This window comes from Methylocaldum gracile (genome assembly GCF_053646815.1).
Map to the genome: position 1 here is coordinate 2,336,848 of NZ_CM132196.1, position 115,343 is coordinate 2,452,190.

The following is a 115,343-nucleotide window of genomic DNA, read 5'->3' on the forward strand; positions in this document are numbered from 1 at the left end:
TTCGCGTGAATGGGGGTGCTGTCCATCGCCAGACTCCAAAAGTCGATTATCCTCCCTGGGACGGACCGGGACTGCGCGAAGTCCGGCCGAATGCGTTCACTATATCAAACAGTCGCGTAATCAGAATAGACAAAAATCAACAAAAAATCGGCTTTTCGAAGCTCGATATTGTTAAGAATAACTTTGTTTGAATCTTTCCGCTGCCCCGGCAGTCCAACTGGCCGATAGAGGTTCAACTAAGTCATAGCAACTGAGCCGGTTTCGAAACATGCGACGACGGCCAGTGTAACAAAGGCGTTAAGCCGCCACTCGCCCCGGTCGAGATAACAGCCAGGAGGAACTCGGCGTGATGCACGCAACGGGCGACGTGTATCAACAATACAATAGGGAATCGCATCTCTTGGCGTATCGGCAAGATTTATATTAGAGTACGAAGCGCCAGTCGGTTTGTGTATCGCACGATGAACAAGGAGGGCAGACCGGTAGGGTTCTGCCTTAATAGTGCTGTAAGCAGAGTTGGGACTTATGACATGACGTCATAAGAATGGCCTGCGAACGAATTCGCGACAAGGGATTGAACAATGATTCATGCTGGCAGAAAGACCGTACATGCCGTGGCGTGGAACTACGCGTCTTTTGCACTGAGCAAAGGCGTCGTACTGATCACGATGGCAGTACTTACCCGGCTCTTGCCACCCGAAACCTTCGGGATAGTCAGTCTAGCGACAATCATCATTTCATACTTTTCGCTGCTGCAAGACTTGGGTTTAGGAAGCGCCCTGATACAGCAGCGAAACGATGTACAGGAAGCGGCGAACACCGTTTACGCCGCGAATCTGGTCATCGGAATTCTTTTTTTTCTTTTTACCTTCGCCATAGCTCCGGCGGTTGCCGTCTTTTTTCGCGCACCGGCGGTCGAGCCGATGTTGCGGATACTTGCTTTGACGTTCCTCATCGATCCTTTCGGTTCGGTCCACATTGCGCTTCTTCAGCGGGATTTGGCGTTTCGCAAAAAGCTGATACCGGATCTCGGGCGATTGCTTATCAAAGCCGTTGTCACGATCGTTCTTGCCGTCAAAGGATTCGGGGCATGGTCGCTGATCATCGGACAGCTATCGAGTTCGCTTTCGGGCGTCATCCTAGCGCGCATCGCACTGCGGCAAAAACTCAGGATGCGCATCAAAAAGCCACAGCTTGGCCGCCTTTTGAAGTTCAGCATACCCTTCATGGCATTTAACCTGATTAACGCACTTGTATCGAATATCGAGTTTATCGTTATTGGACGAACCCTAGGAGATGCGGCGCTCGGGATATATTCGATAACTTATCGTATCGTCGATCTACTGATTATGAATGTGTGGGTGGTATTGGCGGGAGCGATGTTTCCCGCGTTAGCGACGATACAGCACCAGCCCCACTTGCTGCGACGAGCATTTCTTTCGGTAACCCAATACGTTCAGGTTTTTATTGTTCCGATCTCTCTCGGTCTCATTATCACAGCGGAACCTATAGTCAAGGTTTTGCTCGGGGCTCAGTGGTTGGGCGCGATTCCGATTCTCCGGTTGCTGCCTGTTGCATTTCTTATTTTCTCGATCGGAACGACAGCGGGTGATATCTATAAGGCAATTGGACGCCCGGCACTGTTGTTAAAAATGGGCATACTACACATCATAATACTGATTCCTTTACTTCTCGTGGGTGTTCAATACCAGCTCGTAGGGGTGGCATTGAGCCTAATCGCAACGGCATTCCTAGTCAAAATCGTTCATTTGTTCGTAATCGTACGGGTGATAGGGGTTACGGTGTCGGAATTGATGCGCGCACTCAGGCCGGCGTTTGTCGGCGGGACCGCGCTCACCATTGTTACCACCCCGCTGGTCTACAGCATCGGCGATCAGCCTCCCGTGGTGCAACTGTTGGTTGCCGGAGTAACGGGAGCCGCCGCTTATTTCGGAACACTATGGCTTTTAGAAAAGGAGGTCGTTATTAAGGGAGCAAATACGATACTCGATGCCGTCAGGCGTTAAGGCAGCGAAAGAATGCTAGATGTCGAGCTTTCGTAAACCAGGTACCGAATTACGTCACGTATTTTTGTAAACCACGACTTATCTAATGGACAGGATGCTATGAACGGAGTCAACCCGATTGCGCGAGGTCGCAAAGCTATTTCCGGTCGTCTGGCAGGGCTGATGACGCTGATCATCATCATGGGCTGCTATGGGTGTACGGTTAACCGGCCCGTCCTTGATCCCAGCGTGGCATTGGCCGAGGTGGAGAGCAGGTATGAGGTTCCGCCTAATTACATCATTCAGCCCGGAGATCAGCTGGACGTGAAATTCTTTTATACCCCTGAGTTCAACGAGTCGGTAATCGTGCGGCCGGATGGCAAGATTTCTCTCCAACTGATCGACGACGTGCAGGCGGCAGGGATAAACCCGGCGAAGCTCGACGAAGTCTTGACGAACGCCTATTCCGGAGAGTTGAAAGATCCTGCCGTCACGGTGCTTGTCCGGACGCTTACCGAGCCGAGGGTCTACTTGGCGGGCGACATCGCAAAGCCCGGATTCATCACGGTAAGAAACAAGATCGGGGTCCTCCAAGCCATAGACGAAGCCGGGGGATTCCTGGAGACTGCAAATATCAACGATGTCACCGTCATCCGAAAAGGACCCAACAACCAACCGTTGACGCATGAAGTCGATGTGGAAAATATCCTCGACGGCGAGTTAAGCGATTCGGATTTTCTGCTTCAGCCTACGGATGTCGTTTTTGTGCCGAAGCGCGGGGTGGCGAAGGTTGCGGGTTTCATGGATCAAATCCGGAAAATACTGATGCTCAACGGGCTCTTCATACCGCTGTTTTGAGGTTTGAGGAAAGGACCAGCAGTATCTGGAACGATTTAGGACCGTCGGCGGACTGTTCCGCCTATGAGATCGCGAGCGACTCGCGCCTCATGACGCATGAGCAGCCTGAGGGAAAGGTTGGCGAAACCGATTTTTCCGGTGTTCGGTTGATCTATGAATGCATCCCGGGGCGAGAAAAATCCCGCCCGAGGATGGATCAACGTGGCCGAGTGTCGAAACCCGGCTGAGGGAGAGTTCGGAGTAGTGCTGAGCCGACCGACGATTATCGCCTCTCGCAATCGAATCGCGGGGAGGCGGATACGGCGACGTGGGTTCAGAACTGCTCGGCTTGGGCTAGCCCAGTCGGTATTTACCCTGCGTGCGGTCTCACTTTGAGAGGGAACGGACGAACTGTCTTATCTCGAGAAAACGCGCACGCAGGGTTTCCGTACCGATAAGCTCGATCAGTATTGGTCGCTAGGAGCTATCGCATAGATACGCTGTTTGGTCAGCAAGCCATCGAGCAGATCGGTGGGATAGTTCTTATAGTTGATGTATTGCTCTCCCAAGCCCAGCGCCTCCCATTTGGCTTTGGCGGTGGCGTTGTCCTCGAACTGGAAGTGCGCGCCGCCGGCCGTGTCGGAGATGAACCAGCCGTAATCCCTAAGCGCTACGGCGATGATCCGCGCCGCCTGGCGGGTCTGGTCCGACAATTCGCTCGGCAAGGAGTTCACCCACTCGTCGATCTCGGCATCGGTGATGTTCAGCGCAAACCGGGTGCCCATGGGCATACCGTTCTGGGTAACCCGACCGTCCGACTTGGTGGCCGGCGCCACGAAGGTCTTCGCGGTGTTCCGGCTCGGCATCGACAGCGCGTGCTCGATCTTGCCCTGGGCAATCTCCTCCGGTCTCACCAGCATGGCGAGATAGGAAATGCCGCAGCCGCGCGAGGGTTTGAAGCCGTCTTCCTTGGTCAAATACGAGCCCGGCACCAGATTGCCGTTCGAGATGCGAATCCGGGAGCCGTTAAAGTTCACCTGCCACAAATCCCACTCCTGCCCGCTGTCCGGGTCGAGGATGATCACCTGGCCATCGGAGCCGGTCGCGGGCTTCCAGTCCGGGCTCCAGGGGATCTTGGTACCGTTGAGGTTACCCATCCCCGCCTGGACCTGGTAAGAGCCCTTCGCGGTGCTGGCCATGTACACCGGATAGGTATAGCCGCTGAAGGACAGATTGAAATTGCCGACCCGCGACGGCGAATATTGCCACAGGCGATTGGTCAAGGCATCGGACTGGGGATGACGCGGCAGCCCGTCCACCGGTCGGTTCCAGGGCGCGTTCGGGCCGAACGGACGAACATAATCGTCGGCGGCACCGGCCGATTGAGCCATGACCAGGGTCGCTGCTATCGACAGGCCATGGACGGCTTTGCGTACGATTCTATGGCTGCGACCGTCGGCAACTCGTTTTTCGGCGCATTTGGCTGAAGGAAGGTAAGAGTTTACAAATTTCATGGTTTCTCCCGTGGGATTTTTTCGCTACAAATTCGAGGCATAGCGGCTCTTCGCGGCCATGCCAGGTTATGTAAGCTTCAGTGCGACGGCTGATCTAAACCGCCGTAATCACCGAGCTTTAGCGTCCCTGGGACCAACTCCATCATTCCTGACAGGTTCAGCGTTGGTCGAACTACCGGCTGTTCAAGCAGTTCCATTCGTTTTCCAAAAGTACGAGCAACCCCCCTTTTAAGCTATGGCTGAATCCCATGTGTCTTAAGTACCGCTTCGAATAACTCAGTGATGAAAAAGGCATCAGCCACGTTTGATGAAGGCAAACGTCGGTGACATTCATTACTGGGTTATTCAAGGCTGATTGAGTAGGCCCGAATGTTTTTCGGGGGAACTGCTCTGGGAGCAGCGTGTTGCCCTACTCACGGGGTCGGATATCCGAGACCGCCAATTACCTAAGGGGCACAAAGGCAAGCATGTTTAACGCTTCAGTTTCCAAGCAAAAAAGCGCAAGTGGATTGAAGTAAAACCAATTTTTGTTGTCGGGTAGTCGCTCGTCACTTGCGTAGCCGATGAAAGCATGTGCCGTGCCAATATCGATCAAACCTAGAGCTGACGCGGGATTGGCTTTTTGGGGGTGTCGCCGACTACGTAGAATTACTTATCAATCGACGCTGATATGCGACAGAGGATCGCTCCTATCCAAAAAGATGTGTGGTTCGATGGAAAAGGACGCGCCGGGCGTACGCAGCGAAAATGGGGGCACTGGAGGGGGCGGAAATGACACCCGAAACGCATGTAAGGGATCGGAAAGTCGAGGGGTCGCCGGAGAGCGACGGTTAAGCACATACCCCTTGCACCATAGAAAGGCGACACAAGTCGTGATTGTTCGTCTTTTCTCATCCGACGACTGTTTGATATAGTGAAAAACGTTTCGGCCGGACCGTTCTCGTTCCCGGCCCGTTCAAGGAGGATAGTCGACTTGCGGAGAGTCTGGCGATGGACAGCGCACCGTTTCCGCTTCATCTAAACCCGAGGTCCCATTGGGGGCCAGCATTCGCTGCTCCGTCCGACGGGTGCTATTCCTCGGAGCAAATCGCCATTCCCTCGATCGCGTGCGGAATTCAAGCTGAGGGAAACCGTAATCTCGCTGACTAGCCAAGGTTTTTGATCTTCCGTGTGGGGTTTATCGAGGGCGGAAATCGCCGGGCCTCACGGTTGTTGGATCATCGAGCGATTCATGGCGTCAGTGCTGATACAGGGAAGTTGTCGGTACCTTATATATAAGACAGGGATTTAAGATGAGGATATTTGTCGTTGAGCCTACGGGCCAGGGAGGGTTGGTGCACTATGCCTACGAGTTATGCACCGGACTCGCGAATGCCGGAGCGGACATCACTTTAGTGACCGCAGATGAGTATGAACTCAGCGGCTGTCCGCATAATTTTCGTGTCGACAAGCGATTGCATCTGTGGAAGATCGTCGATTCGCGCGCAGTGCGAAAGCAGCCGCGAGGAGTCCTGGCGAAAACCTGGCGCCGGTTCTGGTGGACCGGCCGAAGAGTGTTGAGGTTTTCTCGACTACTCGGCCAGTGGATTCGCCTGACGAATTATCTGATCGCCGAGAAACCCGACGTCATTCTGTTCGGACGGTTCTATTTTCCCGGAGTCTCGCTTTTTCTTCGAAGGCTTAAGCGTCATGGCCTGGTCTTGGCGGACGTGTGCCATGAGTACGAGTTTCGCGATCCGAGCTTGTCTCGAATCAATGCCCTGATCGATCGGACGACGGGGTTTTTCGAGAAAACCGTATATAAAGCGTTCTCCGCTGTGTTCATCCACGGGGAAATAAATCGGGATCGGTTCTTGGCCGAGCTCGAGGTGCCTTCCGAGCGCGTCCACATCATCCAGCACGGGGTGTCCAGTCTATTTTTCAGTCAGGCCCAAAAGGGCGGCTTAGCCGAGCGTTATGGCATCGAGGCTTCCGACCGGCTGGTACTGTTTTTCGGCAATCTTCGGGTGAGCAAGGGCGTTCCCGATCTCCTTCGCGCCTTTGCTTTGATCGAGAGCGATAAATATCGAGCCAAATTGGTTGTCGCGGGCTACCCGACGCAATCGGTCGACGTAAACGAATTGCGCAGACTGGCCCGGGAGTTAGGAATAGAGCGGCGCACGATTTTCGATATTCGTTACATACCCAACCATGAGGTGAGCGAATTGATTCAGCTCGCTACGGTTGTGGCCTTTCCGTATCTCAGCGCCACTCAAAGCGGGCCGCTGATGATAGCCCACGCTTTCGGTCGGCCGGTCGTGGCGACCTCGGTCGGCAATTTTCCGGAGGTGGTAAAAGACGGAATCACCGGTCTCCTTGTGCCGCCTGCGTCTCCGCCGGCCTTGGCCGATGCACTTGGAAAGATTTTGGCGGCCCCGGATCTCGCCGAAAAAATGGGCAAGGATGCCAAAGCGCTCGCCGAGAGACGGTACAGTTGGAATTCCGTAGCCAGAGACATGTTGACGGTACTCCAAGACATCGCCTTGGGACCCGCCGTCCGCGGAAAGACAGCTTCATCGGCAAACGACGCACGGACGGTAACACGATGATCAAGATCGAGATCGTTCAATCGGAAGAGGGATTTCTCGCGCTCGCATCGGAATGGAATGCCTTGCTCGACGCATCCGGGCTGGGAAATATATTCCTCACCTGGGAGTGGATATCCACATGGTGGACCTGCTTCGGCCGAGGACGCTATAAGCCGTGGGTCATTACAGCTCGCGACGGAAACGATGGCCGGCTGGTCGGGCTGTTGCCGCTCGCTTTGCAAACGGTAAATCTCGCCGGTCTCCGCCTGCGGCAACTATCGTTCATGGCCGGCGACCGGGTCATCGACCATCTCGACGTGATCGCTAAACCAAGCCATAGCCATGCGGCAATGCCATTCTTCGTCGATTGCCTGGTCGGAAAGTCGGTCGAGCACGATATCGTCCGGCTCGATGCCATGAAAGCCGATTCGGCCTTTGTCAAGGCACTCCTCGATACCATCGAGCAACGGCCTGATGATGCCAGCCACATGGCGATCGACTCGGTCTGCCCTTATCTTTCGCTTCCCGATACGTGGGACGGTTATTGGGCCTCGATCGGAAAACAAAGCCGATATAACTTCACCCGCAAGGCCAAACGGCTTCAGGCCCGAGCGAGCGGGCCGGTCAGCTATCGAAGGGTCGAAACGAAAACAGAGCTTTCAGATGCTATCCGTGAGCTCGTGCGTTTGCATCAGGCCAGGCAGCAGCAAAAGGGTAACCCCGGAGCGTTCGCGCAGAAGCGGGCGATCGAGTTTCATACCGCAGTTGCCGAGCGTTTTCTGGACAAAGGATGGCTTCGGCTGTACTTGCTTACCGTCGGGGAGCAAGTGATCGCGGCCATCTATTGCTACAAATTCGGCGGCAAATTCAGCTTTTACCAATCGGGCTACGACCCAGCTTGGGCCGAGTGCAGCCCGGGCGCCTTAATCATGCTGCATGCGGTTCGAGAGGCAATCAGCGAGGGTGCCGAGGAATTCGACTTTCTTCGCGGCGAGGAGCCTTACAAGTCGTTATGGACCAGCACGGCGAGGACGGACCTGCGTTTACGGATTGCCACGAGCATGCCTGGCTGGCTGATTCTCAGAGCATATCAGCTGGCCTACCAGGGCCGCCGCGCCATCAAGGCGAATCTCGGTTGGGGTAACCGCCATGCCAAAGCCGCATCCTGACCGCATACTGTTCATGATCGATTCTCTTGGTATGGGAGGTGCCGAGCGGATGCTGTTCAATTATCTCCAGCATCTCGACAGGAATCGATACGAGCCCCGTGTTTGCGTGTTTCGGGTCCGTGACGGAAATCCCATTGCCGCCGAAATCGAGAGGTTGGGGGTGCCGGTGGATCTGCTGCCGGCTTCGGGTATCCGCGATTTCATGAATGTGGTGTCTCTCGTGCGCTATCTCCGGCGTCACGGAATCGATCTGGTACATACCCAGCTCGAAACGGTCACGGTACACGGCGGTATTGCCGCCAAAATCGTCGGTCTTCCGACTGTGCACACTCTGCATACATTTGCCTATCCCGAAGCGACGTCAAAAGAAATCCGCAGAAGCGAAGTCGCGTGGTTCGCCCTGAGAAACTTTCACGACAAAATCATCGCGGTTTCTGCGGCGGTCGGCGATTATGCCGTGGCCAAAGGGCGTGTGCCGCCGGAAAGGATTTCGGTGCTCTACAACGGAATCGATACGAGTTCCTTTCGCCGTCGCAATGAAGCAGACCGAGCGGCAGTGCGCAAGACCTTCGGGATACCGGCGGATGCGGCCTTGGTCGTCACGGTTGCGGTATTGCGTCGGGAAAAGGGAATCCAATTCCTGATCGAAGCGTGGCCGGACATCCTCGAAGCCGTGCCGAACGCCTATTATCTGATCGTCGGTGCCGGCCCTTTCGAAAGTCAGTTGAAGTCGCTCGCCACGACTTACAAATTAACGGATCGAGTGTTATTTGCCGGTGCTCGCAACGATATTCCGGAGATATTGGGAGGCAGCGACCTTTTCGTGCTTCCCACACTCGACGATGTGCTTCCGACCGTGTTGGCCGAAGCGATGGCGAGCGGTTTGCCGATCGTGGCGAGCCGTGTCGGCGGAGTCCCCGAGATGGTGGAACCCGGCAAGAACGGTTTGCTTGTCGCTCCTGCCGACCAAACGCAACTGGCGGAAGCCTGTGTTCGTCTGCTGCGTACGCCAGACGAGGCGCTGCGGCTGGCGCAGGGCGGACAAGACGTCGCCGAGGCGCGTTTTAATGTTCGAAATCAGGTGCGAAAGCTCGAAAACATCTATCAGGAACTTCTGGAGCGGACAAATTCCTCCTGATAACTTGGTATTCGAGCGCCGCCGTCGGCGAACCTGGTGCCATTCGTCGTTCAGCTGACCTCCGCATTGGAACGATAAAGTACATGGTGCACCTTGCATTGGAACGACATTCGAGTTAGACCGGGGTGGACGCCATAGCGTCTAAGTTCCAGCATTGGCGTATGTGCCGTATTCGGTCCCTGAATGGTTGTTGCTGCTGCGAGGATTCCGAAGTCTTTAAGAATATGAATTATTTTGTAATCGTAATCGGTGGACCCACCGTTCGGGTATGCGAATAACCGGCAAGCTTGGCCCGTCCAGTCGGATATCGAACCAATACTTTCATCGATTTCATCACGTGCTGCCTTAAGCGGAACTCTCGTAAGGATCGAATGAGAAGCCGTGTGAGCCCCAAAATGGATTAGCCCGGAGTTAGTCATGGCAGTTATCGCGTCCCGATCCATGATCCGAAAATCCGATGAGGAATCGAGAAGACTGCTATCAACCTCGAGCTTCTCGATAATTCGCTCGAGCTGTTCCAGAAGATCGCAGTGTTCCAGTTTCTTGAGGTAACACTGTAGTTTTCTCGATGCAATGGCCTTGGCGTTTACTGTGGATAGGTTAAATTTAAGGCCTTGCCATTCAAGAGTCGGCATAAACGTATTTGCGATCGCCTGAATCAAGCGGCAAAACCAAATCGTCTTCGAAGTTCCGACAAAGCCGGTGTTTACGAATACCGTTGCCGGAAAATGGAATTCCCGCAGGATCGGAAAAGCGACGTCAAAGACATTTTGATAACCGTCGTCGAACGTAATGACCACGGTCGGACGGTCGATGGATCCGGATCGCAGCCGCTGAATCGCGTCCGGCAAAGCGGCGACTCGGCAATACTTGGCGAGGTATTCCATCTGCTCTCGAAACTGAGCCTCGGTAATAAAGCAGTAATCCGGCACCGATAACGGCCGCCGCACTACGCCATGATACATCAGTATCGAGAGTTTGTTTTTGTATAACGATCTTGGCAAAAGCCAAGATAATCGAAAAGCAGACTCGGTTAATGTAAGAGAATCCCGCTCGATCGGTTTGATAACTGATTCTGGGTTTGACATATAGCAATCCTGCCATGGCTTTAAAGTCCATTTTAAAGTCACTCTCGTTAGCCGATGATATTCCGGTTAACGATGGATCCCGAGTGTATCAGGTGAATCTCAGCATGATCAATGAAGATGAGGCAATCATAACGGACAGAGGAATATTATGTACAGTAAAAACCACTCGAAAAACGGTTTTGATGATTCAGGAGCGAGCAAGATATGGCCGATGCTTCAACGGAGTATGGAACACGCATCTATGACTCCTGCCGGGACCGATATCTCATGAGCGGACAGTCATGTTACTCGACTAACTAAGTATCATACGGGCTATTTTTGAATTCCGGAAATTATGTAAGCAATACATTACGAGTGATCGGCCGGTGTGACAAAAAGACGATTCCTTGAGATTAAGCCGAGCCGGTTGTGTTTCTACCGAATATCGAGATAAACACCGTTACGCCTGTCGTTTTTCGATGAATACCGCGGTCCGGCCGCAGGCAGCCGGATTTGCCGCGACACGGGCAGGTATCGAGCTCCGGAAGGTGCCGCCAGGTTATACTTCGCGCCATTTTGCGGAATCGGACCTTCAATCGTGATCGCTACGATCGTTATCGTTTTCTCCCTCGTTTATATCGGCATGATTTTGGGCGGCTTGCCTTTTCTCCAGCTCGATCGGACAGGCATTGCGGTGCTCGGCGCGATCGCTCTGATTGCCACCGAGTCGCTCACGCTCGAGGAAGCGGGCAGGGCGCTTCATGTTCCCACCCTGATTCTTCTTTTCTCGTTCATGGTCATTTCGGCTCAGTTGCGGCTGGGCGGATTTTATACGCTGGTGACGGAAAAACTCGGCACGCTCCGGGTGAGTCCTGTTGTGTTCTTGGCGGCCCTGATCGCTGCGGCGGCGGGGCTTTCCAGCGTGTTCAGCAATGACGTCGTCTGTCTCGCGACGGCTCCGGTATTGATCGATGTCTGTGTGAATCGTCGCCTCGATCCGGTGCCTTTTCTGCTCGCCTTATCCTGCTCGTCCAACATCGGTTCGGCCGCCACGCTCATCGGAAATCCGCAAAACATGCTGATCGGCGAGACCCTGAAGATGTCGTTCGTCGATTATCTTCGAGACGCCGCGGTTCCGGTGGGCCTGGGGCTTGCGATAACCTGGCTGCTGATCGCACTGTGCTGGCGCGGACGTTGGGAGTTCGAGCCGAGCCGGATCGGAGTCGACCAAGACCCGCGTCTCGAACGGCATGCGCGTTTCGATCCTTGGCAGACGATAAAAGGGCTAAGCGTTGCAGCCGCGCTGTTCGCGGCGTTTCTGTTTTCCGGTTGGCCGCGCGAAATATTGGCTTTAGGCGGCGCCGGCGTACTGTTGCTGTCGCGGAAACTTCATTCGAGACATATGCTCGGTCTCGTGGATTGGCAGATCATCCTGATGTTCATCGGGCTATTCATAGTCAACCATGCCCTGGAGATGACGGCGCTGCCCAAGCAGGCCGTGTCGGCCTTGGCGAACGCCGGACTCGACTTGCACGATCTCGGGCCGCTTTATGGCGCATCCTTCCTGCTCAGCAACGTCGTGTCCAATGTACCTGCCGTGATGTTGCTCCTGCCCATGGCCACCCATCCGGACGCGGGGCTGCTCCTTGCCTTGTCGAGCACCTTCGCGGGCAATCTGCTGATCATCGGAAGCATCGCGAACATCATCGTCGTGCACGCAGCGGCACGCCGGAACATCGTGATCACCTGGCGACGCCATGCCATGGTTGGGGTGCCGGTAACCCTGCTTACCATCGCTATCGGCGCCGCGTGGTACTGGTCGAGAATGAGATGATGCCGATGGTCCTTGTTTAGGGTAAGGGAGATCGTCCCGTCTTGCATCACGCGCAACGACACGCCGCCGACCTCATTGCGCGCATTCGAAAACTGTAAACTTCCAGAGTTCCGGGAGTTGTGATGTCCGAATGGAAAGCATTGTCGATTACTTCACCCGCTAATCCGGTCGGCTCTCTGAATTCGACGGCAGGTTGAGATCGTTCCTCACCCGAATCCACGGTTCTGTGCCGGTTTCTTGAACTGCCTGGCCCGCCGCTTCTGCAGCCAGCGGATGATCCCGGTGACGTACAGCACCGGGCAGGCGAGGCCGGAGAGGAACACCAGGATGCGGCCGGGTAAGCCGAAGACTTTTCCGGAATGCAGCGGCCATTGCCATTGCACGAACACGTCGCCGCCGCTGCCATGGGCGGGATCTCGCACCTGCAGGAGCTCGCCGCTGCGCCGGTCGAGCACCAGACAGCGGGAATCGAGCACGTGGGGGCGCAATTCGGGAACGTCCCGATAGCAGGCGGTGAAGAGACCCTTATCGCCAGGGGAAAACGAATAGAACTGCGGCACGCCGCCCGGATATTCCGACCGCGCCAGGGCGGCTTCCAAATTGATTGAAGGCATATTCGTGCCCGGATTGCCCGATGCGGTGGGCTCCGGCGTCAGGGGCGAAAAGCGTTCCACCAGCCAGCGGAACTGCGCGGGAAGATTGAAGTAAAGGCCCGACACGAGCAGGGCCAGAAGCACGATCACGGGGTAAAAACCCGAGACCTGATGCAGGTCATGGTTGACGCGCACGGCACTGGCGCGGCGCTTGATCGTGAGCACCCGCCGCCATTTGCTGTCCAGGGGCCACCAAAGAATAAGGCCGGTGAGAGCGGAAATCAGGAAAAGCACGGCCATCGCACCCACCAGAATGACGCCGAAGTCCTTCAGCAGCAGAGCATAGTGGAGCTTGAAGACAAAGCCGATGAGGCAATGCCGGAGCGGATTCCGGGCGTGATAGAAGACGCGCCGGCCTACCGCTTCAGCCGTGTAGGGATTCACGGCGATGTTGAGCGCGACCGCTTCCTCCGGCGGCGGTGTCGGTGTTTGTTCGGGATAGTAGAAGCTGAACACGTAATTCATGCCCGTACCGTCCGGCGCGTCGAGCCAGCCCGACTCCCAGCCCGGCGCCGCGGCTCGCTCGGCTGCGGCGAGAATCTCATCCAAGGGCTTGCGCTCTGCTCCGGGCCGGATCGATGTGCGGTACAGGTCAGGGTTCAGGGACTCGTCGATTTCATGCCAGAACACCAGCACCGAGCCGGTGACTCCGATCACTGCCAGGAACAAACCGAGCCCCAGCCCCAGCCAAAGGTGGACTTTCAGCCAAAGCCTGCGCCGGGCCTGGAGACGTCTCAGCCGGCGGCTTCTCCCGCTTTCGCGAACCCTTCGATGGGTGGAGGGGGTGACGGTTCGATTCATGTTCGGTTCCTGTCTCCCGTCTCGTCCGGTTTCCCGGAACGATGAACGAGACGGGATATTCCGGTGGCGGTGTTCGTTCAATACTCCAGACGTAACGACCCCAGGACGGTCAACGGCTCGCCGACGGTGATTCCTGCGCGTGGTGCGCCATCCAGCATGTTGGTCGCTTTGAAGTAAGTCTTGTCCAGAATATTGGTGACATTCACTTGCGCCGTTAGCCGCGTCGGCCCGACATTGAAGCGATAAGCCGCCATGGCGTCCCAGCGCACGTAACCGGGTAGCTGAAAGCTGTTTTCGTTATCTCCCTCCCGCTGACCGGCGACATAGGCACCAGTGCCCAGGCTCAGCCCTTTGACGAATTCGAACGGCAGGTCGTATTTGACCCAGAGGCTGCCCGAGTTCTCCGGAACGTTGGGAAGCCGATTGCCTTCGTTGTCGGGGAATTGGTTGTCCCGCTTGATTCGGGCATCGGTGAACGCATAGGTTCCGATAACGCTTAGATCCTCGGTAATCCTGCCGGCCACATCCAGCTCGATACCCTGGCTGCGCGCCTGTCCCTGTGTCTTATAGAAGGTACTGTTAGCCGAATTCGCCACATCGACCGCCTGGATGTTCTCCTTGGTGAGGTGGTAATACGCCAGGCTGGCGATGAGACGGCCGTCCCAGAATTCGGTCTTGGTTCCGATCTCGTACTGCGTGCCGGTTTCCGGCGTCAGGATCTCGCCGCTGAAGGAACGGCCCAGGTTGCTGCCGATGGACTCCACGAAGTTTCCGTATAGCGATAACCATTCGAAAGGACGGTAGAGGATGCCGACACGCGGGCTGAAAAACTGGGTTTCCAAGGCATCGAACTGGTTCTGGGTGAAGAGCAAGTGGTTCCAGCGGTTGGTGTTCTTCTGATGAATCCAGTCGTAGCGTCCGCCGCCCAGGATATGCAGTTGGTCGAACAGGGTGATCTGATCCTGGAAGTACAGCCCGTACCACTCTTCCAGGGAGGCCGTGTCGTAGTTGAAGCTCCGGCGCGACGGAAAACGATGGGTGTTGAAATTGAACGCGGGATTTCCCCGCGGGTTGAACGGGTCGAAGCCGTCCATGCCGGGAGGCCAGGGCAAGCAGTTGCCGGACTGTCCGGGGCCGGCGCAACCTTCGCCGAGTTCCTGGCGCCGATAATAATCGCCGCCGAGCAGGAGATTGTGCTTGACGCCGAAGGTTTCGAACTTTCCGTTCAAATCCAGGCTCGTGGCATAGGTGCGCCGGGGATTTTCGACCTGCCACAAGCCGCGATGATATTCGTCGTTGCCGAAATCGACGACCGGTCGATAACTTTCCCGGTAATCCCGGTCATCGTAGATAAAAGTGTGTTTGAGTGCCCAGTCATCGTTGAAGGCATGGGACCAGTTGAAATCCAGCAATATTCCGTCGTGTTGCGTGAAATCGCCTCGGTCGCCCATGAACTGACTGCGCTTGACCTTGGCCGGGCGATCACCGAGGGCGACGATGCCGCTGTCGATGACCGAATTTTCGTGGGTGTATTCCAGGGCCAGATTGAAAGTGGTTCGTTCACCGAATTTCCAGCTGATCGAAGGAGCGAAAAATACCCGTTCCTGATCCACGAAGTCGCGAAATGAATCCGAATTGAGATAGGCCAGATTGACGCGATAGTTCAAGCCATCGGTCAAAGGCCCGGTCGCGTCTATGGTCGTCCGATAAAAATCATAGGAACCGAACTGCTGCTGCAGCGCATAGTACGGTTGATCGAGCGGCTGCTTGGTCACCAGGTTCACCATCCCGCCCGGCTGAATACGGCCGTAGAGAACGGAGGATGGCCCCTTCAGAACCTCGATCTGCTGCAAATGCGCCGTTTCGAACGTGGTTCGCCCCAAGCGGACGCCATTGCGGTAAATCTGGGCATCGGCGGTGAAGCCACGGATCGTGAAGTTTTCGCGCAGATCGCCAAAACCGAAATTCTTCTGCACGCCGCTGACGTTTTTGATGGCATCTTCCACGCGCACCACCTGCTGATCCTCCATCACCTGTCTAGTCACCGTCTGGATCGACACGGGAGTCTCCATGATCGGTGTGTCGGTTTTAGTCGCGGTGGAGGTGCGGATCGCGGCATAGCCGGGGTTTTCGTCCTCCGCCGAATCGGTAACGGATACCAGGTCCAGGGCGACGCTGGCGTCCTTCGGCGCCTGCGGATCCTCCTTCACCGCCACCAGCGTCTTGTCCACCCATTCGTGACGCAGGCCGTTCCGGGCCAGCACCCGCTTCAAGGCCTCGTCGGCCGTCATGCGCCCGCGCACCGCCTGGGTCTTGAGTCCTTGCACCGCGGCGTCGGCGTACATGAGCTTGATGCCGGATGTGTCGGCCACGCTGTCCAGGGCGGCGGATAGCGGCTGTGCGGGCAGATCGAAATCGAAGCGGTCGGCGCCCGCAAGGGCGTCGCGTCCTGCCAAGGCGAAAATCAGCGCCAGAGCGGACGGTTTCGGAAGTGCTTTCCCCCGATGCCCCGGCTTGCGAACGGGGCGGTCGCTATGGACCATGGTCGTCTCCTTTGTTGTGGTTATGGGTCTTGCGACGGCTGATCGTCTTCAAAACTCCTTAACGAAGGAGAGCGGGCAAACCGGACATTTTTTTGTCGAAGGGGGAAGAACTCATCTCCGCGTGGACCGCTCCAGCACAATCGTGTCGCCGCTCGAGCGCTCCGCCCGGACCGGCAAAATTTTCTCGACGGCATTGAGGAAGGGGGCCAGATCGTCGGCATCGAAAGCGCCGCTCAGGGTCTCCCGGCCGAGGGCGGGGTCGGCGATAACGAAGCGCACCGGGTGATAGCGTTCCAGTTCGGCGGCAACTTCGGCCAGCGGGGCGTGCCTGAATACCAGGCGGCCGTGCGTCCAGGCTTCGATCTGCTCCGCGTCCGCCCGTTGCCGGTATCCGAGCCCGGTGCTCTCGCGGTAGCAGTTCCGTTCACCCGCCTTCAACCGCTGTGTCTTGGCATGGCGCGCATCTTCCAGCTCGACCTCGCCTTCCAGCACGGCTATCGTGACCTGTTCCGGCCATTTGCGAACGTCGAACCGGGTGCCGACATCGCGGATCGACAGATCTCCGGACTCCACCACGAAAGGATGGTGCGCATCGTGGGTCACGCTGAACAAGGCTTCGCCGGATTCCAGCTCGACTTTCCGGCTCCATCTCGACCAGTGCACGGCGATCCGGGTGGAAGTGTTGAGATCGATGCGGGAACCGTCGGCCAGCGTCACGCTGCGCCTTTCGCCCATGGCCGTGGCGTAGCGGGTGGTTTCGACCCGGAATTCATACCACCATCCCGCGGTCAGCACAGCCGTCAGCAAGATGGACAGGAGGAGGGTCGGCAGGGCGGAGGGCCGGGGGCGCGCCCGGCGGGCTTCGTCGAGGCCGGGCACGGGAATCTTCCGCAAACTGTCCATGCTGGTCCACACCTGCTCGGCCTCCGCGTAGGCCGCCCGGTGCTTTTCGCTTTGCGCCAGCCAGGCGGAGAACCGGGTACGATCCTCGTCGCTGCAATTTTCCGATTGCAGGCTTACGAACCACTCCATGGCCTGTTTCAGAATGCGATCGTGAGGTCCGTCGAACGGGGGCATCAGCGGAAATTCCCGTTTAACCCGAACTGCGGATCCTGCATGCGCCGGTGACAATGCAGCATCGCCTTGACCAACTGGCGCTGTACAGTCTTTTCGGAAATCCCGAGACGCGCCGCGATTTCGCCGTAGCTCAAGTCGTCGATCTTCCGCAGCAGAAACACGTGCCGGCACTTTCCGGGCAACGATGCGATGGCGTCCAGCAGGATTTCGCACTGCTGACGGAGCGATGCCAGTTCGTCGGGAGAAAGCTTGGGGCAGGTGAGATCGTCGGCCAGGGAATCGGCGCTGACGAAGGTTTGCCGGTTTTGCCGCAAATAATCGATGGCAAGGCGCTCCGCCGTGCGGAACAGGTAGGCCGGCAGGTTGTCCCCATGCGCCAGCGCGTCCTTGCGCACCAGGCGGAGATAAGTCTCCTGGCTCAGATCCTGCGCGGTTTCCGGACACTGCACGCGGCGCACCAGAAAGGCCACGATCGGATCGCGGTAATCGCGAAAAAGCCGGAAAATCTGGTCGTGGGTGAGGGAGGACATGAATGGCGTCGGATGGATCGGAGGAAACGGTTGGTCTCGGTCCAGGTTAATACCTGGACTGAAAAAGCAAGCTCGATGCCATCCGTACACGGCAGCGCAAGCCCTGTGGGAAAGTCTTTATGCAACAGTGCCATACGAAAATCCCGTGGTTCCGGATCGGGAGCGTGCCGCTATCCGGCGCAGTCCGTATGTGTCATTTGCCGCAGTGGGAATCGGCGGAAAGATCGTGTGTCGCGGGGGCAATCCCCCCGACCGCCTCGGATAAAACGGCCGGACCATGCGTCTATTGCCTTGGCGGAGCGCCTGGCCGATGCGCGATTCCCGGAACTTTCCGCAGTGGTACATATCTTGCCCGTAACATTTCCGGCCATAGGGGAGGCATTCGCCCGGATTCCGGTCGATCACTTTCGGTCCCGACAGATCCGCAAAAACCGCAAGACACGAGGACATTACGTGGATTCCAAACCCATCATCCGGTTCGGATTACGGCAAAATCCGATTCTGACCGTGCTTCTGCTTATCGGCATCATCGGGACGTTCCCGCAGCAGACGCGGGCTGCGGGCAACGGTTCCAAGCCGCTGATCCTGCAAGCTGCACGGGTATTCGACGGCGTCAATATGAATACCGATTACGCGGTTCTGATCGTCGACGGCAAGGTAGCGGGCGCTGGGCCGTCACGGCAGGTGCGCAATAACGGCGCGCGCATCGTCGATCTTGGCGATGCCACCCTGCTTCCCGGTTTCATCGAGTTGCACGGCCATTTGGCCTTCCAGAACGTGCCGCGCGAAACGGTGCTGCGCCACGGTGTCACCACCGTCCGCGACGTGGGCGGGCCCTCGCTGGCGCCCTCCGGCGGCGACGGGAGGCTACGCCTGGTGACGGCCGGTCCCATCATCACCGTGCCCGGCGGCTATCCCATCCCGGTGTTCGGCCAGCCCGGTCATGGCCATGGGCACGGCGAGGTGGCGGCGCCGGTCGAATCCGTCGAGCAGGCTCGGCAACTCGTGCAACACCTGGTTGCCGGCAGTGCGGCCGTCATCAAGATCGCACTGGAACCCGGCGGCGAAGAGGGCGCGTCCTGGAGCACGGGACATCCGGCGTCGCCGCCGCCGCCCTGGCCGATGCCGTCCCAGGAAATCGTCCGCGCCGTAGTGGAGGAGGCGCATAAGCTGGGCAAACAGGTATCGGCCCACGTGGCGGAACCCAAGGGCGTAGCGCGAGCACTGGCGGCCGGCGTCGACGAGTGGGCCCATGTCCCCTGCGAGCCCATACCCGACGAATTGCTCGACGAGGCCGTTCAACAAGGCGTCAGGATCATCACGACTATCGATACGCTGTCTCATTGCCGCGGGATACACGCGAATGCCGCCAAATTGGCGAGCCTGGGCGCCCAGCTTTACTACGGCGCCGAAATCGCCCATACGGAAATTCCCTGGGGCATCGATGCCCAGGAGCTTCATCTGATGGCGCACCTGACCGGGATGACGCCCCTGGAGGTGTTCCGTACCGCCACGTCCAAAGCGGGAGAAGTCTTGGGTCTCGCTCCGCTCGGCACCCTGAGCGTCGGTGCTCCCGCCGACCTCATCGCGGTCAAGGGTAATGCGCTGGAAAACTTCAAACGCCTGGAATCCCCGGATTGGGTGATGTCGGGAGGAAAAATCGTCGTCAATTACTTCGGCCGGTAATTCGATTCCTCGCCTCCCCCCAACCCGCGGGCCGGGGCGGCTTTTTGGACCGCTTTGCCCGCCGCTTCTGCAGCCAGCGGACGACACCGGTGACGTACAGCACCGGGCAGGCGAGGCCGGTGACAAAGATCAGGATGCGGCCGGGCCAGCCGAAGGCTTTGCCTGAATGGAGCGGCCACATCCAGTTCAGAAACGTGTCGCCGGCGGCGGTTCGGGTGTTCGGATCGTGGACCGTCAATATCGCACCGGAATATTGATCCACCGTCACCCGCCGTTCCGACCAGAAGCGGCTGAGACCTGGTACATCCCTGATGCTGATGGTGTAGACACCCGTTTCGCCTTCTGGAAGGCGCAGCCAATTGACCCTTCCCTCGGGATAGCTCCGGCGGATGCTGGCCAGGGCGCGATCCAAACCGATGGGAGACCGTCCCGCCGCCGGGGATGATTGCGGATTGTCCGTAAAAGACCGGCTGTTCGGCGAAAGCAGTTTGACCGGCACCTTGAAATGATCGGGCAGGTTCATGTACACGCCGGACAGGAGCACCGCCAGCATGATCAAGGCGGTGTAAAAGCCGAAGGTTTGGTGAACATCGTGATTGAGGCGCTCGGGACTGGCAGCCCGCTTGATGGTCAATGCCCGCCGCCATTTGCCGGTCAGCGGCCACCATACGATCAAGCCGGTGAGCACCGAAATGATCGAAATCACGCCCATGATTCCGACGACGACCGCGCCGGTATTACCCGCCAGCAGGGCAAAATGCAACTGGAACATGAAAGGCACGAAGCCGTCCGGAAACCACCGGCCCCGTTCGATCACGGCCCGTGTTCCGGTCACCTCGGCCGTGTAGGGGTTGACGAAGACATGCCGGAGTTCGGGCGTGGATTCGTTGTCGGTGACAACGCGGTAGAAGAATTGATACGCCCGCCGGTCATGCCGGGGGTAAATGATCGAGCCGATTTGCGCTCGGTCCGGCATCACCGAGCGAGCCGCTTCGACGATGTCGTCCACCGGGCGGAAATGTTCTTGTCCCTCTACCAGATTCGCCAACGCAATGACGCCGGGATTCAGCCAGTCGTCGGTTTCCTCGTAGAAGACGAGAACGCTGCCGGTAATGCCGAAGATCGCGAGACAGAATCCGAGTATCAGCCCCAGCCAGCCGTGGACTTCGAGCCACAATTTTCGACGCGCCTTGAGCCGCGACAAGCGCGCGGCCCGCCATGCGTCGACGCCATTCGGGGATTGCCGTACGACGCTCATCCATCGATTCATCATTCCTCCCTCATTCGATCAAAATTCCAGCCGAATCGAACCCATCGCGGTCAGCGGGGCGCCCGGATAGATGCCGACACGTGGCGGCGCGTTCTGGAAAGGATCGGTCGATTCGTAATAGGTCTTGTCCAACAGGTTGCGGATATTGAACTGCGCGACCAGGTTCGAACCGCCGAGCGGGTAGCGATAGGCGGCAAAGGCGTCCAAGCGGACGTAACCCGGCAAGACAAAGGTATTGTCGTCGTCGCCTTCCCGCTGACCGGCGACGAACACGCCGGCGCCGAAACTCAAGCCGTTCAGAGGTGCGTAGCGGCGGATATCGTACTTGAGCCAGAGACTGCCCGCATGCTCGGGCACGTTGTTCAGGCGATTGTCCTGAAGCCCCGAGTTGTCTTTCGTGATGCGTGCGTCGGTAAAGGCATAGCTGCCGATGAGGCTGAGTTCGTCGGTGATCTGTCCGGACACATCCAGCTCGATGCCTTGGCTGCGCGCTTCTCCGATCGGGGCGACGGCGAACGGGTCGGGGCTGCTGAAATCCCGAGTCAAGATGTTTTCCTTGGTCAGATGATAATAGGCTAGAGTTGTCGTCAAGCGCTGGTCGAAAAGCTCGGTTTTGACACCGGCTTCGAATTGTTCGCCGATTTCCGGATCGACCGTGGCGCCACTGCCCGTAACGCCGTTGTTCGCGCCGAACGAAGTGGTCCAGTTGCCGTAAACGCTCAGCCAGTACCAGGGCTGATAGAGAATGCCCACTCTGGGGCTGAAACCTTCATCTTCGCGTGAGGGAAGGCTGGCTTCGGCCGCTCTGAAGGAATCGCCCCGGCCGCGTCCGGTCGTCGCCCAGTCGTAACGGCCGCCCCCGAGGATGTGGATCTTATCCCAAAGCGTGATGTGGTCCTGGAAATACACGCCGTACCATTCATCCCTGAAGTAGGAATGATTGCTTCCCGCTGGAAAAGGCGTCGCCAAAGCATTCGCATAAAACGAACGATCGATGCCGTAGACCGGATTGTAAATATCGATTTCCAGACCAGGCACGGGATTCATGAAATCTCCCCGGGTCAGGTAGGTGCCTGTCGATCGCAAGAAGTCGAAACCGACCAGGGTTTGATGCCGGGTTCCCCAAAGCTCCAAATTCCCGGTCAGGTCGAGGTTGGTGGTATAGGTTTCCGCGGCGGCAACCTGAGAAAAGATATTGCGGAGATAGGTTCGATTGCCGGCGCTGGGATCGAAGAACTGTTGCACGGTAAAGACATTCGCCGGTTTGACGGAAAAATTGTCGTCATCGTTAAACGAAGCCAAGAACCGGTTACGTATAGTCCAGGTTTCGTTAAAGGCATGGCTTAAAGTAAAGCCGAGATTCACCCTCGACAAGGTATCGATCGGATCGTCCGGATCGATGAAGGAGCGGCTGATGGGAATAGACGCCGGGCGGTCGCCGATGGCGAACAGAGCCCGATCGACCTGGTATTCCTGATACAAGGCTTCGACTTCCAGGGTCATTTCCGTGGCGTCGGCGGGGCGCCAGGTCACGGAGGGCTGCACCAGAATTCGGTCGTTGAAATTGAAATCGCGGAACGATTCATTGTTCTGATAAGCGCCGGCAAAGCGGTAGCTCCAGGACCGATCCCCGGTAATCGCTCCGGTCGCGTCCCATTCCGTCCGATAGAAATCGTAAGAGCCGAAACGCTGTTCCAATGAATAATAGGGCGTATCCTCGGGCCGTTTGGTCACGACATTGATCATTCCGCCCGGCTCGATGCGGCCGAACAAAATGGCCGCGGGGCCTTTCAATACCTCGACGCTTTTCAGATTGGCCGTATCGAACTCGGTGGCTCCTCCAATAGAAACGCCGCTGGCGACGAGGCCGTTACGAAACACCCGATCGTTTCTAAATCCCCGGATTATATAGCCGTTCCCAAGGCCTAAACTCGATTGCGGGCGTACGCCGCTGACGTTTTCCAATGCATCCTTTATGCGCGTGGTTTGTTGATCCTGCATGACTGCGCGGGGTACCACCTGTACCGAAACCGGCGTGTCCATGATGGGCGTGTCGGTCTTGGTGGCGGAGAAGCTGCGGGCTACGGTGTAGCTGCCCCGATCTGTTTCTTCCAGCGCCTCGTCTTTCACCATAACGGGGGACAGATGCACTTCCTGGTTGTCAGCCATGGCCGGACGGATCGGCTCCCGAGCCCGTTCCAGCGTGACGGCCCTAGCCCCGGTATGACGATAGACGAGGCCGGTTCCGGCAAGGAGCTTTCTCAGGGCTTCAGACGGCGGATAGCGTCCGGCGACGCCGGGGGAACGCGCGCCCTTCGCGAGCTCCGCCGGGAAGCCGACCTGCCAGTCTGTGACGGCTATGAATTCGTTCAGCGCGTCTTCCAACGGCTGGGCGGGAATCGAAAACGGCATCGCCTGCTCGCTCCGGGCGGCAGCTTCGGCAGCCGAGGCTCGCGGGGAGAAGGACAATGCCGGAAAAGTCAGCGCGATGCCAATGGCGACTCGAGTGAGCGTCCGTGAGAGGATGACGGTGGACTGATGATTTGTTGTTCTTGTCATGAATGCTCCCAATGCCGGTGTCGTATGCCTGATTCAGGCTCTGGTTACCGAGACGTTTTAGGGGGTGGGAGCACACACCTCGCGACGAAAGAATTTTCATCGCGCATTCAGCGTCTTTGTCGGCAAAGGATTGCCGACCTTATATCTCGATTCTGGATTCCACAAGAGGCAGAATCTCCGACTGATCATCGGACCCAGACGCTGGGCAAGACGTTGCCGACCTTGGGCCTGAAGCCCGCGCCGTAGATCGTCCCCCAGCGTCCCTTCCTCGCCATAGAGTTCGAACGGTATCGTAGGGCTGCCTTGGGCAACACCCTGGATGGATAAGGCTGAACCCGGCAGGAGCGGTTTCGATCGGTCAGCACTTTGCCCCATCGTCAACGCAGACCAAGGAGACCCTATGACGTTCAGCCCCATCGGGATCGACATCGCCAAAGCCAAGTTCGACGCCGCCGCGCTCCGCAACGGCAAGTACAAAACCAAGGTCTTCCAGAACACGCCCGAAGGGTTTAGGGCGTTCCTGGCCTGGCTGCAAGCCTTCCCAACGCCCCACGTATGCCTGGAGGCCACCGGCCGCTATGGTGAGGGCTTGGCCCTGTTCCTGGTCGACCACGGCCTCGCCGTCAGCGGGTCAACCCCGCCCAAATCCACGCCTTCGGCCAAGCCGAACTGAGCCGCACCAAGACCGATAAAAGCGATGCCAAGCGCATCGCCCGCTTCTGTCTCAGCCAACGGCCGCTGCTCTGGCAGCCGCCTCCGCCGGCCGTGCGCCCATTACAAGCCTTAGTGCGTCGGCTCGAGAGCCTCCTCGAGATGCGGCAGATGGAAAAAAACCGCCTGGACGGGGCCGACCCCACCGTACGCGCCTCCATCGAAGCCGTGCTCGCCACCCTCGACACCGAGATCGCCGCTACCCAAACACGCATCCGGGAGCACATCGACCACGATCCGGACCTCCGCCAACGGCGTGACCTGCTCGACACCATCCCCGGTTTGGGCGACGCCACCATCCCGGTGCTGCTGGCCGCCCTGGGCGACGTTCACCGCTTCGAAAACGCGCGCAGCGTCGCCGCCTTTGCGGGCCTCTCGCCCAAAGAGCACCAGTCCGGGAAGTGGAAAGGCCACACCCGCCTGTCCAAGACCGGCGATGCCTTGCTCCGCAAGGCCCTTTATATGCCGGCCATCGTCGCCTGGCGCCATAACCCACTGATCCGGGCCTTCTGCGAACGCCTTAAAGCCCAAGGCAAGAACGGCAAACTCATCGTCGGCGCCGCCATGCGCAAGCTCCTCGTCCTGGCCTACGGCGTCCTTAAGTCCGGCCGACCGTTCGATCCCAATCATGGGCTTGCATCGTGATTTCTAAGACGGTATCTACATTTTGGGCCGGGATAAGCCGCCGTAGGTCGCGAATCCCTTCGCGACATTGCGCCGCTCGACCCGCGGCTTGGTCTTGATTTCCAAGACGGTATCTATAGTTTCGGCGACCTTGAGATGGGCGATTGCAACCTACGGTCATTTCACGGGCTACGGCAAGCGAAACGCGTTTCCGGCATATCCAGGGGAGCGCCGATTGACGCTCTAACGCACTACCGTCAGATAGGGCGAGACGGTCGCGACGCGGGCGCCGGCGATGTCCGCGAGGGCACGGACCACGGCGGCGGTGTCGTCGAGCTTGTAGTTGCCGGTGACGCGGATCTTCGCAAGCCTCCCGCTGGCGATGACGATGACGCCGGGATGATAGCGGTCGATTTCGTTCAATACGTACGCCAAGGATTGATCCTTAAAAATCAGCCGCTTGTTGAGCCAGGCGAAGGCGCGTCCTGGGTCGATGGTCTCCGGCGGCGTGACCGTTTCCTTTGAGATCGATACGCGCTGCCCCGCCGTTACCTTAACGCTTGCGCCTTTCTCGTTGCCGCAGGCGACGATGCCGCTGTCGACGGCGACCGAGGTTGTCTCCCCGGCCAGAACCGCGAACCGGGTGCCCACCACCCGCACGGTCGCGTTGCCGGTGCTGACGATGAAAGGCCGTGCGCTGTCGGGCCGGACCTCGAAATAGGCCTCGCCGGCCAGAAGGCGAACGCCGCGCCGATCGTTGTTGAAATCGAGCACCAGGGTGGAATCGGTATTCAGGACGACGGTGGAACCGTCCGCCAGCGCGATGCGGCGCTGTTCGCCGGCTACCGTAGTGTAATCGGCGCGCCAGCGGTCGATGAGCCCGGATGCAGCCGCAATCCAGCCGGCCAGCAGCAGGACGGAGGCGGCCGAGGCCCAACGGCGGGCCGTTCGCCGCCGGCTTCGGGCGACGACCGGCGGGACCGCGGCGGGAAATCTTGCCAGCGCCTCGGATAAGGCCGGGGAATTCCACAGCTTCTCCACGCGGGCGTAGGCCTCGGTATTTTCGGGCTTGGCTGCATGCCAGGCCAGGAAGGCTTCCCGCTCGGCCGCGCCGGTTTCGCTGTCCCGCAGCCGCGCGAACCATGTCAGCGCCTCGGCTAGCGGCGTGCCGGGCGCCTTGGGATCGTCGTCGCCGTTGGAAGTCATGAAGAGGATAGGGTCCGCGTGAAATGGAGGCGTTATAGGATAAGACGTTCGGGGCGTGCCGGAACACACTGGCGTCAGAAGATATCGTCTCCCAAAACGGATACGAGATGAGCCAGCGCCGCATGGACATTTTTTTCCACGGCGCTGCGGGACAGGCCGATATGGCTGGCTATGCGTTCGTAAGGCCAGTGATGGAGCTTGTGCAGTATCAGAATTTGCCGCCGACGCTCGGATAGGCCAGCCAAGGCTTCGAACAGCCTTTCGACATCCTGCTGCGTTGCGGCATGCTGCTCCGGTGTCGGAGCCGAAGCCGGAATTTCGGCAACGATCTCCGGATCGGCTTCCGGACAATCCGTCCGGCTGCGGGCCTTCGCCTTGCGCAAATGATCGAGAGCCAGATTGCGCGCGGTTTGGTAAAGAAAGGCTTTCAGGTAGGTGACGTGTTGGCTCTCCGCCGCGCCCATCACGCGCACATAAGCTTCCTGTGCCAGATCCTCGGCAGTCTGCCGGCAGCCCACCATACGGAACAGAGTGTGAACGAGCGTTTCCCGGTGATCCAGGAACAAATCGCTGACGCAGGCGGAAGAATGGTCCATTGACGGTGGACGGGGTTACGGCTGGTTTTTGTTATTTCGGACTTGAGCGAGGCCACTTTCTCGTGGTGGCAAAGAGCTCAAGCAATACAAATGCCATGGGAAGCGGGCCGGAAACCTTGCGGTTGGGCGATACATGAACCGGATTGCTGTGTGAATTGCCGCACCTGGTGTGGCATAGCTCGGGTAGCCGGCTTGGCGGGCAAGATAAGACGCGAATTTTGAAATGATCTCTACTGCCATGAGACGTCGAGAAACGCCTTACCCTGATCTACGATCTTTGCCTGCCGCTCCTGCAACCAGCGGATTAAACCGAACACGAGCACCGCCGACAGGGTCAGACAGTATTAGAGTCGAACGTCTGCTGTAATCGGCGTCGGGTTTATTAATCAGGCCCGTAAATACCCTCCTGGTATTTCGGGCCGCCGCCCAGGCCCGGTACACGCCCGGCCTGGGCTCACGCGGCTTGTCGCCGCGCCGGGGCATCCCTGCCCCGGATTAACCCGGCCTATATTTATAGGCCGGGTTAATAAAAGGGCTTTGTCCGGGACGACATACCCGGTTTCTCGTGTCCCGGTTTCGATACTAATGTCACTCTTTCGTGCGGCATTATGATTCTGTTAGGCTTAGCGTGCCCTGTGTTGTTTACGGCATGGGGTAGGACATGTCGATTCCGATGAATAGCACCTAAGGAGGCAAAAATGAAGACGAAGATCATTCCATTGATGGGCGCGTTGGTTTTGACTGCGAGCGGGATGGCTTACGCCTGGGACGCGCATACGGACCAGGCCATCGAGCACGCGGCGCAGGCCCTGGCCCACGGCCAGGATAATCATGCGCCACAGGCGACCCAGCATGCCGAAGAAGCTCTCACCCATGCCAAGGCCGCCGAGAAGTATCACGATGAAGCGACTAAGCACGTGAAAGAGGCGATCAACCACCTCAATCAGGCGGTCGAGCACGGTAAGATGGGACACGCCGATATCGCCGCCCAGCATTCCGACGAAGCGTTGAAGCACCTAAAAATGGCAAGATAAGAACTTTCGCTTCAATGCAAGCGGGCAGGTGCGCATTCTCTGTCCGCTTTTTTTGTCCCTACACCTTCAAAAGCGGCATTTGGCGAGAACGGCGAGCGCCGCTCGACCTTTACCTCAGAACAGCCCTCTCCTGAGGGGGTTACGCTCGAAGACTTCATAGCAAACTGGAAAGCGTTCCAGCCGTTCCCCTTGCGCATCATGGATCGGTTCTCTCGAATTGCGTGTGTTCCCGCACAACTGGGTGACAGCCCTCAATTCCTTCCCGAAGAACAGGGCGACCAAGCCACACGATGCTTGGCCAGCAAGGCTTCCGGCGTTTGGCACCGATTTTGTAATCAATTTTGGTGCATAACCTCAACTTGTACTGTGGCGGATGATTGAACGAGTGCCAGGTATTCCCCGGCATCGCTCTCCCATCCGCCGTTTTTTTGCATGGGTTGGGTATGCCCGAGTTCGAATCGGGAGCCGACGACTCGCGAATCGAGCCGATTCCATCGCGACTGATGCAAATTGAGCTCTCCTCGAAAGGGGGGGGGTGCGAGCGGAACGATGAGAGAAAGACGCTTTGCCGTTGCTCTTGCGCCGTTGCAGCGCTTCCGGCAGGGAAGGAATCAAAATGCATCCGTCCTGGCTGTTCAATCAATACTAAAGGAGACCTTATGCAAAGAATCGATACGCTATTCGCTCTGAGGAGACTGGCCGCAGCCGGTGCGCTTGTGCTTGCCGCTTCGGTCTGCTCGATCGCTCATGCGGAAGCGCCTTATAAAGTCGAAGGAAAAGCGGTGGACAAAGCGACTTTCAATGGGTGGAAACTCTACAAGCGCCAACGCTGCGAGACTTGCCATGGACCGACCGCGGAAGGAGGGGCCGCTTTTCCCAATCTGGTGACCGGCTTGAAGAACATGAGCGCGGACGATTTTAAAGCGACCGTGCTCAACGGGCGCAACAACATGCCGGCCTTTAGCGGCAACAAGGCGGTGGTCGACGGAATCGACGGCCTGTACGCTTACCTGAAGGGGCGCTCGGATGGGGCGATCCCTGTCGGCGAACTACAGGAAATGCCGTAGGCTGAAAACCGCCACGAGGCCGGGGAGCCCGATGGCAGACCGGCCTCGATCCGTCCGGCCGCGTTCGCCGTCGAGACAACACCGCTGCCGTTCATGGATTCGTTACTCCCCGAGATCTTCGGCATTCGCCGTCAGGGCGGCCACCGGTGTTCCGACGAGTCTCACCCGCTGCTGCGCCACATCGGTCCAGGCTGCGTAAATCTCATCGCCCGCCTGCGCCAGGCTGATATGGCGGCTCGGCCAACGCGGGAATCCTCCGCGGTACAGGCTTGTACGGCCCAACAGGGTGCCGTCTGGCCGCAGCCGGGCCATCCACAGTTCTTCGTCTGGACCCGCCCGTCCCCGCCAAGCCGCGATAGCCGAACCATCCTCCAACAGCAGCGTGTCGACGTAGCCGTTCGCATCGGCGCCAAGCTCGACGGGTTCGCCGAAATGCGCGCCCTGGTTGGCTGAAAACGCCGCTTTTACCCGCCCCACGCCGTCCGCTGCGGTGAACCAGGCGACCACCGTCCGTCCATCTTGCGAAGCCACGGCGGGGCCGTTGCTCGGACAACCCTCGATGGCCCACCGGTCGGCATGCACGATTCCATTCGAACGGATGCCGCCCGAGCTCCAGCGAATTAGGGCGATATCCCGGAGCTCGCCTGGGAGATGATCGCGGTAAGTCGTCGATAGCGTGTTCCCATCGGTTACCGTCCGGGTCTCGCAACAGGAGCAGACGTCGGGATCGAGCGTCGTTTCGGCGCTCGCGCGTCCGTCAGCACCGATCAGCGTGGCCATAAGGCGATAACGATCCGGATGCCGCCGGTCGGTCCACACCAGCGCGAATCCACCATTTTCCAGGGGAGCGGCGGACATTTGGGCATCGTAGATGCGAGCGGCGGCGGGGTAGGGGCGTTGCGGTTTGCTCCACTGGCGCCCGCCGTCCTTGGATATCGAGACATGAATGTCGGCCGCGTAGCGATCCTTCGCCCGGTCCTGATAGGTCATCCATACCGCGGCCAATGCGCCACCCTTCAGTCCGACCACGAGCGGCGGCGCGGCGAACTTGTAGCGGCCCTCGACGACCGTATGCGGCGCGGCCCAGATTCCGCGCTCGCGAACGGCGAAACGGAAGCGGCTCGATTGCTCGTCGCCTTCCACCCAGCTCAACAAAAGCCGCCCTCGGTCGAGTCGGACCAGATGGTGTTGGCGGCTGCCCTGCGCCGCGGGGGTATCGATTTCGTGCACGAGCGTTTCCGACGCCGTCGAGGGGGCTCCGGCAAAAGAAGCCAGCCACAACACTCCCGCAAAAAAACGTGAAAAGAACGAATGCTTCGTTTTCATGGTGACTTCCTTGAGTCTTGCGCTAATTCGTCCGGCCATGGCTTACATGGCACACTCGGAACTTGGGCATGCTGCAACGGTTCGGCCGGAGTTGGAGGAGGTGAAATATCTTTTCGAAGCCATATCCTGCTCGATTCCACGTGTGGGGAATAAAGACAAGTCGCTGAAAACCGGACAAATCCACAGAGTGGTCGCGGCCAGCCTTTCCCCTGAGCACTCCCAAGCGCTCGGAAAGGCTGACCGCTAGTCGGCACAAAAATAGAAACAAACTTCGCGCCAGATATTATCTCATCGTTATTTCAATGGTTTAGGGAAGGGCTGGGTTTTAGAAGGGCGGGCCATTAATGCATTTGCCGCACTGCGCCGAGTGAAATCCCGCATCGGCTATGCGACAAAATGCCCTATTGGATCAATGATTTAGGCGGCGTACGATAATCCCATCTCGTAGCAGTCATTGGTTTTCCTCCGGGACCCAACCGTACGAGTGCGTGAGATCTCCTCATTCGATCGGGATGCCGTTCAGTCGACATCCCGTTTTTTATTCCCTGCCATAACCCGAGTCACGACACTTCGATTGCAGCACTCGTAGCAGGGCGCAAATTCCTTATCCCGCAAGCAACGGACATACGGGCTATTTCATGATCATAGCCGCGAAAGATCGGCTTGCCTGTCGCGCTACAATCTCCGGGGTCGGGATCGTCCGGCCGTTCCTAACGGGCAGAGGAAGCGGCTGCCGAACGGTCCGTCGACATCTGTCTGAGTCTCGGCGGAAAAAGAAAGATCTGCTTCAAAACTCCACCCGCACCGAGCCCAGCACCGTAAACGGCGAGGCAGGTACGACCGCGAGCCTGGGCGCGACATTCACGAACGGGTCGGTCGACTCGTAATAGGCTTTGTCGAGCAGGTTGCGCAGGTTCAGTTGCGCGGTCACGCGGGACGGGCCCATGGTCCAGCGGTAAGCGGCGGCGGCGTCGAGCCGCACATAACCTGGCATCTTGAACGTGTTCTCGTTGTCTCCGTCGCGCTGACCGGCCGCGAACACCCCGACCCCCAGGGAAAATCCGTTGGACGCATCGAACCCGTTGACATCGTATTTGAGCCACAGGCTTCCGGAGTTGTAGGGCACATTCGGCATGCGATTGCCCTGGTTGTCCGAGTTATCCTTGGTGATCTCGGCGTCAGTGTAGGCGTAGTTGCCGATCAGGCTGACGTAATCCGTGATCCTTCCGGAAATGTCCAGTTCCATGCCTTTGCTCCGCGCCTCGCCGATGGTGTCGCTATCGGTCGGATCGGCCGTACTGAGGTCGGGGGTGAGAATGTTTTTCTTGTTGATGTTGTAGAAGGCAAGAGTCGCGGTCATCCGGCCGTCGAAGAATTCGGTCTTGACGCCGGCTTCGTACTGCTCGCCGGTTTCCGGCGTTACATTCCCGAAGCCCGGTATATTGTTGTTCGATCCGAACGATTCCGCCCAGTTGCCGTAGATGCTCAACCAGGACCAAGGCTGGTAGAGAATGCCCACCCGCGGGCTGAACTCGTCATCCTTTCGGTTCCGTCGGGCGTCGTCCGCCGCGGAATAGGAAGTGTCCGAATAGCCGCGTCCGATCGTCGCCCAATCGTAGCGACCACCGCCCATAATGTGGAGTTTTTCCCAGAGCACGATGCGGTCCTGAAAGTAGACGCCGAACCATTGTTCCTCGGCGCGAGAGTAGAGCGGGAACGCCAGGCGGTCCTTGTCGAACAGGGCGGCGTCTATGTTGTAGCTGGGGTTGAAAATATCGATGGCGAGCGCCGGATCGCCCGCAAAATAGTCGCCGCGAGCATGATACTTTTCCGAGTTCTGGTAATAATCGAAGCCTACCAGGACTTCATGTTCGGTGTCCCACAGGTCCAGTTTTCCGGTGAGATCCAGGTTGGTGGCGTAGACGTCCTGGTCCGACCGCTGGTGAAACAGGTTGCGGTCCAGCGTGCGGTTGTCGCTGCGCAGGGCCGAAGCGTCGAACTGGGGTGAAGGCGTGATGTCCAGATTGTCGGCATGGTAATACCGCGCCAGAAAGCGGTTGCGCAAGGTCCAGTCCTCGTTGAAGCGGTGGGTGAGATTGAAACCGACGTAGACGTTGGAGATGTTGTCGACGGGATCGTCCGGGTCGTCCAGCGCTCGGCGAATCGGAATGGGTGCCGGGCGTTTCCCGATGACGGGGATGCCGTAGTCGATTTCCCGATCCTCGTTGAAACCTTCCACCTCGATCGAGATTTCGGTGGCGTCGCTGATCCGCCAGGTCAGGCTCGGGTTGACCTGAATCCGATTCATGGTGTGGAACTCCCGAAACGAGTCGCTGTCCTGATAAGCGCCGGTAAAACGGTAGAGCAGCGCTCCATCCTGGGTCACCGGCCCGGTTGCGTCCCAGAGGGTGCGGTAAAAATCGAAGTTGCCGAACTGCTGCTCAAGAGAATAATAAGCCTGGTCCGACGGCTTCTTGGTGGTCAGGTTGATCAGGCCGCCCGGCTGAATGCGGCCATACAGCACCCCGGCGGGGCCTTTGAGCACTTCCAGGGACTGCAGGTTGGCCGTATCGAAGCTGGTGAAGCCCACCCTCAGTCCGTTCCGGTATTGATTGAAGTCCTGAAAACCGCGGATGATGAAACCGTTGAATACGCCCAAGGAAGGTTGCGGGCGCACGCTGCTCACGTTTTCGAGCGCTTCCTTTAAATCGGGGGTTTTCTGATCGTCCATCACCGCTCGCGGGACCGCCTGCACCGACACGGGCGTGTCCATGATCGGCGTATCGGTCTTGGTGGCGGTGGAGGTGCGGGTTACGGTATAGCTTTGGCGGTCCTCCTCGGTCACCGCCTCGCCTTTCACCATGATCGGGGACAGTTGCACTTCTTGCCTATCGACCGCGGGCGCGGGCTTTTCGGCTCGGGCGAGGGTGACCGTGCCGCCGGGCGTCACGCTGTAGGTCAGCGGCGTGCCGGCCAACAGCCGGTCTAGCGCTATTTCGGGCGGGTACTCGCCTTTGAGTCCTCCCGTTTTCAAGCCTTCCGTCATTTCGCTACCGTACAGAAGCTGCCGTCCGCTCTGTTTGCCGAATGCGACCAAAGCGCTGTTCAAAGGCTGCGGAGGAATGTCGAAACGGGTGTTTTCCGCGGCACCGGCGGTGAAGGCGGACAGTAAGGGCAGGCCGAACACCAGCACGCGGCATTGGTTGCGGGGCCGATCGTTCCTGAGTCGGGACGGCTGGGACATGCGGTTTTTCTCCTGATCTTCTTGCTTTTTTTCGGCGGGCAAAATAGTCGGCCCACGAGAGCTATGACGGAGTCGGAGAAAAAAACCACATGGCGTAACCGACGGCGGATTTTACGCTGGGTCCCAAACTCCGGTTCGGGACCCATGTCGAGAAATTCCGGCTTCCCGATTTGGAACCCAGAGCATTTGCATATCTACTGTACGGGCACTCGCGCGTAGGTTGCGAATCCCTTCGCGACACGACGCCGCTTGGCCGAGCGCCTTCGTCGGCAAGGGGTTGCCGACCTACAACTTCTAAAGCTCATGCGCGGCGCGGAACCGTCGCAAACCGAAAATCTCATGGCGCCCGATGGACGCGACAGGTAGGACGGTCGCGCGGGAATACCTCTCGGGGTGAAATTATAAAATTCAGTCTAACGTCCTTGCCGCAGCCCGTATGTAGAGCAGCGAAATACGGGGTGTCACGGCTTCGCTCGTCCCGGATTTCGCTTCACTTCATCCGGGCTACGGGCCTCGCAACTTGCTCAGCGCAGAATCACCCAGTAATCCGTCAGGCGGGTGATGCGCAGCGGCGTGGTTTCGGCGATGGCGTCGATCACCCTGTCGGTGTCGGCGAGACGGAAGAGCCCGCTCAAGCGCCGGTCGGCGAACGATTCGTTGAGCAGAGTCACCCGTCCTTTCCTGTATCGGTTGAGCGTGGCGACCACCTCGGCCAGAGGGGTTTGATCGAAGATCAGATAGCCTTCGCGCCAGGCGGCGGCATGATCGACTCCGCTTTTCCGCAGGACGACCCGGCCGTCCGCTTCGAGGCTGGCGGCTTGACCGGCTTTCAGCGAGACGCGCTGGCGGAACGTGCTGGCCTCGACCACGCCCTCCAGCATCGCGATTTCGGTCTTTTCTTCCGACTGCCTGACGGTAAAGGCCGTACCCACCGCCTTGGCTTCGCCGTGGCGGCTGGCAGCGACGAACGGACGCGCCGGGTCCTTGGCCACTTCAAAAAACGCTTCGCCGCGAAGCAGTTCGATCCGCCGCGTCGAATGCTCGAAGCGAACCGCGACGGCGCTGTCGGAATTCAAACTGGCGCGGGAACCGTCGGGCAGCAGAACATCATGAATTTCGCCCTTGGCGGTTCGATAATCGGCCTGCAGCGCGAGCATGGGGTCGAGAAAAACCAGGCCAGCGATCAGAATGAAAAGGCATGCGATGGCCCAGCCGAGGCGCACGGAGTGGCGCGGAAAGGCGGTGCCGCGCGAACGGCTTAGGGCAGGATCGGTCTCAGATCGCAATCGTCGCGGTCTCACTATCGCTTCCGCGAGGTTTGCGCGAGCAGTTTCCAAGGGCAGGGGAGACGATCCGGACAGCGGCCGGCCGCGCAGCGGTTCCAGCCCCTCCCAAAGCGCGAGCGCGTTGCGCCAAGCTGCCTCGTGCTCCGGGCTTTGCGAGCGCCAACGCTCGAGTCGCTGTGTTTCGGCCGTTGTCGGCGTGCGCGTCTTCAGAACGATCAGCCCGTCGAGCGCCTCGCTTACCAAACGGTCGGGATCGTGGGAGGGTGGGGATTCGGGCATAAAACGGCCGTTGTCTTAGGAGACTCGTGAAGATAGACGAGCCACCGCGAAAAAACCACACGCCACGAGCTAATCTTCGTGTACGCGGCGATTCAAATGCAGCAGCGTGCGTCTCAGATGCTCCTCCACCGTGCGCAGGGAAACGCCGAGCCGCTCCGCGATTTCCCGCTGTTTCAAGCCTTCGAACCGGCTCAGATAAAAAATGCGTTGGCTCAGTGGCGGAAGCTCCTCCAGCGCCGCCGTCGCCCGGTCGAGCTGCTCCGAGGCGAGCGTCGCGGCCTCGCCGGTCCGTTCCTCCGTCGGAAGAACGCTGGGATCGTCCTCGTCCAAATCGGCCAAAAAGCTTGGCCGGTTTTTGCCGTAGCGGTGATGGTCCGTAATCAGATTCAGCGCGGTCCTGAACAAATAAGCGCGGGGATTGGCGATGCGGCTCAAGTCGCCGCTCCGCCAGAGCCGCACGAAGGATTCCTGGCAAAGGTCGTCCGCAGTTTGAGCGCAACCCAGTCGGCCGAGCAGGAAGCTCAGGAGTTCCTGGCGGCAGTCCCGGAAAAGCTGAACTAGCAGTTGATGATCGGAAGACAGCATGGGTATCGAGAAAAAGGGACTCCTCGATACAGCAAGCCTCATGCCGAATCATGTAAACGATTGATCGGAAAAGGCTGGATCGGTAGGCTCGGCTGTTTCGCTGCAAGCGACTGCGGCAAATCACACAGTGCTCTTCCAGCGGTCAGATTTCATTTGTTCGCGGCTGATCGCGAAGCCGTCGGTCCGCTACGCCGGTCGTGCGCCGCGCCGCCTTCCGTTTTTGCAGCCAACGGATCACCCCCGTCACGTACAGCACCGGACAGGCGAGGCCGGTGACAAATACCAGAATGCGGCCTGTCATGCCGAAGGCGTGGCCGGAATGGAGCGGCCATTGCCAGTGGGTGAAGACTTCTCCTGCCGTTCCCGTAGCGGGATCGTCCACGTCCAGGATTTTTCCGGTATAGCGGTCCATCACGACGCAGCGGCGGCTGAGAAGACTGCCGGGCTCCGCCACGTCGTGCTTGCACACGGTGTAGGTGCTGGTCGGCTCCGGCGCGCCGTAGATCCAGTCCGGGCGGCCGCTGGGATAGCGGGTATCGGCGATGGCGACGGCCTGTGCCATGCCGATGGGCTCACCATCCGCAATCGGGGTGGAGCGAAACCAATAGCGGTAGGTGACCGGCGAGAACAGTTCCAGAACCGGCACCACATGCCGCGGCAGGTTCATGTAGATGCCGGAGAACAGCACGGGAATCATGATGAGCGTGGTGTAGAAGCCGAAAGCCTTGTGCAGATCGAAATTGAGGCGTTCGGCGCTGGCTCGGCGCTTGATCGTGAGCGCCTGCAGCCATTTGCCGGTCAGCGGCCACCAGACGATGAGGCCGGTTAGCACCGAAATGATGAGCAAGGCTCCGAGAATGCCCACGAGCACATAGCCGATCCTTTCGCCGAGAAAAAAGGCGTAATGCAGCTCGAACACGAATCCGATGAACGTCCTCGGAAAAGTGCTGTCCGAGCGCTTCATCAGGCGCCGACCGATCACCTCGGCGGTGTAAGGATCGACCGCGACTTCCCAATTTTCCGATTCACCCTCCGGCAGGGCCGGCACCTGGAATCGCAGGCGGAACACCGCCGTGTCATTGCGCGGGTAGTTGGCGAAGGTCAATTTGGCGTCGGCCGGCATGGCCCGGATGCCGGCCGCGAAGATGTCCTCCAGTGGACGGTAATTTGCCTTTCCTCCAGGGCGAGCTTCGATCGTCAGCAGTTTCGGATTCAGCAGTTCGTCGATTTCCTGATGGAACACCAGGATGCTGCCGGTAATCCCGAATATCACCAGCGTCGCGCCAGCGACGAGTCCCAGCCAGAGATGCACTTCCAGCCACAGTTTCCTTCGGGTTTTCAGATTGGCGAGACGCCTTAAATTCTGGAGGGACATGGTCGATTTCCGATTTGAAGTCGCAAATTGTAGGGACGTAGATGTATCGCCGGGTTATGTCTTTCGTGAGGCCTCATGGATCTAATTCCAAATCGCTTTCAATAAGGCATTCATTTTTGTAGGGTGGGTTAGGCCGCGAGGCCGTAACCCACCGAACGGCCTCGAATCGGTGGGTTACGCGGAGCCTGTCCTGAGCTTGTCGAAGGGCCTGTCCCAAGCGGAGACTAGGGGCTAACTCACCCTACGATGAATGTTCACTCGAATGCCGACTAAATAAGACGAATGACAGAAAGAAAACCCCACCGGCATCCGGCCGGTTTGGCCGTCGAGTTCGCGCATTTCGAACGCCGGGAACGGTTGTCACCTTGTTCCGCCTTGTATCGGTGTTTGCGCCGGTTCCCAAGCTTTGGGCTTGGGAACCGGGTCTTGCAAGCTCTGGCTTGTCATGTTTCGGGAAGCGGGAGCTTCCAAGGCAGCGTTCCCAATCCGGAGATCGGGAACGAGCGTAATTGCAGGCTTCGACCGAAACGACTCGGCACGTTCGGCCCGGCTGAGTACGGCTCGTAGGATGTGGTGAGCGAAGCGAACCGCCCTTCGACTACGCTCAGGACAGGCATCGTTCGCTACGTACTCGCCGAACCAATTCAATACCGGTACTCGAATCCCCCGAACACCATGCGGGTGGCGCCGGGATTGAATTGCGCCACGTCCTGTCCTCCGGCGTCACCGGTAACGAAGACCGAGGCGGCATAGCGCTCGTTGGTGAGATTGCGTCCGTCGACGAACACCTTCCAATGTTTGCCGTCGTCCCAGCCGACGCGGGCGCCCAGGAGAGCATAGGCATCGGCCGCAAGGGTGTTGGTGAAATCCACCCAGTTGGAGCTGACCGCCGTTACGTTCGGCCCGATGTAGAAACCGCCGGGATGTTGGTAGAGCGCCTCGAAGCGGGCATTGTGCTCCGGTATGCCAGGCAGCCGGTTGTCTTTCAGCACCGGATCGTCGTCGAAGTGGAAATTGCTCCAGGTGTAACTGCCGCGCAGGCGAATGCGGTCGCCGACGTATACGCCCGGCGCATAAGCAAGCGCGTCGTTCACCGTTAGCGCCGCGCCCTCCCTGATTCGCTCCCCCTCGATCAGCGTCGTCCCGCCGGGCACTCGCCCCAGTTTTTCCCGCGATTCTTCGATGGAGGGTGTGGTAAGGCTTTGAGGTTCCGCTTCACCGGTAACCGAAACAGTGGCCAGTTGGACCGATTCGTCGCCGGTCCCTCGGGTCTGATGGCCGGCAGCGGGCGCGATGTTCGGTTTGGCAGCGCGCTTGGCGAGGCGTTCGATGGTGACGGTTCCGGGACCGATGAAGCGATAGCCGAAGCCGGTACCGTCCAGCAGCTTGTCCAGGCCCTGCTCCGGCGTTAGCGTGCTCGATAGTCCTCGGGACTTGAGGCCGCGGACGAGATCGGCATCGAAAACCAGTTTCAGGTCGGACTGGTCGGCGAATTCCGTCAGTGCATCGCCGAGCGGCTGTGCGGCGATGGCGTAGTGTCGCGCATGGCTCTTTTCTTTTTCAGAGGCCTCGGCCGGAATTACGATTGCCGCGATGACGACCGCTAGTGCGGTGAATGATCTTTTCCCCGGAGGAAAGTAGTTTGGGGGTTTTGAAACTGGGTCAAAAATGTCGGCGTCTTTGCATGTGTTCCGGTTCTTTTTGTTTTTCATGACGTTCTCGAAGGAATTCAGAAAAGGGATGTTTCTTTTCTGAACACGTGCGAACGCCAAAACCATGAACCGGGAAAGCAAAAAAATTTTCGTCGAATCGATGCGAACGAGATGGGGGTTCAGCGATGCAGCAGCACGAGCCAGGGACTCAGCCGGGTAGATCGGATGGCGAGCGCTTTCTCGACGGCCGCGAGGATGGCATCGGAATCGTCCAGGGAAAACACGCCGGTAACGCGCAGATCCTCCAGGCGATGGTCGGCAATCAGGATCTTTCCCGGCCGGTAACGGTCGAGTTCCGCGACCACTTTCACCAGGGGCTGGTCCTTGAATATCAGCTTATGTCGCTGCCAAGCCGTCGCTTGGCTCAAATCGGTCTTCTCCGGCGAACTCAAGCCGTGTGTCGGGCTGTAGTTGACGCGCTGCCCGGACGCCACCCGCACCGCAGCCTGCGCGGAATCGGACCGTCCGTCCGCAAGCCTGACGCTGACGGCGTGTTCCTGGACCGTCACAGCGATGTCGCCGGCCGTGCTCTCCGAAACCTCGAAGACGGTGCCCAAGGCGCGGATCACCGCCGGGCCGGTTTCCACCTCGAACGGCCGGGCAGCGTTGGGCGCCACCGTGAAGGCCGCTTGGCCGTGGCGGATACGAATGCGCCGTCGCGATGGGTTCCAATCCAGCGCAATGGCGGTATCGGTGTCGAGCAGCACGGTGCTGCCGTCGTCCAGGCGTACCAGCTTCTGCTCTCCCGTGCCGGTGGCGTAATCACTGAGCCAAAAGTCGCCGAGATAGAGTCCCTGTAGTCCGAAGGCGAGCAATAGCGCGGCCGCCGCGGCCCAGCGGGCAGGCCGGAGCCGGCGCCGACCCGCGGGCGAGATCGGTGAAGGGCGCTTTTCCGGCAGTCCGACCGCGGCGGGCTGCTCTGCACGGAGATCTCCTGCCTCGTCACTCAAAACGTCCGCGACCGAAGCCCATAGACGCTCCGCTTCTTGAAATGCGTCCGCGTACTCGGGCCCCTCCGCCAGCCACTCGGCGAAGCGCTGGCGATCGCCGTCCCCCGCCGCACCCGAACGTAGCAGCACCAGCCAATCGATGGCTTGGTCCGAGAGTAGTTTGCGGCGATCGCTTGGGTTCATGAACGGTACGGTCGGGTATGTCGGAGAGACTTATGTATATAAGACGGACGGAAGAAAAAAAACCGTATCGCTATGGGCATGAAACGGCGCCATCGATCAGGTGGTCTCGTCGTCGAGCCGGTCCCGACAGTGTTTTAGGGCTTGAGCAATGCGCTTCGCCACCATTCGCTCCGATACGCCCAGCCGTTCGGCGATCTGGACATAGGTCAGGCCGTCCGCGCTGCTCAACAGCAGAGCCGTGCGGGAGTCCACCGGCAATTCCGACAAGGCCGCTTTCAGACGATCCATGGTTTGCCCCAGACTAACTGCCTGTTCGGGGGCCAAATCCGGGCCGGGGACGGTTTCTGAGGCAAGCGCTTCGTCGTCGTGAGCGGATTCGTAGCGGGATTTGGCGGTCTGCTTTCGCAAATAGTCGACCACCAGGTTCGCGGCGATGCGAAAAGCCAGGGCGCGCGGATTGTCGGCAGGACTTCGTCGCTCGCTCTGATGCAGGCGCAGATAGGTTTCCTGGACCAAATCGGCAGCGGTTTCCGGACATCGGAGGCGGCGCATGAGAAAGGCGAAAATTTCGTCCCGACTGTCCGAGAAAACGCTTTCGGTGCCGAGCGATGAAGGATTCATAAATTGGCGATGGGATTCGGTGCCGGTTTGGTGGGAAACGGATTGCGTCCGGAGCTTGTGTACGAGACAGTTGCCTGGGTTTCCGCGAGCTATGTTGGGGAATGTATTGATTTTCGTGAACAAGCTTTCGACCTGCATCGACGCCATGATTGTGCGATGTGGTCGCGGTCAGCCTTTCCATCAAGCGCCCGAGGTGCTCGGAGAGGCCGACCGCTGGTCAGCATCAATAACATAACAAACGGCGTGCCAAATCTTTTTGCCTTTATATTTCAAAAGTTTATTAAATCACGCGGTTTTCGAATGGGGGGAGCTTTAATGCATTTGCCGCACTGCGGCGAGTGAAATGCCGCACGGTCCATGCGACAAAATGTCACCTTGAATCAATGGGTTAGGTTTAATAGGATAATCCCATCTCGTAGCAGCTATTGGTTCTCCTCCGAGGCCAACCGTACGAGTGCGTGAGATCTCCTCATTCGATCGGGATGCCGTTCAGTCGGCATCCCGTTTTTTTTTGCATTACGCCCATGTCAATTCGCCCGGATCATAGCGGAGAAATGTCGGGTTCATGCCTCAGCACAACCCGCCTCGCCAAATTCGATTTCTCTCTATAAAGGTCGCGCTCGAGGCGTTTTCGCGATACGCCTTTCGCCCGACGCGCCGCAAGCGGGCTTCCGGAAACACGGACTCAGCCGCGCTGACGGCGGACGCAATCGGAATCGGCGTCGCTCCGGGCGTTATTTTCGAAGTCAGGCCGTGCGGGTCGGCCTAGCCATCCAGTTCGACCGGGGAGAACAGATTGGCCATCGGGCGGACGTAATCGAAAAACACCAGATAGACGCCGCTGAACGCCACGACCGCGAGTACCGGAGCGCTGTAGATGCCGAAAACCTTGTGCGGGTCGAATATGAGGCGCTCCCGGCTCGCGCGGCGCTTGACGGTCAAGGCCCGGACGAGCTGATTCCGGCTCGGCCACCAGAGGTAGATTCCGGTCAAGACCGAGACCAGCAGCGCGACCCCACCGGTGGTGCGGGAACTCGTGCCAGGGGATCGATGTGCGATCTCTTCGCTCGGATGGTCTGCCGGGTCAAAAGCTTCATCTAGACCCCCCAATGTTATTGTTTATCCTCGTGGAGGTAGACGGACCGCGCGCAAAAAGCCGCCAAGCGGGTTGAGATCTTTTAACGAGCGGCATGTGCTCCGTCGAGTTTTTTCCGTCAAACGCCACAGATGACTTAGGCTTTTGCCGCTCCGACCTAGAAGGGAAGGCCATTCACGGTGCCGCGATTGCCGATATGCCGCATCCTTCCTTAAGTTCCGTTCACTCGAAATATGGCCGCGCAGCAAGCGTTGCGTGACCTTGCCCTCTGTTTCGTAATCTGGTTGAGGCAAAGTGGATGTTTGTAGGTCAAGTTGGCTCGATTCTTTCTTTGTTAAGTCCGCACGTTTCCTTTGAGACGTTTTCCATTCATTCCACTTCCAAGGAGGATTTCGATATGTTGATGGGTGCGCTTGCCGTTTTTACTTTAGTTGCCGCTATGGGCTTGATGATGATCCGGGACGCCTGGCGCGGCCAATCCGTGGGGCCGGCTTACTCGCTGGTTCATGCCGCCGCCGCGCTGCTGGGCTCCGGTTTGGTGATCGCTGTCGCGCTGGATGGCGACCAGCGGGTTTATGCCAATATCGGCATGGCCGTAGTCATCATTCTTTTGGGAGCTGCGATGGGATTCGCCGCCAAAAGAGGGAGATCGGCGCCTAGAATCGTGCTGATGGCCCATGCAGCCCTGGCGGTTGCTTGTTATGGGCTGTTGGGTTTTTTCGCTCTGAATCCGGACGCGACGTTGATGTAGTTGTTTCTCGAACTGCGCCGAGGTCTATATATCTTCGTATCCTCTGATTTTGAGAGCAAAACCCTGACCCCCGCCCACTGGAAAGTGTTGCAAAGGTCCAATTTATAGGCTGGGCTGAGGAACGAAACCCAGCATTTTCGCGGATTGCTGGGATTTCTTCGTCATCCCGGCCTATTTTTGCTTTTGCGACACCCGGTGGGAAAGGGGACTTATGCTCGGTGATTCCTGAATGGTCAATACTGGAATAAGCATTAGCGTTTTCGCCAATGGGTTCCCAAGCGGGGAGCTCGGGAACCCCCAAGTTCAGGCGGGTAGGGATACGATTCAGACGTTCTCAAAAGCGGATCGTCACGCCGCCGATCACCGTTCGGCTCGGGCCCGGGCGCAAACCGTTCGAGTAGTCTGAGACATACAGCTTGTCCGTCAGGTTGCGACCTTGAACCCAGAGCGTTACCGGAGTGTTCGGGATGGCATAGGTAGCGCGCGCCGAAAGGAGGGTGCGGCTGGGGACGGCGCCCACGACGATGGGCTCGCGGAGGTCGATCACATCGCCCGCCTCCGGAGGGGCGCCGTCTTCATCCGTCAGGATGGGATCGCGGGTGTTGGCCGGGTCGGTGAAGAAGCTGTCCATATGGGTCAGGGTCGCGCTGATCTGCCAGCCGCTCGTGTGTTCCAGGCCCAAGGTCAAACTGCCCGTGTGCAGCGGAACCTCGGGCACTTGATTACCCTTGCTGACGCCCTCGGTGAATCTCGCGTCCGTATAGTTGTAGGCCAGCATGCCAAAGAAATTATAGGGCGACTGGGTGTAAGCGGCCGAGTCGACCCGCACCGCGACATCGACGCCGACGGCCTCGGAATCTTCCGCATTGATGAATATGTCCCGCCCGGTGTTCGGATCGATGAAGGGGAGTTGCACGAGCGTGTTGTTCAAAACGTTGTAGAAGCCCGCCAGTTCGAAATTGATGCCCTTCACGAAGCTGGAGCGCAACCCGACCTGCGAGTTGATGCCGGTTTCGGGAACCAGCGGGAAGTCGCTGCCGCGAGCCGGCGCGGGCGTACAGCCCCGCTGCACGCTGGCAAAGAGCTGTGTGTCCGTGAAGCCGCTGTAAAGAAAGCTGATGCCCGGCAGCAGAATCGATGTGTTGTCTTCCTCTTTCGGCTCGGGGCCATCCTCTGCGTCGAAAACGCGCGTCTTGTTTTGGGTGTAGTGCTCCATGCGGAGGCCCGGAGTTATCGTCCAGTCGCCGAAGCGCATGGCGTCCTGCAAATACGCGGAGTAAGCCGAGGCCTGATAGCGTTCGTCGCGGGTCAATGTGCCGCGATCATCCACGTCGAGTACCTCGCCGACTTCACCTTCCGTGCGCCGATCCTGGTAGGCCGTTCGCCCTGAGCTTGTCGAAGGGTTTCTTGAACCTACTGGGATAGGCTCTTATTCACGCCCGAAGTTCTTCGGGAGCAATGCCAAGGCAAAAAGCACGATGAGCAAGAGAAACAGGATTCCGGCGATGGCCATGCTTTCAAGCCACGCTTGGCCGTATGCCAGGCCCTGGGCCAGCCGTGCGCCTAAGGTTTTCCATGGCGGGCGAGCCGGTTTCCGGACCGCCTTATTCCATAAACTTTTCATACCCGTCCAGGCACTCAGCGCCAGCCGTTCCGCCGGTACGAGCAAATCGCCCGCTGGTATCGGCGGGGCGGACCGGGCGAACCGGCGGCCGAACAGATAAGCCAGCAAGATACCGCCGCCCACCGGCCATAATTCGCTCCAGAGAATCCCGGGTTCCAGCGCATGCTCGAAAAAGGCCCGCGCCGCGTCGGCGAACATGATCCAGGTGAGTGCAAATACGCCAAGCAGCGCCAGCCCCCAGGTAAGACCCAATCCCCGGCTCCCGCTGCCGTGGCTTTCCGTCAGCGCCTCGTGTCGGACCAGGTAGAGGAAGCGTACGAGCAGCAGCGTGGTGCCCACCGCCGCGAAAGACAATGTCCAGGCCAGCCAGTCCTGCGATGGTTCGGGCACCGAGCCTATGGCTCTCTTGAGCGACTCTTTGGCGAGCGCACCGCTGGTAAAGGGAGCTCCCGCCAGCGCCAGCGCGGGCAGCAGCAGCCCGGCCGTGATCCAGCGAAGTTTCCGCTCGTCGCGAGCGGTTTCCCGCGCGACTCCGACGCCGAGGAACAAGGCTCCCTTGGCCAGAGCATGATGGACCGCATAGACCGTAACCGCCGCCAGACACGACGGCCAGCCCGCCGGTGCCGCCAAGCCCAATCCGACCGGCACGGTGATGAGCCCCATTTGGCTGATGCTGGAATAGGCCAGCACGGTTTTGGAGTCCTTTTGGACCAATCCCACCCCAGCACCGTAGAACGCCGCGGCGAGCCCTGCGGCCGTCAGTCCATAGCCCCAATCGGGAAGGGCCGCCTGCCCCAGCGGCAGAAAGCGCAGCCAGCCCAAGAGACCGGCCTTGATGATGACTCCGCTCAGCACCGCGCTGGCGGGAGTGGGGGCGACCGGATGCGCCAAAGGTAGCCAGACATGAAGCACCAGGACACCAACCTTGATCCCGAATCCGCCGAGGAACAACGCCACGATCAGATTTCGCTGCGGCGATACGGCGACAGCCTTCGGAATCTGGTCGAGAAACAGACTTTCCGCCGCGCTCGCGCTCAGCAAAAAAGCGACGAGCAGCATGGCCTCCCCAAGGATGGCCAGGATCAGATAGATGCGCCCCGCTCGGTGCGGCTCTTCACCGCCCTCATGCACGATCAAGCCATAGGCGGAAAAAGTCATCAGAGAAAAGAATAAATAAAAACTCGCCACGTCCTGGGCCAAAATGACGCCGAGATTGCCCGTCATGGTGCTCAGAAAGAACCCGCCGAAGCGGCGGCGCTTCGAATCGGAGGCCAGATAAACCTGAGCGTAAAGGCCTGCGATCAGCCACAGCAGAGCGGTGAAGATTAGAAACATCCGACCGGTGGCATCCAGTCCCAAACGCGTGCCTAGCAATAACCAGGACAGATCGATGCGGAAATCCGGCGCCGCGGCCAGAACCAGGCCCGGCAATGCGGCCCAGGGCGCGATAGGCCATGTCGGGGAACGCCCTGAGGCCATGAATAGCGCGATCGCCAGAAGGGAAGGAGCGAGCAGGGCGGCGGCGACCAGCCAACTCGTGCTCACGAAACGTACTCCCGGGCCGTGACCAACTTGGCCCAGCCCAGCGGGCTGAACCACGAGCCCGCGAACAGTCCGGCGGCAAGGGAGAGAAGAGCGGTGATCAATGTGGGCACCAGCAGCGTCGGACGGGTTTCGAGCTGATCGCGTTCGCGTTTCGGCCATTCTCCGCTCGCGGGCAGAAACCAGATGCGACGTAGGACCGGCAGGAAATAAGCGGCGTTGAGCACGGTGCTGACGGCAAGCACAGCGAGCGCCCAGTAGTCCTTCGCGGCTATCGCCCCCAAGCCCAGATACCATTTGGTGACGAAGCCGGCGACCGGCGGGACGCCGATCATGCCCAAGGCCGCCACGGTAAACGCAACCATGGACCAGGGCATGCGCCGGCCGACGCCGTTCATTTCGCTGATCTTGTGAATGCCCAGGGTTTCGGCCAGATCGCCTGCGCAGAAGAACAGAGTGATCTTCATCAGTCCCTGGTGTACCAGGTGCACGACGCCGCCGATGGTCGCCAGCGGACCGAGAATGCCGATTCCCAGTACGATGTACGACACCTGACTGACGGTGGAATAGGCCAGCCGCCGCTTGAGGTCGTCCTGAGTCAACGCCCGCACCGAGCCATACACGATGGTGATGCCCGCGACCCATGACAAGGGACCCAGCACGCCCAGGCGAGCGGCGAACTCCACCCCGTACACGTCGTAGGCGATGCGCACGATGCCGAAGGCCCCGGCCTTGACCACCGCCACTGCATGCAACAAGGCGCTTACCGGGGCGGGCGCCACCATGGCGACCGGCAGCCAGCCGTGGAGCGGCACCAGCGCAGTCTTGACCCCGAGCCCCGCGACCAGAATCGCGAAGATCGCGAGCAGGTCAGGGTAATCAACCACCGAAACCCCCGCCAGCACACCGCGCTCGGTGAACTCGACAGACCCTACCACCTCGTACAGCCAGACGACGCCCACCAGCAGCAGTGCGCCGCCGGTCATCGTGTATTGCAAATAGACCTTCCCGGCGCGCAACGCGTCCGCTGTACCGCGGTGCACCACCAAGGGATAAGTGGACAACGTCAGCAGCTCGTAAAAAATGATGAAGGTTATGAGATCGCCGGCCAGTGCGATGCCCATCGTGGAGGTCACGCACAGGCTGAAAAAACCGAAAAACCGGCTGCGATGGGGCGATCCTTCCAGATAGCCGATCGCGTAGATCGTAGTGAGCAGCCATAGGACCGAGGAAAGCCCCACGAACAGCATGCCCATCGCGTCGGCGCGCAATACGAAATCTTGATCCGGCAGCAGAGGCAACCGGGTTTCGTAACGATGTCTCTGGAACACGCCCCATACCATGATGCCCACCAGCACGAGCTTGGCTACCGCGCCGATCAGATTGAGCCAGGAGCGGGTGCGATGCTGTTCCTCGCCGACGAAGAAAATGAGCAGGCCGGTTATGAGCGAACTCAATACCACCAGGAGGGGCAACCAATCGTCGAAAGTCATGGGGCCACCGTCGACGGTGCGGAGGCTTCGAGCAGAAGGGGCGCGCCCGTCTGCAAGAGGCGAAGCGGATAAGCCGCCGCCAGCCCCAGGGCCAGGGCGATGCCGGCCAAAGACAGCGCGGCTAAGGGCATGACCAAGGGCACCGGATGGAACGCAGCGTACTCCCTTGGTGGCAGAAAACAGCGGCGCAGCACTCGAAAGATATAGGCGGCGGACGCGAGCCCGCCCAAGACCAGAACGGCGGCCCACCACCATTGCCCGGAGGACAGCGCGGCATTGAGCAGAAGCCACTTGGCGATGAATCCTCCGCTCGGCGGCAGACCCATGAGACTGACACCAGCCATGGCGAAGGCGAACAGGCTGATGGGTAGGTGCCGGCCGACGCCTTCCAGCCGATCGATCCGGTCTTCGTCGGTCACTTTCAGCATGGCGCCGGCCGCCAAGAACACGGCGGCCTTGGCCACGGCATGGGACACGGCCAAGTACACGCCGCCGCTCAAGGCGGCCGGGGCACTCGTAGAAGACGCAGCGGCAAGCGGAAACGTCAGAAACAAATAGCCGACTTGAGTCACGGTCGACCAGGCGATCAGCATTTTCAGCTTTTCCTGGTGAAACGCGAGCCAAGCCCCGGCAAACACGGCTATGGCGCCCAGAGAGCCGATTCCTTGTGTAAAGACTTCGGTCAGCGCGGACGGAAAGACCTCGAACCAAAGGCGCAGCAGCATGTAAAAAGAAGCCTTGATGACCAGTCCCGACAGCAGAGCGCTGACCGGAGCCAAAGCACTCCCGTGCGCAGGCGGCAACCAGAAATGGAGCGGAAAAAGGGCAGTCTTCAGCATCAGTCCCACGGTAATCAGGCTCGCCGCCAATGTGTTTGCGGGTTCCGGGCGGAACAATCCCGCCATCCGCTCCAGTGACAAGGTGCCGTAGGCGCCGTACAGCAGGGCTACGCCCATGAGATACGCCAGAGAGCCCGCCAGCGCCGCGAGAAGATAGCGGAGCCCGGCAGCGAGCGAGTCTCGGTCGCCCGCGAGCACGACCAGACCGACGGCGCTTAGACTCAACAGCTCGAGGGTTACGTACAAATTGAAGAGATCGGCCGAGAGAAAAACGGCGTTGAGCGCCCCCCACAAAAGCCACCAAAGCGGCCAGAACCGGATGCCGCGGTTTTCGTCGCCGGCAAAATAACCCAGAGCATAGAGGCTGATGAAACTTCCTACGGTCGCCGTCATGCCCAACATCGCGAGGCTCAGCCCGTCTGCTCGCAGATCGATCCCGAGAGGTGCTCCCCAGCCTCCGATCGGATAGTGCTGGAGACCCGCATTTTCGAAATCGAGAATGAGCCGTATCAGCGAGAACCAAATGCCGGTCATCGTTGCCGCCAGCAGGCTTCTGTGGCCGCGCGGTCCGAACAGGAAGGAAAGAGCTCCGGCCATCAGAGGAAGCAAAATCAGCAAGGGTATCCATGGCGCGGCGAACGAGATGCCGCTCATGGCTCGGGCCGAGGATCGTTCGGCAGGCGAGTTTCTCCGGTCAAGTCGTAAAGACGCCGGACCAGCGCCAGCCCAAAAGCGGTAGCGCTGACCGCGACGACGATTCCGGTGAGTACCAGGGCTTCCGAAACCCGGTCCGGCGGCGTTCCGGCGACTCGCTGCGGCAACCCCACGAGGACCAGGAACACGCCGCTGCCCATGATGTTGAATGCGATCAGTCTCCGTACCAGATGAGCATGGATGATGAAGCCGTAAAGGCCGATGGCGAACAGAACCACGCCGGCCATGGCATAGATCAGCCCGCCGCCGATCATGACTGTCCCGCTCTTTCGCCCTCCGCCGAGTGTGCCGGTCGGGACGGTGACATGCATCGAATGCGGGGAGGTGCCGCGCCGATGAAAGCGGTTGCGAGAATCGCCGCGATCGACACGGTCAGCGCCGATTCCACCACCAGGATAGCCATCGCAGCTTCCGCCGTTCGGTATTCCAGCAGCCTCGAACCCTCGAACAGCGGCAGAGCGGCAACCGCAAGAAATACCCCGAGGCCCACAACGAGGCTTACACGCAACCATGCATTCGGCGACTCGAAGCTTGGAATCGTGCCGGTCAGGCGCAGCAGAACGCCGCCCCCCGCGAGCACAGCCCCCGCTTGGAATGCTCCACCCGGCCGGTGCGCGCCCGCCCATAACAGATATCCCGCAGCGAGAACGATGAGCGGAACTATCAAGCGACTCAGAGCCGCGAGCACGGGGCTCGAATCGGGCGCGGCGTCGGGTATGGAGGCGGGGCCTGGAGGCCGGAATGCCAGGATTCCCAGCACGGCCAACAACAGCACGGCAATCTCCAGAAGAGTGTCGTAGCCGCGATAATTCAGCAGCACGGCCGTTACCGGGTGTCGGACGCCGCTTTCCTCCAGATGCGCTTCGACGAGTTCCGCCAAGCCGAAGTCCGGGCGGGAAAGCGCGACTATCGCGGCGCTAAGGCCGATGCCCAAGATCCAAGCGAGCGCGGCGGCGATCTGTCGGATCGGTCCGTACACCGCGCTCATGATGGGTTCCTTCCCGCACGCCGGCGTCCGCGTTTACCGGTGATGTGCGCCACGGCGTCGAGCATCAGGGCTCCGGTTAGCCCGGTGCCGATGGCGGTTTCGGCCAGGGCGATGTCCGCAGCGTGCAGCCTTACCCAGGCCAGCGTCATCAGAAGGCCGAAGGCGATGAACAGCACCACCGCATTGAACAAATCGGGGGTTGCCACGGTCCGCCAGGCAATCCAAATCAGGATTGCAGCCAACGAAAAATCCAGTATTTCGCCGAGCATCACTGTGGTTCCTGCCAAGTGGAAACTCTGGCCCGGTGTTCGGACCGCAGGGTATGGCGGGCGAGCAGATGGCAGGCCGTGGCGCTGGCCGGCAGCGCGAGCAGCCAGATCAGCAAGAGTTTCAGTATCACCGCCCAGGATTCGGTCTGCAGCATCAGACCGAAAATGACCAGGCCTAACCCTAAATTATCGGCTTTGGTGAGGGCATGAATTCGGGTGTACGTATCGGGAAAGCGCAAGAGACCGACGGTTCCGGCAAAAAAGAATGAAACGCCAAGAAACAGCGAGAAGGCAGAAAGCCATTGAAGCGCAATATCGCTCACGACTCGTCATCCCCGTCGCTGCGATCGGAAAACCGCCTTACGAACGCCACTGTCGCAAGCACCGCGAGCAGCACGAAAGTCAAGGCGACATCGCGGAGCGCCGGCAAGTTTTGCGCCTCCGCCAACAACAGCAAGACCGCTACGCCGGTCGTGCCGAACAACTGTGCCGCCAGCATGCGATCGGCCGAGGTAGGACCGCGCACGATCCGGAGCAATCCGGCGGCGATGTTGAGGAGCAGAAAGAAAGCGAGCGCCAGATTCAGTTCAGGCATGGGGCGTATCCCCGGCTTGATTCAAGGAGAGGCCGAACAGAGCCGCAACCCGTTCTTCCACCGTTCGCAGGGATTCGAGAATGGGCAGCCCCTTGTCTAGGACATGAACCTGCAGCCGCTGCTCGTCCAGTTCGGCGACCAGGGTGCCCGGCAGCAAATTGACGGTGTTGATGAGAAGTACGCAGGCCGCCTCGTCTGTCAGCCGCAGGGAAAAATCCACGAATGCCGGCGCCAGAGGCATTTTCGGATGCAAGGCGCGCCGCGCGACATCGATGCCGCCGAGCAGCGAGTGCCAGAGAAAGAAACCGAGAAAACGGGGCAGACCGTACAGGGGCCTGTATCCGGACGGATTGATGAGGAAGCTTGAAACAAGCGCGATGAGAATGACCGGCACGCCGGAGGCCCAGGCCGACGACCCCTCCGTCAAGGCCCACCAGCATAACGCCAGGAACAGAATGCGCTTGAGTCCTGATTTGACGAAAAAATCGAACATGACCTCGACTTTCCATGTCAACCGTGGCCCCATCATATCAGATCGTCCGGAGCGCTCCATCCTCTTTTGAGAACATGCAGAAGCCCACCTATGGGGCTGGCGTAGGGTGCATTACGCTGAGGCTAGAGCATTTTCATACCTACTGTACGGGCACTCGCGAGTAGGTCGGGAATCCTTCCCAATCGCAAACGGCGTCTTCGGGAGCGCCGAAGCCCCCCTTCCCGACGCCACGTCCCGCCGAGCGTCTTCGTCGGCAAAGGATTGCCGACCTACGAAAGCTTGAGTCGATCTACCCGAGCCGAAGGCGCCAACGACTCCAGCAGGCCTGTTTTGCCGTACGAGCGAGATGAAAACGCTCTAATACGCCGAAAGGGATGTCCCCATGCGGCGAAATGCGCGAGTACGCTATTCCGCCTTATGCAGGCTGATGTTCGGGAATAGCAAGCAGCAATTCCGACGCGCCAAACTGCTGAGCAAGAACATCTTAAAACGGTTTAACTTGTGAGGATGGAACAGCGTCGACCGCAATGCTTCTTGAGAAATGTCAGGCACGTAACGCAGTAATGAACTCATCGGGTGATACGCCGGCTTGTTTGAGAATGCCAGTCAATGTGCCCGCCTTCAGCTCCCGGTGGTTTGGTACAACACACCCGGATGATCCACGGCGAAGAACAACGTGACTGCCACGCTGCCGTACAACGATAAACCCAAGCCATTCCAATGCCCGTACTGCCTCTGCGCCCGAGACGACGGGCAATTTAGGCATGTTCGGCTACGTGAAAAGTTGTCAGTAGTGGACGCCCCATGATGGACAACGGGAATTCTTCGAGGTAAAGCTCGGTCGCCTCACGTAAATTAGCCAAGGCTTCCTCGACAGTCTCGCCTTGCGTAGTTGTCCCTGTTTCAGGATTGAAGGCGACATAGCCACCTTCGGGTGCCGGAGTTAAGACAGCGGAAAGTTCCATGACGATTCCTTCTCTTAAAAGGTGAGGTAAATTTTATAACCGCTCAACGATTTGCTTAACGTGTGGAGGAAAGCGCGCACTGTTTTTCGGAGATAGATCGATTCTATTCTTATGCCACTAACCCAATGTGTATTCATTGAATCTTTGCGCTCTTCTCTAAGGTTGTGACACGCGCACAGAAGTTGAATGTTCTCGGCTTTCAACGATGTTCCGACTTTCGAAAACGGAACAATATGATTAAAATGCAGTTCATTGGTACCGCCACAGGCTGGGTTGAGGAACGAAACTCAGCTCTTTGACACCTGGATTAGCTGGGTTTTCGCTATCGCTGCAGCTCAGCCTACGGTCCTCATCCGGAAAGAAAATGTCCTCCCGCTGATCGCCCCGTGCCGTGATGTGGTAAGGAGTGCCGGCATATTTAAATCTCAAGGGGGCTTGCTACACCGAAAGTGTCGACGATGATGTTGGAATGTTAGAACTGACCCCATTTGCCTGTGCCTGGGTGCGGGAGGCGTGGATGACGGCCTAGGGATCAATCCGTCCATCGTCCCGAAAAACCGGGGCAATGGACGAAGAAAGCCCCGCCCGAGGGCCGCCATCTCGCGAAAAAAGCCCCCTTTAAGCGGAAAATCTCGGCTCGACTCTCGAAATCGCTGGAAGAGCGCACTTGTTCAGAGCTTCCTTACTGTAATCAGTCATCATCGAAATCTTTAGGCCTCCACCCTGCAAGATATTTGTCTGCTAATTCAAACAAATCCCCAATTTCGTCTGGCGGAGTAGCTTTCAACTGTTCGATACGAGCACGTAAAATATCTTCACCCCCGTACAGTTCGACCAAAATATCCCAAGCGAGTTGGGGTTTCCGACGAACAGCGCGACTTCCCATTGACTGACTCCGCGTTTCACTTCTCGCGCTCTTCAGTAATGCGTATGTAACTGCCGGAGTGTCCGGGACTACTAACTCCGGTTCTTCAGATTTCGCTTCCTGTTTAGCGCGCCAAAACGTCCAAAGTAGACCAGTCTCATCTGCAAGTTGCTGAGGAGTTGTCGCGCGTACTTCAGCCCGCCATTCAGCCTCAAGAGTTTTTGCAGCCGCCTCAGAAACCAGCTTATGGCCAGCATTTTCACGGTATCCAACAATACAAATGAGCTTCTCTTTTGAAGACAGAGACTGTATTTGAGGCAGTATCTCTTTAACCGCCATCTCGACGGAATCGGGTTCCTTGAGTGCACGCACAAGACGATACACAACTCTTCCAACGACCATCCTTGTGTCTAGATCAAACATTCCCCGCTGACGATCGGGAAGCAAGGGAAGAAGATTTAGTAACACTATCGTTGCGGGGACAACATGCTCTGCACCGAATTCATCCTCGTATGCTTCAAGTGATGAAATAACGTCCTGTAGCCTCTCTATCGGGAGTGACTGCAGATAGCTCTCAAAAGCTGTCTTGTCAGTGATTCTTGCCCAAGCATTTTCAGCATCTGAGAAGGCTTGTAATTGTTCGCCCACGACACGTTCCAAATAGTAACGGAGTACATCTTCATGGGCCACACGTCTTTCTCGAAGCCAACGATTCTTCCAGTCACCGCCGTAGTGTGAGCCGCCCAAATGTCTAGCGCCGCCGGGAAACAATCGACTAATCAGACTGCGAACACACTCCGCACGTTCACCACCGGCACTTACCAGGTTTTCAATCTGTTCCTTTAAATGTGGCGGTTCATCTCGGTAGCCATAGCCATTTGTCGTAGCCGTTAGCCCCTCTACCGAAGTATGCAAACTATGAAACACATCAGGAAGAAATACGCGAATTGCTTCTAACGCCAACGCATCAACAAGAGCTACCTGTCCATCCAAATCTCGAACGGTGCCATGAATGGCAGCCGCGTATCGACGAACATCTCTCATGTTTCTTATGAGAGGTTGAATGACTTCCATAAATACATCAGGCCAAACTTCTGAATCAAAGTGTCCTGGGTTTTCTATGTCTTCGAGCGCAGAATCAATCGCCTTGAATATTTGAGAGTTTAATACATGGCTGGGCACAGCAGGTAGGTCGATCCCGATTTGGAGGATTTTCTCGAGGTAGTCTCTCCCCGGAATACCTTGTTCTCCCAAAGCTTGTTCAACACGATAGCGGTCGAAAGCCAAGAGATAAATAATGTTTGGGAAGTTCGCTGTTAATCGAACGAGCTTGAATACGTCTCGTATTTCTGGAGTGGATAGACGATCAATATCATCCAAAACAACAACAATTGGCTTGTCTACTTTCTTTAGGGCTTCGCGCAGTTTATTTTGACTCGCCCTAACGCCCTCTTTTTTGCGTTGGAGAATCTTAGCAAGAATGTCAGTTACTACTCGTCCCCGCTCAATCCACGGCCCTATGACTGGTAACCAGCCAAGACCTGAGAAAGTATCGCCATAGTCCTCGACGAGCTCGCCGATTTCAGCCAAGCCAGGGCGAAGTTTCAGCTGAGCAGCAAGTTCTATGAAGAAAAACTGAACGAGTTGATCTGCACCACTAAACATCCATGGGTTAAATTCAAGTACCGTGACACCTGATTCCTTGAGGAAAGCTTGAGATAGGTTCACGAAAGAAGTCTTTCCAGCCCCCCACGGTCCTAAGACACCAACCACCACGCCTTCGCCAGGATCGAGTGCTAATACCTGCTTTGCAAATGAAGAGGCAGGCTTAATACGCCCAAGAGCATCTTCCTCTAATTTAGTTATAGGGTTGTCTGCACTAATGCGAACCACTTTCTGGTTAACTTGGGACGCAGGTGTCTCTGTTTCTTCTTGGTTCACTGTGTCAACTTGCTTCCTTGAAAATATGCTGCGTATCCAGTTCATGGTTTCTTTAGTTGCCTAACGAGGGTGTAGAAAAACCCGATTTTTGATCATTTTTGGGTCTGTAAGTCGTTGATTGTTCATTGACTGAATTGTCGAGTTAAGCGTTTTCCTACACCCTCAACGTTTGAGCTGAGGGGCCGACGCCGGCAAGGCACTTGGCCCGCGAGCCGGTGTGGTCCATCATCCGCTTCGCGGGCCAAGTGCCTTGCCGGTGGAGGTCCGGTGGAATGATGGGTGTACGCCCGACATGGGCATGAACTGATGGGGTGAGAGTCCCCTGTAGGAGTACCTGTAATGCCCATTCTTTGGGCCAATGTAACTACTAGCCGACGGCAAGGGCAACTCCGCGAGGAGTGGTCTGAAGGAAGCCCGAGCGCAAAGGTGCGAGCCGACGAACAGAAACCGCATAGAAGGCTCAGTCTCCGGGTGAGTCAGCACATGATGACGAAACCCGCCGGGTACGGGAGATAGGGTAAATGCGGCGGTTGTGCGCTGAAAGCTCATGTTCTTATTCGGGGAGATCTGTCCGGCGAGCGGCTGGGACAGGTTATGGGAGTCGGACTGAGGTCCAGGGCGAAAGCCTTGGAATAGCCACCGGACCCTACGACCTGTCTTTGGCAGCGCGTCTTGCGGCAACGCAGGGTGTGACCGGGCAGAAGTCAGCAGAGGCCATACTAGCCGCATCGGCCTGGAAGACCGGACGGTGAAGGGCCGAACACAAGAAGACAAGGAGGAGCCGTGAGCGACTCGGTATCGACGATGAACCCGACCGGGGGAGCCGATGTCCGGCGTGGCGTCACGCAGCCAGCCTTGCACGACGATCTGATGGAGCGGGTGTTGGACCGTGCGAACCTGCGACGGGCCTGGAAGCGGGTGAAGGCCAATCGGGGTGCGCCCGGCATGGACGGGATGCGCATCGAGGACTTCGCCGAGTTTGCGCGCTCGCATTGGGCCGAGATTCGCCAGCAACTGGCCGATGGCAGTTATCAACCCCAAGCGGTACGACGGGTGTCGATCCCGAAGCCGGGAGGGGGCGAACGACTGCTGGGTATCCCGACCGTCATGGACCGGGTGATCCAGCAGGCCATCGCGCAAGTATTGACGCCGATCTTCGACCCCGGCTTTTCGGAGTCGAGTTTTGGTTTCCGACCGGGACGCTCCGCCCATGGAGCGTTGAGGCAGGTACAAGGTCATCTTCAGGCCGGCTACCGCATCGCCTGTGACCTGGACTTGGCGAAATTTTTCGACAACGTCCGGCACGATGTCTTGATGGCTCGTGTGGCCCGCAAGGTTGGCGACAAGCGGCTGTTGGCGCTGGTTGGCCGGTATTTGCGGGCGGGTGTTCTGGTCGGCGAGTCCATCCAGGTAACGGCGTTGGGGACGCCGCAAGGCGGACCGCTGTCGCCGTTGCTCGCCAACATCCTGTTGGATGACTTGGACAAGGAACTGGAAGGGCGTGGCCACCGGTTCGTCCGCTATGCGGACGACCTGCTGATCTTGGTCAAAAGTCAGCGGGCCGGCGAGCGGGTGAAGGATAGCGTCACGCGCTTCCTGACCGGCACGCTCAAACTGGTGGTCAACGAGCAGAAGAGCCGGGTGGTCAAAACCGACCAGGCCAAGTTTCTCGGATTCAATTTCCGGGGAACCAAGCTGCGTTGGGGCGACCGGGCATTCGAGGACTTCAAACACAACATCCGGACACTGACCGGGCGTAGCTGGGGTGTCTCGATGGCTCACCGGTTTTACAAGCTCGCCCAGTATATCCGCGGTTGGATGGGCTACTTCGGCATTTCGGACTACTACCGCCCGATCCCCGAACTCGACCACTGGCTTCGACGCCGGGTACGCATGTGCTACTGGAAACAGTGGCGCTACGTGCGTACCAAGGTCAAGAACCTGTTGGGTTTGGGGACGAGCAAGCGCCAGGCAATCCTGACGGCGATCAGCAGCAAGAGCTACTGGCATCTGTCGCGGACGCTGGCGACGCAGACCGGGATGACCAACCAATGGCTGAAGACCCAGGGGCTGATCACTATCCGTGATCTTTGGATGAAGGCCCATGGCTACACCTGACATCGTCGTGTGCTCCCTTTTCGTGAACCGCCCGGTGCGGACCCGCATGCCGTGGTGGTGTGGGGACTGGGGGTTAGAAACCCCTGGTTACCCGATTAGCCACCTGGTTGATTTAGGAGCGCGGTGCCGTAGGAGTTGTCAATTACGCACAACCACTCTCCCGACGGCGCTTTCCTGTAGACGTAGGTTGCATCGCGCTCTGACGAGAACTCACTGTCTGGCTTTCCGGGCGCACGAATATGCGTTTTTGCAAGTACCAATGCGATATCTCCCATTTCCAAGAACACCATGTTTCCCTGCTGCACTTCAAGACTGTCATTGAAGTATTTCGAGATTGCGTTAAAGGCGTTTCTAATTTCCACCTTTCCCTTCGCATACATCCCCGGCTGGACGACCAACATTGCGTCTTCAGCATAGAAATTCATCAGTCGATCAAAGTCACGGCAATTGATTGCCTGATCGGCCTGATGGATCGCATTCTTCAGTGTTTCGATACTCATAGCTTGCTCCTTGTGCTTGGGTTAATGCCTCAAGAAGCGGACACAAAAAACCCGCCTCTCGGGGCGGGTTCGTTAATTCTTAGAGCCTTACGGGCGCTAGCAAACCCACCGTTCAAACAGAACGATGGTAATAATTCGTTGAGAGACAAAATTTTCATAGCGCATGCCCGAAGCGTATATCAGATAACAAGCGTGCGTCAAGAATCAGGTCGCTAACTTAAATTCGACCTCAAAACTAAAATCGAATCCGGAATTCGCCCATATGCAACGTCTTTGTTTATGTCAACTTTGACGTCTAAAACAACGGCGCTAGCCTTGATCACGTGCCCTGTGCACTGGTTGCCGGCATTCCAATCGCAAACGGTCGTCCTGGGAGCGCCAGGACGACCCTTCATTGCGGACATGACGATGTAGCTAGGCATTATCGGCTGAAAGCGTCTCTCCATCACGCATTATCCGGTACGAAAAAGAACGGGCTGCCTTCGTGGCCGGCGTGCTGGAGCGGGGCGTACTGGGGCATTTGCTCGAAACCGGCTTTGGAGGCCGAGGCTTTGACTTGGCCGGCCACGGCTCGGAAGACGTCGTAGTCTTCCAGGATTCCCTTGTTGCCGCGCAATACGCTGAGAAAGGCGTTGGCGAATACCGAATGGCCGCCGCCGCCCAGGTCGAGCACGGGTTTTACGCCGCCGGAGGTCAGTACCGTCCGCGCCTTGCGGGTGGCCATGATCTTCAGCCACTTGGCGCGCTTGCTTTCGTCCATGGCGTCCGGGAGTTTGGCGATGGCCGAACCGGTCATGGCGCCGGAATAGCAGGAGTCGGCGACGACCAGGACGTGGCGGGCGGGCATGATGCTGAGGAATTCGGTGATGCTTTGGCTGGAAATCCAGTTGGCCGGATTGCCGACTTCGGCGTCGGTGGGCAGCCAGTAGGCGAGGTTCGTGTTGGGGTCGATTTCGCCGTGTCCCGCGTAGTAGATCAACAGGTTGTCTTCCGATGTCAGCTTTTTGTGGATTTCGTTCAGCGCCGTCATGATTTGATGGCGGTTGGCGTTGAGGAGGAGCTTGGTGTTGAAGCCGTAGCGTTCGCGCAGGATGACGTCCAGGCTCTTCGCGTCGTTGGCCGGGGTTTGCAGGGCAGGATAGGCGCTGTAGCTGTTGTTGCCGATGATGAGCGCGTAGAACTTGCCGAAATGGATATCGGTCGGCCGCCCCGCGCGTTTGCTTTCAACCGGCGCCGTGGCCGTCGTCTCTGAAGGCTGCGCGGATTGCCCGATGAGGGTGACGTCCAGGCTGGTGACCTTGTTTTTCTTGTCGGTCGCGGTGATCTTGACCGAACCCGTGGATTCGCCGGGATTGATCGGGTACCGGAAGATACCGGAGGTATCGGGTGTCAGAGGCTTGTCGTTGACGATCAATGAAAGCAGTTCCGCCGAAGACTCGATTTTCCCGACGATCTCCCTGGCTTCCGGCCCCACCTGAATCACCCGCGCGCCGCGGGTCATGGTGACGGGCGGGTCGATGATCTCCACCTGCGGGCCCGCCTGGGCGAGCATTTCCGGAGCAGGCTGTTCCTGAACCTTGAACGCCAGTTGTTCCACCTTTTCCTTGAGCAGGGCGATCTCTCTGGCCTGGTTCTGAAGCTCGGATTTTCGGCGGTCGATCTGCGCACGCGAGACGTCCCCGTTCGGCTTGTCCTTCTGAGTCAGCCATGCGGTCAGTTCGGACGACCTCTTTTGATAGTCCTCCATTTTTGCTTGGAGCGCGGTTTCGGCTTCGTCCAGTTGTTTGCGCGCGGAATTGACGGTTTGGCCGTTCGTTCCGGGGCCTGCCGGGGAACCGGCCTTCGCCGGGGCCGTTTGGGTCCGGACCGCCGCCAGTTCCTGCTTGAGCTTTTGGCGCTCCCGGCCGAATGCGGCCGTCATCTGGCTGACTTTGGCTTGCTGCGTTTTGAGCAGGGCGGTTTTCTGCCGGAGTTCTTCCTCGAGTTCGCGTATCTTCGGATCGTCGCCGGTCGATGAGGCCGCCTTTTGTTTCGCGAGCTTCTCCCGAAGGTTGTCGATTTCATCCTGAGATTTGCGCAGAGCATCTTGCTGTTCCTGTAGCTGCTGCCGGGTCGCGTTGAGTTCGCTGCGGAGTTCCTCGGCTTCGAGACGGCTGCGCTCGGCGGCCTGGCGCAGGGTTTCGATTTCCCGCCGTTGTGCATCGGACGCTGCGACCGCCGGCGTGAAATTCAAATCGCTGCCTTCGAGGCCGGATGCTTTTTGATACCAGCGGCTCGCGGCAGAACTGTCTTTAGTGACGCCCAAGCCTTTTTCGTAGAGATGTCCGAGGTTGATCTGCGCCTGGGCATTGCCTTTTTCGGCCGCCTTCCGATACCACTCGGCCGCTTTCCGATAGTCGGGCTCCTGCCCGAGGCCTTTTTCGTAGATCTGCCCGACGTAGAGCTGGGCCGTGGCGTCGCCTTCCTGGGCCTTGGGCAGCCAGACCTTCAGGGCGGATGAATAATTCGCGCGGTCGTAAGCGACATATTCGCCGCCGCGCACCTCGCAGTCGGCGGCCGTGGTTCGGATCGGACGGCGGGCACTGAGATAGGTCATTTGCGACCCGAGTTTTCGCACCTGGCCGGGAAGGAGGCAGTCGACCACGAACAGTTTGTCCGCATCCTCGATATAACCTTCGACGGCGCGCGCCGCTTCCTCCTGACTGACCGGCTGAGAGGCGCAGCCGATCAGAAGGGTGGCGGATACGGCAAGGCCTAAGGATGTCTTACGCAGCGGCTTCATGGTTGCAGTTTCTCCGGAGATCGGGGCGGGATGGGCTAAAAATGTAGCATTCATTGTGCAAGGGCGCTTGCGGAGTTTGATCCGAGATCGGCCGTCTTTTGCAGAATGCCTTTCCAGACTTCTTGCCAGCAGCAGTGGTGGTCGAAGTTGGGGAGCACGAAAACCTGGGCCTGGGGGCGCCGTTTGGCGATCGGTTCGAAGACGGAGGGCGGGACGATTCGGTCGGTCTCGCCGAGATAATGGTATTCGATGACGCCCTTAGCATTGATTTCGGCCGGGTTCAGCGAGCCTGCAAGAGGGCTGTATCCGTGATGCGCGGTCCAGGCCTCGATGTCGAGATTTCCGGCCAAGGTCACGACGGCGGAGGTTTCCGGGAAACGCGGTGCCATCAGAACGGCCAGCGCGCCGCCGCCGCTGTGTCCGAACAGAACCAGCCGCTCGAAGGCGTTTTTCGAAAGGAAGCTCCGCAAGGCGTGCGCCAGGCTGTCGACCACCTCGGGGCCGTACCTCCGATGTGTCCACAGCGCCGGCGAGCAGCCGCGATCGGCCGAATGCCCGTAATAACACGGACGCCCGAGATAAAGAGCCGGGCCTTCGTCCAAGGCCATCAGCCTCAACATGACCGGATCGCGGGGAGTAGGGTCGTCCGAGATCGTCCGGCGCGACAGCCAGGGCGTTCCGTCGCCTTCGAGATAGAGATGCAAGCTGTTGCCGGCGTCTTTCGCACCGGGCTTGAAAAATGCCGCGAGCCTGAAGCCGTTTCCGTCCAGACTGAGCGGCCGGTATCCGAAGCGCGCCGCCGCGTCTTCGATCCGCCGAGCGGGCGATGAGCAGCCGGCTACCAGCAGGACCGATAACAACGCGGCGGCGACGGACCTAATTGGCGGGCGCTTCATCGGTCGGTTCGGGAGATCCCAAGTCGAGCCGGTCGCTGGTTACGCGGAGTTTGATGATGCTGGTGGTATTCGGAGGGATCGCAGCCGAGGCTCGCCATTGGGCCGAATCGAGATCGCGGTAAGCCGCGAACACCCCGACGGCCTTTGCGTCGGGTTTTGCTTCGAAAGAAAGCTCACGCTTCTCTCCAGGGCGGAGAATGAATTCCTCCTTGCCCGCGATGTCGGCGCCGAGGACGCTTTTTTCGTTCTGATAAAGCTGGAAGAAGTCGGCGCCGTTGAAGGCGGCCGTTTCCCTGAGCTGATACACGCGAAGCAACAAAGGCGACGGACGGCCCTCGCCGTCGAGATTGATGTCCGGCAGTGCCTCGATCCTCAACTGTACGACGGTGGGCGGTGGTGGAGTCGGTTTGGGCTCATCCGCCGCACATCCCGCGAGGAGAAGAAAAGTTACAAGAATCGGGAGAACTGTGGTTATGCGCATTGGGAAAACTCTGGCTGACTCATAAACGAAGGAAATTTTGGCGTAACACTCTAAATCAGAAGCGTTGTCGGATGGGCACAAATCCGCCGGGAGCAAAACTGAACAGGCGAAGCCTAGAGCATTTTCATACCTAAGTGTACGGGCACTCACGCGTAGGTCGGGAATCCCTTCCCAACGGTGCAGTTGGGCCAACGGGTTCGTCGGCAAAGGATTGCCGACCTACGAATGCTTGAATCCATTCACCCGAGCCGAAGGCGCCAACGACTTCCGCCAAGCCTGTTTTGCCGTACGAGCGAGATGAACAGGCTCTAGCCGAAGGGCGAGCCCCACGGACGGGCGAGTAAAGCATAGCGTGCCCATGGAAGTTGGTGAGCGGTGGGCGCGGCCCAAGGGCCTTTGCCCGTGCAGCGCGGTCTTCTTCCCTCTTTAAGTGATACACCGGCTTTGAGCTTAGCTCTCGATGCCGTGGTCGGCAAGCGGCTGGTATCGTATCCGAACCGCGTTTTGCCTGTCCGGCGTTCGCGTGTAAGCTATCGGCGACTCGATGGAACGAATACAAACGGTTCAGGGAAGGCAGGATGGGCTGAGACCCTGGATCGCTTCGGACATGGCCGGTTTTTCCGGGGGCCTCAGTTTTCCGTCGTTACGATTGTCTATGCTTAATGCCTGACAATCAGGGGCTCAACCGAAGCACGCATCATGGCACTCATCCTCAAAGTTCTCAGCTACAAGGGCGCTCCCGTTCCGGAGGAACCATCCTGCACCTTCGACCAGGAAGGCGGTTCGGTAGGTCGCTCGCCCGACAACCGCTTCGTTTTGCCGGATCCCGACAAGTTCATTTCCCGCAGGCACGGCTCGATCGAGTATCGGAACGGCGTTTACTGTTTCACCGACTTGAGCACGGCGGGCACCTATGTTGTCAATAAAGACCTTCTCCTTCAGCACGACACCGCGCCGCTGTCGAATGGGGACGTACTGAAGATCGGCGAATATGAAATCGCGGTCGTCGAAGTGTCGCTTCCGCCGGCAGAGCCCGAGGAAGCGCCGTTCGGCTTCGATCCGTTCGAAGCTTCGCACGAGGCGCCCGCCGCGCCGGTACCAGAATCTGCAGCTTGGCCCGAGCCGCCGACGTGGGACTCGCCGTTCGATCTTCCTCCGCCGGAACCGGAGAGATCCCAGCCGTCGGGACCGAGTTTCATCGATCAGCCCGACGCATCGCCTTTTCATGACAGTTTTATTCCGCCCGATATCGCTGACAAACCGGAAGAAGCGGCACTGCCCGATTTCGATTTGTCAGACCTGTTGCGTGACCTGGATGCGAGTGAAAGTGGATCGGGGCATCCCACACCCGCTCCGGAAAGTTGGGAACCGCCGGACGATTTCTTTAAAGGGCTCGATTTGAACGAACTCGGCCCCGGCGCAACCGAGTCCGCCGACTCGCATGATTCGATGCCCGAAACCGGACCGCTCGGCGGATTCGAGGAGATGCCGGGTTCTGCGAGAACCGAGAGCGCCGCTCACGGCGGACAAGCGGCGGGATTGCCGCCCGATGCGCCGATACCGCCTCGTGCCAGCGTTCCGCCAGTGGATGACGCACCGGTAGATCTAAGCGGTGCGGCCACATCGCCGGCCGCTCCGGAACCTGTTTCGGCCGTGCTGCCGGACGGTTCCTCCTCGGTTTCGAAGAGTGCGGCAGACCGCGAGTTGTTCGCGTCTTTTTTGGCCGGTGCCGGAATCGCGCCCGCCACTGGATGGGTGAAGGACGAGGACATGGCGGCGGTCATGAATACCGTGGGCGTTCTGCTCCGCAGCTTCGTCGAGGGCATGATGACCGTCATGCGGGCACGTGCGGAATTGAAAAGCCAATTTCGCGTTTCTGTTACCACCATGCGTCCGGTTGACAATAACCCGCTAAAATTTACCCCGAACGTGGACGACGCGCTCAAGATCATGCTGGCGCGCAACCATCCGGGATTCTCTGATCCGGTCGAGGCGGTGCGGGGGGGATTCGCCGACCTCATGAATCATCAGATGGCCATGACGGCGGGGATTCAGGCGTCGCTGGCGGCGGCCTTGAGGCGGTTCGATCCCCAAGGGTTCGAAAAGCTTTACGAGGATGCCATCGTCTTTCAGAAGAAGGCGAAATGCTGGGATGCCTACGGAAAAGCGTATCCGGAACTGGTCAACGAGATTCTGGAGAACTTTTTCGGAGAGGAGTTCGGGGAAGTTTACGAGCGGCAGATGCGCATACTGCAATCGGCCCGTTCGCGATAAGAAAATACAACAGGAACCGATATGTCCGAATACAGCAGAGTGGTGTGGTCGGAGGGAATGTTTCTCCGTCCGCAGCATTTTCAGCAACACGACCGTTATCTGGAGGCGTTGGTCGACGGCCGGTGCCGCGGTCTGCGACCGTTCGATTGGGGGTTCGGCACGCTGAAGCTCGATCCGCGGCAACTAGCTGTCGGCAAACTGGCGCTGGTTGAAGTGCGGGGCGTTTTTCCCGACGGCACTCCGTTTAATCTGCCGGATGACAACGAGCTTCCCTTGCCCCTGGATGCGCCCGACGACGTCAAAGACAACGTCGTGTATCTGTCGCTTCCCGTTCGGCGCCCGGACTCGGCCGAGATCGACAGCGAAGCGTTCGAGGACAGTTTGGCTCGGTATCGTCTCGGCGAGCGCGAGGTGCGGGACCACAATAGCGGCGCCGACGGACGGTTTCCGGTGCAAATCGGCAAAATGCGCACCCGCTTGATGCTCGAACGGCAGGAGCGCTCCGGCTACGTCTGTCTGGGGGTAGCCCGCATCATCGAAGTTCGCGCCGACAAAACGGTGGTCCTGGACGAGCGATATATCGCGCCGGGCCTCAATTGTTTCGGAACGGGGCTGCTCGGCGGATTCCTTCGGGAGCTGCACGGCTTGCTGCATACCCGCGGCGAAGCCCTCGCCGGCCGCGTGGCCGAGGCCGGGAAAGGCGGCGTGGCGGAAATCGCCGATTTCATGCTGCTTCAGATTATCAACCGTTACGAGCCCTTGCTGGAGCATCTGGCCAACACCGCGGCGCTGCATCCCGAGGATTTTTACCGCCTGGCGGTGCAGATGGCCGGCGAATTGGCGACCTTCTATCGTCCGTCCAAGCGGCCGATCGGCTTTCCGGTATACCAGCACGACGATCTGCAGAAATGTTTCACGCCTGTGATGGAGGAGTTGCGGCAGCTCCTCAGCATGGTGTTGGAGCAAAACGCCATTCAAATCCCGCTCAGCAAGCCGAAGTTCGGGGTATACGGCGCGAAACGGCCGGACCTCAAACTTCTGGAGAATGCCGTTTTCGTTCTCGCCGCCAATGCGCAGGTACCGCCGGAATTTCTGCGCAACCACTTCCCTCCCCAGGTCAAGATCGGGCCGGTGGAGGAAATCCAGCAACTGGTGCGGTCGGCGCTTCCGGGAATTTCCGTACATCCCTTGCCGGTGGCTCCCCGTCAGATTCCCTATCACGCCGGCTTCTCCTATTTCGAACTCGACAAGCAAAGCGAGCTGTGGAGAAAAATGTCGGTTTCCGGGGGATTCGCGATCCATATCGGCGGCAATTTTCCGGGGCTCGAACTGGAATTGTGGGCGATCAAGAAAACCTGACGCCAATGCACGCCGCCCGTGAACTGAATCCGACATCCCATCATGCCGAGTGCATTTTTTGTTGCCATATGGCGGGTTAAATGTTCGAAAACTCGACTAAGGTGCCGCTAAGCGCGGCGATGGTTTCAGAGCGGGGAGCCGCCCCGCACGCGGGGTACGCTGCGAAGTCCGTCCGTGGACCTCGCCTTTCGGGCCAGCGTACCGCTGTCCCAATTCGCTCCCGGCGAATTGGTCTTTGCGTGGCCAAAAGAAAGGAACCAAAGACAAATCGGCCGGGAGCCGATTTGGGCGCCAAGGGCGCGCGAAGCGCGAGCGCCAGGGACGGTGCGAGCCCAAAGGCCACCCGGCGAGCACCCTTATCCTGCGCGTTTCGCCCGGCACCGGGGGCGACCGAAGGCACTTCCGTGTGCCTCGGTCGCCGCACGCGATCCATCGCGTGCTCCTTTGGACAATTCCGGTGCCGGGCTCCAATGCTCGGGGGCGCTCGAACGGGACCAAGAAGACGTGTAGCACCCGCTACCGCGGGCACTACACCAAAGCAGAAAACGCCTTAGCCGTCCAGGAAAAGCCAAAGTGAATTCAGACGATCCCTTCGCACCCTTCGACGACGAAGACAAAACCGTAATACGGCCGACGCCCGGCGGGCGTCGCCGTGCCACGCCCGCTGCGGCGGCACCGCCACCCGAACCGCCTCCGATCCGGGTACCCGACGTGCAACTGGATGCGCGCCGGCAAGCGGTATACGGCGAAAATCCGGTGGTGACGGCGGCGTTGTCGCTGCTCTCCCTGGTTTCCCGGCTGCGCAGCACGGCGGTCCATCAAGCGGTGGCCGAGCTTCAGCAGCAATTGGTCAGCGAGCTGCGCGGTTTCGAAAACCGGGTGCTGCGGCAAGGGGTCACGCAGGAGCATGCGCGCATCGCCAGCTACGCGCTCTGTACCTTGCTGGACGAGACAGTTCTGAACACTCCTTGGGGCGCGCAAAGCAACTGGGGGCACCAAAGCCTTTTGGTGATCTTCCACAAAGAAGCCTGGGGCGGCGAAAAGTTCTTCCAGTTTCTCGAGCATTTGGCGCGCCAGCCGGCCCAAAATCTGAACCTGATCGAGTTGTTCTGGCTGTGTTTGAATCTCGGCCTCGAAGGCAAGTACCGCATCGTGCAGAACGGCGCAAGCCAATTGGAGCGCGTGCGCAGCGAGCTGTATCAGCTGATTCAGCGCCTTCGAGGAGATTTCGAGCGGGATTTGTCGATTCGTTGGCAGGGGCTCAAGGACGTACGCAACCCGATCGTCCGCTACGTGCCGATCTGGGTGATCGCGGCGGGTGCCGCGGCGTTGCTCGTTCTGGTCTATTTGGGCTTCGCCTTTGCCGTCAATTCCGCGTCGGACCCCGTCGCCCGCGATCTGTTCGCTTTGGCGAAAGACGAGGTGAACCTTCCGGTTCAAAAGGTCGCGACGCCGGCACCCGTACCGGCACCGAAACCGGTCTCGAAGACGGAAAGATTCAAACCCATACTGGCTTGGGAGATTTCCCGGAATATGGTGGAAGTGGTGGACGATCGAATCTTGCGGATTCGGAATTCCTTCGACTCGGCCAGCGATCGCGTTAAGCCGGAGTTCGTTCCGATGTTGGCCAAGATCGCCAAGGAACTGGAGTCCGGCGGCGACGGCGCCCTGGTCACCGGCCATACGGACAACAAGCCCATCTTTTCCGCCCGCTTTCCGTCCAACTTCGAATTGTCGACCTCCCGCGCCAAGCACGTCGCGGAACTTCTGGAGACCTCCGCCGCCTTGCAGGGCAGGATTCGCTTCGAAGGGCGGGCGGATTACGAACCGCTGGTCCCGAATGACTCGGCCGAGCACCGGGCCATCAATCGGCGCGTGGACATCCTGATCCAGTGAGGCAAATCGTGAAAGGCGTCATCAATTTCTTGAAGAAAAAATGGGTTATTCAGGCGATCGGGATGATCGCCCTATGCGCCTTGATCTGGTTCGTCGGCCCATTGATCGGGATCGCCGGTTCAGAACCCTTGGCGTCCGAATGGGCTCGGGGCTTGACCATGGCCGTAGCGGTCGTGGTCTGGGTGATCTGGCGTTTGGTGGCGGAAATCCGGGCGGGACGCAAGGAGCAGCAACTGGTGAAGGATCTCGCCGCACCGGGCGAGGGTGGCGAGGGAAAATCCGCCGAAGCGGTGGCGGCCGACGAGAATATCGAACTGCTGACCGAGAATTTCACGAAGGCTCTGAAACTGCTGCGCGAAACCCGAGGCGACAAGCAGCACCTGTACGAGCTGCCCTGGTACGTCATCATCGGCCCGCCGGGTTCGGGCAAGACGACGGCTTTGTTGAATTCGGGGCTGAAGTTCCCCCTGGCCGACCGGCTGGGCTCGCAGCCCATCCGCGGCATCAGCGGCACGCGGAATTGCGAGTGGATGTTCACCGACGAGGCCGTACTGATCGATACCGCCGGTCGGTACACCACTCAGGAGAGCTATCAGGCGGTAGATGCGGCGGAATGGGGCGGCTTTCTCAAACTGCTGAAGCAACACCGTCCGCGCCGGCCGATCAACGGGGTACTCGTGACCCTGAGCCTCTCGGATTTGCTCCAGCACACCGAGGAAGAACGCGCTTTGCATGCCAAGGCGATCCGTCAGCGCGTCCAGGAGCTGTATTCGACACTGGGAATCCGATTCCCCGTCTACATGCTGTTCACCAAGTGCGATTTGGTCGCGGGATTCAACGATTTCTTCGCCGACCTCACGCAGGAAGAGCGCGCTCAGGTTTGGGGCGAAACCTTCCCGGCGGAGGATTTCAAGCAGCCGGTGGATGTATTGGCCCGGTTCTCGTCCGGCTACGACGAACTGCTTCAGCGCTTGAATAGGCGCATGCAGAGCCGCATCCAGGAGGAGCGCGACGTACAGCGGCGCAGCCTGATTCTCGATTATCCGCAGCAGATGGCGCTTTTGAAGCCGGCAATGGAGAAATTTCTCGAAGACGCTTTCGGCGCGAACCGCTACGAGGTCCGTCCGCTGCTGCGCGGCATTTATCTGACTAGCGGCACCCAGGAAGGAACGCCGATCGACCGGGTGATGGGCATACTCGCCGCCACGTTCCGGCTCAACCGCCAGGCGACGCCGATCTTCAGCGGAAGGGGAAAGAGCTTCTTTCTCACCCGCCTGCTTAAGGAGGTCATCTTTCAGGAAGCCGATTTGGCGGGCCTCGATCCCCGCGTCGAGCGGCGCCGGCGTCTGATCCAGGCCGGGGCTTACGCATCGGTGCTGGTCCTGACCCTGGGCTGCATCATCCTTTGGCTGGTGAGTTACCAGCGAAATACCTCCGCGATCGAGCAGGTGGAGAAAGAAATCGAACGCTACCGTGCGGCTCGCATCGATGGGAGCGATTGGCAGTCGAGCCTCCGGACCTTGATTCCCAAGCTCGATCCGTTGCTGGCGATCAACGACATCTACGAAAATTCCGGCCGGTTGGCGCATTTCGGGCTTTACCAGGGCGAAAAAATCCAGCTCGCGGCGAATCATGCCTACGAGCACTGGCTCAGGGATTATTTCCTCCCGGTCAACCTTCAGCGCCTGGCGCAGCGCATGACAGGCCCGGAAGCTTCCAACCCCGATATTCTTTACGAACTTCTGCGGGTCTATCTCATGCTCGGCCAGCCGGATCGCATGGACGCCAAGATCGCAGCGCCCTGGATTCGCAGCGATTGGGAAAGCCGTTTCGGCACCGAACCCGATTTGCTCGCCCGATTGAATCTCCACCTCGACAATCTTCTCAAGTTGCGGCTCGATCCTCAGCCCATGGATGAAGCTCTGGTCGCCGGCGTGCGAGCGAAGCTTTCGCAAGTTCCTCAGACCATTCAGCTCTATGCCCGTTTCAAGAACGAAGCGCTACTGGATCGTTCTCACGATTTCAAGCTCGACTCCGCGCTCGGGCCCGACGGCGCGCGGGTGTTCGTCGCGGCGGACGGACGGGATATCGGGACGCTTTCAGTGCCGGGCTTGTTTACGGCTTACGGCTATTCCGAGCTGTTTCTCAAGAAAAGCTTCGATTTCGTCAAGGACGCGGTGACCGAGAACTGGGTGCTCGGCAAGCAGGCGAATGTCGATCTGTCCGAAATTCAACGCCTGCACGGCGATTTCAAGACGCTTTATCTAGCCGATTACCAGAAGGCGTGGAGCGGCCTTTTGGATAGCATCAAGCTGCGCCGACCCAAGGACATCAATCAGACGATCGAGTGGCTGGACATATTGTCCCGCCCGACCACCCCGGTGCGTCCATTGCTCGAAGCCGTCGAAAAAAATACCTCACTGACCAAGATCGCTTCGCTTACCGCACAGCTTCTGAACAAAGTTCCGGCTGTCGCCGAGGCGAAGGTCGACGACCGTACCCAGAAACTGCTGGATGCCGCGCGCCAGGTGGACGCCGGCAGCGCTCCGCAAGCCGACCCGGTTCAGAGCGTGGAGACTGCGTTCGAAGACCTCAGCTATCTGGTGCGGAGCAGCGCGGATCGGCCGGCGGCCCTGGATTCGACCTTGCAAACCGTGGCCTCTCTGCGGGATTACATGCTGCAAATCGGCAGCGCGGCCCTCAGCGGCGAACAGGCGCTGAAAAGTGCCTCCGGGCGAGTCGCGGGTGGTGGCGGAGACGTGCTGCTCCAGGCCAAGAGCGAATTCGGGCGCTTGCCGGAACCCTTGAAAAGCTGGTTTCTCTCGTTTCTGACGGTGGGCTGGAGACAAACCCTGGCCGGAGCCAAGTCCGAATTGAACGGCATGCTCAAGACGGCGGTGGCCACTCCGTGCAAGGCCGCTTTCAGCGGTCGTTACCCCTTCGTGGGCGGCAGCTCGAAGGATGCGACGCTGATGGATTTTGCGAAATTCTTTGCGCCGAACGGCGCCCTGGATCAGTTTTTCCAGTCCAATCTGAAGACCTTCGTGGACGTCAACCGCCCGGTATGGACGGAAGTCGCCATGGACAACCAATCTCTGGGACTTTCGCCGGCGACCATCCGCCAATTTCAAAATGCCGCCGCCATTCGTTCCGCTTTTTTTTCCGCGGGGGGGCAGATGCCCGCGGTGTCGTTCGAACTCAAGCCGATTTCTTTGGATGAAAACGTGGCGACTTTTCGCTTCAACCTGGAAGGGCAGGAGGTCGTTTATCGGCACGGCCCGGAACAAGTCACGCGGCTCCAGTGGCCGGGGCCGTCGGCCGGAGCCGGCGTTCGAATTGTGTTCGAGGCCGTGGACGGAAGGCAGGTCAGCCGTTCAAAAGAGGGCAGTTGGGCTTTTTTTCGTCTGCTGGATGAGGCCGTGGTGCAACAGACCGAGCTTCCCGAGCGGTTTCTGGTCACGTTTAGAGTGGAGGGTTACAGCGCACGCTACGAGCTGCGCGCCGGCAGCGTGACGAATCCGTTCGGGCTCGCGGCGTTGAAGTCCTTCAGCTGCCCGGATGCTCTATGAATCGACTCGCTCAAGTCGGCTTTTACGGCAAATTGCCGGCTCTTGGAGATTTCGTCTCCCGGCGTCTTCCCCGGCATTTCATCGATCATTGGGATCAGTGGTTGCAGAGCGCCATAGCTGCCAGCCGGGAACAATTACGGGATTCGTGGCTGGATGTTTATCTGACCAGCCCGATTTGGCGTTTCGGGCTGAGTGCGGGCGTCTGCGGGAGTGACGCCTGGGCCGGCATTTTGATGCCCAGCGTGGACAAGGTCGGACGGTACTTTCCGTTGACCTTGGCGGTGCCCGTGGCCGAACCGCAGAACCTGCCTTTTTTGTTCCGCCGGGACTGCGGCTGGTTCGAGGATCTGGAAGCGCTGGCCTTGTCCGGGCTCGAAAATGATTTCGATCTCGCTGAATTCGATCGGGAGTTGGAGACATTGTCTCTGCCGGATTTCATGAAAAGCAGTTCGGGCATTAGCCGTTCTCAAAATCCGCGGGCGGGTAGATTCGCACTCCACTTCGAGATGGAAAACCTGAGTCAGGTATCTGACGTGCTTATGGGGCTCAGTGGATGTTTGCTCGACCGTTTTCTTCCGGCTCATAGCTTGTGGAGTACATCGGGATCGGAACACATCGAAGCCTCGTTCCTGGTCTGCGAAGGGTTGCCGCCGATAGACGCATTCGTCGCCCTGATGACTGGAAGCTGGGAGCAACGCGGATGGGCCATCAGTACCCGGCGCTTGCCCGATTTGCCGGCTCGGACCTCGGCTGAGCCGAAAAGCGCAGACGGAACCAGCCGACCTGCGTCACCGAAAAGCGGGCCGTCCGGACTTCGTCGCTGGCTTTCTCACGGCATCAGCGTGGTTGGCAAGCGGCGGAAAATCAACGAGGACGCATTCATCGAGCGTCCGGACATCGGCCTGTGGGCGGTGGCCGACGGCATGGGAGGACATCAGGCCGGCGATGTCGCGAGCCGTGCGATCGTCGAGGCGTTGGCGGCTCTGCCCGCTACGTCCGATCTGGATGAGTCCGTAAAAAACGTCGAGTCGGCTCTGAAACGCGTGAACGACGAATTATGGGAACTGGCCCGCCAGAGTTCGACCGGTCAAATCATCGGCAGTACGGTCGTCGTGTTGTTGGCGATTGATGATCGATGCGCCTGCCTGTGGGCGGGCGATAGTCGGCTTTATCGCCATCGCGCGGGCCGATTGGAACAACTGACGCACGATCATTCGCCGGAGGGGGAGCTTTCCTGTTTCGAAATTCTGACGAATGAGAAACGGACCCAGCGGGAACGTAGCAACGTCATCACCCGCGCGGTCGGGGCGGACCCGGTGCTCGTGCTCGATATCATGACGTTCGACTTGACGGAGGGCGACGGGTTTCTGCTATGCAGCGACGGTTTGGATAAAGAAGCGGGACCGATCGAAATCGAAGAGATTTTGGAAGCCGGCGATTGCCGGGAGCGCGCGGAGTCCTTGATTGCGCTCGCTATGGATCGCGGCGCACGAGACAATGTGACCGTGATTGTCGTGCAGTCGCCTTGACAGGTTAAGACTGCGACGGCTAAAAGATAAAACAAAAAATAAGAAGACGAATAGCTTCCCGGGGGAGATATGTGGGAACTCACAGAGGAAAAGAACGTTCGGGCGACGATACCCGCACGTACTTCGATGATTCGTCGAGGACTGGTGTGGTCATGTACCATGTGCTGGATCTCGGCGGCAGCCGCGAATCCGTTGACGAGCGGAGCGACGCTGAACCAGACTCAAACCGACATGGCCAATGTCGCGTTCGACGCCTGTACTCAAAGAAACTCGCTGCTTTCCGAGGATTTCAGAGACCGCTGCGACGCTCTCGTTGGCGCCGCGATTTCCGCTTCGGATAGCCAGATTCCTACGGTCGGCTCCGAGCCGGTCGAAAATGCCCTTCAAATAGTCTCGCCGGAGCAAATTCTCCAGCACGGAACGACAGCCACCCGGGTAACTGCCGGCCAAGTGGCCCTGGTCGATTCGACCATAGGCGCGAGGCTCGCAACTTTGCGCACCGGCTTGGGCCTGGCCGGATTACAGATGTACCGAAACGGCTTGTCGGCGGATCGCGCCTATGCCGGTTTGGGCAATTCCTTCGCCACCGGAGGTGCGGCCGGCGACGGCTCGTTCAGTCCTCTCGGCGTCTGGATCAACGGTAATTATCATTTCGGCGACGTCGATTCCACCTTCGATCAAAAAGGCTTTCAGTTTAAAAACTTCGGTTTTACCGCCGGCGCCGATTACCGCTTTACCGACAATTTCATAGCGGGTCTCGCTTTCACCTACGCCCGCACCAACGCGAATTTCGACCGTTCCGCCGGAGGTACGGACAGTGATGCCTACACCGGATCCATTTATGGGTCGTTCTATGTGACGGAAGGGTTCCATATCGATGCGCTCGGTTCCTTCGGCGGCATCGATTACGAGACTACCCGGAACATCAGTTATACCTTGCCGGGGTTCGAGACCGTCAATACTCAGGCTGTCGCTAATCCCGGCGGAACTCAATATTCCTTCAGTATCGGCGGAGGCTATGACTATTCGATAGCCGGGTTGACCCTAGCGCCCTATGCGCGAACGGAATACATCGGCCTGGATGTGGATGCCTATCGCGAGCGGCAGGGCAATGGTTGGGGGATGAGGTTCGACGAGCAGCACGTCCAGTCGCTCATTTCCACGGTGGGAAGCCAGATTTCGTACGCTTTCGGTTTACCCTGGGGCGTGATCACGCCCCAGCTGCGAGGCGAGTGGCATCATCAATTCAAGGATGACAAGCGGACAATCGGCGCCAGCTTCCTCGGCGATCCCGCCGCGCAGCAGTTTGCCGTCGTGACTCAAGGACCCGATCGGGATTATTACACCTTCGGCGCCGAGGTTTCGGGGGTATTTTCTCACGGCATTTCGGCATTTTTAGCCTATGATTTATTGCTGGGCTATCGCGATATCGAAAGTCACAAGTTTACCTTGGGAACTCGCGTCGAGTTCTAGCCGGAAAGTCCGCGTAAACGAGATCGAACAATAAATATTCTCGTGATCCTGGTTGAAAGCCGGAGTCGTCGAGACCAAACGAAAAAATGCTTGCGACGATCGGGGGATTATGGGCGAGCTAAACGTAGAAGCCTTTCTGACGGAAGTATCGCCGGATGCGCCTTGTGGGGAAGATCTTCAGTACGACAACGCATTCATCGCACTGGAGCAGAAAGCCAAAGGTACGCCGGAGCAACAGATCGGGGATCGGATCGAGCCGGCACAGCCGCCGAACTGGAAAGAAGTACGCCGAGACGCGATCGAATTGCTGGAGCGCACGCGCGACCTGCAAGTGATCCTCTATCTCATCCAGGCTCTTGTTCATACCGCCGGGCACCCGGGACTGCGCGACGGCCTGGCGCTTCTGGAAGGCATCGTCAGCAAGTTCTGGCCCGATCTATATCCGCTCCTCGATCCTGAAGACGACAACGATCCGACGCAGCGCGTCAACATCCTGATGGGATTATGCGACTTCGAGTCGGTATTGCGCCCGGTCGCGCTTGCGCCTCTGGTTGAGTCGCGTGCGCTCGGACGCTTTAGTCTGCGGGACGTGCAAATCGCGACCGGAAAGTTGCCACCGCCCAGCGACGGAAGCTCCTCGCCCGAGATTGCAACCATCAATGCAGCGTTCATGGACGCCGACCCGGAGGTTCTGGCGTCGACCCGCGAGGCGGTTGTCTCGAGTTTGGAAAGCATCAAGGCCATCGAAAGTTTCGTAACGGATCAGGTCGGTGTCGGCGATGCGCCGAACTTGGCTCCGTTGAGGGACTTGCTCAAAGAAGCACAGCATGTGCTCGGAGAGTATGCGGAGGAAGGCGGCGCCAGCGATGCGCAGCCCGAATCCGAGGGTGAAGGGGCGTCCGCGCACGATTCGGCCGCCAGACCATCTGCGGCTCGGCCGGGGGAAATCGGCAGCCGCCAGGATGTGATCAAGACCCTGGATTTGATTTGCGACTATTACGCTCGATGCGAACCCTCCAGCCCGATTCCCTTGCTGCTGAAGCGAGCCAAGCGTCTGGTTTTTATGGATTTCATCGAGATCGTCAAAGACCTGGCTCCGGACGGCCTTTCGCAGGTGGAGTTCATCAGGGGGCGTGACCAGTCCGAAGACGGCCAGTATTAGAGCAAATAACGAAAGCGTGAGCCCTACACTGATTCATAAATTGGCGACGCAATCGCCATTCCTTCTCATCCGGTTAGTCATAACCGTCGATCGCCCGGATGTCAAAAATACGAGATGTCGTAACAGATACGAAATATCGCAATATTGTTTTGCTTGAACTGGGTGAGTTTGATGGCTCGAATTATTGCCAATGTGAACAAAAGCGATTCAAAACAGTGTGTTGGTCTATTTCGATGGAGAGATATTGATGGTTGGCATCGTTATTGAACTCGTTTGGTTACACTGGTCGATGATGTCGTTACTAAGGAATGAGCGAAGTGGGGTGGTAGACATGCCACGATAACCGGTGCGCTGGGGCGCGATTTCGAAGCTGCAAGCGATTTTATCGATCGAATAAAGCCCCACGTAACCATGAAAATGTGAGATTGCTGTAGTTCTATAGCCTAAGAGGAGATTTGCCGTGGCAGAAAGTAGCCAGAAATTTATAGCTCGAAATCGCGCACCGCGCGTACAGATCGAATACGACGTGGAAGTTTACGGTGCGGAAAAGAAGGTCCAGCTTCCTTTTGTAATGGGCGTCATGTCGGATCTCTCCGGCAAACCGACAGAGCCGCTGCCCCCGGTTGCGGATCGGAAACTGCTGGAAATAGATGTCGACAACTTCAACGAACGGCTCAAGGCCATGAAGCCGCGGGTTGCGTTTCAGGTGCCCAACACCCTCACCGGCGAAGGAAGCCTCAGCGTCGATATCACTTTCGAAAGCATGGACGATTTTTCGCCGGCGGCGGTTGCCAGGAAAGTCGAGGGCCTGAACAAGCTGCTCGAAGCACGCAGCCAGTTGGCCAACCTGATCACCTACATGGACGGAAAGACAGGCGCCGAGGAGCTCATCGCTAAGGTAATAAACGACCCGACATTATTGCAGGCACTCGCCTCGGCTCCGAAGCCGGCGGACGAAGCCGCTGCGGACTCTTCGAGCAGCGAGGGATAAGTCATGGCTGAATTAGAAACCCAAACCTCAGCTCAGGGCGCCGAGCAGCTCGGCGAGCTTGGTGATTTTACGAGCCTCTTGAACAAAGAGTTCAAGCCGAAATCCGACCGAGCCAAAGAGGCGGTCGAGTCGGCGGTGACCACTCTGGCGGAATTCGTCCTTAAAGACGTATCCAAGGTCTCCGAGGACGCCGTCAAGACCATCCAGTCCATCATCGCCGAAATAGATCGCAAGCTCACCGAGCAGGTGAATGCGATCATGCATCACGAGGACTTCCAGCAATTGGAAAGCGCGTGGCGCGGCTTGCAGTATCTGGTAAACAATACCGAGACCGATGAGATGCTCAAGATTCGCGTCTTGAACATCTCGAAGAAAGAGCTCGGAAAAACCCTGAAGAAATTCAAGGGAACTTCCTGGGATCAAAGCCCGATCTTCAAGAAGCTTTACGAAGAAGAGTACGGGCAGTTCGGCGGCGAACCCGTCGGCTGTATCGTGGCCGACTACTATTTCGACCACTCTCCGCCGGATGTCGAACTGCTGGGGGAGATGGCGAAAGTCTGCGCGGCTGCGCATGCACCTTTCATCGCAGCGGCGGCACCGACCGTGATGCAGATGGATTCATGGAACGAGCTGGCCAACCCGCGCGACCTCACGAAGATTTTTCTGACTCCGGAGTACGCGGCGTGGCGCTCGCTACGCGAGTCGGACGACTCCCGTTATATCGGCTTGGCCATGCCGAGATTCCTGGCTCGGTTGCCTTACGGGGCGAAAACCTGTCCGGTCGAGGAATTCGATTTCGAAGAAGAGACCGAGGCAGCAGACAGCCGAAAGTATGTCTGGGCCAACTCGGCCTATGCGATGGCCGTCAATATCAATCGATCCTTCAAGCTTTACGGCTGGTGTTCGAGAATCCGCGGCGTGGAATCGGGCGGCGCTGTGGAAGGGTTGCCGGTGCATACCTTCCCGACCGACGACGGCGGCGTGGACATGAAGTGTCCGACCGAGATCGCGATCAGCGACCGGCGTGAAGCGGAGTTGGCCAAGAACGGCTTCATGCCTCTGATTCACAAGAAAAATTCCGATTTTGCGGCGTTCATCGGCGCGCAATCGCTCCAGAAACCGGCCGAATACGACGACCCCGACGCGACGGCCAACGCCAATCTGGCGGCGCGGCTGCCCTACCTGTTCGCCACCTGCCGGTTTGCCCACTACCTGAAGTGCATCGTCAGGGACAAGATCGGTTCGTTCAAGGAGCGGGACGACATGCAGAAATGGCTGCAAAGCTGGATTTACAACTATGTCGACCCGAATCCGGCCATGTCCGACGACATCGACAAGGCGCGCAAGCCTCTCGCGGCGGCCGAGGTAATCGTGGAAGAGGTGGAGGGCAATCCAGGCTATTACACGTCGAAATTCTTCTTGCGGCCGCACTACCAGCTGGAGGGGCTAACCGTTTCGCTGCGTTTGGTGTCCAAACTACCCTCCGTGAAAGGCGGCTAGCAGATCGAGTCGAAGAGCTGGCAACTAGGGGAATTTGGAGGTGACGATATGAGATGACACGGCAAACTCACATTGCCCAACGGAGCCGGACGGAGTGTATTCCATCCATGTTTGATCAAGTTTTAATCAACCAACAAGTACCAATAAGTAAAGGAGAAGACCATGGCAGTCGACATGTTCATTAAGATCGACCCGATTAAAGGGGAATCCAGAGACGATAAGCATAAAGAAGAGATCGACGTTCTGGCTTGGAGCTGGGGCATGTCCAACAGTGGCACCACCCATATGGGAAGCGGCGGCGGAGCGGGTAAAGCCAACGTGCAGGATCTGAGCTTTACGAAATATATCGATAAGGCGAGCCCGGACTTAATGTTGAGCTGCTGCAACGGCAAACATTTCGACAAGGCCGTGCTGGTGGTTCGGAAAGCCGGCGAAAAGCCGGTGGAATACCTGACCATTACCATGGAGGAAGTCCTGATCACCTCGGTTTCTACGGGCGGCTCCGGCGGCGAGGACCGCTTGACCGAGAACGTCACGCTCAATTTCGCCAAGGTCAAGGTGAAATACATAGAACAGACCGAAAAGGGCGCGGAAGGCGCCAAGCCGGAGATGGGCTGGAATATTGCTGCGAACGTAAAACAATAAGTTTGCGCGGTATTTTTCGGCAGTGCCCGCCGCTGAGCGGGCACTATTCATCCCCTCAATTTCTCCCATCCGCCTATGTCAACCATCGCTGCTGAAGAAAGTCTTCGGGAAGGCCGCCTGGAAGATGCGCTAGCGCAACTCCAGGACCAGGTCCGCCAGAATCCTGCCGAAGCGAAGTACCGGATTTTTCTCTTCCAGTTGTTGGCCCTGATGGGGCGCTGGGAGCGTGCTCTCACGCAGTTGAGCGTGTGCGGCGATCTGGATGCGGCCAATCTCGCAATGGTGCAGACCTATCGCGAAGCCATACGATGTGAAGTCCTTCGCGAGAAAGTCTTCCGCGGGGAGATTTCTCCGATGATCTTCGGCAAGCCCGAGCGATGGATCGCGCTTCTGATAGAAGCATGCAAATGCGCCGCGCAGGGAGATTATTCGATGGCGATCCAGTTCCGGGATCAGGGTTTCGAATCGGCGCCGGGGACGTCCGGTACCATCGACGGGAAGTCGTTCGAGTGGGTGGCGGATAGCGATAGCCGTCTGGGACCGGTTGTGGAAGCCATAGTTAACGGTCGTTATTACTGGATACCTTTTTGCCGGATTGCCCGCATCGAACTCGATCCACCCAGTGACCTTCGAGATTTAGTCTGGCTTCCCGCACAATTCACCTGGGCCAACGGCGGTTCTGCCGTGGGTCTGATTCCTTCCCGTTATCCTGACTCGGAAAAAGCCGATGACGTAGCGATTCGCATGGCCCGGAGAACCGAATGGCAAGAGCCGGTCGAGGGCTACTCGCTGGGCATGGGACAACGGGTATTGGTTACTAACGAGGGCGACTTCTCGCTGTTCGATGTTCGAGAAATTGCGATGAATACGGACACGATCGAAAACGATGGCTGATCTCACGCCGAAGGAACGCCTGCAGCCGTCGCTGCTGGATCGCCTTACCGACGACGAACCGGACAAACAACAGGAGTCCCGCGACCAGCGGGTGATGAATATACGGAATTTGCGCCACAGCGTGTTGCGCGACTTGGCGTGGTTGCTGAATACCACCGCCATGGAGTCGCTAGTAGATTTGGAAAAATATCCTTTCGTGGAGCGTTCGGTATTGAATTTCGGTATCCCGGCCCTGGCCGGCACCCCTCTCTCCGGTGCCGACCTTCCGGCGATCGAACGAAAGGTCAAACAGGCTATTCTCGACTTCGAACCGCGCATCCTGGCGGATTCGGTGAGGGTGAAGGTCGCCGCCTCGGACAGTATGAATCTCAAGGCCATGACGTTCACCATCGAAGGTGATCTGTGGGCTCAGCCGCTTCCCTTGCATCTTTACATCCGCACCGAAATCGATCTCGATACCGGCTATGCGCGGGTCACCGATTTGAACGGATAGACTATGGACCCTCGATTGCTTCAGTACTACAACCGCGAGCTGCAGCACATTCGGGAGGTGGGTGCCGAGTTCGCCAAAGAGTTTCCGAAGATTGCGGGCCGGCTGGGGCTGGACGAGTTCGAGTGTTCCGATCCGTACGTCGAGCGCCTGCTCGAGGGGTTTGCGTTTCTCGCGGCGCGGGTTCAACTCAAAATCGACGCCGAGTTTCCGCGTTTAACCCAACATCTTCTCGAGGTCGTTTATCCGCATTATCTCTCGCCAACACCCTCGATGGCCGTGGTGCAACTCCAGCCCGATCTTTCCGAGGGCGCGCTGGCCGAGGGATTCTTGGTGCCGCGCGCGACCTCGCTCAGAAGTCAAATCGGCAAAGGTGAGCAAACCGCCTGCGAATATCGGACCGCTCATGACGTCACGCTATGGCCCCTGCAATTGGTGGAAGCGCAATACCTCGCCACGCCCAGCGCAGTCGCCAATTTGGGCGTGCCGACCAAACCCGGCGTGAAGGCCGGTTTACGTCTTTGTCTCCGGACCAGCGCGGGTCTGCACTTCAATCAGCTCAAGCTGGACCGGTTGCCGATTTTCTTGCGCGGTACCGGCGAACTGCCGTTCCGTCTTTACGAGCAATTGCTTGCCGATACGCTTGCGTTGGCGGTCCAACCCGCATCGCGGCCATCGGAATGGGCCGAGATCATCGACCGGACGCCGATATCTCGGCTGGGATTCGGCGATGATGAAGCCTTGTTGCCGTTTGGTCCGCGCTCGTTTCAGGGCTACCGGCTGCTGCAGGAATATTTCGCGTTTCCGGAGCGCTATCTGTTCGTCGGGTTGAACGGCTTACAAAAGGCCGTCAGTCGTTGTGACGGCACCGAGCTCGAGGTCATCGCCCTGTTCAAGCGCGCCGAGCCTCATCTCGTCAACGCCGTCGATGCCGGCAATTTCTCGCTGTTCTGCACGCCGGCGATCAATTTGTTTCCGAAACGCACCGATCGTATTCACCCGACCCATGTCGTGCCGCACTATCATGTCGTGCCGGATCGAACGCGACCTATGGATTACGAGGTCTATGGCGTCAGCGAAGTGACCGGTTATGGCGCCACGCCGTCCGATGAACGGGAGTTCTTGCCGTTCTACGGGTCCAGGAGCGGTTATCGGCGGCGCGACGAGAACGCCTATTACACGCTGCATCGTGAAAAGCGCGTGTTGTCGTCCAAGCAGCGCCGACAGGGGATGCGCTCCAGCTATATCGGCAGCGAAGTTTTCATCTCGCTGGTCGATGCGGCCGAAGCGCCGTATCGCGGCGATCTGAAACAATTGGGCATGGAAACGCTCTGCACGAATCGCGATTTGCCCCTGCTGATGCCCGTCGGCATGGGCGCTACCGATTTTACCTTGCAGACCGGCGCTCCGGTGCAAGCGATACGGTGTTTGGCCGGTCCGACCAAGCCGAGGCCTTCGTCCGCCGACGGCGAAATGGCGTGGCGTCTGATCAATCATCTGTCGCTCAACTATCTGACGCTGACGGATAGCAGCGAGACCGAAGGTGCGGCGGCGCTTCGCGAGTTGCTCGCCCTTTATGCGGATCCGAATGATGCGACGGTACGCCGTCAAATCGAGGGCGTTCTGTCGATCGGATCCAAGAACGTGGTTCGTCGGGTCGATGCTGCCGGTCCCATTGTATTCGGGCGCGGTTTGGAGATTGCCGTCGAGTTTGACGAATCCGCATTCGAGGGCTCCGGCTGCTTTCTTCTGGGGGCCGTTCTCGAACAATTCTTCGCCCGTTATGTATCGTTGAATTCGTTCGCTGAAACGTCGGTAAGGACGGCGGAACGAGGGGAGATCATGCGATGGCCGCTACGTATCGGGCAGCGACACACGATCTGATCGAGCTCCTTCGCCGCGAGCCCTATCGCTTCGACTTCTTCGAGGCATTGCGGCTGATCGAGTGCCATTACGCGGACAAGCCGAGATTGGGGAAATCGGTTAAAGCCACTGATGATCCGATTCGGTTGAGTCAACAGCCGGAACTCGAGTTTGCGCCGTCGACCCTGGCTTCGTTCGCATCCGGCGCGGACGGTTTTCCGCCGCGTCTGTCGGCGCGTTTTCTTGGGCTGTTCGGACCCAACGGACCCATGCCCCTGCATTTGACCGAGTACGCCCGCGAGCGGGTCCGGCATCATGGCGATCATACGTTTTCGCGTTTCGCGGATGTGTTTCACCACCGGATGCTGTGCCTGTTTTATCGGGCTTGGGCCAATGCCCAGCCTACGGTGTGCCACGATCGCCCCGAATCGGATCGCTTTGCGGCTTATTTGGGCTCCTTTTTCGGGATCGGTGTTCCGTCCGTTCAAAATCGGGACGCCATGCCGGATCGGGCTAAGCTTTACTTTACCGGTCTCTTGGCCGGACAAACCAAGCATCCCGAGGGTCTGCGCGCGCTCATCGGCGATTTTTTCGGGATCAGCGTTAGCTTGCGGGAATTCGTCGGCGAATGGATGGAGATCGCGACGCACGAACAGTCCCGGCTTGGAGTTTCGCCCTGCAGTGGGTCCTTGGGGTTGTCCGTAGTCGTGGGCGCCAGGGTTTGGGGTTGCCAGCATAAGTTCCGAATCGTGCTGGGCCCGATGGGAATCGATCGATATCGGGCGCTGCTGCCGGGCGGCGAAAGTTTGGTCGAGTTGATCGCCATCGTACGCAATTACGCCGGGGACGAACTGGTTTGGGATCTGAATCTGGTTCTTCGATATCAGGAAGTCCCATCTTTGCGACTGGACGGCGGCGCGCAACTGGGCTGGACAAGCTGGCTGGGGACGAGACAAGAAGAAAAAGACGCGGACGAGTTGATGCTGAATCCGTTTTTTCGGTGCTCGGCGCTTTGATTCGCCTGCCTGTACAGAGTTGAATTTTCTAAACGATTAAAAACACCGGATCTAGGGGGATCGCTTCATGGGAGAAATCAGCCGGGTCAAGCTTTTCGGCAAGCTTAACCGCATTTGCTACAAAGCTATCGAAAGCGCGACCGTGTTTTGCAAATTGCGGGGCAATCCGTACGTGGAATTGGTGCACTGGCTGCATCAATTGCTTCAGCTTCAGGATTCGGATTTGCACCGCCTCATCAAGCAGTTCGGCATCGATCCGGGCCGCCTCGCCAAGGATTTTACCGAGTCGCTCGACCGCTTGCCGCGGGGAGCTACGTCCATATCCGACCTGTCGTCGCACGTCGAGGAGGCGGTCGAGCGAGGATGGGTATACGGAACGCTAATGTTCGGCGAAAACCAGGTCCGCTCGGGCCACCTGCTCGTCGGCATTTTGAAGACTCGGGGGCTGCGCGGCGAACTGGTCGGCATTTCGAAAGAATTCGAAAAGATCGGCCTCGAAACGCTGACCGAACGGTTGGCTGAGTTCGTTGGCGGTTCGCCCGAAGACGGATTGGCCGCGACCGACGGATTTCAGGCAGGCGGAGCGGCTCCTGGCGAAGCGAGCGGAGCTATATCGCCTGCTGCCATGGGCAAGCAGGAGGCGCTCAAGCAATTTACCGTCGACCTGACGGAACAGGCTAGGCAGGGAAAGATGGACCCTGTCGTGGGACGCGACGAGGAGATCCGCCAGGTCATCGATATCCTTATGCGCCGTCGTCAGAACAATCCCATCCTGACGGGCGAGGCGGGCGTCGGCAAGACCGCGGTCGTCGAAGGATTCGCCCAGAAAATCGTGGCGGGCGATGTGCCGCCGCCTTTGCGCGATGTGAGCTTGCGCACCTTGGATGTCGGGCTCCTCCAGGCCGGGGCCAGCATGAAAGGGGAGTTCGAGAATCGATTGCGGCAAGTCATCGAGGAGGTCCAGGCCTCGCCCAAACCGATCATCCTCTTCATCGACGAGGCTCATACCTTGGTTGGCGCGGGCGGAGCTACCGGTACCGGCGATGCCGCCAATCTTTTGAAGCCCGCCTTGGCGCGCGGCAACCTGCGCACGGTGGCGGCGACGACCTGGGCGGAATACAAGAAATACATCGAAAAGGATCCGGCATTGACGCGCCGCTTCCAGGTCGTCCAGGTGCACGAACCGAGCGAAGAGAAAGCCATACGCATGATGCGCGGCGTGGTTTCCGTGATGGAAAAGCATCATCGGGTGCAAGTTTTGGACGAGGCGCTGGAATCCGCCGTCAAGCTTTCGCACCGTTATATCCCGGCGCGTCAGCTCCCCGACAAAGCCGTCAGCCTTCTCGACACCGCCTGCGCCCGCGTTGCCATAAGCCAGCACGCGGTGCCGCCCGAGGTGGACGATTGCCGAAAGCGCATACAAGCACTCGAAACCGAGCTGGACATCATCGGCCGGGAACGTTCCGTAGGGATCGACACGACAGCCCGCGAAAACCGCGCGCTAGCCGAACTGGAGGCCGAACGTGAGAGGCTGGCGGCGCTGGAAGGCCGCTGGAACTCCGAAAAGGAAGTGGTCGAAAAGATTCTGGCCCTGCGTCAGCAACTTCGGGAGCAGACCGGAAAAGTCGAAGGCACCGGCAGCGCCTTGGAGCAGGCGGCGGAACAGGCGGAACCCGCACCCGCCGTCGACCGGGATGCGCTGTTGTCCGAACTCAAGGACCTGCAAAGGCGGCTGCACGCATTACAAGGCGAACATCCGCTGATCCTGCCCAGCGTCGACGGCCAAGCGGTCGCTTCCGTAGTCCAGGATTGGACCGGCATTCCCGTCGGTCGCATGGTTAAGAACGAGGTCGAAACCGTGCTGAAACTGGCCGATATCCTGGAACAGCGAATCATTGGCCAACGCCACGCCTTGGAAATGATCGCCAGGCGTATTCAGACCTCCCGTGCCGGTCTCGATAACCCCAATAAGCCGATCGGCGTCTTCATGTTGGCCGGCAGTTCGGGCGTCGGCAAGACCGAAACCGCCCTGGCTTTGGCCGAGGCTCTCTACGGCGGCGAGCAGAACGTCATCACCATCAATATGAGCGAATATCAGGAGGCGCACACCGTATCGACCCTCAAGGGTGCTCCGCCGGGTTACGTAGGTTACGGCGAGGGTGGCGTTCTGACCGAAGCGGTAAGGCGTAGGCCCTATAGCGTGGTGTTGCTGGACGAAGTCGAAAAAGCCCATCCCGACGTTCACGAGATCTTCTTCCAAGTATTCGACAAGGGTTGGATGGAGGACGGCGAAGGCCGGGTGATCGACTTCAAGAACACCCTGATTCTCCTGACTACCAACGCGGGGACGGACCTGATCATGAATCTGTGCAAAGACCCGGAACTGATGCCCGAACCCGACGGTATCGCCAAGGCTCTGCGCGAACCCTTGCTCAAGGTTTTCCCGCCTGCCTTGTTAGGCCGCCTGGTCGTCATTCCTTATTACCCATTGAGCGACGAAATGATCGGTGCCATTGCCCGGCTGCAGCTCGGCCGCATCGAAAAGCGCATCCGGGAAACCCACAAGGTGCCGTTCAGCTATGACGACGAGGTGATCAAACTCATCACCAACCGTTGCACCGAGCTCGAGAGCGGCGGGCGCATGATCGACGCGATTTTGACCAATACCGTGTTGCCGAGGATCAGCGAAGAGTTCTTGATCCGGATGATGGACGGGAACGCCATAGAGCGGGTGCATATCGACGTGCAGGATGGACAATTCGGCTACCGGTTTGAATAAAAATAAAGCCGCGACAAAGTTTCGGCAGCATCCTCGTGGTGACCCCGTTGCTACGAGTCTGTAATCAAAACAAGAGTACGAACCTGAGGGGGAAATTCGGATGGACGTGTTCACCGAAGTCTATGACAAGAGTATCGAGTTGCTTAAGACGTCATCGCTGCAAAAGGACTGGAAAGACATCGAGTCCGGATTGAAGAAGCTGCTTCAATCCGATGGTCCGTCGGTCGATGCCGCACCGGTACTCGACAAGCTGCGCAAGCAGTTGGAAGAAGCCGCGAAGGGGAAAGCCTTGAGCGGCCGCGCGCAGTCCCAGGAGATCCTCAGCGCCTGTCAGACCGGCAGTTCCGGCTACCAAGACCGTGCGGCGTGCATCAAGCAGTTCCGGCATTTCTATCTGGTGGCGAAGAAAGGTAACCAGAGCATATGGGTTGTCGACTCTCCGAAGCACTATGGCAAGTGGACCTATGATCTCTTCGCCGGCAGGAACGAAGCCCAACTCAAATCGGAGCTCAACCACTGGCGCGAGGTGTTCGGTGAGGGTAATCGGAAGATGATGTCCGACGCGCTTCAGCTCGCCCGCAAGTGGAGTTCCGATGTGGAGGTCAAGCTGAGCGGCAAGTCCGGAGATGCGAACGACACGATCCGCCGCTGGTTTCACACCGACGGTGCCAAGGCCGGTGATCTCGATGCCAGCCGGGGCAAACTGCTCGACGGATTCAAGAAGATCACAGCGGCCTGTAATTCCGGCAAGGTGATATTTTCCGACCGTCCCCACAAGCGCGCGGACGGGTCGATGAAAAACACCTTCGCCTCGGTCAACAGCTTGGACGTCATGCCGGTGATCTACATTTACGAATTGTTTCTGCGCACCGGCAAGCGTACGCGTCTCGGAAACATTCCGAAGCTGTGGCTGTGCGCCCTGACGGTAGTCCACGAATTATCCCACAAGCTGGTTAAGACCGAAGACATCCGTTACGACTACGACGGACTCAAGCCCGGCAACGGATTCAAAACCGAAGATGCCTTGAACAACGCCGATAGCTGGGCTTACTTCGCCGGTGATCTTGTCGGCGCGATTCCCAAAAGTGCGATCAAGGAAGCACTAAGCTAAACCAGACGATTGCCCCATGTGCACACTTTTCCGGCAAAGACTTTGTAAGCTCATCATCGTGGCTGCGACGGTGTTTCCTATATTCGCATGGGGCGACGCAGCTACGCTGCCCCAAATAAAGGAGTCAGGCATGGAATCTTCCAAGAGACGTGCGCCGGCGGCGAAGCCGGTCACCCACAAAGGCATACGCTACGAGCAACTGCGTGCGGCGCGCTCACGAGGCTTCGGACAGAGCGGCGGCGTTATCGCGGCGGTCGACGAAGCCAGCGGTCAGGAACTCTGGACCTTGCAATTGTATACCACGCAGTACGACCCCCACGAGGAAACCGATGCACAGGAGGTTTATATCGAGGAACTGCGTATCGATAAGAAGTCCGAGACGTTGATCGCACGCGACGAGCGCGGGCGCACGTTTATAGTCAATCTCAAGGATCGCACGGTCACCGAAAAGCACTAGGCGACTGGGGCGTCCGACGGGCTGGAGCGCGGCGCAGGACGCACGAACACGGCGAATTGGCTCGGGTTTTCTGATTCGGTCGATGGAGGCGAATCCCATCGATCGAGGGCACTGAGTGTCCCGGATCAGGGATTTGGGTACGGGTTCGGGTCATTTTTTCAAAAAACGCGGCATAAAATGCTGCACGTGAGCCCCGACGGGGATTAGGAGAAAGCATGGCCGAGCAGACTGCTCGTGATTTGGTGGCGTACAAGAACTACACGCCGACGGGTCTCACTGAGACGAGACTAACCAGAAAGCTTACCCTGGACCAGGAGTGGGTATTCGGTGGATCGGGCGGCGTCGATATCATGATCAAGTTCGACAAGAACTTTTTCAAAAAGCACCTGTTTACTTACTCCAAGAAAACCAATGAGGTCGCACAGATCGCCTTCTTCCTCTCAAAGGAGGCCGGCGACCCGCCCGGCAGAGAAATGGACTTCTGGCTCCAGGCCGAATTGATCAAGCTCAATCAAAAACTTCGGAAGGCGCTGGAACACCGTGCAGAAGCCTATCGGTGCACTTGCGGGCACTATCTGATCTCTCACGCCTGTACAAACTGCGGGCATGGCCCGGCAAAACACAAGACCGGGAGTGGGGCGAATTGCGCATGCAAGGAAGACACTGGTGCCGGAATAAAATGCGGCTGCACCACCTATACCAACAGATGTGTCGAATCCGGCTGCGCTTGCGGCGGGTTTACGAATACACCGACAGGGGCGTACGCAACATCCCGCAGCAATAGCGGAAAGGGACCCGATAACCCTTTGCAAGGAGCTCCTACGCAAGTAAATACGTGCATTATTCTCGACCGGATACCCATGGAAAAATTCAAAGACGTGGTCATCAAATCGTTCGAGACCGCAGAAACGACATCCCACACCTGGGCGATCAATACCGAAAAACACCTGACATGGGATTTCGGAATCGCAAACTGTGTGGTCAATGCTTCGCTTGGGCAAGCTCCGAAAGATTGGACAACCAGCACCGGTGTAACGGTATCGGCCAAAAAACTCAGTTTTACCCCGGCCAGCAGCGGAAAGCGGGACCTGTACACTTATCAGGTTTTCCACTTGAGCAATTGACGCGAGATACCGGTATAGCGGACTTACAAAGGCAATCTAGGATGTCCGAGATATCCGGTGTAAGGTCCGTAGATCAAGGCCAAACCCATCCTGTGTATCATCCGGATCGTATTTCGACCCCAGAGATGCATAGGATGAGCTAAGTAGCTTCTATAATTTCCTCTTGTGTTCCTTTAATCCCGATTCATTTTCTATTAGGCGTTATTTCGAATGGAGATTACATAAATGCCGCTAGCACAACCGAATACGAAAGGAGTATTCCCGGCGACGATGGGAGGGCAACCCATACCCGAGATAAAGGTCGCGGATAATACTGCATTAAGCGATATGGAAGATATCCATTTTGGTATGAATATCGATGAGGCCGACAATGCCGATCTTTATCGGGATCTCGATCGCGGAAATCCGGTGGAGGCCGACCTTGTCGGCCTTGGCCCAAGAACCATCGATATCAAGCGGCGAGGCGGGAGAACCGCGGAGGATGACTGGGAAATACACTGGGGAAATGCGAGAGCGCGCGGGCTCAAAGGCATGGACGACACGAAGTTCCAAAACTTTAACCAGGCTAGGCCCATTAAGCACCGCCAGTTTCCGGCGGGTGCGCATCTGGGCGGCGTCGACGTAGGGGGAACAAACAAAGAATATAGCCTAGGTGCCACCACAAAAGCGGATACCGAAGGCCTTGAAATGGGTACGAGGTGGTCCAAAACCGCGCTTGAATATTCGCTGGCGCATGGCGGCGGAAAAATCCATTTTCACCTGGACGGAATGGGTGAATTATCCGGTATTTTCGATAAAACCGGGGATTATGGCTATAACGTCACCAGCCGCGAACTGCGGTACGTCAAGAGATTCTGGATGAGATTCCAGCATAAGGTGATATTTTATAACGGATATACGGCCGCTCTATTGCCGGTGATTGTCTGTCCTCCCTGGATACCGAACTGGGAACCGGATAGCGCGACGAACACGTGCCGGGTATGCAATAAGGAATTCAGCAGAGTATTTCCGGTCCGGTGGCGTCATCACTGCCGCTTGTGCGGCAAGAATGTTTGCGACGTCTGTTCGCCCGACCGCGTCCGGTTGACGTTTCCGGTTCAGCGGCCCGGGCACGTACGTGAAACCGGCCCGGTAAGGGTCTGTAGACCCTGTTATTTGGCCTTCAATCGTGCGCTTCCCGCTCCGATATAAGCGTCGGCGATGCTGAAAAAGAAAGGCCCGAATTTCCACGCTCTGTACTATTCCGAAAGTTGATCTATGTTGGACGACGAACCGTCAGATTTCCGCATCGAGGAAGTAACCCCCGAGTTGGCGTTGAGCGGTGCGATTCGCTTGCTGCAAGCGAATCGCCTCGATGACGCCGAGCGGATTTTCAGCGTACTACTGGAGAATTATCCGGACATTCCCGAAATTCTTCATTTCTACGGCATCCTCGCGCATCGGAGAGGCAGAGACGATCTGGCCGTCGAGTCGATCGAAAAGGCCATCGCCATTGCGCCGACCTATGCCGATGCGTACAACAACCTCGGCAACATCTATAACAAGGCCGGCAAGCCCGAAAAGGCGGTGGACGCCTACCGGCGCGCGATCGAGCTGAATCCCGGAAACGTTGCTGCGCACAACAATCTCGGCACCGTTCTCAAGGATCTGGAGCGCTTCGAGGAAGCCGCGGAGCAATTCGCCAAGGCGATCGAACTGATGCCGGACAACGCCGAGCTCTATCACAATTTCGGAAACGTATTCCGGAAGCAGGGCAAATTCGGGGAGGCCGCCCAGGCTTACCGCAGAGCGATCAATCTCCGGCCGTACCGCTCGGACGATTACGAAAATCTTTGCCATGTGCTGTACCTGCAAGGCTTGGTCGAGGAAGCATTGCCCACGATCCGTCAATGGCTGGAACACGATCCGACCAATCCTCTGGCGCTGCACCGGCTGCATTCGTATGCCGGGACGGACGTCCCGGCGCGCGCTTCGGACGACTACGTCCGCATGACGTTCGACAGCTTTGCCGATAGTTTCGATTACGTGCTCAAGGGGCTCGATTATCGGGCTCCGGGTTTGGTCAAGGAAGCCGTCGCCGCATTGTACGATCGGGATCGAGTCGACCTCGAAGTGCTCGACGCCGGCTGCGGGACCGGGCTGTGCGGGGAATTCTTGCGTCCTTATGCGCGTCGGCTGACCGGCGTGGATCTGTCCGTCAAAATGCTGGAGAAGGCCCATGCCAGACGGCAATACGACGATTTGATCGAGAGTGAATTAACAGCCTACATCGGACGGCACACGGATCGGTTCGACCTGATCGTCTCCGCCGATACGCTGGTTTATTTCGGCGATTTGAGCGCGGTTTTCGAGCGGGTAGGGCGGGCACTGCGCCGGGGCGGATACTTCATTTTCACGGTGGAACGTAACGACGAGCGGCCGTCCGAAGGGTACAAGATCAATCTCCACGGGCGTTACAGCCATACGGAGGATTACCTGCAACGTGAGCTGGAAAGCGCCGGGCTTTCCCTTCGGAGGGGCGAGCAGCAGATGTTGCGCTACGAGGCCGGTGTGCCTGTGGAAGGGTTTCTGATCGTTGCCGCGCGGTCTTGAATTCGGTGGTTGCTCGCTGCGACCGGAAAGGTGTCTCGGGCGGAATCGCCTGAAATCATCGGTCTATATCCCAGGTTTGTTAGTATTCGACAAATTGTCTCCAATCATTCTAATGGGTTAGTTTTATGTCGTTCACCCAGGATTTCCGCTCCGCTTCCGTAACGAGTCCTTTGGGCAAAGACGTCTTGTTGTTCTTCCGAATGCAGGGGCGGGAGGAATTCAGCCGCTCGTTCGAGCTTGAAGTGGATTTGCTCAGCGAGAATCGGAATATCGCCGCCAAGGACGTTCTGGGAAAGAAACTGACCGTCGCGCTTGAACTTTCCAACGGGGGCAAACGTTATTTCAACGGCTATGCCGTTCAATTCAGCCAGGAACCCGATCTCGGCGAATTCGCGCATTACCGGGCGGTTTTGCGGCCGTGGCTATGGTTTCTGACGCGCAAGACGAATTGCCGCATTTTTCAGGACAAAACCGTACCGGAGATCGTCAAGGCCATTTTCGAGGAGCATGGCTTCAGCGGCGACATTCAGGAATCGCTGAGCGAAACCTATCGGCAGCGCGAATACTGCGTACAGTATCGCGAAAGCGACTTCGATTTCGTCAATCGGCTCCTGGAAGAAGAAGGCATCTACTATTTCTTCAAGCACGAAAGCGACAAGCACATTCTCAATCTCATCGATTCCGCCAATGCCCACTCGGCGGTTTCCGGGTATGCGGAAGTCCCTTTCTTTCCCCCGGAGAATCAAGAACGGCGGCTCCGGGATCACATCTTCGCCTGGTCCTTCAAGCGGGTTATTCAGCCTGGGACTTACACGGTCAACGATTTCGACTTTGAAAAGCCCAAAGCCTCCTTGATCGAAAAGACAAACCGGCCGACGGAGGACGATTACAGCAAATACGAACAATACGATTATCCGGGAGGATACGTTGCGAATGCCGACGGGTCGCATTACTCGAAAGTGCGGTTGGAGGCGCTCCAGTCGGATTACGAGCGGTTTTCGGGCGAGGGTAACGTCGCGGGCCTGGAAGTCGGAGCCTTGTTCAAGCTGATCGATCATCCCCGGCAGGATCAGAACAAGGAATACGTGGTTACCGGAATGGAATTCCGGCTGCAATCCAACCGCTATAAGTCGGCGAGCGACTCGGCCGGCGATTTCGCGGAGAAGCTCGGCATTTCCGCCATTGCCAAGACGCAGCAGTTTCGTGCCGCCCATCGCACGCCGAGACCCATGGTTCGCGGGCCGCAAACCGCCATAGTGGTCGGCAAATCGGGCGAGGAAATCTGGACCGACCAATATGGACGCGTGAAGGTCAAGTTTCACTGGGACCGCGCGGAGAATCGGGACGAGACCAGTTCGTGCTGGGTGCGGGTGTCCCAGCCGTGGGCGGGAAAAGGATGGGGCGCGATTGCGATACCCCGTATCGGCCAGGAAGTGATCGTTGATTTTCTCGAAGGCAATCCGGATCAGCCGATCATTACCGGCCGCGTCTACAACGCGGAGCAGACCGTGCCCTATGCCTTGCCCGGCAAGGCCACGCAAACCGGCATCAAATCGCGCAGCAGCAAGGGCGGGGGACAGGACAATTTCAACGAGATCCGCATGGAGGACGATAAGGGGAAGGAGGAAATCTATATCCATGCCGAGAAAGACATGAATGTGGTTGTCGAAAACAGCGCCACGCTCAAGGTCGGTTTCGACAAGAAGGACCCCGGCGATCAGACGATAGACATCTACAATCACCGGACGACGACCCTGGAGCAGGGCAACGACAAGCTGCAGCTCAAGCAGGGCAATCGGGAAGTGGTGCTGGACATGGGCAACCACACCTTGTCGATCAAACAGGGGAATCAGGAGACCAAGATCGATCTGGGCAAAAGCACGCTGGAGGCGATGCAGTCGATCGAACTCAAGGTCGGGCAGAACAGTATCAAGATTGATCAAAGCGGCATCACGATCAAAGGCATGATGGTCAATATCGAGGGAACCAGCATGGCGGAACTGAAATCGCCCATGACGACGGTAAAGGGCGACGGAATGCTGACCGCCAAGGGCGGTATCGTCATGATTAATTAACCGAGTTGTAATCTCCGAGACTGAAAAGCAAAATGACTGAACCCGTTTTCACCAAGGTCTCTGCGCCCAACGCCGCGGCCGTGTGCCGTGATATCGACCTCGACGAAGCCGCACTCCGATTGCTGAATCCCGAAATGAGCCCGGCTGGCTTTTTACGCCTCCTTATGGAAAACGCCTTGTATCCCGAGGCCGTTAAATTCCTCGCACGGGCGCTTCCGAAACGGGAGTCGACCTGGTGGGCCTGCCTATGCGCCCGCAGCGCTTTAGCCAATGATCCTGCTTCGCCAGCGATAAAACCGCTCGAACTCGCCGAGCGCTGGGTTTACAAACCCAGCGAGGAACATCGGCGTTCGGCTTTTGCTGCGGCGGAGGCGCATCAGTTCCAAGGGGCGGGGAGCTGGGCGGCGGTGGCGGCGTTCTGGAGCGGGGGCAGCATGGCTCCACCGGATGCGCCGGCCGTTCCACCCGCGGACAATCTTACCGGGAAAGCCGTTGCCGGAGCGGTCATGTTGGCTGCGGTTCAGAACGAGCCGGAAAAAGCGCCGGAAAAGTACCAACGCTTCTTGGCGCAGGGCATCGACATTGCCTGCGGCGGCAACGGCCGGTTGGCCTCCAAGCTTGCCGGTGCGAATGCGTAATGGCGCGATCGAATGACTGATACAGTGAGGGCAATATGAGCAAACCCGCGGCCCGCCTCACCGATATGCATACCTGTCCCATGTTCGACGGCCCCAAACCCCATGTGGGAGGGCCGATCACGGCTCCCGGCGCGCCCACGGTGCTGATCGGTTCTTTGCCCGCCGCTCGGGTCGGCGATGTGGTAACCTGTGTCGGACCGCCGGATACCATTGCTCAGGGTTCGGCCACGGTGATGATCGGCGGTCAGCCGGCGGCGCGCATGGGCGACATGACCGCCCACGGCGGTGTGATCGTCGTGGGCCAGCCGACTGTTCTCATCGGCGGATAAACGGATCGACCGTCATTTAAGGAATGCACCGGAAACGCGACGCCTCTCCGGCGGAGCTTAAGGTATTATCCGGTGTGCGTTCGGACCTTTTGCGCCGCTCTCCGGAATCAGGGGGATTTTTAAGTAAGTAAACACATCATTTCAGATTTTTAAAAGCCATTCATTCCACGACTTTTCTCTCGTGTGTTCGTCTGTTGTTCCCGCCGCGCCGGCTGTCCCTGCCTTCGGCGATTTAGAAAACCTCTGCGCTTGCCACGAATGTGATCTTTTGCAACGCAAGGTCCCGCTTGCGCCGGGGCAAAGCGCCCGCTGCTGCCGCTGCGGAGCGCAGCTCTATCATGCGCCGAAAGACACCCTGGACCGGACATTGGCCTTTTCCCTTGCGGCATTCATTCTGTTTTCGGTCGCCAATCTGTTCCCTATTCTGGGGCTGAGCATCCAGGGCAAGCACACGGAGGCGACGCTTCTCGGTGCCGTGCTCGAGTTGCAGAAGCAGGGCATGGGAATGATGGCCGGCCTGGTTCTGTTTACCACCATTGTGGTACCGGCCATGGAGCTTCTGGGACTGTTATATGTGCTGCTGCCGCTGAAGCTGAATAAGAAGCCGCCGGGTCAGGCCGCCGTGTTCAGATTGATTCAGGTGCTGCGGCCATGGGGCATGATCGAAGTCCTGATGCTGGGCATCCTGGTTTCCCTGGTCAAGCTCGCTCACATGGCGACTGTTCAGCCGGGCTGGTCGCTGTGGCTTTTCGGCGGTTTTATTTTCGTGATGGCGGCGACCGCTGCCTCGTTGGATAGCGAAGAGATTTGGGCGCGGTTGGGGCGGCGCTGTCCCGTCGCCACTCAGCAAAACTCAGGGGCCGGCTATTTGACGTGCCATGCCTGCGGAATGCTTTCCTATGCCCCGGCCGGGAAGCACGAGCAGCACTGCCCTCGGTGCGGTAGCGTGCTGCACGTCCGCAAACCGAACAGCGTCGGTCGATGCTGGTCTCTCCTGATCGCCGCCATGATTTTATATGTTCCGGCCAATGTGTTGCCGGTCATGTCCACCTCTTCGATCGTCGGGGCTCAAGTCGACACCATCATGAGCGGGGTGATCTATCTGTGGGTATCGGGATCGTGGCCTTTGGCACTGCTGGTGTTCTTTGCCAGCGTTATGGTGCCGCTGCTGAAACTGATGGCTCTCACTCTACTCTTGGTGACGGTTCAGACCGGATCGCGCTGGCGGCCGCTGGACCGCACCCGGCTATATCGGCTGACCGAAAAGGTCGGCCGTTGGTCGATGGTGGATATTTTTGTCGTTACCATGCTGGTGGCCCTGGTGGATGTGCGCCCTCTGGCGGCGGTCCAAGCCGGGCCCGGAGCCATTGCCTTCGGCGCCGTAGTGGTGCTCACCATGGTTGCCGCCATGAGCTTCGACCCGCGACTGATATGGGATTCCGTACAAGAAAATGTTCATTCGAGATAACGATTCAAATTCCGCTTCGAAGACCGACAAGGGCGATGCGTTGCCGACGGCGGTCGCAGCGCCGCCGAGCCGGTTCGCCTTTTCCGTCGTTTGGGTCATACCGCTGGTTGCGGCGCTGATCGGTGCCTGGCTGGCCTGGAAAGCGATCTCGGAACGAGGCCCTGTGATCACCCTTATTTTCATGAGTGCCGAGGGTTTGGAGCCGGGCAAAACGCCTATCAAGTATCGGGACGTAGAGGTGGGCAAAGTCGCCGATGTCGCCCTGAGCGAAGATCGGACCAGCGTCATCGTCACCGCTCAAATGCGTGACGGAACCGAGGATTGGCTGGTGAAAGACACCCGTTTCTGGATCGTGCGTCCGCGCGTGGTCGCCGGGAACATTTCGGGTTTGAGTACTTTGCTTTCCGGCTCTTATATCGGCTTGGACGTGGGGAGTTCGACGGAGCGGAAATACAAATTCCGCGGTCTGGACGTCCCGCCCATTCTAACATCGGATCTGCAGGGCCGGCGCTTCGCTCTCAAGGGCGAGGATCTGGGCTCTTTGGATGTAGGATCTCCTATCTATTTCCGGCACATTGCGGTTGGCAAGGTGCTGGGCTTCGAAATGGATCCTGCGGGGACCGGTGTAACCATACAAGTTTTCGTGGAAACGCCCTATGACCGGTTCGTGACCGCCGACACCCGTTTTTGGCACGCCAGCGGTCTCGACTTAACACTCGATGCCAATGGCGTCAAGATCGACACGGAGTCGCTGATGAGCATCATGCTCGGCGGAATCGCTTTCGCCATGCCGGCCGGCGACGGAAAAGTCGAGCCTGCGGTGGAAAACACGGCGTTTACCCTTTACGCCAATCGGTCCGCGGCCTTCGCGCCACCCAAAACCGAACGGCGCGCGATGGTTTTGTATTTCGACGAAACGATACGAGGGCTTTCGGTCGGTGCGCCGCTCGATTTTAGAGGCTTGCCTGCCGGAGAGGTCACCGGCATCCGGGGCGAGTGGGATACGCAGAACCACCGTTTCCGTATTGCGGTCGATATCGGCCTGAGTTGGGGTGGGATGATACGCAATCAAAAACGCGAACTTATCACCACGACCCGCGAGGCCGTGGAGAGACAGTTGAGCCGAATGGTGGAGAAAGGGCTTCGTGCGCAATTGCGCACAGGCAACCTAATCTCGGGGCAACTCTATGTCGCTCTCGACTTCTTCCCGTCTGCGCCGTCGGCACATTTGGACTGGACGCGGGACCCGCCTGAGTTTCCGACCATGCCGGGCACTTTGCAATCGCTCTCGGACAGCGCGGAACATATCGTGAAAAAACTGGACAAATTACCGCTCGACGAGATCACCGCGGACCTGCGGAAAACCATGGCATCGTTGAATCAGACACTTAAGAGCGTGGAGCGGCTGACCTCCAATTTGGATCGCGAGCTGATGCCGGAGATGAAGACCACGATTATCGACGCTAGACGGACCCTGACCGAAGCCCAGAAGACGCTTGCCACCGACGGACCGCTCCAGCACGATGCGCGCGACGCGCTGAACGAGGTTTCCCGGGCAGCTCAATCGTTACGCGTGATGTTGGATTATCTGGAGCGCCATCCGGAATCGCTTCTTATGGGTAAAGAGAAACAGCCATGATCCGTTTTCTGTGGATGACGATATTCGTTAGTCTTTTCGCCGGGTGTGGCGGTTCCGCGCCGGCACGTTTCTATACGCTGATGCCGGCGAACGACCTGGTGGCCGCACGGGGCACTCTGAGCGATAGCGCGAAAATAATCGTGGTGGGGCCGGTGACGATTCCCGCCGCTTTGGATCAGCCCCAGCTAGTCGTTACCAAGGGCGAACATGAAGTCGAGGTTCTGGAGCAGCATCGCTGGGCAGCGCCGTTGAAGGACGAAATCACGAGCGCACTGGCCGCTCGCCTTTCCCGTCTGGTTGGCGATGCGACGGTAACCGCCTACGCCCAATCGACGTCTCTTGATCCGAATGTGCGGATTCTCATAGATATTTCCCGATTTGAACTTCGCCCGAAAGATAGAGCCGTTTTCGAAGCGCTGTGGACGATCAAAATGAATGACGAAACGGCGGTCCGCCGCGGACATACTAACGTTGCTATCCCTGCCGCGAATAGCAGTTACGTAGGGTTGGCAACCGCGCAAAGCCGGGCGCTCGACGCCTTGGCGCAGGACCTCGCCGCCGCGTTGCGAACTCGGTGACTCGATGCCCGATGTTCGTAAGCTGAAGAAATTACCCGAGGGATAGACGGGACCGGTTGGCTGAGGCTGCCGACCGATTCCGTTGAACCGGCCGGCGCTCGAAGTCGATTGTGCTGATTAGCTACGGCGGTCGTTATAACTCCCGTTACGCCTTGCTGCGGTAACGAAAGGGTTGGAGCTGCCGTTGCGCTCACCTCTGTCTTGGGGAGGACGGGCTTCGTTTACCGTTAGGCTGCGGCCGCTTACCTCCTTGCCGTTCAAGGCCGCAATCGCGGCCTGAGCTTCCTGAGCGCTGCCCATTTCCACGAATCCGAAACCCTTGGAGCGCCCTGTTTCCCGATCCATAATCACATGGGCCGAGTATACCGTACCATGTGGCGCAAAAAGCTGGTGCAGATCATCGTTTCCAAGGCCGTAATTCAGATTTCCGACATACAATTTCCTGTTCACTAGATAACTCCTCAATACCCACTCAAATAACATGTGCGCCGAAGGTCAAAACATATATCCATCAATAACGGCTTCAGCTCCGCTCCTTGGTACGATAAATAAACTATCTTTCCGCACCTAATTCCATAAGTAATCGCCCGTAGGTAACTATATTCCCGTATAGCATTACGGCAGTCGCACTCTTCGGGGTATATCTGTGTCGCGACATCCGTAACGCTAATGTAACGAAAACGCAATAAATTTGGTTGACTCTCGAATACTTTCGGATCGTTCGTTGTCGTAAATCGACACCGCTTCTCAAGTAATATCGAGCCGGGTTTCTTGTTCAAGATGAGCGCCCTTAACCGCCTGTCCGGACAAGATCACTTGTTTGATTCCGTTTTTGTCAATATGAACCACGCTTTCCTCGCGTTTAAATGTCTCGGGGATAGCCGACTCATCATCGAGAATTACTTTCGGCGGATTTTGTTTGACTTTGATAATGAATTGAGGACTCCTGATTTCACGTATATTGATACGTTCCATCTGAATCTTGAGATATTGCCTTAAACCGGCCGCACGAGTTTCCAAGGCTCTGCGTCGCCGGTTCATCCGCTCTTCGGCCTGACGAATCAGTTCGGCTTCGCCCTCCATGTGCAGGAGGGCGGCAGCGATGTTCCATGCTTTAAGCGAGATCTCGCCCGTCAGTGCTTCCAATGTGTCGTTGATCACATCCGGAGGCAAATCCAGATCCGTAAGGTTATTCAAGGCTTCCTGGTATTGCTCGGCAATCTCATAAAGCTTTGTTTCCACGCCGCTTACCCCTTCTCAGTCGCGTCCGGTTTAGCCCAGTCTTCCAATTTCTGAACGAGCCTATCGTAGACTTCAGGCGTCAACTCTTCGAACGCGTTCAACTTGTTCTTGCTCGCGGCTTTGACCCAACGCAGCACGCGCTCGCGGTCCAAGCCGAGTTCCTTGATCCGTGTCTCCAATTGCTCGATCTGTGTGAGGGAAAGGCTGCAGAACCTGTAGCCCCGGCCGCCAGCTTCCGAAGACGGTGTCGATTCGGCCGGAATCCGATCGTTGGCATCGCCTTCGCCCTCGGTGAATTTGCCGGTAGTAACAGCGGCTTGTGGCTTCGAGGCCGGCCCTAGCTGCATGTCCTCAAGGTCTTGCGTAAACACTTCGCTTAAGCCCGCCATCCGCAGAGTCGCATCGATATGCGCCGACTTTCCCGCCATCTTGAGGGCTTTATTCAGGTCCCCATTGTCCTGCTGCACGCTGCGTGCTCCAATGCCTTCCGCGACCGTCCGTTCCTGACTGTCTCGCAGTTCGCAGCGGAGAATGATCGTACCGAGACGCTGTCCCGACAGGGCGGCCTGCTCATAGGCGGTGAGATTGGGATAATGCACCGTCACTCCGAGCATCCCGCAAATTTTTTCGGCACCCGGCTTGAATAGACTCGGCTTGCTCCAGTGGCTGTTGATCGGGCACGACTCCGCTTCGCCGCGCCTGGCAAAGGCGCATCTTTCCCGATTGAAGAGGTGAATGCGGCCGTAGTCCGTGCCTTCCACCAAGGCTTCCCTTATCCAATTGAGTATCGCCGCACGATTATGCTTGCGCCGCGCCAGTCCCGCTTCGAATACATCATTCGGCAAATCCAGAGGGGAAACGCTCGGTAGTTCGGCCTTTGCCGTTTTCCTCGCGACTTTTCGCGCTGTCGGCTTTTCGGGGCTCGCCACGGGCTGTTCTTCGTGTTCGAGATAGGCCGTGGACGGAATCGAAGCCGCTGGGGCGTCTACGGTGTCTTCGCGTTCTTTTACGTGATTCATAACTTGGTTACTCCTGCCGTACACATCACCTTTAATGCATTTCCCTGGGGCAAGGCTTGCTTGCGGGGTGCTATGGCGTTGTACCGCTCGTCTGGGAAGTAGAAAAAAGCTGCCGGAATATCCGGATCGAAGAGTGGTTATTTAAGGCGCCTCAGGTTACTGCCGACGCATCACAGCGCTGTCATATGGTGGGGGTGGAAGATTGGCACTGGGGAATCGCTCCAAATACACTTACAGTGACAATTTGCGGCCGAGATTTAGCGGGAAGCGACGTTGAGCCTGGCGCAAGACAATAGGTCAGGACCGAAGGCTAAGACTTGATTCCGGCTTGATTTAGGCAAAGTTATGCTCTTTAGATGCTGTGAATAAATAACCGGTTTTCCATGTAACATTAAACAAAATCCGGCGGCGAAAGTTCCCTCAAGAATTAAAGAAAAATGTGATAATACAAAGAGTTGTCTTGGCTATGGCGGGGCAGCCAAGGGCTCGTTCGGATCTAAAGGACGTTGCGTTGGATTGACCTCGGAAAATACTTCGCTTGTCGGTCTATAGGTCGATTGCCTAAACGCATTGTGATCGATCATGAGGTTGAGGAACCTTCGTATCTCGAGTCACCATTTCTTTGGCCGGGGTGGTTTCGTTCTTGGTTTGATGTTGCTAGCGCCTTTGTGGAGTGGAGGAGGAATGGCGGGAGCGCTCGAAGACTATGTTAATGCGCCGGACACCGCGTACCATTGGCGGTATGAGTCGGAAGCCCAAGAACCGTGGGGAACGCTGATCCGTTTGGAGTTGATATCCCAGAAGTGGCGTGGCGAAACGTGGAGCCACGGTCTTGTGATCGTCCGGCCGCTCGAGCTGCGTAATCCCAAGACTGCCTTTCTTCTGATAACCCACGATGGTGCCGCCAGCATCGATCTGTTGAAGACGGTGGCGGAACGAGCCGGAGCCATTGCGGCTGCGATTACCGGCGTTCCCAATCAACCATTGTATGGGCGTAGCGAAGATGCGCTTGTCGCTTATACGTTCGATCGGTATGCGGAAACGAACGACAAGACCTGGCCGTTGCTTTTCCCTATGGTGAAAAGCGCGGTGCGGGGCATGGATGCGGTTCAGGAGTTTGTGGGGCGGACATTGAGTGTCGGCATCGAGAAGTTTCTGGTCGCCGGTGCCTCCAAACGAGGTTGGACGGCCTGGTTGACGGCAGCCGTCGATGGGCGGGTCAAAGCCATCGCGCCCATGGTGTTCGACATGTTGAACATCAAGACGCAACTGCAATGGACCGAGAAAGTCTATGGCCGGCAAAGCGAGTATATCCACGATTACACCGATCTGGGGCTGCATCGGGCCCTGGACGACAGTCCTCTGCAGCGGTTGCGCGTGTGGGTGGACCCCTACGCTTATCGCGAACGTTACAGAATGCCGAAGTTGCTGTTGCTAGGGACTAACGATCCTTATTGGACAGTCGACTCGCTGCGTCATTACTGGCATGACCTGCCCGAGCCCAAACTGCTGTTCCAGGCGCCGAATGCGGGTCACGGTGCGGGTAGTACTCTGGAAGCCAGGCAGACGCTTGCAAGCTTTTTTGAAATGGTCGCCGACAATCATCCGCTGCCCAGGCTGGCATGGACGCATACGCAACGGGGGGATGATACCGAGATGATACAGGTCAAGACCAACGCGAAACCGACCGCGATACGTCTTTGGACCGCCGAGTCCTCGGATCGCGACTTTCGTAACGATGCTTGGTCGAGTCGTAGCCTGGCGCTCAATCCGGAGCGGAATGGCGCCGCCATTCTCGTGCGTGCGCCCTGTGACAAATATCGTGCGTATCTGGTCGAAGTGGAGTTGCGCTCTCCGAGCGGCCACCCTTATCAACTATCGACCGAAGTCCGGGTTCTTCGTAAGCGTCCGCCGAGCACCGTCTCGACGGGTTGAGAGACTCAGGCGACACTGGTGCGAGCGGACGCATGGGGTGTCCACGCACTCTTGAGGTGGACGCACTGATGACTCACGATGCTGACTTCACAACGGGCGTGGTGGCGATGGATACCTTGGGCCGGCGGCGGTTTGCGCCTGAGTTCAAGCGCGAACTGGTGGAGCGGACCCTACAGCCGGGCGCCTCGGTCGCGGGGATTGCGCTGGCGCATCGGATCAACGCCAATCAACTGTTCAAATGGCGCCGACACTACCTTAAGGACCGGAACGCCCCGGCCGGTCCGCCGGGGCCGACCTTATTACCGGTGGCGATGACGCCCGCATTGGCCGCGCCAGCGCGCGAAGCTACGGTATCCGCTCCACCGGGCACCATCACCATCGAACTCGGGGGTACGCGGGTTCAGGTGAAAGGTTCCGTCGATGCGGCGACCTTGCGCACCGTCCTCGCGAGTCTCAAGGGCCCATGATCGCGCCTCCGTCCGGCACCCGCATCTGGATCGCTGCCGGGGTGACCGATCTGCGCCGCGGCTTCGATGGCTTGGCCGCCCTGGTCCAGACCCAGCTCCAAGCCGAGCCCTTCTCCGGACACATTTTTGCCTTTCGCGGGCGACGCGGCGACCGGATCAAACTGCTCTGGTGGGACGGCGATGGACTCTGCCTGTTCGCCAAGCGGCTGGAGCGGGGCCGCTTCGTCTGGCCGCAGGCGACGGGCGGCACGGTATCCCTCACCCCCGCCCAGTTGTCGATGCTGCTGGAAGGCATCGACTGGCGCCGCCCGATCCGCACCGCGCCTTCTCACGCCGCCTGACGGAGGGCGGGTATAATCGGGGCATGACCAACCCCGACGTGCTTCCCGATGAGATTCCCGCCCTCAAGACGCTGATTGAAGCCCAGCGCGTCGAAATCGCCCACCTGAAACTCCTCGTCGCCAAGCTCCGCCGCCAGCAGTTCGGGCGCCGCTCCGAAAAAATGGCCGGGCTCCTCGATCAATTGGAACTTCAGCTGGAGGAGCTCGAAACGGGCGATGCGGAACTCGCGGCGATCGTCGAACCGCGCGCAGCCGAGCGCCGGGTAAGAACGCCCCGGTCACTGCCCGATCATCTGCCCCGCGAAACTCAGGCCCATGCCCCCGGCTTGGCCGAGTGCCCCGACTGTGGCGGTCCCTTGAAGCCCTTGGGCGAGGAGGTCGCCGAAATCCTGGAGTACGTCCCGGCCCGCTTCCGGGTGATCCGCCACGTCCGCCCCAAGTGTGCCTGCGCCCGCTGCGACCGCATCGTCCAGGCGTCGGCGCCGAGCCGACCCATCGCCCAAGGCTTGGCGGGTCCTGGGCTCCTGGCCCATGTACTCGTCTCGAAATACGGCGATCATCTGCCGCTGTACCGCCAGTCGGTCATTTACGCCCGCGAAGGCGTGGCTCTGTCCCGGTCCACCTTGACCGATTGGGTCGGCGACGCCGCGGGCCTCCTCCGGCCTTTGGTCGCGGCAATCCGCCGGCATGTGCTCGCCGGCGACAAACTCCATGCCGACGACACGCCGGTCCCGGTGCTCGCGCCCGGTCAGGGCCAGACGAAGACCGGTCGGCTGTGGACCTATGTCCGGGACGACCGCCCGGCCGGTGATCTCACGCCGCCCGCGGTGTGGTTCGCCTACGCGCCGGACCGCCAAGGCCAGCATCCCAGGACGCATCTCAAGGACTTCGAAGGCGCCCTGCAGGCGGATGGCTATGCCGGGTTCAACGGGTTGTACGACACCGGTCGCGTGCAGGAAGTCGCCTGTTGGGCGCACGTCCGGCGCAAGTTCTACGAGCTCCACAAGGCCCACAGGAGTCCCTTGGCGGCCGAGGCGCTCCAGCGTATCGGTGCGCTCTATACGATCGAAGCCGAGATCCGGGGCCAGCCGCCGGAGGCCCGTGCCGCAGCGCGGCAAGCCCGCGCGGGTCCGCTCCTCGCGGCGCTTCAGACCTGGCTGCACACCACGCTGACACAGGTCTCGAAAAAGTCGGCGCTAGCCGAGGCGATCCGCTATGCCCTGACCCGCTGGCCGGCGCTGACCCGCTATCGCGATGACGGTCGTCTGGAGATCGACAACAATGCCGCGGAACGCGCGTTGCGGGTGGTGGCGCTCGGCCGGAAGAACTATCTGTTCGCCGGCTCCGACGCCGGCGGCCAGCGAGCGGCGGCGATCTACACCCTGATCGGCACGGCCAAACTCAACGGCCTCGATCCGGAGGCGTACCTCCGTGCCGTGCTGGCCCGCATCGCCGAGCATCCCGTCAATCGAATCGACGAGTTCCTACCCTGGAACCTCGCCGATCAGGTGACGGAACTGACCCAGCCCATCGCGGCTTGACGCCGTCAACACGGTAAGGCTCGGACGCTTACGGTTCTTCCCGATCTTTCCCGCATCGAATAAAACGGTTTCGGATGGCAGCTCAGCGTATCGGGTGTCATGTCGGAGCGAGGAATTGTCGTCAGATCCCGACGTCCAGGAGCGAGATTGCTCTTTTGGCTCCAATTTATTGATGACTACTGTATTGGAATTGAGCGAGTTGGATCCGCTATCACGATAGGCGGGAATCCTGGCCTTGCCTTTGCATAAAATACGCGGCGTTTTGCAATCAAGGGGGGAGTTCCAATCCATGCGCATTTTGATGTTGAAGCCGATCCTGGCCGTATTGCTTATCGTGTTTAGCGGATCTTCCGTGGCTTCGGGAAAACATGCCCACAAACATAAACATCATAAGCACCGCCACCACAAAACTGTTCATGTCCACGAGCATCACCACCACTATTACGACGACAGGCATCGGTATGTTCCGATAGAGCGACCGGGCTTGCCACGGCTACCGGAGCTGCCTCGCCTTTCTGATTTGCCGGCGCCTCCGCTGCCGAGATTGCCGCCTTTGCCGGGCAGGTAGAATCGCTTGGTGCCTGCCCTCGAGTAATGGTCTGGATCGGCTTGATCGTTATCTCGCGGAGAACGCACTCCGCTCGAATACAGGATCGACCTCGTTCCAAGACATTTGGCTTGTCGCCACTGTAGAGATGTTATAAAGTAACATAAAAACGCAGCGCTTGAGGTCCAAGCAATGAATGTCAGGACTCCGCCTAGTCAAAAAGTGTACACGATGCCCACCCATGATCACCGCGGTTGTGTCGACCGAGCGCTCCGCGTGGCGGAGCAGCTGTGCGCCCAGCGCGAAGTTCGGCTGACGCCGATCCGCCGCAAGGTGCTCGAACTCATCTGGGAAAGTCATCGCGCGGTCAAGGCTTACGACCTGCTCGACAAAATCAAACCGTTCGAGCAAGCCGCAAAGCCGGCGACGGTTTACCGGGCCTTGGAGTTTCTGATGGAGCAGAGCCTGATCCACCGTGTGGAAAGCCTCAATGCGTTTATCGGTTGCAACTGTTCTGAGCGGAAGCACGAGCAGCTGTTGCTGATTTGCGAACATTGCGGGAATGTCGAGGAGCGACCGGGAGCCGAGGTAATGGCAGCGGTCGCGAGTGAAGTGGAGCAGGCGGGATTTATTCTCCACCGGAAAGCTATCGAAATTCACGGCTTGTGCGCCCATTGCGCGCAGGACGCGGCTGACGCCTGAGCCAAAGCGTATCGGGCCGAGAGCTGTCGACTCGCTCGAATTCGTAACGTATATGTAACGCTATAACATTAGCTCGATAGGACCTTATAAGAAACATGAACAAGCGAGTCGTCCTGCTGATGGCTTCAGCCGCATCTTTTGCTTCGTCCGTGGCAGCCGAAGAGGAATCCGTAAAAGAATTGGAGCCCGTATTGATCACCGCGCCGGTGCATAAACTGGCCGAGGAAATGGCACGTCCCTTCAATGCCTTGAAGGGTGATGAGCTGTCTCGGAAAGTTGGCAATACCCTCGGCGAAACCTTGAATCAGGAACTCGGGGTGACCAGCTCGTCTTTCGGCGCCGGCGTCGGCCAACCGGTCATCCGCGGGCAAAGCGGTCCGCGCGTGCGAGTCATGCAAGACAGCCTTGGAATTCAGGACGTGTCTACCCTGAGTCCGGATCATGCCAATGCCGTCGAGCCGATTCTCGCTGAGCGTATCGAGGTGCTGCGGGGGCCTCAAGCTCTCTTGTACGGCAGCGGAGCCATCGGTGGTTTGGTCAATGTCATCGACAACCGAATTCCCGATCGGCTGCCGGAGAAGGTCGTTACCGGCGCGGCGGAACAGCGCTACAACACCGTATCCGACGAAACTACGAGTGTTTTGCGCTTGGACGCGGGGCAGGGCATCTTCGCCCTGCACCTGGATGGTTTCTATCGCGATCGGAACAATGTCGAGATTCCGGGGTTCGCCATCGATGAACAGGCGGAAGCGGCCTCGCACGGCGAGGAAGGCCATGGGGAAGCCATCGCCAATACGAAAGGATATATCGCCAACACGGACGCGAGGGCACGGGGCGGCACGGTAGGCTTCTCGTTCATCGGGGACCCGGGCTTTTTCGGATTCTCCGTCAACCGACTGGAAAACGATTACGGCATTCCGCCCGGCGCGCATAACCATGGACATGAGCACGGTGACGAAGAAGCGGAGGGGCAGGATAGAATTCGGGTCGATATGGAGCAGTCCCGCTACGATTTCAAGAGCGAGCTCTACGATCCCGCGCCTTTCGTCGAGACGCTCAAAATGCGCCTCGGTTACACCGATTACCGCCATGTCGAGCGGGAGAACGGCGCCACGGGCACCGTGTTCAGCAACGAGGCGGTGGAAGGGCGGATAGAGCTGGTTCACAAGAATGTCGGTTCCTGGCACGGGGTAGTCGGCGTGCAGGTTCAGGACAGCGAATTCTCCGCCGTTGGCGAAGAGGCGGTAGTGCCGAAATCGGATATTTCCTCCTACGGTTTTTTCGCCGTGGAGGACATGCATTGGCGCAACGTCCTGTTCGAGTTGGGGTTGCGCGTCGAAGATCAGACTATTACCCCCGATAGCTTGAAGAGCGTTTCGCACACGCCGGTCAGCGCCTCGGGCTCGGCCGTGTGGAACGTTCGCGACGATGCGGCTGTGACCTTCGCGGTAACCCGCTCCCAGCGGGCGCCCCAGGTCCAGGAACTTTTCTCGAACGGTTTCCACGCCGCGACCAGGAGTTTCGAGCTCGGCAATCCGGCGCTTTCGGAAGAGACCTCCTACAATCTCGACCTCGGTTTCCGCTATAACCCCGGTTGGGTCAGCGCCGAAGTCAATTTGTTTCACAATTGGGTCAACGATTACATCTTTCAGCGTAGCCCCGGCACGGTTTTCAACCGGGAAACCGAGGAATTCGAAACCGTGTGCTCCGAGGAAGACGCGTGTATTCCGGTGCTGGAAAGTACGCAGTTGGACGCCACGTTCAAGGGTTTCGAGGCGAGCCTGAAGTTTCCGGTGTTCGACCAAGCGTTCGGGAAGCTGGATCTCACTTTGTTTTCAGACTACGTGCGCGGCCGCTTCGATCATGGCGGCGATGTCCCGCGCATGCCGCCGCTCCGATACGGTTTTCAGCTGGATTACGGCTTCGAAAAACTCACCGCCTTCGCCCGGCTGATGAATGCCGAGGCGCAGAACAATCCGGGCGAGAATGAAACGAAAACGGACGGCTATTTGTTGTTCAATGTCGGCGCCGAGTACCGACTGGCGGTCGCCGACTATGCCGAGCTCATGGTATTCATAAGAGGCAAGAACCTGCTCAACGAAACCATTCGCAACTCCACGTCTTACCTCCGCAATATCGCACCGGAGCCTGGCCGCGCCGGAGAATTCGGGATACGCGTCAATTTCTGATGCTCGGAATCGCCCCGAAATTCACGAAATCGGAATGAATGCCGATCGGCAAACATTTTCAGCGCCCCTCGGCACACTTTAAGCCGACAACTTTCCATCCCGCCAACTCCACGCCGCGGCGAGAGCCTGGAATGCAGAAGCACGTCCCAGAGTGTCGGTTGCCGGCGAACTTACTCGGGATGGTCGCAATCAAATAAGACAAATTTGTACCAGCATCGTGGGCTTTGTCGTTCGTCGTCTGATGCCGGCTTATGAACCGATAAGCGGTCAAAAAACGCATATCGAATAGCCGGTCGACACTCGAACACTAATTATGTTCGTTGAGACTCTCCTTTGGCCGTATGCTGCGCGGGAGTAAACTGGAGTCTAGGTCTATGGAAAGCCGCTATTTCTAGTCAGATCAAATCCAAACGGAAACCACTATGACCAACGAATACATCAATTTGACCGATCCTGAAGGCAGACGTCTTACGTCTTTGCCGGTGATCAGGGGAACGATGGGGCCGTCCGTCCTAGATATTTCCAAGCTCTATTCCGAGGTCGGTTGTTTTACCGTAGATCCCGGTTTTGCGATGACGGCGAGCTGTGCGAGTGGAATAACCTTTATCGACGGCGAACAAGGAATTCTGCTGTATCGCGGATACCCCATCGAACAGTTGGCGGCCCGCAGCAACTTTCTGGAGGTCACTTATCTGTTGTGGTATGGCGAGTTGCCGAATGGAAGCCAATTAAGGCAGTTTACCCATGAGGTCGTGCACCACACCATGATCAACGAATCCCTGAGGCTCTTTTACCAGGGGTTTCATCATGACGCCCATCCGATGGCGGTTTTGGTGGGGGTAGTGGGATCGCTTTCGGCGTTCTACCACGATTACTTGGATATCCACGATCCGAGATCGCGGGAACTGGCGGCGCTCCGCCTGGTTGCCAAGATGCCGACCATAGCCGCGGCGGCATACAAATACACCATGGGACAGCCGCAAATCTATCCCGATAATTCCCTGAGCTATACGGGCAATCTTCTGCATATGATGTTTGCCATGCCGACTCAGGTCTATGAGGTCGATCCGGTCGCCGAGCGGGCTTTGGACTTGCTGCTGGTGTTGCATGCCGACCATGAACAGAACGCGAGCACCTCGACGGTGCGCTTGGCCGGGAGTTCGGGGGCCAATCCTTTCGCCTGTATCGCCGCCGGGATTGCGGCACTGTGGGGTCCGGCACACGGCGGCGCAAACGAGGCGGTCATCAAGATGCTTCAGGAAATCGGGGATGCGAAGCACATACCCCAATACATTGCCCGCGCCAAGGATAAGAACGATCCGTTCCGCCTCATGGGATTCGGTCACCGCGTGTACAAGAACTTCGACCCGCGCGCGACGATTATCCGCGAGACCTGTTACGAAGTACTGGAAAAGCTGGCCGATACCAAAGATCCGCTGTTCGATCTTGCCCTTCGATTGGAAGAGATCGCGTTGAAGGATGACTATTTCATCGAACGCAAGCTATATCCCAACGTCGATTTTTATTCCGGCATCATTTACCGCGCTTTGAAGATTCCGATGAGCATGTTTACCGCAATGTTTGCGGTAGCGCGTACCGCCGGTTGGATGGCCCACTGGATGGAGATGATGGCCGACCCCGAACAGCGTATCGGCCGTCCGAGACAGCTTTATACCGGCCCGGTCACGCGCGATTATGTGGCGTTGAAAGAACGGGGCTAGCCTGTTTCGCATCGAATAGATCCGTATTCAGAGCTTCGCCAACGAAAAGCCGGAGCCGCATGGCTCCGGCTTCGCTTGTCGGTTACGCCGTGCCGTTCAGGCCTTCTTTCTTAGCGGCACCGCGTTGGAATCGACGATCGCCGGCCAGTTTGTTCTCCTGCCTCTCGCCTGATACTTTGCGGTAAGCGGCTCGTTCAGATAGTCGGTACCCTGGCCGTCAAAAATGTAGGTGCGATCACGGCCTTTTTGCTTGGCGATGCGGCACGCGTTGTCAGCGCTCCGGAGCACTGAAGACGCATCGCCGCTTGCGGCCGTCAAAGCCGTAATCCCGATGCTGACGCTTACCCACAAATCCTTTCCTGCCCACGACAATCGGCAGCTCCTGACGGCGTCCCGAAGATTGTTCGCCACGATCCATGCCCGCTCGATCGGACAATTCTCCAGCAACAGACCGAACTTGTCCTCGCCGAGACTCCCGAGAATATCGCTCTGCCGCAATCGTCTTTCCAGAGCCTGCCCGACTGATTGCAGCAATTGATCTCCAGCAGCGCATCCGTAGGTCTCATTGACGATCTTGAAGCGATCGAGATCGATATAGCAAAGTACATAGTCGGATCGGTTCTCGCAGGGAGCCGCCAAGAGATTTTCCAAGCACTGCTCGAATTCGATGCGGTCGTACAAAGCCTTGTCGACGCTTGCATTGGCAACCTTGAGCAGGTCGGCTTGTTTTTTCCAGGGCTCCGAGCGCTGAGCGTCCAATTCACCCAGGCGCTGGCGATAGTACGCCAGTTGCTGTTCGACGTCCTTGTCCTTGCTGATGTCGACGAGCGTGCCCTGCAGGAACAGCGGCCGGCCGGCGTCGTCGTGAACGACACTGGCTTGGTCCAAAACCCAGCGCGCCTTGCCGTCTTGTGTGATCACCCGGTATTCGCAACGGAGCGGCGCATGATGCTCATAGGTTCCTGCAAACTGCTCGATGACCATTTCCCGGTCGTCGGGATGGACCCACTTGATCAGCCCGATGCCGAGAGGGTCGTCCAGCCAGGTTTCCGGGGCGTATCCGAACTGTTCGGTCTGCGGGCTTACGTACAATAGCTTTCCCGGAGCCTCGAGCGAAGCGATATAGGTAATCGCGGGGATTTGTTCCACTAGAGCGCGGTATTTGGCTTCGGCTTTCCGTAACTGCTCCAGGGCTTCCTCCTTTTCGCGCAAAAGTCGAGTCTGGTTTACGTTGCGGGCAATCAGGTCCGGCAATCGCCGTACGAATTCGAGTTCACCGGTTTTCGCAACATAATCCGAGACGCCGTTCTTGCACGTGTCCGTTGTCGCCGCAGCTCCGTCATCGGAAGTCATCATGATCACCGGAGTGGATAATTCGCCCATATCCACGGCCATGTCGGCGAGCAGCTCGTTTATGTCGAAATCCGGCAATCGCCGGTCGACCACGATGCAGTCGGGCCTCTCGGCCCGAATCAATTTCAGCCCCAGACGGCCGGTACCGGCTTCGATGACCTCGAATCGATAGATCGAATGCTGCTCGAGCGCCTGTCGACAGACTTGGCGGCAATCGGGGTCGCCGTCGATAAGCACGAGGCGGATAATCGGTGTGATGTTAAGGGCATTCATTGTGATAACTCGTTACAGTCCTGTAGGCATGGGAAACGGTTCGTTCCGCGGCCAGATCCAGTGGCGGTGAAGGGTTAGCCTGCAATCTCGGATATTCAGTGTCTATCCCTTTTTGTGGTGCAAAACTCTAGACTAAGTTGCGGCATTCGGTAATAAGTACTGTTCCATACCGGTAACAAGAACCAATCCGCTTTATTAACCCGGCCTATAAATATAGGCCGGGTTAATCCGGGGCAGGGATGCCCCGGTGCGGCGATAAGCCGCGTGAGCCCAGGCCTAAGCGTGTACCGGCCTGGGCGGCGGCCCGAAAGACCAGGAGGGTATTTACGGGCCTGATTAATAGGTTTCGCGGTCGAACGCCAATGCCTGTGTCACATCATCTACGGTTTTCATACGGACTCAGAACGCTCCACGAATGATCCGTCTATCCCATCGATGCGCGTCCGTATTTACATTGGCCTGGCGATCGGATCATGAGCGGTGCAGGGTTTGCACAATTGAGTTCGATATGCTTTTCCGAGCATATCGCCAAAATCTTTTCCCTATCGAATGCGATTCCGATGCGTTTTAGACGCGTTTTAATGAAAAAAGCGGAGCACGAATTGATGAAGCGTTTGGTTTCGGTGTTTTCGGTCATTCTGCTGATGTTCGGGTATTCCGCCTGGGCGGCAGAGCCTTCCAGGCTGACCATCGCGGCGGCGGCCGATCTCAAGTTCGCGATGGAGGAGATCGCTAGGGCTTTCAGGAAGGAGCATCCGGAGGCAACGCTGGACCTCGTGACCGGATCTTCCGGCAGGTTCTACGAGCAGATCGTACAGGCAGCGCCATTCGATCTGTTCTTCTCCGCCGACGTCAAGTTCCCACAGCAATTGAAGGAGCAGGGGCTGACGGCTTCCGAGGTGCGGCTGTACGCTCGGGGACGCATCGTTTTGTGGAGCGCCAAGATGAACGCGGCCGACATGAAATTGAGCGATCTAGCCAAGCCCGACATTACGAAGATCGCCATTGCAAATCCCAAACACGCCCCCTATGGCACGCGTGCGGAGGAGGCGTTGAAAAAGGCCGGTCTGTGGCCGAAAGTCGAAAAGAAACTCGTGTTCGGCGAGAATGTGGCGCAGACCGCCCAGTTAGCCGAGACCGGCGCCGCCGAGGTCGGTATCATCGCCCTGTCCCTGGCCGAGAGTCCCATGCTCAAGCCTAAGGGCGGATATTCCTTGATTCCGGAGAATCTGCATTCGCCTCTGGATCAGGGTTACGTCATCCTGAAACGGGCCGAGGACAATTCATCGGCCAAAGCCTTTGCCGATTTCGTCTCTGGCGAAGCCGGCAGAACGATATTCCGCCGCTACGGTTTTGTGCTGCCGGGTGCATCGGGCTCCTCGCCATGAGTCGGCACGTTAATCCGGTATCATTCGGGCCAGCGGCGCCTGTGGCGGCGCGGCACGGCGTAGCCGCCTTTGGCGGCGGAGCGCTGATCGGAACCCTGGGCGGTTTGATCGGGCTGGGCGGCGCGGAATTTCGATTGCCCCTGTTGATTGGGACGTTTCAATTCGCAGCTCTGGAGGCGGTAATCGTCAACAAGCTTGTCAGCTTGACGGTAGTGGCCTCGGCTTTGCCGTTCCGCACCGACACCGTGCCGTTCGCTATCGTGGCTGCGCATTGGACCGTGATCGTGAATCTTCTAATGGGCACCGTGGTGGGTGCATGGATAGGAGCGGGCTGGGCGATTCGGCTCAAAGGCGAAACGCTTTATCGAATCATTGCCGTGCTGCTGATGGTCATCGCCTTGGTCTTGCTGTTCGGCCATGCTGCGAGCAGCCAGGACCGTGTGCCATTCCAGGGCATCGCGTTGACCGTCGCGGGTGTCGCGGCGGGTTTCGGCATTGGCGTCACGGCATCGCTCTTGGGTGTGGCGGGAGGGGAGCTTTTGATACCCACACTGGTGCTGCTGTTCGGGGCCGATATCAAGCTGGCCGGCAGCCTCTCCCTGGCAGTGAGTCTGCCCACCATGCTCGCGGGATTTAGCCGCTATAGCCGGGACGGGAGCTTCGCAGTGCTGGGACGAAACCGTCGTTTCGTTGGGATAATGGCGGTGGGCTCGGTGATAGGAGCGTTCCTCGGGGGCCGATTGCTAGGCATGATTCCCAGTACGGTATTGCTGCCGCTTCTGGCGCTGGTCCTGGTTTTGTCGGCGGTCAAGATTTGGCGCCACGGTTTCGAACGCAGCCGAAGTCTTTGAATCGTGGGGGGAGGGGGAGATCGGCCGTGAACCGATTGCCGGGAATCATTCTTGCCGTCGCCAGCGAAGGGGATATTTCGCTGGTTGATGTCGCAGTTGAGGAAAATACTTTGACCGCAATGTTGGTGGAAACGGCGGAAACCGCGCCCTATCTGCGAGCGGGGAATGCCGTGTCGGTCTTGTTCAAGGAAACGGAAGTTTCGCTGGGCAAGGCGCTGAGCGGACGCCTTAGCCTGCGCAACCGTCTCCAGGCCGAAGTGGTCGAAATGCTCAAGGGCGAACTTCTGGCCGAGGTCAAGCTGGATTGCGGAGGTCACCGCCTGGTTTCCATCGTCACCCGCCGGGCCGCCGAGCGGCTGGAATTGGCCGTCGGCGATCGGGTCGAGGCCTTGATCAAGGCCAACGAAGTCATGCTGGGGGAAAGCGCCAATGGCGTATGACTGGCAGCCCCCGATCCTGACCCTGAAGCTCGCCTCAGTCACCACGACGATTCTGGTCGTGCTCGGCATTCCATAGGGCTACTGGTACTGGCCGATTTCGCCTGAAGGCGGCGGCGGAAGCTCGATTGCCATGCCTTTGGTATTGCCGCCATCGGTGCTGGGCTTCTATTTGCTTCTGGCCTTCAGTCCCGGGAACGTGTTCGGCCGTTTTCTGGACGAAACCTTCGGACTGCGCCTGGTGTTCGGTTTCGAAGGGCTGGTAGTGGCATCCGTGCTGTTCAGTCTGCCGTTCATGGTGCATCCCATTCAATCCGGATTCCTGCATTTGCCGCGCAGTTTCACCGAAGCGGCTTACACGCTCGGCCTATCGTGCCGGGCAACCCTCCTTCAAATTCTGCTGCCCAACATCAAGCCTGCTTTGCTGACCGGGGTCGTCATCAGTTTTGCCCATACCATCGGCGAGTTCGGCGTGGTGCTGATGATGGGCGGAAGTATTCCGGGCGTGACCCGAGTGGCTTCCATAGCCATTTACGATGAGGTGGAATCGCTCAACTATGCTGCCGCCAATTTTTATGCGTTCTGTTCGCCCTGAGCTTCTCCATACTGCTCGCCGTGTTTTTTCTCAACAAACGCGGCCCGAGAAGTCTGTGACACTGGAACTCTCTATACGAAAAAGCCTGCACACCGCGGAAGGCGTCATGACTCTCGACCTAGCGTTCGAGGTCGAGGTGGGGCGTTCAATCCGCTGGTCGTGAAAGTGGCGTCACCCTTCGAATCCGGCTCCGAGCGAGGATAAAGGAACTGTTCCGTCGTCGGATATCGCCGAATCCAAATGACAGCCGAAGAGTTATCTGGCGACTGCCCGCTCCGCTCGAACTGGGCTGCGCGGAACATGGTCGTATTTCAAGGGAGGTTTTCGGCAAGCTCCGGTCCGGTATGGGGGCGTAATCCTTAAGTTGAAAGGCCCGTTTCGGCGGTATGTGCTTGAGTCGCGATGAACAGTACGCAGATAAAAAGTTTCCTGTTTCTGACCGTGCTTGCGATCATCGGTTTTGGGCCGTTGTCATTGACGTGTTTGATCGGCTTGTTCATCGTTGTCAGAAGGCCCGAACGGTTTTATCAGGTCGTCGAAAATCTTTATCGGGGCACGGCCTGCGGGTCGATCGACTGCGCACCGGGGCAACACGGACACGGTTCGGAAGCAAGGAAGGCCAGAATCAAATCCTTCCTGTGCCTTTTTATCCTGCTGGTGCTGGATATCGCTCCGGTTCCGGTGGCGGGCTCGATCGGTTTGTACGTCGTCCTCATACGGCCTTGCTGGTTCAAGACCTTGGTCGAAAGAATCTACTACGGCGTTTGAGGATGCCACGGCCATCCGGTCGAAAATCCGCACGAAAGTCTCAAACAAAGCCTTTACGGTCTACCGGCTGAGGACGGGGTAACTTGCCCTCAAATTTCCCGATGAGCTGAGCGCCACGGTAATTCGTTGCCGCACGAGCTTTTACGCCGAAAACGAGGAGCTTCGATAGAGGCTTCCTCCAATCTTTGGATCTTACTTTGGACGCGGTAGGCGATCGCAGCAAGCCGCACGATCCGGGACGCTCGGCCGGGGTAACTCGAATGAGGGAAAGATAGGCGGGCTCGGGGCAGATATTCGCTCGACGGGTAGGGATCGAATCGGGCATTCTTAGGTTTTGATGCTAGAGCGTTTTCATCTCGCTCGTACGGCAAACCAGGCTTGGCGGAAGTCGTTGGCGCCTTCGGCTCGGGTGAATTGATTCAAGCATTCGTAAGTCGGCAATCCTTTCCCAATCGCAAACGGTCGCTTTAGTCGCGACCCTTCCGACGAAGACGCTCGGCCGGGACGTGGTGTCGGGAAGGGGGGCTTCGGCGCTCCAATCGCAAACGGCCTGGCCGGGAGCGCCGGCCACGCCCTTCCCGAAGACGCCGTTTGCGATTGGGAGGGATTCCCGACCTACTCGCGAGTGCCCGTACAGTCGGTATGAAAATGCTCTAAGGGTCGGCCCGACAGGCCGATCCTCTAGAACTTGGTCGCAGAACTTGCAATGAGCACTCAGGAAACACAAGTTACCCCTTTACCCATCGGCCATATCGTCGAGGTCTATGGTCCTGTGGTCGATATCGCCTGCCGGTCCTTGCCGCCTTTGCATCGGTCTTTGTATGCCGCGATAGACGACGAGCGTTATATATTCGAGGTTCATCAGCATCTCGATCCGACTCGGCTTAGGGCGATCACCCTGCACCGGACGGCAGGCTTGAAGCGCGGCATGCCGGTTTACGACAGCGAGGGCGCCTTGCGGGTGCCGGTCTCGCCGGAATGCCTGGGACGGCTCCTGAATGTCTTCGGCGCTCCGCTGGATGGCGGCGGACCGTTGCCGGACGCCGAGTTTCGAGAGGTTTTGGCGCCTCCCGCCGCGCTGCACGAAGCTGTTCCGGCCAGCCGTATCCTGGAGACCGGCATCAAGGTGATCGACCTTTTATGCCCATTCGTGCGAGGCGGCAAGACGGGGTTGTTCGGCGGTGCAGGCGTCGGCAAGACGGTATTGATCATGGAATTCATGCACGCCATCGTCGCGTTGCATCAGGGGGTTTCCGTGTTTGCCGGGGTAGGGGAACGCATTCGCGAGGGGCACGAGCTTTGGCATGAAATGCGCAATACCGGTGTCATGGGTAACGCGGTCCTGGTGTTCGGACAAATGGACGAATCCCCCGGCGTACGGTTCCGGGTCGGCCTGACGGCGCTGACCTATGCGGAATATCTACGCGACTCTTTGGGTAAAGAAGTTTTGTTTCTCATGGATAACGCCTTCCGTTTCGTGCAGGCAGGAAGCGAGGTTTCGGGATTGCTCGGACGGATGCC

General features: G+C 58.3%; 91 protein-coding genes and 2 pseudogenes (1 of these 93 running past the window's edge). 51 read left to right on the forward strand and 42 right to left on the reverse strand.

Going from position 1 to position 115,343, the window contains the following annotated elements; genetic code table 11:
- The first annotated feature begins 581 nt into the window (after nucleotides 1–581).
- Nucleotides 582–2,027, forward strand: coding sequence for a lipopolysaccharide biosynthesis protein (locus ACWJJK_RS10355; RefSeq protein WP_077732105.1), 1,446 nt, complete (start codon nucleotides 582–584; stop codon nucleotides 2,025–2,027).
- Nucleotides 2,028–2,126: 99 nt separating this feature from the next.
- A complete protein-coding gene (locus ACWJJK_RS10360; protein ID WP_077732106.1) occupies nucleotides 2,127–2,864 on the forward strand; it encodes a polysaccharide biosynthesis/export family protein in 738 nt (245 codons plus the stop codon).
- Nucleotides 2,865–3,307: 443 nt separating this feature from the next.
- Here the strand turns inward: ACWJJK_RS10360 and ACWJJK_RS10365 are convergent, their stop codons facing one another.
- Nucleotides 3,308–4,357 (reverse strand): hypothetical protein, encoded by a 1,050-nt coding sequence (locus ACWJJK_RS10365; RefSeq protein ID WP_077732107.1) that lies wholly within the window; start codon nucleotides 4,355–4,357, stop codon nucleotides 3,308–3,310.
- Between the two features lie 1,292 nt (nucleotides 4,358–5,649).
- On the opposite strand from ACWJJK_RS10365, the gene ACWJJK_RS10370 reads away from it, so the two are divergent.
- The 3 genes from ACWJJK_RS10370 to ACWJJK_RS10380 are packed head-to-tail and all read left to right on the forward strand — an operon-like array spanning nucleotide 5,650 to nucleotide 9,231.
- Nucleotides 5,650–6,945: a glycosyltransferase family 4 protein gene (locus ACWJJK_RS10370; RefSeq protein ID WP_156881303.1), complete on the forward strand. Its 1,296-nt coding sequence runs from the start codon at nucleotides 5,650–5,652 to the stop codon at nucleotides 6,943–6,945.
- Nucleotides 6,942–8,093 (forward strand): GNAT family N-acetyltransferase, encoded by a 1,152-nt coding sequence (locus ACWJJK_RS10375; protein WP_156881304.1) that lies wholly within the window; start codon nucleotides 6,942–6,944, stop codon nucleotides 8,091–8,093. The genes ACWJJK_RS10370 and ACWJJK_RS10375 overlap by 4 nt, the downstream gene beginning before the upstream one ends.
- 13 nt (nucleotides 8,094–8,106) lie before the next feature.
- Entirely contained in the window at nucleotides 8,107–9,231 is a 1,125-nt protein-coding gene (locus ACWJJK_RS10380) for a glycosyltransferase (RefSeq protein ID WP_434112827.1), read from the forward strand.
- A gap of 50 nt (nucleotides 9,232–9,281) precedes the next feature.
- On the opposite strand, the gene ACWJJK_RS10385 is transcribed toward ACWJJK_RS10380, so the two are convergent.
- Nucleotides 9,282–10,319, reverse strand: coding sequence for a polysaccharide deacetylase family protein (locus ACWJJK_RS10385; protein WP_077732111.1), 1,038 nt, complete (start codon nucleotides 10,317–10,319; stop codon nucleotides 9,282–9,284).
- Nucleotides 10,320–10,896: 577 nt separating this feature from the next.
- Here ACWJJK_RS10385 and ACWJJK_RS10390 point away from each other — a divergent pair.
- On the forward strand, nucleotides 10,897–12,132 hold the full coding sequence (locus ACWJJK_RS10390; RefSeq protein ID WP_454128967.1) for an anion transporter: 1,236 nt from the start codon (nucleotides 10,897–10,899) through the stop codon (nucleotides 12,130–12,132).
- Nucleotides 12,133–12,338: 206 nt separating this feature from the next.
- Here ACWJJK_RS10390 and ACWJJK_RS10395 read toward each other — a convergent pair whose 3' ends face one another.
- The 4 genes from ACWJJK_RS10395 to ACWJJK_RS10410 form a co-directional block, all read right to left on the reverse strand.
- Entirely contained in the window at nucleotides 12,339–13,586 is a 1,248-nt protein-coding gene (locus tag ACWJJK_RS10395; RefSeq protein WP_156881306.1) for a PepSY-associated TM helix domain-containing protein, read from the reverse strand.
- Nucleotides 13,587–13,663: 77 nt separating this feature from the next.
- Nucleotides 13,664–16,129 (reverse strand): TonB-dependent receptor, encoded by a 2,466-nt coding sequence (locus ACWJJK_RS10400; protein ID WP_156881307.1) that lies wholly within the window; start codon nucleotides 16,127–16,129, stop codon nucleotides 13,664–13,666.
- A gap of 111 nt (nucleotides 16,130–16,240) precedes the next feature.
- Complete coding sequence (locus ACWJJK_RS10405; RefSeq protein ID WP_156881308.1) at nucleotides 16,241–17,206, reverse strand: FecR domain-containing protein; 966 nt, start codon at nucleotides 17,204–17,206, stop codon at nucleotides 16,241–16,243.
- Complete coding sequence (locus ACWJJK_RS10410) at nucleotides 17,206–17,736, reverse strand: RNA polymerase sigma factor (protein ID WP_077732116.1); 531 nt, start codon at nucleotides 17,734–17,736, stop codon at nucleotides 17,206–17,208. The genes ACWJJK_RS10405 and ACWJJK_RS10410 overlap by 1 nt, the downstream gene beginning before the upstream one ends.
- Before the next feature lie 453 nt (nucleotides 17,737–18,189).
- On the opposite strand from ACWJJK_RS10410, the gene ACWJJK_RS10415 reads away from it, so the two are divergent.
- Nucleotides 18,190–19,422 (forward strand): amidohydrolase family protein, encoded by a 1,233-nt coding sequence (locus tag ACWJJK_RS10415; protein WP_454128969.1) that lies wholly within the window; start codon nucleotides 18,190–18,192, stop codon nucleotides 19,420–19,422.
- Here ACWJJK_RS10415 and ACWJJK_RS10420 read toward each other — a convergent pair.
- From ACWJJK_RS10420 to ACWJJK_RS10430, 3 genes are all read right to left on the reverse strand, one after another.
- Nucleotides 19,403–20,695, reverse strand: coding sequence for a PepSY-associated TM helix domain-containing protein (locus tag ACWJJK_RS10420; protein WP_156881309.1), 1,293 nt, complete (start codon nucleotides 20,693–20,695; stop codon nucleotides 19,403–19,405). The two genes, ACWJJK_RS10415 and ACWJJK_RS10420, sit on opposite strands and share 20 nt — an antisense overlap.
- A 15-nt stretch (nucleotides 20,696–20,710) precedes the next feature.
- Nucleotides 20,711–23,251, reverse strand: coding sequence for a TonB-dependent receptor (locus tag ACWJJK_RS10425; protein ID WP_156881310.1), 2,541 nt, complete (start codon nucleotides 23,249–23,251; stop codon nucleotides 20,711–20,713).
- 96 nt (nucleotides 23,252–23,347) lie between these two features.
- Nucleotides 23,348–23,626: a hypothetical protein gene (locus ACWJJK_RS10430; protein WP_454128970.1), complete on the reverse strand. Its 279-nt coding sequence runs from the start codon at nucleotides 23,624–23,626 to the stop codon at nucleotides 23,348–23,350.
- A gap of 25 nt (nucleotides 23,627–23,651) precedes the next feature.
- Here ACWJJK_RS10430 and ACWJJK_RS10435 point away from each other — a divergent pair.
- Nucleotides 23,652–24,607, forward strand: a pseudogene (locus ACWJJK_RS10435) (IS110 family transposase).
- 222 nt (nucleotides 24,608–24,829) lie between these two features.
- Here ACWJJK_RS10435 and ACWJJK_RS10440 read toward each other — a convergent pair.
- A complete protein-coding gene (locus ACWJJK_RS10440) occupies nucleotides 24,830–25,792 on the reverse strand; it encodes a FecR family protein (RefSeq protein WP_156881865.1) in 963 nt (320 codons plus the stop codon).
- A gap of 74 nt (nucleotides 25,793–25,866) precedes the next feature.
- A complete protein-coding gene (locus ACWJJK_RS10445) occupies nucleotides 25,867–26,388 on the reverse strand; it encodes a sigma-70 family RNA polymerase sigma factor (RefSeq protein WP_156881864.1) in 522 nt (173 codons plus the stop codon).
- A gap of 698 nt (nucleotides 26,389–27,086) precedes the next feature.
- On the opposite strand from ACWJJK_RS10445, the gene smbP reads away from it, so the two are divergent.
- Both smbP and ACWJJK_RS10455 read left to right on the forward strand, forming a co-directional pair.
- Nucleotides 27,087–27,422 carry a small metal-binding protein SmbP gene (smbP, locus tag ACWJJK_RS10450; protein WP_077732122.1) on the forward strand — a complete coding sequence of 112 codons (336 nt, stop codon included), beginning with the start codon at nucleotides 27,087–27,089 and terminating at the stop codon, nucleotides 27,420–27,422.
- 659 nt (nucleotides 27,423–28,081) lie between these two features.
- Entirely contained in the window at nucleotides 28,082–28,489 is a 408-nt protein-coding gene (locus ACWJJK_RS10455; RefSeq protein WP_077732124.1) for a c-type cytochrome, read from the forward strand.
- A gap of 102 nt (nucleotides 28,490–28,591) precedes the next feature.
- On the opposite strand, the gene ACWJJK_RS10460 is transcribed toward ACWJJK_RS10455, so the two are convergent.
- The 9 genes from ACWJJK_RS10460 to ACWJJK_RS10500 form a co-directional block, all read right to left on the reverse strand.
- Nucleotides 28,592–29,815 (reverse strand): exo-alpha-sialidase, encoded by a 1,224-nt coding sequence (locus ACWJJK_RS10460; RefSeq protein ID WP_156881863.1) that lies wholly within the window; start codon nucleotides 29,813–29,815, stop codon nucleotides 28,592–28,594.
- A gap of 787 nt (nucleotides 29,816–30,602) precedes the next feature.
- Nucleotides 30,603–33,059 carry a TonB-dependent receptor gene (locus tag ACWJJK_RS10465; protein ID WP_156881862.1) on the reverse strand — a complete coding sequence of 819 codons (2,457 nt, stop codon included), beginning with the start codon at nucleotides 33,057–33,059 and terminating at the stop codon, nucleotides 30,603–30,605.
- Nucleotides 33,060–33,583: 524 nt separating this feature from the next.
- Entirely contained in the window at nucleotides 33,584–34,624 is a 1,041-nt protein-coding gene (locus tag ACWJJK_RS10470; RefSeq protein ID WP_077732128.1) for a FecR family protein, read from the reverse strand.
- Between the two features lie 69 nt (nucleotides 34,625–34,693).
- On the reverse strand, nucleotides 34,694–35,251 hold the full coding sequence (locus tag ACWJJK_RS10475) for a sigma-70 family RNA polymerase sigma factor (RefSeq protein ID WP_434112814.1): 558 nt from the start codon (nucleotides 35,249–35,251) through the stop codon (nucleotides 34,694–34,696).
- Between the two features lie 100 nt (nucleotides 35,252–35,351).
- A complete protein-coding gene (locus ACWJJK_RS10480; protein ID WP_077732130.1) occupies nucleotides 35,352–36,584 on the reverse strand; it encodes a PepSY-associated TM helix domain-containing protein in 1,233 nt (410 codons plus the stop codon).
- Nucleotides 36,585–37,228: 644 nt separating this feature from the next.
- Nucleotides 37,229–38,296, reverse strand: a complete 1,068-nt coding sequence (locus ACWJJK_RS10485) for a TonB-dependent receptor (protein WP_240502628.1) — start codon at nucleotides 38,294–38,296, stop codon at nucleotides 37,229–37,231.
- A 119-nt stretch (nucleotides 38,297–38,415) separates the two neighbouring features.
- On the reverse strand, nucleotides 38,416–39,429 hold the full coding sequence (locus ACWJJK_RS10490) for a FecR family protein (protein WP_077732131.1): 1,014 nt from the start codon (nucleotides 39,427–39,429) through the stop codon (nucleotides 38,416–38,418).
- Between the two features lie 96 nt (nucleotides 39,430–39,525).
- A complete protein-coding gene (locus ACWJJK_RS10495; RefSeq protein WP_156881860.1) occupies nucleotides 39,526–40,050 on the reverse strand; it encodes an RNA polymerase sigma factor in 525 nt (174 codons plus the stop codon).
- 765 nt (nucleotides 40,051–40,815) lie between these two features.
- Nucleotides 40,816–41,160: a PepSY-associated TM helix domain-containing protein gene (locus tag ACWJJK_RS10500; RefSeq protein WP_156881859.1), complete on the reverse strand. Its 345-nt coding sequence runs from the start codon at nucleotides 41,158–41,160 to the stop codon at nucleotides 40,816–40,818.
- A gap of 383 nt (nucleotides 41,161–41,543) precedes the next feature.
- On the opposite strand from ACWJJK_RS10500, the gene ACWJJK_RS10505 reads away from it, so the two are divergent.
- Nucleotides 41,544–41,897, forward strand: a complete 354-nt coding sequence (locus ACWJJK_RS10505) for a hypothetical protein (protein ID WP_133716138.1) — start codon at nucleotides 41,544–41,546, stop codon at nucleotides 41,895–41,897.
- 334 nt (nucleotides 41,898–42,231) lie between these two features.
- On the opposite strand, the gene ACWJJK_RS10510 is transcribed toward ACWJJK_RS10505, so the two are convergent.
- The 14 genes and pseudogenes from ACWJJK_RS10510 to ACWJJK_RS10575 all read right to left on the reverse strand — a co-directional run bounded on the left by ACWJJK_RS10510 (nucleotide 42,232) and on the right by ACWJJK_RS10575 (nucleotide 54,225).
- Nucleotides 42,232–43,227, reverse strand: coding sequence for a TonB-dependent receptor domain-containing protein (locus tag ACWJJK_RS10510; RefSeq protein WP_156881858.1), 996 nt, complete (start codon nucleotides 43,225–43,227; stop codon nucleotides 42,232–42,234).
- Between the two features lie 99 nt (nucleotides 43,228–43,326).
- On the reverse strand, nucleotides 43,327–45,066 hold the full coding sequence (locus ACWJJK_RS10515) for a proton-conducting transporter transmembrane domain-containing protein (protein ID WP_156881857.1): 1,740 nt from the start codon (nucleotides 45,064–45,066) through the stop codon (nucleotides 43,327–43,329).
- Nucleotides 45,063–46,556, reverse strand: a complete 1,494-nt coding sequence (locus ACWJJK_RS10520) for a complex I subunit 5 family protein (RefSeq protein ID WP_077732137.1) — start codon at nucleotides 46,554–46,556, stop codon at nucleotides 45,063–45,065. The genes ACWJJK_RS10515 and ACWJJK_RS10520 overlap by 4 nt, the downstream gene beginning before the upstream one ends.
- The gene (locus ACWJJK_RS10525; protein ID WP_156881856.1) at nucleotides 46,553–48,049 is read right to left on the reverse strand and encodes a proton-conducting transporter transmembrane domain-containing protein; all 1,497 of its coding nucleotides are present in this window, start codon (nucleotides 48,047–48,049) and stop codon (nucleotides 46,553–46,555) included. Before ACWJJK_RS10525 ends, ACWJJK_RS10520 begins: the two co-directional genes overlap by 4 nt.
- Entirely contained in the window at nucleotides 48,046–48,363 is a 318-nt protein-coding gene (locus ACWJJK_RS10530; protein WP_077730989.1) for an NADH-quinone oxidoreductase subunit K, read from the reverse strand. The genes ACWJJK_RS10525 and ACWJJK_RS10530 overlap by 4 nt, the downstream gene beginning before the upstream one ends.
- Complete coding sequence (locus ACWJJK_RS10535; protein ID WP_077730990.1) at nucleotides 48,360–49,097, reverse strand: MnhB domain-containing protein; 738 nt, start codon at nucleotides 49,095–49,097, stop codon at nucleotides 48,360–48,362. The genes ACWJJK_RS10530 and ACWJJK_RS10535 overlap by 4 nt, the downstream gene beginning before the upstream one ends.
- Nucleotides 49,094–49,384, reverse strand: a complete 291-nt coding sequence (locus ACWJJK_RS10540) for a Na(+)/H(+) antiporter subunit B (protein WP_454128972.1) — start codon at nucleotides 49,382–49,384, stop codon at nucleotides 49,094–49,096. Before ACWJJK_RS10540 ends, ACWJJK_RS10535 begins: the two co-directional genes overlap by 4 nt.
- Nucleotides 49,366–49,689, reverse strand: coding sequence for a monovalent cation/H(+) antiporter subunit G (mnhG, locus tag ACWJJK_RS10545; protein ID WP_205781025.1), 324 nt, complete (start codon nucleotides 49,687–49,689; stop codon nucleotides 49,366–49,368). Before mnhG ends, ACWJJK_RS10540 begins: the two co-directional genes overlap by 19 nt.
- Nucleotides 49,686–49,961, reverse strand: a complete 276-nt coding sequence (locus tag ACWJJK_RS10550; protein ID WP_086133912.1) for a monovalent cation/H+ antiporter complex subunit F — start codon at nucleotides 49,959–49,961, stop codon at nucleotides 49,686–49,688. Before ACWJJK_RS10550 ends, mnhG begins: the two co-directional genes overlap by 4 nt.
- A complete protein-coding gene (locus ACWJJK_RS10555; protein ID WP_454128973.1) occupies nucleotides 49,954–50,454 on the reverse strand; it encodes a Na+/H+ antiporter subunit E in 501 nt (166 codons plus the stop codon). The genes ACWJJK_RS10550 and ACWJJK_RS10555 overlap by 8 nt, the downstream gene beginning before the upstream one ends.
- Before the next feature lie 544 nt (nucleotides 50,455–50,998).
- Nucleotides 50,999–51,220 carry a type II toxin-antitoxin system HicA family toxin gene (locus ACWJJK_RS10560; protein WP_086133913.1) on the reverse strand — a complete coding sequence of 74 codons (222 nt, stop codon included), beginning with the start codon at nucleotides 51,218–51,220 and terminating at the stop codon, nucleotides 50,999–51,001.
- Complete coding sequence (locus ACWJJK_RS10565) at nucleotides 51,213–51,419, reverse strand: HicB family protein (RefSeq protein ID WP_077730995.1); 207 nt, start codon at nucleotides 51,417–51,419, stop codon at nucleotides 51,213–51,215. Before ACWJJK_RS10565 ends, ACWJJK_RS10560 begins: the two co-directional genes overlap by 8 nt.
- 14 nt (nucleotides 51,420–51,433) lie before the next feature.
- Nucleotides 51,434–51,673 (reverse strand): annotated as a pseudogene (locus tag ACWJJK_RS10570) (HNH endonuclease); the annotation flags it as partial.
- 437 nt (nucleotides 51,674–52,110) lie between these two features.
- Nucleotides 52,111–54,225 (reverse strand): KAP family P-loop NTPase fold protein, encoded by a 2,115-nt coding sequence (locus ACWJJK_RS10575; RefSeq protein ID WP_454128974.1) that lies wholly within the window; start codon nucleotides 54,223–54,225, stop codon nucleotides 52,111–52,113.
- 783 nt (nucleotides 54,226–55,008) lie between these two features.
- On the opposite strand from ACWJJK_RS10575, the gene ltrA reads away from it, so the two are divergent.
- Nucleotides 55,009–56,343 (forward strand): group II intron reverse transcriptase/maturase, encoded by a 1,335-nt coding sequence (gene ltrA, locus ACWJJK_RS10580; protein ID WP_210024370.1) that lies wholly within the window; start codon nucleotides 55,009–55,011, stop codon nucleotides 56,341–56,343.
- A 95-nt stretch (nucleotides 56,344–56,438) separates the two neighbouring features.
- Here the strand turns inward: ltrA and ACWJJK_RS10585 are convergent, their stop codons facing one another.
- The 4 genes from ACWJJK_RS10585 to tssJ all read right to left on the reverse strand — a co-directional run bounded on the left by ACWJJK_RS10585 (nucleotide 56,439) and on the right by tssJ (nucleotide 61,002).
- On the reverse strand, nucleotides 56,439–56,843 hold the full coding sequence (locus tag ACWJJK_RS10585; protein ID WP_434112785.1) for a YybH family protein: 405 nt from the start codon (nucleotides 56,841–56,843) through the stop codon (nucleotides 56,439–56,441).
- 445 nt (nucleotides 56,844–57,288) lie between these two features.
- The gene (locus tag ACWJJK_RS10590; protein ID WP_454128976.1) at nucleotides 57,289–59,625 is read right to left on the reverse strand and encodes a caspase family protein; all 2,337 of its coding nucleotides are present in this window, start codon (nucleotides 59,623–59,625) and stop codon (nucleotides 57,289–57,291) included.
- Nucleotides 59,626–59,675: 50 nt separating this feature from the next.
- Nucleotides 59,676–60,521, reverse strand: a complete 846-nt coding sequence (locus ACWJJK_RS10595) for an alpha/beta fold hydrolase (protein WP_454128977.1) — start codon at nucleotides 60,519–60,521, stop codon at nucleotides 59,676–59,678.
- A complete protein-coding gene (gene tssJ / locus ACWJJK_RS10600; RefSeq protein WP_454128978.1) occupies nucleotides 60,502–61,002 on the reverse strand; it encodes a type VI secretion system lipoprotein TssJ in 501 nt (166 codons plus the stop codon). Before tssJ ends, ACWJJK_RS10595 begins: the two co-directional genes overlap by 20 nt.
- A gap of 699 nt (nucleotides 61,003–61,701) precedes the next feature.
- Between tssJ and tagH the strand changes: the two genes are divergently transcribed.
- The 26 genes from tagH to ACWJJK_RS10730 all read left to right on the forward strand — a co-directional run bounded on the left by tagH (nucleotide 61,702) and on the right by ACWJJK_RS10730 (nucleotide 96,453).
- Nucleotides 61,702–63,276 (forward strand): type VI secretion system-associated FHA domain protein TagH, encoded by a 1,575-nt coding sequence (tagH, locus tag ACWJJK_RS10605; protein WP_454128980.1) that lies wholly within the window; start codon nucleotides 61,702–61,704, stop codon nucleotides 63,274–63,276.
- A 21-nt stretch (nucleotides 63,277–63,297) separates the two neighbouring features.
- Entirely contained in the window at nucleotides 63,298–64,635 is a 1,338-nt protein-coding gene (gene tssK / locus ACWJJK_RS10610) for a type VI secretion system baseplate subunit TssK (protein ID WP_077731005.1), read from the forward strand.
- Nucleotides 64,636–65,208: 573 nt separating this feature from the next.
- Nucleotides 65,209–66,531 carry a type IVB secretion system protein IcmH/DotU gene (gene icmH / locus ACWJJK_RS10615; RefSeq protein WP_086133918.1) on the forward strand — a complete coding sequence of 441 codons (1,323 nt, stop codon included), beginning with the start codon at nucleotides 65,209–65,211 and terminating at the stop codon, nucleotides 66,529–66,531.
- Entirely contained in the window at nucleotides 66,528–70,100 is a 3,573-nt protein-coding gene (gene tssM, locus ACWJJK_RS10620; protein WP_454128981.1) for a type VI secretion system membrane subunit TssM, read from the forward strand. The genes icmH and tssM overlap by 4 nt, the downstream gene beginning before the upstream one ends.
- A complete protein-coding gene (tagF, locus tag ACWJJK_RS10625; protein WP_347257323.1) occupies nucleotides 70,097–71,629 on the forward strand; it encodes a type VI secretion system-associated protein TagF in 1,533 nt (510 codons plus the stop codon). The genes tssM and tagF overlap by 4 nt, the downstream gene beginning before the upstream one ends.
- A gap of 69 nt (nucleotides 71,630–71,698) precedes the next feature.
- Entirely contained in the window at nucleotides 71,699–73,102 is a 1,404-nt protein-coding gene (locus ACWJJK_RS10630; protein WP_156880905.1) for an autotransporter outer membrane beta-barrel domain-containing protein, read from the forward strand.
- Between the two features lie 109 nt (nucleotides 73,103–73,211).
- Nucleotides 73,212–74,264 (forward strand): type VI secretion system protein TssA, encoded by a 1,053-nt coding sequence (gene tssA / locus ACWJJK_RS10635; RefSeq protein ID WP_347257325.1) that lies wholly within the window; start codon nucleotides 73,212–73,214, stop codon nucleotides 74,262–74,264.
- 460 nt (nucleotides 74,265–74,724) lie between these two features.
- Nucleotides 74,725–75,255, forward strand: coding sequence for a type VI secretion system contractile sheath small subunit (tssB, locus tag ACWJJK_RS10640; RefSeq protein WP_077731009.1), 531 nt, complete (start codon nucleotides 74,725–74,727; stop codon nucleotides 75,253–75,255).
- Between the two features lie 3 nt (nucleotides 75,256–75,258).
- A complete protein-coding gene (gene tssC / locus ACWJJK_RS10645) occupies nucleotides 75,259–76,755 on the forward strand; it encodes a type VI secretion system contractile sheath large subunit (protein WP_077731010.1) in 1,497 nt (498 codons plus the stop codon).
- 162 nt (nucleotides 76,756–76,917) lie between these two features.
- On the forward strand, nucleotides 76,918–77,400 hold the full coding sequence (locus tag ACWJJK_RS10650; RefSeq protein ID WP_077731011.1) for an Hcp family type VI secretion system effector: 483 nt from the start codon (nucleotides 76,918–76,920) through the stop codon (nucleotides 77,398–77,400).
- 75 nt (nucleotides 77,401–77,475) lie between these two features.
- Nucleotides 77,476–78,294, forward strand: coding sequence for a type VI secretion system accessory protein TagJ (locus ACWJJK_RS10655; RefSeq protein ID WP_156880903.1), 819 nt, complete (start codon nucleotides 77,476–77,478; stop codon nucleotides 78,292–78,294).
- Complete coding sequence (tssE, locus tag ACWJJK_RS10660; protein WP_086133923.1) at nucleotides 78,287–78,787, forward strand: type VI secretion system baseplate subunit TssE; 501 nt, start codon at nucleotides 78,287–78,289, stop codon at nucleotides 78,785–78,787. Before ACWJJK_RS10655 ends, tssE begins: the two co-directional genes overlap by 8 nt.
- Before the next feature lie 3 nt (nucleotides 78,788–78,790).
- A complete protein-coding gene (gene tssF, locus ACWJJK_RS10665) occupies nucleotides 78,791–80,668 on the forward strand; it encodes a type VI secretion system baseplate subunit TssF (RefSeq protein ID WP_156880902.1) in 1,878 nt (625 codons plus the stop codon).
- Nucleotides 80,632–81,663, forward strand: a complete 1,032-nt coding sequence (tssG, locus tag ACWJJK_RS10670; RefSeq protein ID WP_156880901.1) for a type VI secretion system baseplate subunit TssG — start codon at nucleotides 80,632–80,634, stop codon at nucleotides 81,661–81,663. Before tssF ends, tssG begins: the two co-directional genes overlap by 37 nt.
- Nucleotides 81,664–81,730: 67 nt before the next feature.
- Nucleotides 81,731–84,442, forward strand: a complete 2,712-nt coding sequence (gene tssH / locus ACWJJK_RS10675; RefSeq protein WP_454128983.1) for a type VI secretion system ATPase TssH — start codon at nucleotides 81,731–81,733, stop codon at nucleotides 84,440–84,442.
- A 100-nt stretch (nucleotides 84,443–84,542) separates the two neighbouring features.
- The gene (locus ACWJJK_RS10680; protein WP_156880899.1) at nucleotides 84,543–85,553 is read left to right on the forward strand and encodes a M35 family metallo-endopeptidase; all 1,011 of its coding nucleotides are present in this window, start codon (nucleotides 84,543–84,545) and stop codon (nucleotides 85,551–85,553) included.
- A gap of 130 nt (nucleotides 85,554–85,683) precedes the next feature.
- Nucleotides 85,684–86,010: a hypothetical protein gene (locus ACWJJK_RS10685; RefSeq protein WP_077731018.1), complete on the forward strand. Its 327-nt coding sequence runs from the start codon at nucleotides 85,684–85,686 to the stop codon at nucleotides 86,008–86,010.
- A 215-nt stretch (nucleotides 86,011–86,225) separates the two neighbouring features.
- Nucleotides 86,226–87,134 (forward strand): DUF2934 domain-containing protein, encoded by a 909-nt coding sequence (locus tag ACWJJK_RS10690; RefSeq protein WP_077731019.1) that lies wholly within the window; start codon nucleotides 86,226–86,228, stop codon nucleotides 87,132–87,134.
- A gap of 348 nt (nucleotides 87,135–87,482) precedes the next feature.
- Entirely contained in the window at nucleotides 87,483–88,325 is an 843-nt protein-coding gene (locus ACWJJK_RS10695; protein WP_347257331.1) for an FYVE zinc finger domain-containing protein, read from the forward strand.
- 66 nt (nucleotides 88,326–88,391) lie between these two features.
- Nucleotides 88,392–89,726 carry a tetratricopeptide repeat protein gene (locus ACWJJK_RS10700; RefSeq protein ID WP_156880897.1) on the forward strand — a complete coding sequence of 445 codons (1,335 nt, stop codon included), beginning with the start codon at nucleotides 88,392–88,394 and terminating at the stop codon, nucleotides 89,724–89,726.
- 125 nt (nucleotides 89,727–89,851) lie between these two features.
- Nucleotides 89,852–91,801: a type VI secretion system Vgr family protein gene (locus tag ACWJJK_RS10705; RefSeq protein ID WP_077731022.1), complete on the forward strand. Its 1,950-nt coding sequence runs from the start codon at nucleotides 89,852–89,854 to the stop codon at nucleotides 91,799–91,801.
- 32 nt (nucleotides 91,802–91,833) lie between these two features.
- On the forward strand, nucleotides 91,834–92,439 hold the full coding sequence (locus ACWJJK_RS10710) for a DUF6931 family protein (RefSeq protein WP_077731023.1): 606 nt from the start codon (nucleotides 91,834–91,836) through the stop codon (nucleotides 92,437–92,439).
- Between the two features lie 35 nt (nucleotides 92,440–92,474).
- Nucleotides 92,475–92,768, forward strand: a complete 294-nt coding sequence (locus ACWJJK_RS10715; protein WP_077731024.1) for a PAAR domain-containing protein — start codon at nucleotides 92,475–92,477, stop codon at nucleotides 92,766–92,768.
- A 181-nt stretch (nucleotides 92,769–92,949) separates the two neighbouring features.
- Nucleotides 92,950–94,236: a paraquat-inducible protein A gene (locus tag ACWJJK_RS10720; protein WP_347257333.1), complete on the forward strand. Its 1,287-nt coding sequence runs from the start codon at nucleotides 92,950–92,952 to the stop codon at nucleotides 94,234–94,236.
- Nucleotides 94,220–95,875 (forward strand): PqiB family protein, encoded by a 1,656-nt coding sequence (locus ACWJJK_RS10725; RefSeq protein WP_210023975.1) that lies wholly within the window; start codon nucleotides 94,220–94,222, stop codon nucleotides 95,873–95,875. The genes ACWJJK_RS10720 and ACWJJK_RS10725 overlap by 17 nt, the downstream gene beginning before the upstream one ends.
- Nucleotides 95,872–96,453, forward strand: a complete 582-nt coding sequence (locus tag ACWJJK_RS10730; protein ID WP_454128984.1) for a PqiC family protein — start codon at nucleotides 95,872–95,874, stop codon at nucleotides 96,451–96,453. The genes ACWJJK_RS10725 and ACWJJK_RS10730 overlap by 4 nt, the downstream gene beginning before the upstream one ends.
- Before the next feature lie 117 nt (nucleotides 96,454–96,570).
- On the opposite strand, the gene ACWJJK_RS10735 is transcribed toward ACWJJK_RS10730, so the two are convergent.
- From ACWJJK_RS10735 to ACWJJK_RS10745, 3 genes are all read right to left on the reverse strand, one after another.
- The gene (locus ACWJJK_RS10735; RefSeq protein WP_086133961.1) at nucleotides 96,571–96,903 is read right to left on the reverse strand and encodes an RNA recognition motif domain-containing protein; all 333 of its coding nucleotides are present in this window, start codon (nucleotides 96,901–96,903) and stop codon (nucleotides 96,571–96,573) included.
- A 297-nt stretch (nucleotides 96,904–97,200) separates the two neighbouring features.
- Complete coding sequence (locus ACWJJK_RS10740; protein ID WP_077731029.1) at nucleotides 97,201–97,695, reverse strand: siphovirus Gp157 family protein; 495 nt, start codon at nucleotides 97,693–97,695, stop codon at nucleotides 97,201–97,203.
- Between the two features lie 5 nt (nucleotides 97,696–97,700).
- Nucleotides 97,701–98,714 carry a hypothetical protein gene (locus ACWJJK_RS10745; RefSeq protein ID WP_347257334.1) on the reverse strand — a complete coding sequence of 338 codons (1,014 nt, stop codon included), beginning with the start codon at nucleotides 98,712–98,714 and terminating at the stop codon, nucleotides 97,701–97,703.
- A gap of 684 nt (nucleotides 98,715–99,398) precedes the next feature.
- Between ACWJJK_RS10745 and ACWJJK_RS10750 the strand changes: the two genes are divergently transcribed.
- From ACWJJK_RS10750 to ACWJJK_RS10780, 7 genes are all read left to right on the forward strand, one after another.
- On the forward strand, nucleotides 99,399–100,649 hold the full coding sequence (locus tag ACWJJK_RS10750; RefSeq protein ID WP_454128986.1) for a PhoPQ-activated pathogenicity-related family protein: 1,251 nt from the start codon (nucleotides 99,399–99,401) through the stop codon (nucleotides 100,647–100,649).
- Between the two features lie 68 nt (nucleotides 100,650–100,717).
- The gene (gene tnpA / locus ACWJJK_RS10755; RefSeq protein ID WP_077732813.1) at nucleotides 100,718–101,116 is read left to right on the forward strand and encodes an IS66-like element accessory protein TnpA; all 399 of its coding nucleotides are present in this window, start codon (nucleotides 100,718–100,720) and stop codon (nucleotides 101,114–101,116) included.
- Nucleotides 101,113–101,457, forward strand: coding sequence for an IS66 family insertion sequence element accessory protein TnpB (tnpB, locus tag ACWJJK_RS10760; RefSeq protein WP_077732713.1), 345 nt, complete (start codon nucleotides 101,113–101,115; stop codon nucleotides 101,455–101,457). The genes tnpA and tnpB overlap by 4 nt, the downstream gene beginning before the upstream one ends.
- Nucleotides 101,458–101,480: 23 nt before the next feature.
- Nucleotides 101,481–102,998 carry an IS66 family transposase gene (gene tnpC, locus ACWJJK_RS10765; RefSeq protein WP_454128988.1) on the forward strand — a complete coding sequence of 506 codons (1,518 nt, stop codon included), beginning with the start codon at nucleotides 101,481–101,483 and terminating at the stop codon, nucleotides 102,996–102,998.
- Nucleotides 102,999–103,776: 778 nt separating this feature from the next.
- Entirely contained in the window at nucleotides 103,777–104,247 is a 471-nt protein-coding gene (locus ACWJJK_RS10770; RefSeq protein ID WP_454128990.1) for a transcriptional repressor, read from the forward strand.
- Nucleotides 104,248–104,342: 95 nt separating this feature from the next.
- The gene (locus ACWJJK_RS10775) at nucleotides 104,343–106,436 is read left to right on the forward strand and encodes a TonB-dependent receptor domain-containing protein (protein ID WP_156880895.1); all 2,094 of its coding nucleotides are present in this window, start codon (nucleotides 104,343–104,345) and stop codon (nucleotides 106,434–106,436) included.
- Nucleotides 106,437–106,858: 422 nt separating this feature from the next.
- On the forward strand, nucleotides 106,859–108,157 hold the full coding sequence (locus tag ACWJJK_RS10780) for a citrate synthase (RefSeq protein ID WP_156880894.1): 1,299 nt from the start codon (nucleotides 106,859–106,861) through the stop codon (nucleotides 108,155–108,157).
- A 96-nt stretch (nucleotides 108,158–108,253) separates the two neighbouring features.
- Here ACWJJK_RS10780 and ACWJJK_RS10785 read toward each other — a convergent pair whose 3' ends face one another.
- Nucleotides 108,254–109,783: a diguanylate cyclase domain-containing protein gene (locus ACWJJK_RS10785; protein ID WP_156880893.1), complete on the reverse strand. Its 1,530-nt coding sequence runs from the start codon at nucleotides 109,781–109,783 to the stop codon at nucleotides 108,254–108,256.
- A gap of 605 nt (nucleotides 109,784–110,388) precedes the next feature.
- Here ACWJJK_RS10785 and modA point away from each other — a divergent pair.
- The 6 genes from modA to atpD all read left to right on the forward strand — a co-directional run.
- Nucleotides 110,389–111,171, forward strand: a complete 783-nt coding sequence (modA, locus tag ACWJJK_RS10790; protein ID WP_454128991.1) for a molybdate ABC transporter substrate-binding protein — start codon at nucleotides 110,389–110,391, stop codon at nucleotides 111,169–111,171.
- Nucleotides 111,168–112,022 (forward strand): sulfite exporter TauE/SafE family protein, encoded by an 855-nt coding sequence (locus ACWJJK_RS10795; RefSeq protein ID WP_454128992.1) that lies wholly within the window; start codon nucleotides 111,168–111,170, stop codon nucleotides 112,020–112,022. Before modA ends, ACWJJK_RS10795 begins: the two co-directional genes overlap by 4 nt.
- Nucleotides 112,023–112,048: 26 nt before the next feature.
- Entirely contained in the window at nucleotides 112,049–112,462 is a 414-nt protein-coding gene (locus ACWJJK_RS10800) for a TOBE domain-containing protein (RefSeq protein WP_434130482.1), read from the forward strand.
- A gap of 130 nt (nucleotides 112,463–112,592) precedes the next feature.
- Nucleotides 112,593–113,054, forward strand: a complete 462-nt coding sequence (locus ACWJJK_RS10805; RefSeq protein ID WP_434130481.1) for an ABC transporter permease subunit — start codon at nucleotides 112,593–112,595, stop codon at nucleotides 113,052–113,054.
- A gap of 402 nt (nucleotides 113,055–113,456) precedes the next feature.
- On the forward strand, nucleotides 113,457–113,822 hold the full coding sequence (locus ACWJJK_RS10810) for a hypothetical protein (protein ID WP_454128993.1): 366 nt from the start codon (nucleotides 113,457–113,459) through the stop codon (nucleotides 113,820–113,822).
- Between the two features lie 706 nt (nucleotides 113,823–114,528).
- Nucleotides 114,529–115,343, forward strand: partial view of a F0F1 ATP synthase subunit beta gene (gene atpD, locus ACWJJK_RS10815; protein WP_156880889.1) — the 5' portion only. Its footprint extends 571 nt past the window's final position; the window shows 815 of its 1,386 coding nt (coding positions 1–815); it begins with the start codon at nucleotides 114,529–114,531; its stop codon lies beyond the right edge, outside the window.

Excerpts from the sequence above, each read along its gene's own strand:
- ACWJJK_RS10365 (WP_077732107.1), bottom strand. The coding sequence starts at position 4,357 with ATGAAATTTGTAAACTCTTACCTTCCTTCAGCCAAATGCGCCGAAAAA.
- modA (WP_454128991.1), top strand. The coding sequence starts at position 110,389 with ATGAAGCGTTTGGTTTCGGTGTTTTCGGTCATTCTGCTGATGTTCGGG.
- ACWJJK_RS10630 (WP_156880905.1), top strand. The coding sequence starts at position 71,699 with ATGTGGGAACTCACAGAGGAAAAGAACGTTCGGGCGACGATACCCGCA.
- ACWJJK_RS10780 (WP_156880894.1), top strand. The coding sequence starts at position 106,859 with ATGACCAACGAATACATCAATTTGACCGATCCTGAAGGCAGACGTCTT.
- ACWJJK_RS10475 (WP_434112814.1), bottom strand. The coding sequence starts at position 35,251 with ATGAGGCTTGCTGTATCGAGGAGTCCCTTTTTCTCGATACCCATGCTG.
- ACWJJK_RS10655 (WP_156880903.1), top strand. The coding sequence starts at position 77,476 with ATGTCAACCATCGCTGCTGAAGAAAGTCTTCGGGAAGGCCGCCTGGAA.
- ACWJJK_RS10690 (WP_077731019.1), top strand. The coding sequence starts at position 86,226 with ATGGCCGAGCAGACTGCTCGTGATTTGGTGGCGTACAAGAACTACACG.
- ACWJJK_RS10700 (WP_156880897.1), top strand. The coding sequence starts at position 88,392 with ATGTTGGACGACGAACCGTCAGATTTCCGCATCGAGGAAGTAACCCCC.
- tssK (WP_077731005.1), top strand. The coding sequence starts at position 63,298 with ATGTCCGAATACAGCAGAGTGGTGTGGTCGGAGGGAATGTTTCTCCGT.
- tssJ (WP_454128978.1), bottom strand. The coding sequence starts at position 61,002 with ATGCGCATAACCACAGTTCTCCCGATTCTTGTAACTTTTCTTCTCCTC.
- ACWJJK_RS10650 (WP_077731011.1), top strand. The coding sequence starts at position 76,918 with ATGGCAGTCGACATGTTCATTAAGATCGACCCGATTAAAGGGGAATCC.
- ACWJJK_RS10565 (WP_077730995.1), bottom strand. The coding sequence starts at position 51,419 with ATGGAACTTTCCGCTGTCTTAACTCCGGCACCCGAAGGTGGCTATGTC.
- ACWJJK_RS10730 (WP_454128984.1), top strand. The coding sequence starts at position 95,872 with ATGATCCGTTTTCTGTGGATGACGATATTCGTTAGTCTTTTCGCCGGG.
- ACWJJK_RS10425 (WP_156881310.1), bottom strand. The coding sequence starts at position 23,251 with ATGACAAGAACAACAAATCATCAGTCCACCGTCATCCTCTCACGGACG.
- ACWJJK_RS10805 (WP_434130481.1), top strand. The coding sequence starts at position 112,593 with ATGCCTTTGGTATTGCCGCCATCGGTGCTGGGCTTCTATTTGCTTCTG.
- ACWJJK_RS10520 (WP_077732137.1), bottom strand. The coding sequence starts at position 46,556 with ATGACTTTCGACGATTGGTTGCCCCTCCTGGTGGTATTGAGTTCGCTC.
- ACWJJK_RS10370 (WP_156881303.1), top strand. The coding sequence starts at position 5,650 with ATGAGGATATTTGTCGTTGAGCCTACGGGCCAGGGAGGGTTGGTGCAC.
- ACWJJK_RS10420 (WP_156881309.1), bottom strand. The coding sequence starts at position 20,695 with ATGATGAATCGATGGATGAGCGTCGTACGGCAATCCCCGAATGGCGTC.
- ACWJJK_RS10385 (WP_077732111.1), bottom strand. The coding sequence starts at position 10,319 with ATGTCAAACCCAGAATCAGTTATCAAACCGATCGAGCGGGATTCTCTT.
- ACWJJK_RS10560 (WP_086133913.1), bottom strand. The coding sequence starts at position 51,220 with ATGCCTAAATTGCCCGTCGTCTCGGGCGCAGAGGCAGTACGGGCATTG.
- ACWJJK_RS10715 (WP_077731024.1), top strand. The coding sequence starts at position 92,475 with ATGAGCAAACCCGCGGCCCGCCTCACCGATATGCATACCTGTCCCATG.
- smbP (WP_077732122.1), top strand. The coding sequence starts at position 27,087 with ATGAAGACGAAGATCATTCCATTGATGGGCGCGTTGGTTTTGACTGCG.
- tssE (WP_086133923.1), top strand. The coding sequence starts at position 78,287 with ATGGCTGATCTCACGCCGAAGGAACGCCTGCAGCCGTCGCTGCTGGAT.
- tnpB (WP_077732713.1), top strand. The coding sequence starts at position 101,113 with ATGATCGCGCCTCCGTCCGGCACCCGCATCTGGATCGCTGCCGGGGTG.
- tssG (WP_156880901.1), top strand. The coding sequence starts at position 80,632 with ATGGCCGCTACGTATCGGGCAGCGACACACGATCTGATCGAGCTCCTT.
- ACWJJK_RS10705 (WP_077731022.1), top strand. The coding sequence starts at position 89,852 with ATGTCGTTCACCCAGGATTTCCGCTCCGCTTCCGTAACGAGTCCTTTG.
- ACWJJK_RS10555 (WP_454128973.1), bottom strand. The coding sequence starts at position 50,454 with ATGTTCGATTTTTTCGTCAAATCAGGACTCAAGCGCATTCTGTTCCTG.
- ACWJJK_RS10470 (WP_077732128.1), bottom strand. The coding sequence starts at position 34,624 with ATGCCCGAATCCCCACCCTCCCACGATCCCGACCGTTTGGTAAGCGAG.
- ACWJJK_RS10770 (WP_454128990.1), top strand. The coding sequence starts at position 103,777 with ATGCCCACCCATGATCACCGCGGTTGTGTCGACCGAGCGCTCCGCGTG.
- tssC (WP_077731010.1), top strand. The coding sequence starts at position 75,259 with ATGGCTGAATTAGAAACCCAAACCTCAGCTCAGGGCGCCGAGCAGCTC.
- ACWJJK_RS10695 (WP_347257331.1), top strand. The coding sequence starts at position 87,483 with ATGAATATCGATGAGGCCGACAATGCCGATCTTTATCGGGATCTCGAT.
- ACWJJK_RS10460 (WP_156881863.1), bottom strand. The coding sequence starts at position 29,815 with ATGAAAACGAAGCATTCGTTCTTTTCACGTTTTTTTGCGGGAGTGTTG.
- tssA (WP_347257325.1), top strand. The coding sequence starts at position 73,212 with ATGGGCGAGCTAAACGTAGAAGCCTTTCTGACGGAAGTATCGCCGGAT.
- ACWJJK_RS10585 (WP_434112785.1), bottom strand. The coding sequence starts at position 56,843 with ATGAGTATCGAAACACTGAAGAATGCGATCCATCAGGCCGATCAGGCA.
- ACWJJK_RS10465 (WP_156881862.1), bottom strand. The coding sequence starts at position 33,059 with ATGTCCCAGCCGTCCCGACTCAGGAACGATCGGCCCCGCAACCAATGC.
- ACWJJK_RS10710 (WP_077731023.1), top strand. The coding sequence starts at position 91,834 with ATGACTGAACCCGTTTTCACCAAGGTCTCTGCGCCCAACGCCGCGGCC.
- tagH (WP_454128980.1), top strand. The coding sequence starts at position 61,702 with ATGGCACTCATCCTCAAAGTTCTCAGCTACAAGGGCGCTCCCGTTCCG.
- tnpA (WP_077732813.1), top strand. The coding sequence starts at position 100,718 with ATGACTCACGATGCTGACTTCACAACGGGCGTGGTGGCGATGGATACC.
- ACWJJK_RS10795 (WP_454128992.1), top strand. The coding sequence starts at position 111,168 with ATGAGTCGGCACGTTAATCCGGTATCATTCGGGCCAGCGGCGCCTGTG.
- ACWJJK_RS10525 (WP_156881856.1), bottom strand. The coding sequence starts at position 48,049 with ATGAGCGGCATCTCGTTCGCCGCGCCATGGATACCCTTGCTGATTTTG.
- ACWJJK_RS10410 (WP_077732116.1), bottom strand. The coding sequence starts at position 17,736 with ATGTCCTCCCTCACCCACGACCAGATTTTCCGGCTTTTTCGCGATTAC.
- ACWJJK_RS10505 (WP_133716138.1), top strand. The coding sequence starts at position 41,544 with ATGTTGATGGGTGCGCTTGCCGTTTTTACTTTAGTTGCCGCTATGGGC.
- ACWJJK_RS10430 (WP_454128970.1), bottom strand. The coding sequence starts at position 23,626 with ATGGGGCAAAGTGCTGACCGATCGAAACCGCTCCTGCCGGGTTCAGCC.
- ACWJJK_RS10360 (WP_077732106.1), top strand. The coding sequence starts at position 2,127 with ATGAACGGAGTCAACCCGATTGCGCGAGGTCGCAAAGCTATTTCCGGT.
- ACWJJK_RS10375 (WP_156881304.1), top strand. The coding sequence starts at position 6,942 with ATGATCAAGATCGAGATCGTTCAATCGGAAGAGGGATTTCTCGCGCTC.
- ACWJJK_RS10550 (WP_086133912.1), bottom strand. The coding sequence starts at position 49,961 with ATGCCTGAACTGAATCTGGCGCTCGCTTTCTTTCTGCTCCTCAACATC.
- ACWJJK_RS10595 (WP_454128977.1), bottom strand. The coding sequence starts at position 60,521 with ATGAAGCGCCCGCCAATTAGGTCCGTCGCCGCCGCGTTGTTATCGGTC.
- tnpC (WP_454128988.1), top strand. The coding sequence starts at position 101,481 with ATGACCAACCCCGACGTGCTTCCCGATGAGATTCCCGCCCTCAAGACG.
- ACWJJK_RS10680 (WP_156880899.1), top strand. The coding sequence starts at position 84,543 with ATGGACGTGTTCACCGAAGTCTATGACAAGAGTATCGAGTTGCTTAAG.
- ACWJJK_RS10530 (WP_077730989.1), bottom strand. The coding sequence starts at position 48,363 with ATGATCGGCGGCGGGCTGATCTATGCCATGGCCGGCGTGGTTCTGTTC.
- ACWJJK_RS10380 (WP_434112827.1), top strand. The coding sequence starts at position 8,107 with ATGATCGATTCTCTTGGTATGGGAGGTGCCGAGCGGATGCTGTTCAAT.
- ACWJJK_RS10750 (WP_454128986.1), top strand. The coding sequence starts at position 99,399 with ATGGCGGGAGCGCTCGAAGACTATGTTAATGCGCCGGACACCGCGTAC.
- ACWJJK_RS10445 (WP_156881864.1), bottom strand. The coding sequence starts at position 26,388 with ATGGACCATTCTTCCGCCTGCGTCAGCGATTTGTTCCTGGATCACCGG.
- ACWJJK_RS10480 (WP_077732130.1), bottom strand. The coding sequence starts at position 36,584 with ATGTCCCTCCAGAATTTAAGGCGTCTCGCCAATCTGAAAACCCGAAGG.
- ACWJJK_RS10685 (WP_077731018.1), top strand. The coding sequence starts at position 85,684 with ATGGAATCTTCCAAGAGACGTGCGCCGGCGGCGAAGCCGGTCACCCAC.
- ACWJJK_RS10490 (WP_077732131.1), bottom strand. The coding sequence starts at position 39,429 with ATGAACCCAAGCGATCGCCGCAAACTACTCTCGGACCAAGCCATCGAT.
- ACWJJK_RS10775 (WP_156880895.1), top strand. The coding sequence starts at position 104,343 with ATGAACAAGCGAGTCGTCCTGCTGATGGCTTCAGCCGCATCTTTTGCT.
- ACWJJK_RS10405 (WP_156881308.1), bottom strand. The coding sequence starts at position 17,206 with ATGCCCCCGTTCGACGGACCTCACGATCGCATTCTGAAACAGGCCATG.
- ACWJJK_RS10785 (WP_156880893.1), bottom strand. The coding sequence starts at position 109,783 with ATGAATGCCCTTAACATCACACCGATTATCCGCCTCGTGCTTATCGAC.
- ACWJJK_RS10745 (WP_347257334.1), bottom strand. The coding sequence starts at position 98,714 with ATGAATCACGTAAAAGAACGCGAAGACACCGTAGACGCCCCAGCGGCT.
- ACWJJK_RS10440 (WP_156881865.1), bottom strand. The coding sequence starts at position 25,792 with ATGACTTCCAACGGCGACGACGATCCCAAGGCGCCCGGCACGCCGCTA.
- ACWJJK_RS10725 (WP_210023975.1), top strand. The coding sequence starts at position 94,220 with ATGTTCATTCGAGATAACGATTCAAATTCCGCTTCGAAGACCGACAAG.
- tssF (WP_156880902.1), top strand. The coding sequence starts at position 78,791 with ATGGACCCTCGATTGCTTCAGTACTACAACCGCGAGCTGCAGCACATT.
- ACWJJK_RS10535 (WP_077730990.1), bottom strand. The coding sequence starts at position 49,097 with ATGAGCGCGGTGTACGGACCGATCCGACAGATCGCCGCCGCGCTCGCT.
- tssH (WP_454128983.1), top strand. The coding sequence starts at position 81,731 with ATGGGAGAAATCAGCCGGGTCAAGCTTTTCGGCAAGCTTAACCGCATT.
- ACWJJK_RS10455 (WP_077732124.1), top strand. The coding sequence starts at position 28,082 with ATGCAAAGAATCGATACGCTATTCGCTCTGAGGAGACTGGCCGCAGCC.
- ACWJJK_RS10485 (WP_240502628.1), bottom strand. The coding sequence starts at position 38,296 with ATGAAAAACAAAAAGAACCGGAACACATGCAAAGACGCCGACATTTTT.
- ACWJJK_RS10395 (WP_156881306.1), bottom strand. The coding sequence starts at position 13,586 with ATGAATCGAACCGTCACCCCCTCCACCCATCGAAGGGTTCGCGAAAGC.
- ACWJJK_RS10355 (WP_077732105.1), top strand. The coding sequence starts at position 582 with ATGATTCATGCTGGCAGAAAGACCGTACATGCCGTGGCGTGGAACTAC.
- ACWJJK_RS10810 (WP_454128993.1), top strand. The coding sequence starts at position 113,457 with ATGAACAGTACGCAGATAAAAAGTTTCCTGTTTCTGACCGTGCTTGCG.
- ACWJJK_RS10590 (WP_454128976.1), bottom strand. The coding sequence starts at position 59,625 with ATGAAGCCGCTGCGTAAGACATCCTTAGGCCTTGCCGTATCCGCCACC.
- ACWJJK_RS10495 (WP_156881860.1), bottom strand. The coding sequence starts at position 40,050 with ATGAATCCTTCATCGCTCGGCACCGAAAGCGTTTTCTCGGACAGTCGG.
- ACWJJK_RS10400 (WP_156881307.1), bottom strand. The coding sequence starts at position 16,129 with ATGGTCCATAGCGACCGCCCCGTTCGCAAGCCGGGGCATCGGGGGAAA.
- tagF (WP_347257323.1), top strand. The coding sequence starts at position 70,097 with ATGAATCGACTCGCTCAAGTCGGCTTTTACGGCAAATTGCCGGCTCTT.